Annotated in this window: 66 protein-coding genes; 24 read left to right on the top strand and 42 right to left on the bottom strand. The window is 47.0% G+C overall.

Annotated features, from left to right (window positions below; translation table 11 throughout):
• The 4 genes from HP401_RS18205 to HP401_RS18190 all read left to right on the top strand — a co-directional run.
• The coding region (locus tag HP401_RS18205) for an aldo/keto reductase (RefSeq protein ID WP_173606010.1) at positions 1 to 220 on the top strand (220 nt) is incomplete at its 5' end.
• Between the two features lie 364 nt (positions 221 to 584).
• The gene (locus tag HP401_RS18200) at positions 585 to 1,109 is read left to right on the top strand and encodes an EVE domain-containing protein (protein WP_173606009.1); all 525 of its coding nucleotides are present in this window, start codon (positions 585 to 587) and stop codon (positions 1,107 to 1,109) included.
• A 593-nt stretch (positions 1,110 to 1,702) separates the two neighbouring features.
• A complete protein-coding gene (locus HP401_RS18195; protein ID WP_173606008.1) occupies positions 1,703 to 2,344 on the top strand; it encodes a hypothetical protein in 642 nt (213 codons plus the stop codon).
• A 46-nt stretch (positions 2,345 to 2,390) separates the two neighbouring features.
• A complete protein-coding gene (locus tag HP401_RS18190; protein WP_173606007.1) occupies positions 2,391 to 3,326 on the top strand; it encodes a DUF4261 domain-containing protein in 936 nt (311 codons plus the stop codon).
• 121 nt (positions 3,327 to 3,447) lie between these two features.
• On the opposite strand, the gene HP401_RS18185 is transcribed toward HP401_RS18190, so the two are convergent.
• Complete coding sequence (locus tag HP401_RS18185; RefSeq protein WP_173606006.1) at positions 3,448 to 4,680, bottom strand: hypothetical protein; 1,233 nt, start codon at positions 4,678 to 4,680, stop codon at positions 3,448 to 3,450.
• Between the two features lie 123 nt (positions 4,681 to 4,803).
• On the opposite strand from HP401_RS18185, the gene HP401_RS18180 reads away from it, so the two are divergent.
• Positions 4,804 to 6,750, top strand: a complete 1,947-nt coding sequence (locus HP401_RS18180) for a hypothetical protein (protein WP_173606005.1) — start codon at positions 4,804 to 4,806, stop codon at positions 6,748 to 6,750.
• A 179-nt stretch (positions 6,751 to 6,929) separates the two neighbouring features.
• On the opposite strand, the gene HP401_RS18175 is transcribed toward HP401_RS18180, so the two are convergent.
• Positions 6,930 to 7,961 carry a YkvI family membrane protein gene (locus HP401_RS18175; protein ID WP_173606004.1) on the bottom strand — a complete coding sequence of 344 codons (1,032 nt, stop codon included), beginning with the start codon at positions 7,959 to 7,961 and terminating at the stop codon, positions 6,930 to 6,932.
• A 155-nt stretch (positions 7,962 to 8,116) separates the two neighbouring features.
• Positions 8,117 to 9,511, bottom strand: coding sequence for a hypothetical protein (locus HP401_RS18170; protein ID WP_173606003.1), 1,395 nt, complete (start codon positions 9,509 to 9,511; stop codon positions 8,117 to 8,119).
• 236 nt (positions 9,512 to 9,747) lie between these two features.
• Here HP401_RS18170 and HP401_RS18165 point away from each other — a divergent pair, with 236 nt between their 5' ends.
• From HP401_RS18165 to HP401_RS18155, 3 genes are all read left to right on the top strand, one after another.
• Positions 9,748 to 11,049, top strand: coding sequence for an AAA family ATPase (locus tag HP401_RS18165; RefSeq protein ID WP_173606002.1), 1,302 nt, complete (start codon positions 9,748 to 9,750; stop codon positions 11,047 to 11,049).
• Between the two features lie 12 nt (positions 11,050 to 11,061).
• Entirely contained in the window at positions 11,062 to 12,780 is a 1,719-nt protein-coding gene (locus tag HP401_RS18160) for a hypothetical protein (protein ID WP_173606001.1), read from the top strand.
• Between the two features lie 150 nt (positions 12,781 to 12,930).
• Entirely contained in the window at positions 12,931 to 13,230 is a 300-nt protein-coding gene (locus tag HP401_RS18155; protein ID WP_173606000.1) for a MarR family transcriptional regulator, read from the top strand.
• A 60-nt stretch (positions 13,231 to 13,290) separates the two neighbouring features.
• Here the strand turns inward: HP401_RS18155 and HP401_RS18150 are convergent, their stop codons facing one another.
• Positions 13,291 to 14,169: a 5'-3' exonuclease gene (locus HP401_RS18150; RefSeq protein WP_142496875.1), complete on the bottom strand. Its 879-nt coding sequence runs from the start codon at positions 14,167 to 14,169 to the stop codon at positions 13,291 to 13,293.
• A 251-nt stretch (positions 14,170 to 14,420) separates the two neighbouring features.
• Between HP401_RS18150 and HP401_RS18145 the strand changes: the two genes are divergently transcribed.
• The 9 genes from HP401_RS18145 to HP401_RS18105 all read left to right on the top strand — a co-directional run bounded on the left by HP401_RS18145 (position 14,421) and on the right by HP401_RS18105 (position 21,563).
• Complete coding sequence (locus HP401_RS18145) at positions 14,421 to 14,627, top strand: alpha/beta-type small acid-soluble spore protein (protein ID WP_015891328.1); 207 nt, start codon at positions 14,421 to 14,423, stop codon at positions 14,625 to 14,627.
• A gap of 186 nt (positions 14,628 to 14,813) precedes the next feature.
• Entirely contained in the window at positions 14,814 to 15,071 is a 258-nt protein-coding gene (locus tag HP401_RS18140; protein WP_015891327.1) for a hypothetical protein, read from the top strand.
• Between the two features lie 104 nt (positions 15,072 to 15,175).
• The gene (locus tag HP401_RS18135) at positions 15,176 to 16,048 is read left to right on the top strand and encodes a M23 family metallopeptidase (RefSeq protein ID WP_173605999.1); all 873 of its coding nucleotides are present in this window, start codon (positions 15,176 to 15,178) and stop codon (positions 16,046 to 16,048) included.
• A gap of 15 nt (positions 16,049 to 16,063) precedes the next feature.
• Positions 16,064 to 16,879, top strand: coding sequence for a GTP pyrophosphokinase (locus HP401_RS18130; protein WP_173605998.1), 816 nt, complete (start codon positions 16,064 to 16,066; stop codon positions 16,877 to 16,879).
• 71 nt (positions 16,880 to 16,950) lie between these two features.
• Entirely contained in the window at positions 16,951 to 18,171 is a 1,221-nt protein-coding gene (locus HP401_RS18125; protein WP_173605997.1) for a D-alanyl-D-alanine carboxypeptidase family protein, read from the top strand.
• A gap of 146 nt (positions 18,172 to 18,317) precedes the next feature.
• Positions 18,318 to 19,193: a glycosyltransferase gene (locus tag HP401_RS18120; RefSeq protein ID WP_173605996.1), complete on the top strand. Its 876-nt coding sequence runs from the start codon at positions 18,318 to 18,320 to the stop codon at positions 19,191 to 19,193.
• Positions 19,153 to 19,902: a glycosyltransferase family 2 protein gene (locus tag HP401_RS18115; protein ID WP_173606015.1), complete on the top strand. Its 750-nt coding sequence runs from the start codon at positions 19,153 to 19,155 to the stop codon at positions 19,900 to 19,902. The genes HP401_RS18120 and HP401_RS18115 overlap by 41 nt, the downstream gene beginning before the upstream one ends.
• 183 nt (positions 19,903 to 20,085) lie before the next feature.
• Positions 20,086 to 20,793, top strand: coding sequence for a purine-nucleoside phosphorylase (gene deoD / locus HP401_RS18110; RefSeq protein ID WP_015891320.1), 708 nt, complete (start codon positions 20,086 to 20,088; stop codon positions 20,791 to 20,793).
• Between the two features lie 80 nt (positions 20,794 to 20,873).
• Positions 20,874 to 21,563, top strand: coding sequence for a DUF4241 domain-containing protein (locus HP401_RS18105; protein ID WP_173605995.1), 690 nt, complete (start codon positions 20,874 to 20,876; stop codon positions 21,561 to 21,563).
• Between the two features lie 1,791 nt (positions 21,564 to 23,354).
• Here HP401_RS18105 and ppsA read toward each other — a convergent pair.
• The 4 genes from ppsA to HP401_RS18085 all read right to left on the bottom strand — a co-directional run bounded on the left by ppsA (position 23,355) and on the right by HP401_RS18085 (position 28,668).
• The gene (gene ppsA / locus HP401_RS18100) at positions 23,355 to 25,973 is read right to left on the bottom strand and encodes a phosphoenolpyruvate synthase (protein ID WP_173605994.1); all 2,619 of its coding nucleotides are present in this window, start codon (positions 25,971 to 25,973) and stop codon (positions 23,355 to 23,357) included.
• Between the two features lie 317 nt (positions 25,974 to 26,290).
• Positions 26,291 to 26,431 carry a hypothetical protein gene (locus HP401_RS18095; protein ID WP_173605993.1) on the bottom strand — a complete coding sequence of 47 codons (141 nt, stop codon included), beginning with the start codon at positions 26,429 to 26,431 and terminating at the stop codon, positions 26,291 to 26,293.
• Positions 26,432 to 27,017: 586 nt separating this feature from the next.
• Complete coding sequence (locus HP401_RS18090) at positions 27,018 to 27,620, bottom strand: DJ-1/PfpI family protein (RefSeq protein WP_173605992.1); 603 nt, start codon at positions 27,618 to 27,620, stop codon at positions 27,018 to 27,020.
• A 259-nt stretch (positions 27,621 to 27,879) separates the two neighbouring features.
• Positions 27,880 to 28,668 carry a VWA domain-containing protein gene (locus tag HP401_RS18085; protein WP_173605991.1) on the bottom strand — a complete coding sequence of 263 codons (789 nt, stop codon included), beginning with the start codon at positions 28,666 to 28,668 and terminating at the stop codon, positions 27,880 to 27,882.
• A 257-nt stretch (positions 28,669 to 28,925) separates the two neighbouring features.
• On the opposite strand from HP401_RS18085, the gene HP401_RS18080 reads away from it, so the two are divergent.
• Positions 28,926 to 29,585: a UPF0016 family protein gene (locus HP401_RS18080; protein ID WP_254457109.1), complete on the top strand. Its 660-nt coding sequence runs from the start codon at positions 28,926 to 28,928 to the stop codon at positions 29,583 to 29,585.
• Between the two features lie 26 nt (positions 29,586 to 29,611).
• Complete coding sequence (locus tag HP401_RS18075) at positions 29,612 to 30,718, top strand: toxic anion resistance protein (RefSeq protein WP_173605990.1); 1,107 nt, start codon at positions 29,612 to 29,614, stop codon at positions 30,716 to 30,718.
• 313 nt (positions 30,719 to 31,031) lie between these two features.
• Here HP401_RS18075 and HP401_RS35725 read toward each other — a convergent pair whose 3' ends face one another.
• Complete coding sequence (locus HP401_RS35725) at positions 31,032 to 31,190, bottom strand: amidohydrolase family protein (RefSeq protein WP_375140435.1); 159 nt, start codon at positions 31,188 to 31,190, stop codon at positions 31,032 to 31,034.
• Positions 31,191 to 31,292: 102 nt separating this feature from the next.
• Here HP401_RS35725 and HP401_RS35720 point away from each other — a divergent pair, with 102 nt between their 5' ends.
• The gene (locus tag HP401_RS35720) at positions 31,293 to 31,442 is read left to right on the top strand and encodes a helix-turn-helix transcriptional regulator (protein WP_173605988.1); all 150 of its coding nucleotides are present in this window, start codon (positions 31,293 to 31,295) and stop codon (positions 31,440 to 31,442) included.
• Positions 31,443 to 31,503: 61 nt separating this feature from the next.
• On the opposite strand, the gene HP401_RS18060 is transcribed toward HP401_RS35720, so the two are convergent.
• From HP401_RS18060 to HP401_RS35615, 6 genes are all read right to left on the bottom strand, one after another.
• The gene (locus HP401_RS18060; protein WP_173605987.1) at positions 31,504 to 32,982 is read right to left on the bottom strand and encodes an FMN-binding glutamate synthase family protein; all 1,479 of its coding nucleotides are present in this window, start codon (positions 32,980 to 32,982) and stop codon (positions 31,504 to 31,506) included.
• Between the two features lie 593 nt (positions 32,983 to 33,575).
• The gene (locus HP401_RS18055; protein ID WP_173605986.1) at positions 33,576 to 34,142 is read right to left on the bottom strand and encodes an SLOG family protein; all 567 of its coding nucleotides are present in this window, start codon (positions 34,140 to 34,142) and stop codon (positions 33,576 to 33,578) included.
• Between the two features lie 260 nt (positions 34,143 to 34,402).
• Positions 34,403 to 34,558: a cytochrome P450 gene (locus HP401_RS18050; RefSeq protein WP_309145137.1), complete on the bottom strand. Its 156-nt coding sequence runs from the start codon at positions 34,556 to 34,558 to the stop codon at positions 34,403 to 34,405.
• Positions 34,559 to 34,695: 137 nt separating this feature from the next.
• On the bottom strand, positions 34,696 to 35,556 hold the full coding sequence (locus HP401_RS18045; protein ID WP_173605984.1) for an MBL fold metallo-hydrolase: 861 nt from the start codon (positions 35,554 to 35,556) through the stop codon (positions 34,696 to 34,698).
• A 334-nt stretch (positions 35,557 to 35,890) separates the two neighbouring features.
• Entirely contained in the window at positions 35,891 to 36,817 is a 927-nt protein-coding gene (locus HP401_RS18040; protein ID WP_173605983.1) for an ankyrin repeat domain-containing protein, read from the bottom strand.
• Between the two features lie 241 nt (positions 36,818 to 37,058).
• A complete protein-coding gene (locus HP401_RS35615) occupies positions 37,059 to 38,309 on the bottom strand; it encodes a M48 family metallopeptidase (RefSeq protein WP_173605982.1) in 1,251 nt (416 codons plus the stop codon).
• 321 nt (positions 38,310 to 38,630) lie between these two features.
• Here HP401_RS35615 and HP401_RS18030 point away from each other — a divergent pair, with 321 nt between their 5' ends.
• On the top strand, positions 38,631 to 39,113 hold the full coding sequence (locus HP401_RS18030) for a GNAT family N-acetyltransferase (protein ID WP_254457107.1): 483 nt from the start codon (positions 38,631 to 38,633) through the stop codon (positions 39,111 to 39,113).
• Positions 39,114 to 39,524: 411 nt separating this feature from the next.
• On the opposite strand, the gene HP401_RS18025 is transcribed toward HP401_RS18030, so the two are convergent.
• The 11 genes from HP401_RS18025 to HP401_RS17975 form a co-directional block, all read right to left on the bottom strand.
• The gene (locus HP401_RS18025) at positions 39,525 to 40,193 is read right to left on the bottom strand and encodes a YqeB family protein (RefSeq protein WP_173605981.1); all 669 of its coding nucleotides are present in this window, start codon (positions 40,191 to 40,193) and stop codon (positions 39,525 to 39,527) included.
• Positions 40,190 to 40,801: a TetR/AcrR family transcriptional regulator gene (locus HP401_RS18020; RefSeq protein WP_173605980.1), complete on the bottom strand. Its 612-nt coding sequence runs from the start codon at positions 40,799 to 40,801 to the stop codon at positions 40,190 to 40,192. The genes HP401_RS18025 and HP401_RS18020 overlap by 4 nt, the downstream gene beginning before the upstream one ends.
• Positions 40,802 to 40,968: 167 nt before the next feature.
• A complete protein-coding gene (locus HP401_RS18015; protein ID WP_173605979.1) occupies positions 40,969 to 41,757 on the bottom strand; it encodes a 2-keto-4-pentenoate hydratase in 789 nt (262 codons plus the stop codon).
• A gap of 12 nt (positions 41,758 to 41,769) precedes the next feature.
• On the bottom strand, positions 41,770 to 42,792 hold the full coding sequence (gene dmpG, locus HP401_RS18010; RefSeq protein WP_173605978.1) for a 4-hydroxy-2-oxovalerate aldolase: 1,023 nt from the start codon (positions 42,790 to 42,792) through the stop codon (positions 41,770 to 41,772).
• A gap of 31 nt (positions 42,793 to 42,823) precedes the next feature.
• The gene (locus HP401_RS18005) at positions 42,824 to 43,711 is read right to left on the bottom strand and encodes an acetaldehyde dehydrogenase (acetylating) (RefSeq protein WP_173605977.1); all 888 of its coding nucleotides are present in this window, start codon (positions 43,709 to 43,711) and stop codon (positions 42,824 to 42,826) included.
• Between the two features lie 22 nt (positions 43,712 to 43,733).
• Positions 43,734 to 44,519 carry a 2-keto-4-pentenoate hydratase gene (locus HP401_RS18000; protein ID WP_173605976.1) on the bottom strand — a complete coding sequence of 262 codons (786 nt, stop codon included), beginning with the start codon at positions 44,517 to 44,519 and terminating at the stop codon, positions 43,734 to 43,736.
• A gap of 29 nt (positions 44,520 to 44,548) precedes the next feature.
• Positions 44,549 to 46,015: an aldehyde dehydrogenase gene (locus HP401_RS17995; RefSeq protein ID WP_173605975.1), complete on the bottom strand. Its 1,467-nt coding sequence runs from the start codon at positions 46,013 to 46,015 to the stop codon at positions 44,549 to 44,551.
• 10 nt (positions 46,016 to 46,025) lie between these two features.
• A complete protein-coding gene (locus HP401_RS17990) occupies positions 46,026 to 46,487 on the bottom strand; it encodes a RidA family protein (RefSeq protein WP_173605974.1) in 462 nt (153 codons plus the stop codon).
• Positions 46,484 to 47,488: an amidohydrolase family protein gene (locus tag HP401_RS17985; RefSeq protein ID WP_173606012.1), complete on the bottom strand. Its 1,005-nt coding sequence runs from the start codon at positions 47,486 to 47,488 to the stop codon at positions 46,484 to 46,486. Before HP401_RS17985 ends, HP401_RS17990 begins: the two co-directional genes overlap by 4 nt.
• A complete protein-coding gene (locus HP401_RS17980; protein ID WP_173605973.1) occupies positions 47,479 to 48,015 on the bottom strand; it encodes a 3-hydroxyanthranilate 3,4-dioxygenase in 537 nt (178 codons plus the stop codon). Before HP401_RS17980 ends, HP401_RS17985 begins: the two co-directional genes overlap by 10 nt.
• Positions 48,016 to 48,043: 28 nt before the next feature.
• Positions 48,044 to 49,531, bottom strand: coding sequence for a 4-hydroxyphenylacetate 3-hydroxylase family protein (locus tag HP401_RS17975; protein ID WP_173605972.1), 1,488 nt, complete (start codon positions 49,529 to 49,531; stop codon positions 48,044 to 48,046).
• Positions 49,532 to 49,861: 330 nt separating this feature from the next.
• On the opposite strand from HP401_RS17975, the gene HP401_RS17970 reads away from it, so the two are divergent.
• Positions 49,862 to 50,509 (top strand): Crp/Fnr family transcriptional regulator, encoded by a 648-nt coding sequence (locus tag HP401_RS17970; RefSeq protein WP_173606011.1) that lies wholly within the window; start codon positions 49,862 to 49,864, stop codon positions 50,507 to 50,509.
• A 32-nt stretch (positions 50,510 to 50,541) separates the two neighbouring features.
• Positions 50,542 to 51,174, top strand: a complete 633-nt coding sequence (locus HP401_RS17965) for a Crp/Fnr family transcriptional regulator (RefSeq protein WP_173605971.1) — start codon at positions 50,542 to 50,544, stop codon at positions 51,172 to 51,174.
• A gap of 79 nt (positions 51,175 to 51,253) precedes the next feature.
• Here the strand turns inward: HP401_RS17965 and HP401_RS17960 are convergent, their stop codons facing one another.
• Positions 51,254 to 53,209 carry a GTP-binding protein gene (locus HP401_RS17960; protein WP_173605970.1) on the bottom strand — a complete coding sequence of 652 codons (1,956 nt, stop codon included), beginning with the start codon at positions 53,207 to 53,209 and terminating at the stop codon, positions 51,254 to 51,256.
• An 817-nt stretch (positions 53,210 to 54,026) separates the two neighbouring features.
• Here HP401_RS17960 and HP401_RS17955 point away from each other — a divergent pair.
• Positions 54,027 to 55,217, top strand: a complete 1,191-nt coding sequence (locus HP401_RS17955; RefSeq protein ID WP_173605969.1) for a winged helix-turn-helix domain-containing protein — start codon at positions 54,027 to 54,029, stop codon at positions 55,215 to 55,217.
• Positions 55,218 to 55,323: 106 nt separating this feature from the next.
• On the opposite strand, the gene HP401_RS17950 is transcribed toward HP401_RS17955, so the two are convergent.
• From HP401_RS17950 to HP401_RS17880, 15 genes are all read right to left on the bottom strand, one after another.
• Positions 55,324 to 55,797, bottom strand: a complete 474-nt coding sequence (locus HP401_RS17950; protein WP_173605968.1) for a DUF4358 domain-containing protein — start codon at positions 55,795 to 55,797, stop codon at positions 55,324 to 55,326.
• Positions 55,798 to 55,802: 5 nt separating this feature from the next.
• On the bottom strand, positions 55,803 to 56,939 hold the full coding sequence (locus tag HP401_RS17945; RefSeq protein ID WP_173605967.1) for a DHHW family protein: 1,137 nt from the start codon (positions 56,937 to 56,939) through the stop codon (positions 55,803 to 55,805).
• Between the two features lie 15 nt (positions 56,940 to 56,954).
• Positions 56,955 to 58,361, bottom strand: a complete 1,407-nt coding sequence (locus HP401_RS17940; protein ID WP_173605966.1) for an MBOAT family O-acyltransferase — start codon at positions 58,359 to 58,361, stop codon at positions 56,955 to 56,957.
• A gap of 21 nt (positions 58,362 to 58,382) precedes the next feature.
• Positions 58,383 to 59,081 carry a GDSL-type esterase/lipase family protein gene (locus HP401_RS17935; RefSeq protein ID WP_173605965.1) on the bottom strand — a complete coding sequence of 233 codons (699 nt, stop codon included), beginning with the start codon at positions 59,079 to 59,081 and terminating at the stop codon, positions 58,383 to 58,385.
• A gap of 113 nt (positions 59,082 to 59,194) precedes the next feature.
• A complete protein-coding gene (locus HP401_RS17930) occupies positions 59,195 to 61,015 on the bottom strand; it encodes a sensor histidine kinase (protein ID WP_173605964.1) in 1,821 nt (606 codons plus the stop codon).
• Positions 61,012 to 61,686 carry a response regulator transcription factor gene (locus tag HP401_RS17925; RefSeq protein ID WP_015891255.1) on the bottom strand — a complete coding sequence of 225 codons (675 nt, stop codon included), beginning with the start codon at positions 61,684 to 61,686 and terminating at the stop codon, positions 61,012 to 61,014. Before HP401_RS17925 ends, HP401_RS17930 begins: the two co-directional genes overlap by 4 nt.
• 238 nt (positions 61,687 to 61,924) lie before the next feature.
• A complete protein-coding gene (locus HP401_RS17920; protein ID WP_173605963.1) occupies positions 61,925 to 62,149 on the bottom strand; it encodes a hypothetical protein in 225 nt (74 codons plus the stop codon).
• A gap of 4 nt (positions 62,150 to 62,153) precedes the next feature.
• The gene (locus HP401_RS17915; RefSeq protein ID WP_015891250.1) at positions 62,154 to 62,471 is read right to left on the bottom strand and encodes a heavy metal-binding domain-containing protein; all 318 of its coding nucleotides are present in this window, start codon (positions 62,469 to 62,471) and stop codon (positions 62,154 to 62,156) included.
• Complete coding sequence (locus tag HP401_RS17910) at positions 62,468 to 63,244, bottom strand: CPBP family glutamic-type intramembrane protease (protein WP_173605962.1); 777 nt, start codon at positions 63,242 to 63,244, stop codon at positions 62,468 to 62,470. Before HP401_RS17910 ends, HP401_RS17915 begins: the two co-directional genes overlap by 4 nt.
• 15 nt (positions 63,245 to 63,259) lie before the next feature.
• A complete protein-coding gene (locus HP401_RS17905) occupies positions 63,260 to 64,045 on the bottom strand; it encodes an ABC transporter permease (protein WP_015891248.1) in 786 nt (261 codons plus the stop codon).
• A complete protein-coding gene (locus HP401_RS17900) occupies positions 64,045 to 64,962 on the bottom strand; it encodes an ABC transporter ATP-binding protein (RefSeq protein ID WP_173605961.1) in 918 nt (305 codons plus the stop codon). Before HP401_RS17900 ends, HP401_RS17905 begins: the two co-directional genes overlap by 1 nt.
• Positions 64,963 to 64,994: 32 nt before the next feature.
• Complete coding sequence (locus tag HP401_RS17895) at positions 64,995 to 65,189, bottom strand: PLD nuclease N-terminal domain-containing protein (protein ID WP_007729128.1); 195 nt, start codon at positions 65,187 to 65,189, stop codon at positions 64,995 to 64,997.
• Positions 65,190 to 65,293: 104 nt separating this feature from the next.
• Complete coding sequence (gene lgrD / locus HP401_RS17890; RefSeq protein ID WP_173605960.1) at positions 65,294 to 80,551, bottom strand: linear gramicidin non-ribosomal peptide synthetase LgrD; 15,258 nt, start codon at positions 80,549 to 80,551, stop codon at positions 65,294 to 65,296.
• A gap of 74 nt (positions 80,552 to 80,625) precedes the next feature.
• On the bottom strand, positions 80,626 to 103,839 hold the full coding sequence (lgrC, locus tag HP401_RS17885; protein WP_173605959.1) for a linear gramicidin non-ribosomal peptide synthetase LgrC: 23,214 nt from the start codon (positions 103,837 to 103,839) through the stop codon (positions 80,626 to 80,628).
• Between the two features lie 4 nt (positions 103,840 to 103,843).
• On the bottom strand, positions 103,844 to 106,037 hold a 2,194-nt coding region (locus tag HP401_RS17880; protein ID WP_173605958.1), incomplete at its 5' end, for a condensation domain-containing protein.

The following is a 106,037-nucleotide window of genomic DNA, read 5'->3' as shown; positions in this document are numbered from 1 at the left end:
AGAGATTGCTAATAAGCATCACAAATCCATTGCACAAGTTATCCTGCGTTGGGACTTGCAAAATGGTGTTGTAACGATTCCAAAATCTACAAAAGAACATCGAATCGTTGAAAATGCATCTGTGTTTGATTTTGAGTTGACAAAAGAAGAGATGGATCGGATCGATGGCTTGAATCAGAATCATCGAGTCGGTCCAGACCCGGACAAATTTGATTTTTAATAGGTGGAAACAATAACCCATGGACAAGCTAATTCGACAAAATAATCGGTTGCACCCTTAACGTGGAGTTAACCGGCTCGGCAAACACTGGCTGTTTATTCACATGGTAGAGATAACAAGCCAAGGAGCATGAGATTGGCAAAACATCGCATGCGCATTCCAGTCGTTTCTTTAACCAACGGAAAATCAAGTCGAAGGTAGACCTGAAAGATACTTCTAACGTTACTGACATACTGTTGTCAGTAACGTTTTTATATAGTTACGTTAAGATGATTATATGGCAAAATACTATACTCATCCGTGATTCGGGGTACTACATACAAACGTATAAATTTTAAAGAAGGAAGGGATAGGAACGATGCCGATGAATGTAACAATCCAGAAAAGTCGCTACTGGATTGGAGTTGTATCTGCTTCACATGTAAAAAGGGGGGTGCTGGGTGGATTCGCCCAGCTCTGCCATGGCAAGTCGGCACCATTGCGTCGGATGTCTCCCGGTGATTGGTTGATATACTACTCTCCACGAACAGACTTGTCTAAGGGGGAAGTGCTTCAAGCATTTACCGCCATTGGACAAGTGGCAGATGACAAAATCTACGAATATCCGATGTCCGAATCCTTTGTGCCGTATCGTCGGAATATCCGCTATATTCCGTGTCGCGAAGTGAAGATTGCCACTTTATTGGATCAGCTTACCTTCACGCGCGGGAATCGAAATTGGGGGTATCCATTCCGCTATGGTCACTTTGAAGTCGGGTTCGAAGATTTTCTGACGATTGCTGGCGCAATGATTGGCGATGTGGAAGGTATCCAGCATGACGTCGACAATCCGTATAAGCTGCAGGATACTAAACCTACTAGACAAAATAGAGGTGAAGCAAATGACTGATGGGCTATAACGGTAGCAATATGCATGGTTATCCCATCACAACTAAAAAAGTCCCCTTCAGGATAAAACGCAGATGGTCACTTTGCCTTTTATCCTGAAGGGGATTCCTTTTGCGTTGAATTATTTGAGATATCAGTTTAACGATAGTAAAAATGCGAAATTAGTCGAGAAATTGGTTGTCTAATATTCCAACGAGTATATTATGCAACTTTTGACTAAGAAAATTTTGAGCATTATATTGGGTTTACGAACAAGGCTGAATTTTTTTATTCCACATGGTCAGAATTAAAGAACCGATTCCTGTAAACTTAGTTGAATAGAGTATAGTACCTTGTTGGATAAATTCTAACAAGGTCCTCGAGTCTGTTAAGATTTGTGTAAACTCATACAGTTATTTGCGAGAAATGCAATTACATGCTAAATGCCACCTATTTACATATGGAGTCAGAATCCGATACATATAAGAACAGCTATGATTGTCCCCGATGTACAGAGAAAATGCCGCCTGAGCCAATCGGTGAGAAGCTCTTAGACAGGGGCGAGTATTTAGACGGGTTATTGACAATATATAGGGAATTAAAGGAGAATCTAACATGAACATTTGGCCTAAGCCTTTCTTGGAGCCAGAAGTATTAAAACAGCGTCTGCTTATCCTGAGCGCACTGGATATCGTATTGTGTGAAGAGGAATGGCTGCGCCGATATCAGTTCGATCCGCACTGGGATGAAAACACGACATTCGCGAGCGTAAGCAACGGTTCAGGCGACGATCTTTACATCCTGTTCACACCCGAGGGCGTCATTGTAAAAGGATTCGATCATGAATCAGAAATGAGTCCACATGCTAGGGAAGAATACGAGGTTTGGCCTGGTATCTATGAGCAAGTCCCTCCCGCATTGCTTCACCGTCTCAATGACGAAGCGTTGACCAAGGAGGAAGTTACTTTCTGCTTATGGCGAGAATCTGCTGATCACGTATGGAAAACGGGAGAGGTACATAATCCCCAAGGGCTGGATGACGGATCAGATTTTTTGCTTGGGATGATATATGATAACCCAGAAGACTATCTGGAGTGGGTAGAGGACTACTACGAGGTGCAGGTCCCACTTGATGTAATTGGTTATGTATTTACGAATACTTCCATCACCAAAGAAATGATGATGGAGCTGAATCCAGAAGTTGATCTGGAAATGGCGATGAAGGAGCTTCAAGCAATCGGTTTTACAGTTGCGTAAAGTAAGTCTTGACTCATACAAATACAATTAGGAAGAAGATGACGATATGCCAAAAGGTATGTATTCTCAAGGGGTTGCGATTCTGTTGTCAACAGCGGTTCCAATTCACAAAATAGCAGACAGGCTCAAGGATCAATTCGAAATTGCGAATATCATAGAAACGTTCGACCAATGGGTGTTCAGCGGCCCTAGCTTGCTTATTCCGTATCGTCCAGAAGTAAACGGATATATTCAGGTCGATGTTGTCGATAAGCCTTGGCCGGATTCAATGGGAGACCCGGCAGAAGATACGATGTTGTTTGGGGCTTGGTCGATGGGCTTTTTCGGACCGTTTACGTTCTCGAATAGTCTAGAGCGGGCTGCTCAGCAATCGTGGGGATATCCCGAAGGACAGCAAGCCGCATCCGAGCACGGAGCGTTTATCCGTATTCGTTCTTCTTTCGTCTTGGGGGAGTCGGACGATCAGGCTCCAGTACTGCCTAAGGATTATGAGTCGCTCCCGGAGTTGATGACTGTCACCGCCATTGCAGAGTCGCTGTTGAAAATGCCAGAAGCTCTTTGCTTTTTTAATCCGAATGGGGAGTGCCTCGCGTCTGCCGAGCTGATGCAAGAGCTGAATCAACGCTATGAGCAAATCCAGCTTCTTCCGCTGGAGCTATGGTCCAATGTCCGGTTGTTCAATCTTCCAGAGGGATGGCTCTTGATGGATACCGTCGGCATGCAGCAGTTGGATGTGATCGATCATGAGGCGGTATTTAATGGGGATGCCTACGATCCGAATGAGGTTGCAAGTTTCCTACGTAATATATCGAACTATGTATACGAGAATGGTCCTGTTATCAATGACGGCGATACAACTGATGGGCCGGGTGAAGAAATTTGGAAGTGTGTCTTGTTGGAGGAAGGGCTGGCAAGTCCTCCGCGTGATGTGCTTCGCTGGTATCCGTTGGATGGAAGGGAAAAACCTGCGGGATTGGAATAATCACTTGGGAGTATAAGGAACTTGATAGGAAAAAGCACGACCAAACCCCTGTTTCAGGGCATTGTCGTGCTTTTATTTATTAGTATGAGAATGTAAGAGAAGTCAGGCTCACTGTACCTACTTATTTGATAATCTCCTCGTAGATCAGTTTGCCGTCATGCGTATACACACCGATCTTTTTAGTCCCTGAGATGGTGTACTCGATGGCGACTGTCTCATTCGTAGGGGTGATCAACAATTGATGTGGAAAGTTGAAGCTTTGATTGTTAGCTGTGTTCGCAATGATCTGGGTATCGGTATGGAACAACTGTCCCGTCTGCTTGAGCTCTTTCATTTGTTCTGGCTTATTTAGCACATATTGTTGCGGGGTGACGACTTTATCTGCCGCATTTATTTTGGTAAAGGTATATTGCTTGTTGGTTTTCGTCACTGCCAGGAAATTACCATCGGAGGTTGGGCGGATAAACGCATACTTTTTGGAAACAATGAGTCCCTTTTTATTCATTAGCACATAAAATTCTTCGTTCCCCAGCTTGCCTGAGACAATAAATGCTCCACTGTGCATATTCGATTCGACTTTATAGTTACGGGAAGGCTTCAGCATAATTTTGCCTTCATTACTGATAAAATGCGTTTGGCCGTTTATTTTCACACGATGCCAGCCTTCACCATATCCGAAATATTCATCAAAAAATGGCTTGCTCAGTATTTTTCCATGAATATTTCTCATGCCCATCTTGTAGTATTCGTCCCCTTTTGCGTCTTTTACCGTATCACTATAGGGCAAGTAGTACGGATCAAACGTTTTCGTAGTCGGTTCGGCTAAGTAGAATGGATGATCCGCGTCCGGAAACTTCTTGTGAATTTTCCCTGTTTTGGCATTGTACAGATACGGCAGGTTTCCCGGATAGTCCGTACCCGTAAACCATTCCCCATGTATCTGCCTGAAAGCAACATCGCAACAGGTAGTCATCGGTGAAACATTGCCCTGCTTATCGTAGACCAAATACTTCGTATCCTTAAATAAGGCACCATTATAAAAATAACCGTACCCATTTCGGAGCGGGTACACTTCACTTTTATAAACGAGGTAATTGCTATTTATTACTTTTCCAGACGGTGAAACCAATGACATGGTGTAAGGCTTTGGAGGTGAATTGTGCCTGTAAAGTGGTTGCTTCGTGAAAAGAAAGAATGGCTCTGTCAAATGAGACGGTATTTGCAGGTTTTGATACACCACTGGTAATTGCGGTTCTCTTGATGGGTCCTGCTGCTCTTCGGCCTTGATTGGCGAAGTAGAGAAGAACGTGAGTAACAGAACGAGCATGGTTTTTAATAGGGTAGAAAATTTCACGATAGGAATTCCTTTCTAGTAGCTTGATGAGTTGGGCCTTAACGAATGACGTTTCAACTGTTACAAATGTTACCATTGTTGGTGTAAAAATTAAATCTAAAGTCTCGAAAGGAGGCTACGAATATGCCTGGCGGTGACAAATTGTCAGAAACAGCGAAGGCTTTTGTTCAGCAATGTACAAGAAGGAAAACCATTACGGACAGAGAGCAAGTAAAAAAAATCCTACAACAGAAGGGCATTCCAGCTTTTGATGCTTTGTTGGATGTGCAGGAAAAGTATGGAGGCTTGAGCTATTCATTTGGGGGAGAGATCGACAATCGTTTTTGCATCGATTTATGGGGGAGCTTTGCGCATCGAGATGGAGAGGAACGGAGAGTACCCGAGGTATTAAATTATGAAGGACAAACGGTGGTAGAGTGCTTTCATGTGATGGATGATCGGTTGAGTAAGGGTGGATATATAGATGAGAACGGCAAGTTGTATACGTTACTCTATACTACGTTTCAAGTATTTGCTGAAAATATGGAGGAACTGCTAGAGAGTGAAGGTGTCAAATACAGCTTGCTGCGAGAGAAAAAACAATGGGTAGTAAAATGGATAGAACAGTCAGACGTTGCGCATTGGCTCTCACGTATAGAACAGAAACCTATTCTTATTGAGCAGGCGAGTCAAGGTTATCAAAAATGGTGGAGGAGCCAAGATGGCCGGTTATATGTTCATGTTCGAAATGGAATGGGAATATATGCGGTGGCTTATGCGATGGAAGTCGCTGATCTTACGCAGCTCGACCTTAGCAGTTATTTCATTCTGCGTGGGTTTCCGTTTGATTGCTCTTACCAATATGATCGTGAACGTGCTGAAGTCAAGAATACGATGGAAATGTTTCATTTTCAATCTCGTTTATATAAAACCTGCGATTATTCCATGATCACCGTTCCTCAGGTAAAGGAAGCGAAAGACATCTATTTGTATGTAACGGGACAGAAAAACTACCAGAGAGAGCGACCAATCGAAGACTTTTTATTGAAATTTCCAGCGCTTGAGCTGCCTATCGAAGATTTTGATCATAGTCTGCTGGAATTTGCTTTGTGCAACGGAGATGAACGGATTCTAAAGCTGATCACGTATATAGCCAATCTGGCAAACCACCATAGCCATAGAAGTACTTCAGCTGAGAATAACGTGGTTTATTTACTGTTCCATGAATATTTGCGACGGATCCACGTATTCATCGAAGCTCATCCAATGAATGTTCACCCACTGTACTTTCATCCTTATCGTGCAGCAGGTGTACCAGCCGAGCATGATATCGCAAAGAAAAATACAGTCGTGGCAAGAATGAGGGGTAACCGTGTTCAATCCGTTAGTGAGCTAACGTTATACTATATGACTTGTGCCAAAGAAGGAAATGAGATCGCTGCTCGCATCTATCGAATCTATGAACCTTTACTTTTACTATATGCACTCGAAGGAAGTATACGTGTAGATCATGGACTGATTGAGGTTGGCGGTAACACCTTTCATCCCTCAAGTTGGCAGGCGAGGGCTGGTAAAGATCCATTCGATGTGTATCACAGAACAGCTGAAGCCTGGAGAAATCGGAATGTAGAGTTTGCCATTGATCAAATCAAACGCGTGAAATGGGATAAGAAAATCGGGAATACGGTGGAGCGGGACTTTGGTAAATCAAAGAGAAGTGGCGAAGCGTTGAAAGCTGCGTTTACACGTTTAGAAAGACGTCTAGGAGATGCTCTTTCTGAATGGCCTTTCGCTTCTGTTCATACAGATCAAGTCCTGTCAAAGCTATGCTATGATTACCCGTTGTTACAGACTGATGACGGCACCATCGCTTACTCGATTTGCCAACGATATCTAGAGTGGGCTCATTTAGTGGACGGAAAACATCCTGTCGCAACCAAAAGCCCGTGTTTGTACGAACCATTCATTGAAATGCTATATGAAGAGGATCAAATCGAGAATTGGGAAAGCAAGGCGATGAATTTGATTCGGCTCATGGAACTGGAATCTATAGAAAAGTATGCAGAAGTATTACGAAAGAAAAATGTTTGAGATAACGAATTCCATACTTTATGGCTATGCATATGATAATTGTTCGGTTTTTAAGAAAGCCTTTTGCTCGTTGTTAAAAAAATTACGGGGGTAATACTTTTGGGTGGACCATTTGATTACCTTAAATCCGAACGTTCTTGACATGGATGATGGGTAGAAAATGTCTAATGGTCGTCCAATCAAAACCGCTTTATGATCCCATTCCCTGGAAGCGAAATCCGACAGAGCGTAGACAACCCCAAATACCCAAACAACGGATACAAAAACATGAGCAACTGACTATACCCAATCAGGCACAAAACGAAAGCAGTAGAAAACAAATACAAGTAAAGCCGCGTTTCCGGAACGTCCAATAATTCACGCAGCTGCTGACCAATCCCGAACACGTTGGAAATCAGCGTGGTAAAAATCTCGGAATAGAGCACAAAAACAAAGAACAGCTGGAGCCATTCGTTCCATTGCTCCGTTACAAAAAGAATCGGGATATTCATGAGACGGACATCGTCCCAGTTGGCCAACATGGCAGTATGGACGACGAGGAGCATGAATCCAAGCACGACTCCGCCAATGACGGCTGCCCGTAACAAAACAACCTTGTTGCGGATTGCATAGCCGATCGGGATGAGAACGGATTGGGCCATGGCTAGATTAAAGGACACGTATAAGACTGTTTTCCATAAGAAGGAGTAATTAGTTGGGGTCGAGAGAGGCATGGGAGATTCTGCGGTGCCATCCAGCAAAATGAGCAAAGCGAACAATACCATGGACGGAACGACGATCGCATTCACGACGAGTAACTGCTCCAACCCTTTTCGCAGAAGCAACAGGGCGAACAGAACGGTGGCGACGGTCCCGACCAAATACGGAATGTCGAACTGTTCCTCCAAGACCGAGCCCGCTCCTGCCAACATGACAGTCGTGACGCCAAAAAGGGTGAGAAATACCAAAATATTCATCGTACGACCGATCATCGGTCCAAACAGTTTTTGATTAAAGGATTCATAGGAGGGTGTGCGCAAATGATGAGCGAGTAGCATCATCTTGTAGCCCAGCCAAACAAAAAGAGAGGTGGCGAGCAGGATGCCGATTGTTCCGGCATGGCCGTAGGCAGTGAAAAACGCGAGGATTTCTTGACCGCTCGCAAACCCGGCGCCTACGACGGTTCCAATGTACGTTGCTGCGACTTGGATACTTTTTCCCCACAACTTCATACTGGTTTTTTCCTTTCCCATCCAAATAGAGGCTAGTACAAGTGTATGAGTCTCGGAGAAAAACAGAATGAGAAAACGCGTCTATCTAATCAAACACCCCATGAAAAAAGCGAATGGCTTGTAACCATTCGCTTTTTCGTATAGATACTGACATTTTACAATAGAAACATCGCCGCGATTGTCGTGACCAAAAGCCCAATCGCCACGGGATACAAATTTCGTCTCGCCAGCTCAAAAGGGTCTACTCCACAAATTGCTGCAGCAGGAATCAATGCCCAAGGAATGATCGTTCCACCACCGACCCAGATAGCGGCAATTTGACCGAGTGCAGTTAACATAGCGGCACCGGCACCCAGAGCAGTTGCGAATAGTTGAGCCAAAGAGCCAGCCAGTGTAATCCCGGAGAAGCCTGAGCCATCCAGCCCTGTAATGACACCTACTGCGGATACAGTGAGAGCAGCTACTTCCTTGTTAATGGGAATCGTCTGTGCAAGCGCCACGCCGAGGTCATTCACGATTCCGTGTGAACCCTGCGGCAGGACCTCCCCAAATACCTTGGTAAACCCACTGTCGCCCATATAAAAGAAAGCAGCAATCGGGATGACCGGACCAAATACTTTAAAACCGAACTGAAAGCCTTGAATGAGATGGGTGGTTACCTGCTCGAGACCACTTTTCTTGTGCGCGAGCATCGTTGCGATGACGAGAATGAGCAAGGCAGTTCCGCCCACAAGCGCCGTTGCATCACCACCGTGTAAATCAAAAGCAAACATGGCCACGACATCGAGAACAAATAATACCGGTACGAGTCCAGCCAACGTACGCCGCACGCCATCTGACAAAGGGACTCGTGCGGAAGTAAAAACTGCATCGGGCACGACAGTCTCTTTGGGAGACGCAAGCGCGCCGAGCTTCATGTCTTTTTTCAAATACCAGAATGCGATTGCAGTTGTCACGACGCCCATAATAATCACAAGAGGGACACTGGCCGAAATCACGTCCGTGACAGGAATTCCTGCAGCTTTGGCGGTTAAAGTGGGGGCGCCTTGAATAATATAATCACCGGACAGTGCAATCCCATGTCCAAACAAGTTCATCGAAACGGCGACACCCATCGCCGGCAGGCCAGCGCGCAATGCGACGGGCAACATGACAGCACCGATCAGTGCGACAGCTGGAGAAGGCCAGAAAAACCAGGAAATGACCATCATGACGATCCCGATGACCCAATAAGCCAATGTTGGATTTCGAATCAAATGGGTCATCGGCCGAATCATCGTTTCATTTACGCCTGTATCGGTCAAAACGTGACTCATCGCAACGATGATGCAGATGACTAAAATCGTCGGTAATAGCTCGGTAATCGCATAGATGAAGCTGCCGAATATTCCACCGACGGCTGTTGTCACAGAGCCTGTCGCGACGAAGCCGATGATCGCTATACCTACGATACTAATCAGACTCGTATCTTTTCGCAAAACCATTACGAGAATAATGCCGATCACGAACAAGACATACACACCATGTATCCACATAAGCTCGATTCCCACGTCGCACCCTCCTTCTTCGTTACTCCGATGGAAGTACCTTGTTGTCACAACATATGCGAAAAATAGGCCATGGGTGAACGCACATCACAGAGCAGACGACTGAACCAACTGGAAACTGGCATTTTTGTCCACGATATGCCACTATTAATGATGAATGACGTACATTTGGGTTCCAAGCAAGAGAGGGGGATCGGCACATCGACGTTCGTAATCAGTCCGTCGTGCAGCCAACTACGATGAATTCGACTACACCCATCCAACGTAAAATGGACCAGGCAATTGAGCTTTTGGAGCGCCGTTTCCTGGAAAGAAGTGAACTGATTCGCCTTTTAATGCTGGGCATCATGAGCGGGGAAAATGCTTTGTTAATCGGTCCGCCGGGAACAGCGAAGTCTCAGCTGGCACGATCAGTTTCTCAGCTTTTTGGATCGGAACATTGGTTTGAGTATTTGCTTACCCGTTTTACGACTCCTGATGAGATATTCGGTCCAGTCTCCCTTCAACAATTGAAACTGGATCAATACGTACGAAAAACAGCTGGCTATTTACCCAACGCTCAGTTTGCGTTTTTAGACGAAATTTTCAAAGCGAACAGCGCGATTCTGAATGCGCTGCTTTCTATATTGAACGAACGAGTTTATTTCAATGGCAGAGAAAAAGAGGAGGTTCCGTTGCAGTTCTTAATCGCTGCATCGAATGAGCTTCCCGATGACGATGATCAATTGACTGCTCTTTATGACCGCTTCCTGTTCCGTTATGAGGTTCACTATTTGAAGCAGGCGTCCAGCTATGAGCGCATGTTTTCTTTGCCAACGACGTCTCTTCCCGTTGTGTTCTCTCTGTATGACGTAAAGGATATTCAAGCGGCAGCGAAGCAAGTGGTCATTCCAGAAACCATCATTTATTTTCTGTACCGCCTCAAACAAGACTTGGAAGCAAAAGAGTATGTGCTCTCCGACCGCCGTTGGAGTAAAATCGCAAATGTATGGCGTACTTCTGCTGCCTTGCATGGACGTGAGCAAGTGACGATCTGGGACACGGTTTTCACTCCGCATATGCTGTGGAATGTCCCTGAGGATTTACCTGTTATGCAGGAAGCGTTTGAACAACAATTTACGGAAATGCTGAAGAATGATATGGAGAATGAATTACCACTCCAACGCTTCGGACAAATTGCAGATAAATGGAAGGAAAAAGAATCAGAGTTGCATGCTTTCCAGTTTAAAAAAGAAGTGGGCGCAAAGCTGGGCAAAGAAGCGATGGAGCGCAATGTCCGGTTGTTGGAGGAGAGTCGCGAAGAGGTAGAAGAGACGGCACGAGACTTGCGTAATCGTCTTATTCAGTGGGAGAAGCGGGAGCACGATCTGCATGCCTATGTCCTGGAAAAAAACCGCTTGATTCCCCATGCAGAAAAATACGCTGTTAAATATTCGTACCTGCGAATTGAAGGCGAACGGATTTTACAACAACTCCAGCGCACGTATCGGACGATTTTTGACAAGGAAATCCCCGGGGCGGATTATGATTTTACGTTGTAGGAGGTAGCTCGTATGATCATTCGCGCTAGTGGTGTTGATCGTTATGTATTTGAAACATACCTCGCCTCTTCGCGCACGGCTCAGGAATGGGTTCATGAAGCGCAGGCACGAGCAGCATGGTTTGATTTGGATCTCTTGGCTGACTTTTTCCTCGTCTTTTATTTGGAAAAGCCGGAGATCGATCTGACGCAAGAATCCACTCCTTTTCATCATTGGATGATTCGTACGCTCATGAAGCAGTATTTTACACGCATGATTCATCCACGGACAGTCGGGCAGGAAAGTGCGTCGTTCAAAACCGCAATCAAGGCCTTGCTGTGGCTGACAGAGACGTTTTCCGAGGAAGTGAAGCAGCGGGAGAAGGATCAACGGCCCTCTCCGCTCTTAACTGGCTTGAAAGACCAGCAAGGCCAGGAGGGAAGTCAACAAGCACAGCTTTCCGAGCTACTGACAGAAAAACAAAAGGCCAAGCTCGAGTTAGTCGGTTATACCCTTCAACAGGGGAAGCGCGTCGTGGAGGATAAGCAGGAGGCCATGGACACCAAGCCGTTAGTGCGGGCAGAGGTACTGTCCTTGCAAAATCGAATTACCGAGCTGCAAGAAGAAATGAAAGTACAGTTCACGAAACGGACTAAGCTGCTGCAAAAGGTAAAAAAATTGGAGGGGGAGCTCGTCCAACGGGAAAAGCAGTTAGAACGATTGCAAAAGCAAGAGAAGGAAGCGATCGCCGCTTTTGAAAAAGAGCTGGGACAATGGCTGGAGCAATCGTTAAAGGCGACGCTATCCACTGAGGAACTCGATACGCTTTTTGTCGAAGAGGTATTTACGGCCAGTCAGCGTTTTGCCAACCGAAGCTGGGGGCATGAGTTAGGAAAGCTGCGGAGGCAAAGTTTTGAGCAGTATTTGAAATGGATTGAGAAATTGAAGCGCCATCCAGATCTGGTCGCTTTTCTGAACGAGGTAGGAAGGCAAGTCCATCGCTTTCGTGTAAAGCGCAAAGAAATTCGCTCCAGACATTTTCCAGAGGAATACTATGATTTGCGACAATCGGGCGATATTGCACACATGCTGCCTGGTGAAGCGGTGCTTCTCGCTGATCCGGACTTTGAGAATTACTTCATGCTCAAATGGCTGGAGCAAAAGCTCATGACCTACGATACCTCGGGATGGGTAGAAGAGCCGCCAAAGGGTCCGGTGATCTGCATGCTGGACACATCCCATTCGATGCGCGGTAGTAAGCTGCGGCTTGCGCAAATTTTCATCATGACGTTTGCTGCCCTCTCGATGCTGGAAAAGCGCGATTTTATCCTCCTCTTGTTCGGGGCAAAAGGAGAGATTAAGGAGCAACCGCTCTATCACAAGAAACCAGATTGGCCTGCTTTTTACGGCCTGGCGCAAATGGCGTTTGGCGGTGGGACTCACTTTGACGCTCCGATGAAGCGAGCCATCGAGCTGGTTGAAAAGGAACAGGCGTGGCGTGGAGCAGATTTTGTGATGGTAACGGATGGAATTGGGGGAATTTCTTCTTATGTCCAAGAAAAACTCATCTCTTTGGGCCAGCATAAACAAGTTCGCTTGCACAGCTTGATTGTGGGTTCTGCGAGGCAGCATCTCGTACAAGCGTATGATTTGCTGGGTGTTTCTCATCGCGTCAAATTTGCGACGAGCTGGGAAGCGGATGGGGAGGAGAATACAGGGCTGCTCCTAGATGTTTTTCAAACAGCCAAATAAGTTGTTCGACGTACTTCCAAATCTCGTCTCCTCTCGTGGGACGGGATTTTTTCATTTCGCTTAAGAAAAATTTTAACTCTTACCCACTGTTTTCTTTAATTGTTTCGCCTATGCTGAGCGTAGCCAATAAAATAGCAGAAGGAGGACTCTATGGAGAGACTGATTAAGCTGGCCAAGCTTATACAGGGAGCCAATGTATTATTTTCAAATATTGCTCTAAAAGAGCTAAAAACAAATGATATCAATTGGCAACAAGTATTGATTCTCGAAATTCTTGAAAACGGGCCAAGAACAATGGGGGACCTTAGTAAGGCTGTTGATTTGTCAAACAGTACAACTTCAGGCTTAATTAGTAGGCTGGAGGAGGAAAATTTGGTACGAAGGTACCGAGACCAAATGGATCGCCGGATTGTGTGGGTTTCACTGACGGAGCGATTATGCAGTGCATAAAGAAATCGGCTGAAAAAAAGGGGGAGTCCGCTTCTTCTCAGCCGATGCTCAGGACCCCAATTAGCCAACTCTCGCGGCCATCGTACGTCCGAATTCAAGCTCGTCGAATTTGTTCTGAACGACTTGACGATCGTATTCCCATAGGGCATCCTCCAGCGCATACTCCACCGGAACATCCCGAATAATCGTAGCCAGTTTTCTGCTCAAGTACACCTGATCGCGATTTTCTTCCAGCTTGCTGCGCATTTTAGGCGTACAGCTTGCCAGATTTACATATAGGTTGTCCAGATCACCATGCTCGGTAATCAATTTTGTCGCTGTTTTCTCACCAATTCCTGGGCAGCCTGGAATACAGTCAGAGGCATCTCCCATTAAAGCTTTGACATCCACGACCTGTTCAGGTGTAATTCCACGCAATGCCAAGAGACTCGCAGGATTATAATGCTCGTGTTTACCGCCATTTTTCAAAATTTTTACACTCACTCGCTCAGATATGAGCTGCAAGCTATCGTAATCACCTGTCGCAATGATGACCTCGTGTCCTTCTTCGGAAAGACGTGTGGAGAGCGTGCCCAATACATCATCGCCTTCAAAGCCAGGGCAACCCAAATTCGGAACTGAGAATGCATCCGTTACTTCTTTTACCAAATCGAATTGTGGAATGAGCTCATCCGGCGCCGCTTGGCGATTTGATTTATAGCCGTCATACCATTGACTGCGCACCAAAGACTCGCGCGAAGCGACATCCCAGCCCACTACGAGATGAGAAGGACGTGTCAACTCTGCGTAATCGAGCATCATTTTTGTAAATCCATAAACCGCATTTGTGTACACACCTGTTGAAGTCTGGCGATAGGCTCCACCCCAAGCAGAACCATAAAAGGCGCGAAATAAAAAGCTCATACCATCGATGAGCAGTACTTTTCCAGAATCACTCACAAAACCTTGCCCCTCTCACTACCAAACTATACCCACCATTATAGCATAAAGGAGTGGGACAACCTTGTCAGATTTTACAACAGAAATATCGGGAGAAAACGTGTATGTACTTTTCTTGCGGTGGGATGATAGTACCACAAGAGGTCAACAACCACCTCTTGAAAATCAACTTCCGGTCTCAAGGCGAGAAGCAACAAGCTGACGGTTCAAATCCGTCCCGGGAGAAAAAACCGCGTCGGGAGGAATCAATCATGGCTAACAACAACTCGGGCAGCAACAACCTGGTAGTTCCTCAAGCGAACCAAGCTTTGGATCAACTGAAGTATGAGATTGCATCTGAATTCGGTGTAAATCTCGGACCAGACACTACTTCTCGCCAAAACGGTTCTGTTGGTGGAGAAATTACTAAGCGTCTGGTGAGCTTCGCAGAGCAACAATTGGCAGGTCGTCAAGTCTAACGTTCAGACAAGTAAATAGCTGGATGAAGAGAGGTCCCTTTTTAGGGGCCTTTCTATGTTTGCCATGAATAGCCCTTTTCTTTCCTGTGTGGTGCAAACACACAAGCACAATCGCGGACTAGTCATATGGTGTAACGAACAGTTAACTATCCTCGTTTGTCCAGTGGAAAGGAGCGACGTCCGGCTATGAAGAAAAAAGAAGTCAAGCAGCTTTTAAAAAAGCATCCCGAATTTGAAGCATGGGTCCTCGAAGATTCCATGCGGATTAGAGCGGTCAAAAGCAACCCCGGGATGGCGGAAGAATTGTTTAAAAGATGGAACGAACGCAAAAAAGGGTTACTTGATTTTGAAGGCATCTCACAAAAAACCAAACGTGCAAGCGAAATGCTGACAGGCGTGCAATCCATCATGGAAATGATGTCGGATTATTCGAAGAAACAGTAAAATTACATTTGGAATGATTGGAGAAGGCTAGCTCATTAGCCTTCTTTTTCTTTTTCCTTTCAGGGTGTGTTTTGTTATACTAGAAAATGGGAGGGAGCATGTCTATGTTCAAATCAATGGTTAGTCTCATGTTGGCCACAGCATTGCTCGTCCCTGGGACAAGCATTTTCAGCCAGACAGTAGAAGGAGTTTACGCCCAAACGACGAAACAACAACCAGCGATTAGCGTAACGCCAGCCAAAACATATCCTGGGGACGTTATTTTTGTACGCAGTAAAGAGCCACAAACCGTAACGGTATTCTCTCAGAACTATCAATTGCAAAAGACACAGGATGAGTATGCCCGGTTTATCCCGATTCCTTTTAACACGAAAGCAGGGACCTATAAAGTTACATCTGCTGACAAAAAACTTTCCGTAACGGTGACAATCGCACCGAAAAAATTTGAAGTAGACAAGCTTACGGTAAGTAAACAGCTCAACAACATGCGACAGGATACAAAACGAATCAATGCAGATCAAAAAAAGATCAATGCAGCTAGATCAAACTCGCGAGCGATTCCGTATTTCTCGGAGCCGTTTCAACAGCCAGCAGTCGGAAAATTAACGACTCCATTTGGCTACCAGCGCGTAGTAAATGGTGTACCAGCCAACAGACACGCGGCGATTGACATCGCGAACAAAACAGGTACGCCAATTGGGGCGAGCAACCACGGGAAAGTGGTTCTGGCCGACTCTTTATACTTAACAGGCAATACCATCATCATCGATCACGGGTTAAATATTTTTTCCATCTATGCTCACTTGTCCAAGCTAGATGTAAAGACAGGGCAAGAAGTGAAACAGGGACAGGTGATTGGACAAATGGGTAGCACCGGTTTTTCTACAGGTCCTCACCTTCATTACGGCATGTTAGTAGGTAATACGTATGTAAATCCACAGCCGTTTTTTGATGCATCACCTTTCCTCTGGAAGTAATTTGGAGGTGTCTTCATGAGAGTCACAAATGTGCCAAGCAAAGTACTCAACAACATGGTTCATTTCTTGGCGCCGTATGAACAGGCAGTTGAAGAGCTAAAGTTAAAACTAAAAGGAATTAAATACGGCTTTCAAAAAAGCGGCCGTTATTCTCCTATTGAATTCGTTGTCGGACGAGTGAAAAAAGTCGACAGTTTAGTAAAGAAGGCAAATGAAAAAGGAATCGACTTTTTGGGAGATCATTGGCAAAGTGACGTCGCCAGGGAAGTCCAGGATATCGCGGGACTTCGAGTCGTATGCCGCTATGTAGACGACGTGCGCGAGGTGCTGCAGTTGTTGCAGGAGCGGGAGGATATTGTCATTCACGATGTCAAAGACTATATAGCAGCTCCGAAGGAATCCGGCTACAGAAGTATTCACATGATTGTTTCGTATACGGTCTACCACGGCAGCGAAAAGAGAACACTTTTTTGTGAGATCCAAATCCGTACATTGGGAATGAACTTCTGGGCGACAAATGAACATGAACTGCGTTACAAATATGCGGGCAACATTCCGGCAGACGTGTTGCAGCAGCTTCATGAAGCGTCTGTAATCACACATCAGCTCGACGTGTTGATGAACAATTTGCGCCAAGAAATTCTCACACCGGCAGAAGTTGATACGACACTAGAAGAAAAACTGGAAGAAATATTTTCTTTGTACGTCAAGCAGGATTTGGATTCCGCCGCAGCCTTGTACAGGGAACATGTCAGTGGTTTCGAAGAGGCTTTTGCGGACAATCCTAAGTTTAAAATGATTCACGATTTGTTGGGAATACGGTTGAAATAACGTCTCTAGTTGTCTACAGACCAAATGTAACCTGAAAAAACGCGACAAAGTAGGAAAGGATATAGACTAACATGCGCTTTTTACTAACGAACCTACTCGTTGTGGTGATGGTTTTGTTCAACCTAGGCATGCCTTCCGCTTTTGCCGAGGAGTCATCAAGCCTGGAGCCTAACACTCTCATTGGACAATCAGCCATTCTGATTGATGCTACAACGGGACAAGTCTTGTTTGAAAAGAACCCTCATGAGAAGTTGTACCCTGCTAGTATTACGAAAATCGCAACAGGTATTTACGCGATAGAAAAAGGGAATCTGGATGACACTGTCACCGTCTCAAAAAAAGCACGCCGTGAAGAAGGAACACGTGTTTATTTAGAAGAGGGAGAAAAGATTTCCCTCCGCAATTTGTTGTACGGACTGCTCATGAATTCGGGCAACGACGCTGGTACAGCGATTGCGGAGCATATGAGCCAGACGACAGAGCGCTTTGCAGTGGATTTGAACGCCTATTTGAAAGAAAAAGTAGGGGTCACCGAAACGAATTTTGCCAATCCACACGGACTACATGACCCGAATCATTACACGACTGCCGCTGACATGGCCAAAATATCGCGGTACGCGATGAAAAACCCCTTATTTAGGGAAATTGTCGGTACCAAGCGGCTGCCGTGGCATGGACAAACGTGGGAAACAGTGCTAGTGAATCATAACAAGCTCCTGCGCGAATACGAAGGGGCGACTGGCATCAAAAACGGATTTACAGATCAGGCGATGCATACGCTGGTAGGCTCTGCCAAGCGTGGAGAAACAGAGCTCATCGCTGTCACAATGAAGGCCTCTACTAGTGCAAATGCATACAAAGATATAAAAAAGCTACTGGACTTTGGCTTTCAAGGATTTGAGACCAAATCTGTTGCCAAAAAAGGAGATTCTTTTTCAGAAGTTGCTGTTCCTGGCAATACCTCGGTTGTGACTTTTACAGCCAAGGAAGATTTGTATGCGACGGTTCCCAAAGGGGTGGAGCCTTTGGTAGAGTTAAAAACAAATGGGAGCCTGTCTGTCCAGGCTGGCAAGCTAGCCATCTCTTATCCGTTGCTTCGCCATGATCCGCCTGCTCCAGCTCCTGCTACTATGTTCGGGGATTCAGAAAGTGGAAACCCACATCCACTGGCGCGCTATAGCGTATTAATCGTCTGGTTAGGAATGAACCTTTTCTTAATCGCGTATACGTTTTCCCGTGTCCAGAGGAATAAACGAATTCGCGAGCGCAGTCTGCAACGGCGGTTCTACTAATACAAATATGAGAATCCAAACAGGACGTAGCACTATGCGCGTCCTGTTTTTTAGTTAGGTCAACTGTGGGGGATAGATGCCGTGTCCAATTGTGGAAAATGAGCGTACATTAGAGAAAGAACTTTTCTCTGGTGAGGGGGAGTGAGATGGACAACCGAATCTATGATCGCCCTGCCGTGTCCGTCATCATCCCAATGAGTGACAACGCCAGGAATATGAAGAAACTATTCTCTGTTGTCAAAAGAATAGATCCACACACGGAAGTAATCGTCATATGCAACGGAATGAGCTCCCAAGAAGCTAATCTGTCCAATGAATGGGGAGTACTAGTCCTTTCAACCGGTTTAGAAGTTGACAGTCATGAGGCAAGAGCGATCGGCTCTGCTCACGCGAGGGGAGACGTTGCCCTTTTTATCGACGAGCGACTCGCCATGCCTCTCTTATACTTGAAGAAATATGTCACGCTGGTCAAAAAGGGATGGGATGTCATTATCACGACATGCTCCGACCACGGGGGATCCAAAAGAGGAGAATGTTCAGCACATAGTGCCTATTGCCTGTTGAACCATCTTCTTGGTCAAAAAAGCATGGGGGCCGCTTCCTTTGAAAATATTCCCTTTGCCTTGAGCAGAAATGCTCTGGAGGCCATTGGTTTCAAGACTTTATGCAATCCGGCGGTTGCTATGGTTCAAGCGTCTGTCTTAGGGCTCAAAATGACGACAATCGCCCCGTTTGCTGCGAAAAAACAACCAATTGGCACTCGTGATATCGTGCAAAAAGACATCCGTACGATTTATCGGGAGCATGCGAAGGCAATCCAGCTACTAACGGGTGGAACGAAGCAGCGCCGCGCAGAGCAGGATGGTCAACGACACCGCGACTTGGTGCATGCATCAGACGTTTTGCATCTGCGCTCGGTCATTCATCTAGAATCGCGCGTTAAGGAGGGCGGTGGACGGGGTGGCAAACGCAAAGCGAAATATGCGCGATCCCACAAAAAAACGCAGAGAAGAGCACATTAATGGCAAAGAAAAAGGCCAGAATGGATATCGATTAAGTGTCATCCTCTCTGTACACCACGAGCGGACAATCCAAAAAGTACTCAGACAAATTGAGAAGCTTCGGCCCATGGAAATCGTACTCGTTGTAGAAGGCTGCCCGGATCAATCGGTGAAAAAGCTCGCTGATTCCTCCTGTCCACTCACCGCGCTTGTGTACCCGTTTTCTTTGGGGGATGATGTATGGAGAGCCATTGGTGCAAGGGAGGCCACAGGAGATGTGTGGTTGTTTCTCGATGCAGATCAAGTAGTAGCTGCAAATGATATGCAGGCCTTTGTCAGAACGTGTTACCGAGGAGCAGACATCACGTTGAGAAGGTGCATGACACCCCTTCAACAATCAATTATGGAAGCGGATACCATTTTGCTAGCGAAGACATTTCTCAATTCCTTGGTTTCACGTCATGAACTAAGAACGTCCTCGATGTACGATTTACCTTTTGCTATGACACGACAAGCTGCCGCTACCATCGGCGTTCAACATTTGGCCGTACCTGCCGTTGCACACGCCATTGCACTACACAAACAATTGCGTGTCATGTCATCTCCTTACAGTGCATCAGCAAAGCATACGAGAAAAAGAGCGACATCAAGCAAGAATAAATCGAGCGTTAACCAGACGATCTTGGGAGATCATCTAGAAGCAATGGATTACGTAATGCCCCTCAAATGAATGAAACCGTTGTCGAGGCGATGCCAACTGTGGGTATCGCTTATTCGTTTTTTTCAAAAGCCGCGCGCAAACGTGCCATCAAAAGCCGCTGGAATCATTTGATCTCTTGACTTTGCATTGTTCGGTTTTTGTAGTACGATAGGCAAGTAGGTCATTTTTTCTTGATAAAGGAGCAAACAGATTATGAGTATCCATATTGGAGCACAGCAAGGTCAAATTGCTGAAACCATCCTGCTGCCGGGAGATCCGCTACGGGCCAAATACATTGCTGAAACTTTCCTCGAAGGAGCAGAGTGCTACAACAACGTGCGTGGCATGCTCGGCTTCACAGGTACATACAAAGGTAAGCGCGTTTCTGTACAAGGAACGGGCATGGGAGTTCCTTCTATCTCGATCTACGCCAATGAGCTCATGCAATCGTATGGCGTTCAAAACCTGATCCGCGTAGGCACATGCGGCGCGATCCAGGAAGACATCAAAGTTCGTGACGTGATTATCGCCATGAGCGCATCCTCCGAATCCCAAACGAATCGTCTCTTGTTCGACCAGATTGATTTTGCTCCTACTGCTAACTTTGAATTGTTGCACAAAGCATATCAAGTAGCGACTGAGCGCAATCTGCCTGTCAAGGTAGGAAATATCTTTACGAGTGACAGCTTCTATCGCGAGAGCTTGGATTTGTACAAAAAATTGGCATCCTACCAAGTGCTTGCTATTGAAATGGAATCTTCCGCGCTGTACACATTGGCTGCAAAATACAAACGCAACGCATTGTCTATCCTTACCGTGAGTGATCACATTCTTACCGGTGAAGAAACTTCCGCTGACGAACGCCAATCGACTTTCAATGAAATGATTGAAGTGGCGCTGGACGCAGCTTTGATCAAGTAAATTAGCATGCAGACGACATCCCACTGGCAAACTATCGTCAGTGGGATTTTATGTAGAGAATGGAAAAAGGGGATGGAATCATGAAACATAACTGCCCTGCCTTTTTTGAAACGGCATTTGACGAAGGGTATACGCAAGAGCAGGAAGGCTATTTATACAGGCTGTTCCGTGAAGATATGGGCAAGCTTCAAATAAAAACCGGAAAAATCGTAGCGAACGATCCGTTTGTGATGTTTGAGACTGAGCCGTTTCAGGAGGTTTTCCCAAAAGGGAGCTTTTCCGTACAGCTTGCTATTGCCCAAGTTCAATCCCTGTCAAACGATGAGCAAACGGATGACGCTCTGGAGCCAGATGAACGGGTAGCATTGGCACGGATTGTCTTCTCAGATAAACCTGTCGTGTCTTGGAAAATGGCTGTTTGGCCGGAGTCAGATGTGTCACAGCTTGGCGAAGGTGAATTTTTTGGCTACGGTGTGGATGCGGGGACAGGCTCGTTCATGGATACAGAGGCTTGCGCGCTTTTGGAACGTGAAATGGAGAAGGACGAAATGTTTTATGAGACATTGACAAAGAAAATGGATCAAACATATAAACACACGCGGAGTTGGGGGCTAATAGATTTGGCGGAAGGCTCTAATGTTGCTATGTTTTCAACGGGTTGGGGAGACGGCAGCTACGCGAGCTATATCGGTTATGATACGGAAGGACAGATCGCACGTTTGGTAACAGATTTTTACTTGTTGGATTGGATGAGAACTGCTGAAGAATAGAAGTCGGGGTAAACGGGGAAGGAAGAGAGAAGAAAAGCTTATAGACGCCAAAGTAGAGTGCCTCCAGTGGCACTCTTTTTATTGGTTATTTTTTCTTATTTCGTTCGAGGTATTGCGCCAGGTTATTCAACGTATTTTCGTACGATCTTTTTTTCGGTACAGAGGTGATCGTTTTAGATTTTGGAATTAATTTGGTCATTTGGGGACCTCCGGGCGTTTTTAGTTATAGTGATCTTAATTATAATATAAATGAAATTACAATAAATGTAAATAGTATTTTTTATTTAAAGTGAATTTTTTTATTTTCGTGAAATTTAAGCGATTTATGTAGATTGTTGATAAATGTTTGTTTCGTCTTATTTTGTTACTGCTTGTTAATATCTTATGGTGAAACTGATGAACATACTGGTAGAGTTTCTGGTTGCTAATTAGATTTTTAAAAAAGCAAGTTTCGGTACATGCATGTATTTGCACGATCTTTTCATTAGATCCTTGTACGAACGAGCTTGTGACATAAAACTGATAAACAGGTGAGTACCCCTCTCAGAAATTACGCATCTCATTTTGAGTCCGATAATATATATTATGTAAACTTATAAAAAGTACAAAAGCAAGTGGGACATTAGCGATGGTGTCTGTTAACAAAAACAAAGCTACATAATTGACATTATCAACATGGCAACATTGTATTTCAGACCAAAAACATAGCAAAGATAACCACCAAATGCTAAACACTTGATCATTTAGTGTTACTTGTTTAAATCAAAGCGTGATTAGGTATTCCAGCTAGTGCTATATAATAAAGTTAACTCGATTGATAACATGTTTAATTATGCTTATTTCTCAAGCAGCTCCGATTATATGCATATAAACTACCTATCGAATGGATTGAATCAAAAGTAAGGAACAATTTGTCGTTTTTCAATTTCAGTTCATAAAAGAGCCATTTCATGAACTGAAGATACATATTCGTCGTGCACCTTTATTTTTGCTCTCTTACTACCTGCTCATCCAGCTTTGCTCAAAGGCATAACGTGCAAGTTGAACTCTGCTTTCCAAATGTAGCTTTTTGAATATCCACTAGAATCAAATCAGGCATCCACCGTTCGCTAAGAAAAATCGCCTCTTCGCCGCTGCTCGCCTCCGCATCTACTTCAAAGATCGGGTCGCTTTACGGAATGTTGACATTTACATTGTCTCCTTTAAAATCGTGACCCTCGTTTCTCCATCTTTTCGTTCGTCGTTTAGGTTCCAGGACATATTGTTAGCGCGATCCCGCATCATCTTAAGTCCATGTTTGGTTGCCAACGCATGTACACGTACACAGGGGTAGTACCAGCGTCGCTGTCACCAGGGGGGCAAAGTATATGGATAAATATGTTAAATAACAGTGCTGGGAATTTCGCTATGATTGAATAAATACCACAAACGTATGGAATAAAACTATATTTTTCCTGTCGGGTTGTTTACGTCAAAGGCCAGAGACAGAGCTAGGCTGCCGATATTGATCGACAGCCTAGTCTTAGTTGGAGTTGGAATTGGTCTAATCCATTTCTGTACGTGCTGTCGAGCAAACGTTTCGTTGCATTTTCTAACCAGCTTGCTTGTTCAACATGGCATCTAGACCCCTGCGGACTTTCCGACAATTTTGGCCAAAATCCCATGCCACTCCCCTGCACCTTCTAGATCTTTCACTGAACGAGGCATTTTTCATAAGTCGAGTAAAAATGCTCATGATTATACCTGTTTTGCTTCACAATTATGACGCCTCCTGCATGAGTGCATATTCCATTACAATAATTCGATATACCCTTCTGTTCCATGCACCCGAATTCGTTGGCCATCTTTTATCCTTTTGGTCGCATTCTCCACTCCTACAACGGCTGGCAAGCCATATTCACGTGCAATAACGGCTCCATGGGTCATCAGTCCGCCCACCTCCGTAACCAAGCCTTTTATGGATAAAAACAATGGAGTCCAGCTAGGGTCGGTAAAGGCGGTGACTAGAATATCGCCATCTTCCAGATCAGCCTCTACCATATTCAGGATCACACGTGCCCGCCCCTCTACAACGCCCGAAGAGACAGCGAGGCCTACAATGGCTGCGGCGGGGATATTTTCCCGTTTATACTGACCCGTAATTATTTCGCCATCAGACGTGATCACACGCGGTGGGGTTAGTTTTTCATATGATTTATACTCATCCTTCCGCTTGCTGATGATCTGGTAATCTAATTTATTTGTGCGAACAACTTCTTGAAGTTCTTCAAAAGCGAGATAGTAAATATCTTCTTTTTCATAAAGAACGTTGGCTTGTACGAGTTGTTCCGCTTCCTTTAGTAAAGCCTGTTTATAAATGAAGTAGCGATTAACAATGTCGTATTTCGGATACTCACGATAACCGAGGAAATTCCGGATCAAGTCAATTATTTGTTTTGTCTCTTCGGCTTTTTGTTCACCACCCGGTAATTGTTTCAATCGGGCTAATAAGTCCTGTTCTTTTTTCAAAGCTTCCTGTCGCCCTTGCTCAAATTTTCGTTTGCTGGCACCAGGCTCAAGGTTTTTGATGTTACTGAGGATCATAGGTACCAGTATACTTGGTTTTTCACTCCAGCGTGTTCTTGTAATATCGATCTCCCCGGCACATCGCATTCCATATTTGTCGAGATAAGCAGCAATAGCATCACGTACCTGCTGCCCACCTTCGAATTGAACCAGTTCATCCAAAAAATTATCATCCATTACCTGTTGTAGATACTCAATTATTTCCGGATAGGGACGAATCACATCTGCAACATCCAGTAGCTCCATACCCATTTCAGAAGTGACGTTGTTAGGTACAGATAGGGAAAGTGTGTCTGCTACGTTTTTTTCACCTAACCAGTCATTCATTTTTTCATTGATCCATGCAGAAGCATGCATAGCGGCCATAATCACATTCAAATTTTTCAGATCTGACGCACGCTGCCTCCGTTGCTGCATATCTTCCAGGATACAAGCAAATACATCCAATCCTGATTTCGTGCGAAGGTTCTGTTTTAACGCTGATAACGATGTCTCACTGCTCTTAATCAAATTAGCAACAATTGCCGGATCGTTTCCTGCTTCTTCCAGAATATCTGCAGCCGACATACCTATATGGCTTTTTACGGGACCCGGTTCGCTCTGGTCATTCGGGTCCAACTTTATAAAATCTCCCCGCTCTATGATGGTAATAAGCGCGTCTTTTATGAGTGGATCGGAGTGTCCTAAAACACCCAATAGATTTTGCCTGCCAGTTGTCGAAGCCAAGCCCTTCGTGATATCCACAAACAGCCTTCCGCCAGCCGTTTTAAACATGGGGCTGGCACCTGTTAACACCCAAATGGATATCCCAAGCGGTTTAAAAGGATCCGTCATCATTTGCTGATGGCCGACAGATACATACACGTGATTTTCTTGGTCATTCGCTTCAGGAATGGGATATAAAGTGGTGATCGGCCGGCTCTGGACAATATAGAAGGTATCATCAGCCAAGCACCATTCGATGTCTTGGGGGCAGCCAAAATGTTCTTCAATCCGTCTTCCGATGCGTTCCAGTTGTAAAATTTGTTGATCTGTTAGGGCTTGCGTCATTTGCTGTTCAGGATTGAGCTGCCGGGTCTCTGTCCCGCCTTCTTGCCGTCCATAGATTGCTATTTTCTTGGCTGCAATCCTCTTGTCGACGATTTGCTCATTCTGCACATGATAAACATCAGCAGAAACCAAGCCGGAGACCAGCGCTTCTCCGAGTCCAAAACTGGCATCGATTGAAAGCAGCTTTCGGTTTCCTGTCATTGGATGAGCGGTAAACAAAATCCCTGAAGCCTGTGGGAAGACCATCCTTTGAACAATAACGGATAAATATACTTGACTGTGGTCAAATCCATTTTGCATGCGGTAGATGACCGCGCGATCCGTAAATAAGGAAGCCCAACATTTGCTGATATGCTGCAAGATTGCATCGATGCCGATGATGTTTAAATAGGTGTCTTGTTGACCGGCAAAAGAGGCATGCGGCAAATCTTCAGCAGTCGCGCTGGAGCGCACAGCATACGCATGTTCCTCGCCAAACCGGGAGAGATAGCGAGTAACAGCTTCTACTACATCGGAAGGAATTTCTACTTCCAAAATAAGCTGCCGGATCTTCCTGCTGATTTCTCCAATTTGGTCTCGATCATCTACTTTTAGCATGGTTAGGCGATCCAATAAAGCATGATATGCTTCGTTTTGTTCGATGGCTTTTTGATACCCCGCGGTTGTAACACAATATCCCTCGGGTACTTGTATTCCTTCAATTTTTGATAATTTCCCTAAATTCAACCCTTTTGCGCCAACGAGTAAAAGCTGCGTTTTTTCCATTTCCTGAAAGCCGCGAACGAAAGTACTCATTCAATATCTCCCCTAACCATTCATTTGACAAGAGTTTACCGGTGCGGTAATTAGCCAGTTGATGCTGTAACGATGGAGGGATTATCACGACGATTGTACGGGATGATGCAGCAGTTGAAAGTGTCGTTATGAGCGATGGTTTTTTAAATCAACTGGGCCCAGCAGATAAGGCCGGCATATAGACGATGACGGTCCATAATAACCATGATCGTGGCGCCGAAAATTTGCAGTCTTAAATCAGAAAGCTCCATCCGTCTTCGTCGACGAAGAACGAGACGCCGATATAGATCTGCTCGCTGAAGTCCAGACCATCCTCCTTAAAGTCGAAGCGTCCGAAATAAGGAGACGGGGGCAGACGGTTCATACTTTTCCATTGCTACGTCAGCAGCTTGTTCCAGACCTGTTCCAGCCGCTCCTGTTCCTCCCGTCAATCCTTCGCTTCCATCTGCCTTGAACACACTCCTTTTTCCGTTTTTTGGGGATAAAAAAGAGCATTGACAAATCAAAGTTCAAGATGTAAAATTAAGATAGGGATAATATTTACTATAATACACATTTGATTTGTCAATGACGCTATCGATTATATCATAGTGTCAATTTGTGTTCAATTTATTTTTTATTGTTACCGTTCGGCTGCGCTGAACACTGGCCCGGATTGTGGACAGTTTCAACAAAACACCGCGGAGTTAAGTTGCCAGGAGATGACCCTTTTTTCATCAGGGTCATCTTTTATTATGTCCACTGGCGCTCTGAATTGTAATGGGTTACGTGGAAGCAGCATTTCAGTCACACGGACATCCGCTTGTCTTTCATGTCCGTGTGACTGATGTCATTTATTTTTCATATGCATCGGGATATACCAGCTTGGCGAGATATTCCAAATGTCTGATCAATTTTCATAACTGGCGAAGCGAGCAGAAATTGACTGGTAACCAGAGCGTCTTTCAAATTCGCATGAAAACGAGGTCAGCGCAAACGTAATCCTGATTTTCATTTGCATTCCTACCTTCATTCAGCTTTTTGGATGGAAGGACTAGCTCCATGCTAGTCAAAGTGAATATCGTATTCCATGAATTTTGCCGTATCTGCTGCTACTTTCGTTCCGAGCAATCGACTTACCATATGAAAGGCCATATGGATGCCTGCAGAAATGCCTCCGGATGTGACGATCCGATCCTCATCGACAAATTTGACACCTTCGACGACAGTTACTTTGGGGTATTCGCTTCTCATGCTATCCAGGCTTGCCCAATGCGTTGTCGCACGTTTACCATCGAGCAATCCGGCCTCGGCAAGTAGCAAAGCACCTGTACAAACGGATGTCATCCATTGAACCTCTTGAGAGTGCTTACGGATCCAATCGAGCAATACTTTGTTGTGGATCTCACGCCTGGTTCCTGCCCCTCCCGGAATAACTAGCAAATCATACGCAGGAGCGGTATGTATGCTATAGTCGGGAATCACCTTTAAACCATTTCTCGCTGTGATAAAATGACCTGATTCCGAAATCGTGGTTACTTGGAAAGGCTTACATTCATTCGTTTGACCGCGATTCAGCGCCGTCACGGAAAACACTTCAAACGGACCCGCAAAGTCAAGCACTTCAACGTCGTCAAACAACAAGATACCGATCTTCCAAGGTTGCATAAATACTCCTCCTATCACCGTTCATGCTTTAGCATGGATTTGCGGCAAACCATCATCTGCAAATGCAAGTAAGGAACTTTTCTATGCCCAAATTATATAGAGCGGCCAAGGAAGGTAGAATGACTCACAAGAGCTATTGATGTGGCTATTATGTGAAGTTTTGTTGATCGATTCCAGGGGGCATATAACTCTCAGTAACGGGGCGTGTATGAACAAAAAAACCAGCCAAATTTAAATTTGAGCTGGTTTCGATTTGTTCCTATTTAATTAAGCCTTTGGAACGAGCTTTCGTGAGATACGATGGGAACTCAGCAAGAGAACGTTTGAACAACTCCTCGTCTGAGATCCGATCAAGATCGGTGCAAGTGAAGAAGTTTGCGTTATCGATATAACGTCCCTGAAGGTTATCGAGCTTACTCAAAAATTGGAATTTTTCATTTCCGATCCCAACGAATTGCCAAAAGATGCCCAATTTAGATGCTTCACGAATTACTAATTCCGTTTCATCCTTATCGCCATTATCCCCGTCTGTAAGAAAGTAAACGTATACTGGTTCACTATTCTGGTAATGCGCTTGATACGCATTCTGGTCAATTGAAAACTTTTGCCCACCAAATAGCTTTCCGAAGAACCCTCCACCGGTAGAGGAACCCTCAAAAGCTTGTGGGTAATACTTTTTCGTGATGCGTTTCATTACCCCCGCGTAATTTGTATAACCCTCAAGTTGATATTTCTTGACAATGTGATCATTTACGTAGTTGAAGAAATCCCTTTCAGACAGTTCTCCTACTTCGTAATCATTTTTGCCAAATAGAAAGATGTCAATGGAGCGATTATCATCAAACTTCACACCAAGCGCAAGCAAACGCTCAACAGCTCGTTGGACTACTCCATTTTTGTATAGAGTATGCATCGAACCAGAAATATCAATAGCTAATGCGACCCGAGCTGTTTGACCATTCAAACCGACTTTAGAAATGGCTTCATCAGCCTTTTTCTTCAGACTAATAAAGTTCTCTTCTGCTTTCTTTTTCAAATCAATAGACACCAAGATCACTTCCTTTAATTATGTACACACTTTTGGTTGGTCCATAGAAATATGTAGAATCTATTAAACAAATTGTACCATAAAATGCTAAAATCAAGTATATATAGGGAACACAACCCATTGTTCCTCCCCTATTAATGGCTCTCTTATTTGAGAATTTTTTGTCGAAAGTCGAAATAGACATCTTTACATATTTTTTTGTCATGTTATATATGGGGTACAAGGTTTCCGACAAACAAGTAAGAAAGAGAGGATAAATGATGAAAAAAAGAGTTAGATACAGAAAAAGATATGCATTCCTTGGTGCTATAACGGGATACTTCTTTGCTTTACTTGCATCCACAATAGTTCCAACTTTTATCATGTTAGCCATACCGTTGCTAGCAGCAGCCATAGGGTTTGTCTTAGGTGAAAAGAAAGAACAGCGATTCAGTGGAATTACGGTACCAGAACCCGACCAGAGAATTACTTCTACTGAAACGGGGAGTGAACAAACGAAAAAGGAACTGGAATCTACCTATTCATCAGAAATACGAGAGTATCTACAAGTTATTAAGGAAATTGTGATTAACGAAAATGAAAAGCGCAACCTCGATGATGAAATATCCGAAAAGACAATAAACCTTTGTTCTAAGATCGATACTCTCCTCCCCTACATAGAAACGCTCGGTAGTGCACAAACGAAGCATGATATTAAAATGCTCGTCATGAAAGACTTGAATAGTGTCATCAACCCCTTCTTGAGGCTGAGTGTTGAAAACAAGCTGAAGAATAGACGAAAATTATTAGATGGTCTCCGTGACATCAACCTAAAGCTGAAAGTGATCTCTACATCTATTGAACAACACGACATCTATGAGTTGGAGAGAAAGCTTACTCTTATCACCGAAAAATATAATGCCAAAGAAATTTACTAATCACTTTTAAGGAGCGTGTTATAGCAATGACGACACAGGCTATCCAATTAGTTAAACAAGAAGACATCATCAAGATCCAATCTGAAGCAGAAAATGTGGTGCGCCAGCTGCAAACGGATAATCAAAGCCAGATGGATTCAATTTTGGAGCAGCTGGGTAATTTGGGCGAAAGCACCCAACGAAATGCCGCTGAATCTCTCGAAATTCTAAAACGACCTGTGAAAGATCTGATGGAAGGGAAAAACAATGATATTCCCAATACACTCTTAAAGCTTCGTTCTTGCACAGAAGAATTGAATCCGAATAAAATCTTTCAAAGCGGTGGGATCAGCAATCTCTTCAACAGAATCTTAGGGAAAAACCCTATTTCCCAATATATTCGAAAATATGAATCCGTTCGTACGCAAATTGATAACATCATTGCCTCCTTGCTTAATGGCAGTGACAAGTTAAAAGAAGATGTCATTAACTTGAAATACATTAAGAAAAAATCCGGTGAAAATATTTATGAATTAGAGAAACGGATTTACTTCGGTAACAAGTTGCTTGAGATGCTTGAAGTGGAAAGCAATAAGCCTGAAAATCAACTTCGCAAACCCGAATTTGAAAAAGCAATGGTCAAAGTCGTAACAAGAGTAAAAAATATGAGTCAAATGATCAACATTTTACAACAATCTATCGCTTCTGTTGATGTTATTGCGGACAATAATGAAAAGTTGGATGAAGCTGTCTTTAATGCGATTACGATGACGCAAAACGTTGTCACAGTGTCCGCTGCCATTCAGTTGGCCTTGAATAATCAGAAGAAGGTAATCGAAGCTGTACAAAATACCAATCAGGCCATTGAGGATATGCTGGTAGCCAATGCTCAAAGCTTAAAACAGAATACACAAGAAATCACCTCGATGCTGGAGCAACCAAGTATCGCAATCAATAAACTGCAGCAGGCATTTAATGATGTGTATAGCGCAATCCAAATTACCGAAGATTCAAATCGAAGAATTATCGATTCTAGCAAAAACTTCATCCAAGAGATGGATAAGCTAAACGCAGACATGAGAGTAAAGCTCGGTATGGTAGATGCAAATCAACTTTCTGCACCAGCCAATCAGCAAACCTCACTTCTACAGTAAATAAAAAAAGAGGAAACCAAGTGATCTTTACTTGGTTTCCTCTTTTTCTTGTCTTTCCTTAGCGACCTACCGCTCCTCGGGAGATGACGCTGCCAGATAAGCAGTGTTAAACGAATATTCTACGAATCGCTCGAAGATGTATTCCCCGCTCTCCGACACCTGATGAAGCTTTTTCACTGAACATTATTCTACGCAGTGACAATCTTCCCATGGTGCACCACCCGCTCCTCCTGCGGAATCGCACCGAGAGCGTGATTAGTTGAACGCTTAAAGAATCGGCCCCACGTTAAGCTTAACAAAGCGATGATCGGACTCATACAATCTCATAAACGGTTTTACCCTCCAAAATTGTACACAGGACTTTTGTGTTTCGAATGTCGGTTGGCGGTATCGATAACGGGTTACGGTCGAGAACAATCATATCGGCTGATTTCCCGACCTGGATTGACCCGGTTACGTTATCCAAATACATCGACCGTGCGCCATTGATCGTAAACAGTTCAGCCGAATTGCATCGCATGACAGTAACAAGCTTGCTCTCCTGACCCCGAAAGAGTGGGAAGTTTACGAGCTTGTGCAGCAAGGATCTACAAACAAGCAGATTTCGGGCGAATTACACATCAGTCTGAATACGGTCAAAAGGCACTTGGAAAATATTTATAAGAAAATGGAAGTAACGAACAGAACGAGCTTAAGATTAACTGGTAGTTTCATCTTTTTATGACGCGATGATAAGCGCATACGGCAGGGGATCTACACTAAAAAAGCTGTGAATGCATTCGCACTCACAGCATAGGCCTCAATTGATCAGTGTCATCCTCGCTCGGAACCAATAGCGAGTCCATAAACTCTTTGGACAGGATATACGGTTCATAGGCAAGAGGAACTTTTGTTACCTTGCTCGTCAATTCATCAAGAGCTGCAAGATCATCTACGCCAACTTGATGAACAGATGTTTTTCCCAATGCAAGAATCGCGACTTTCATTTCCTCCACAAAAGACGTAAGAAAGTTCTCTAAATACTTTGCTGCTTCTTGCTCATCAAATTGAGCAGTTAAACTTCCTGGATAAAAAACAAGTTGAGTAGGAGGTTCCCAAGGAATTGCTTTTGTAACCTGATCATGCGTCATCGCCCAAAGGAGTGCCGTCCCCATATAGACACCATCAACACCCAACGCAAATGCTTTCAAGCAATCAGATGGCGTGAAGTATCCTCCTCCGCTTAACAAGGTTATTTTTTCCTTCACCCCGCGTTTTTGTAAGTAATGTACGGCACGTGAAACGGCATAAATGGTGGGAATTCCAAAATCGTCCTCCAGGATGGGAGGTCCGCCCTTAGATCCTGCCTGTCCGCCATCGATGCTCACAAAATCAACCCCTGCAAAAATCGCGACTTCTAAATCGGCTTCAATCTTTGCGCTTGCACATATTTTAACTCCAATGGGGATTCCACCAGTAAGGGCGCGCAGATGATCAACTACTTTACGAAGATCTTGCGGTTTATTGATATCCTTATGCCTGGAAGGAATCACGACATAATCATCATTCTCCACTTTCAAGATTTTTCTGGCTCTTCCCTGAACGTACTCGGAAGGGATAAAACTCCCCGCACCAGCAATAGCTCCTTGCCCGATATGGATTTCGATTGCATCGGCCTGTTTGAGAATTTCTGGCTCTTTTGACCACTTACCGCTGTGGTATTGAATAATTAGATGTTTGGCGTTTTGTCTCTCTTCGGGTAAAAACCCCCCTTCACCCGTATTTGTTAATGTGCCGACTGCAGCTGTTCCTTTTGCGATCGCTATCTTTGTTTTCTCTGACACACCAATTCCATATCCCATTCCCCCTGCCATAATGGGTATTTCCAGCGACAAAGGTTTTTTTGCCTGAGGTCCGATGGTAATCCGCATATCTATATCTACATCTTCAGGGGTGACTAACGTAGCCAGTTGTGCCGGTGAAAAGATAAGTCCGTCGTAAGTAAGAAATTTACGCGGACTCCCAAACGGTCTTTCAATGACAGCCCCTTCTGAAGCTCGCAAGCTATTTTCAATCAAAATTCTTGGTGGCAGGCGAGTCAAAGCCGTTACCATTTCCCAAATGTTTTCGGGATACCGTTCATTCATGAGCCGCTTCGTGAACCGGCCAATGATCCATTGCAGCAACGACCTGGAAAACATAAGCGCTAGAATTCCTGAAAATAGAATGGCTGTCATTGTACCCGTAAATGATCCGATGTCAAAAGACATCCATTTACTTCCCATTATACTTCTCCCCTTCGATACCGTTAGCAATAGCGCACATGCAGATAAGAATGATCCATGCGCAGGTTAGCGATAGTGGCCGGATTTTCAAGAATTTTGTGTTTTACCATCGTTTGGCTTACCGCAGTATCGTATTCTTTTTTTTCCTGGTTGTAGTATAAGCCAGTTAGACAAGTTTATTCTCACAAAAACGTCGTTGAACAGTACATCCTGAGACAAACAGATGCTCCGGTGCGAGGCTATCGGCGAAAAATGCAAAAGGAGCTGTCGCGGTGCGACAAGCTCCTAGAAATCCATTTGATTAAAATTTGAATGATCGAAGACAACGCTTTGGCCAGCAAGTAAAACTGGTGCTGAGTCACCTCGAAGTAACACTGCCGTTCAATATTCAGATGAATGCTGTATAGTTCTTCTCTGTATTTTTCGATTTCGAAATCCGGAATCTGCCAATTCTAGTACAAACTCTAATGTCCTAAATGGGAGAGGAAGTTTGGGACTAATGTGGTCGACCGACCGCTGTCATGCAGCGAAACACCACGCGCAGAGAGCTGTGCGCGGTGCGAAAAAAATAACCTAGGTTTGTCTCTGTTTGATTAGAAGGAGTCATTGTATAATTCTTGCTGCTGTTCCTCTGCAATGGCCTGTAAGTCATATGCGTTAATTCGAAACAACTGATAATCGCTATTATCCGCTTTTTTTGCGGCAAGCTTACTTAAAAATTTCGGGGAGCCTTCGTTTTCTTCATCGTAAACTAACAAGATCCCATCTGAATTCGATAGCAAAAATTTGTCTTTCTCTCCAAACTGCCAAGCTCCTTGGTAAGGTGTTTGATAGACACTATTGATATAATCGGCTTGCGTCACAATATTTCGGTAGTAATCCTGTGTCTCTTCTTTCCACTTTTCCTCTTGATTCAAAAATGGAGTAATTACCGCCAGTTTTAGATGTGGATACTCCTTCTTTAATTCCAGAACAGTTTCGGCTGCCCACATTTCTACCCCAAGTTGACCTGATATGATGACCCATTCCAACTCTTCCTCAAGGAATCTGACGAGCTCCCGCTTCAGTGCTTTCTTTATAATTGCTAATCCCGGATTTTTTTCATTAAATATTCCAAGCTCGTGAGCCTTGTATCCTGAAACAAATAACCGTTTTAACATGATACCACCTCATGTCGCTGATCCTTTTTATCATCCAATTAAAATTTGAACATCCATTATAACAAGATCTGACTGTTCCTGATATACCAAATTCCATTTATAGGATCGATACAATAGATGAATCTGATGTGGGATTTGGTCTTTGAATAATAAAAGGGACCATCTGGCCCCCTTCCATTAAATGAATGAACCTAATTCTTTATCCACGAACGATTACGGGGAAACTTCTTAAACCATATACGGCACTATCCTCAATGGGATCAACCGTAAAGCCTTGTGGACTTCTTCTCATCTCGATTGGCTGATCCGAGCCAAGGTACTACAACCTCACCTTTTTGTAACCTTTGACCACCGATTTCTGTTTCTTGGGTGACGATACGTCTTAATACTTGAGCAGGTGAACGATACCGCAGCACAGGTTTTTCCAATGTCTACTTTAAGAGGTGCGCTTCAAAGTGGATACGAGCCGATCTGATAAAAAGTACTAGTTGACTAGACCTTTCTGAATGGCAAACTCACCGAATGGTTGCCGCGATAAGCTCGATGAATCGAATCATTGGTAGGAAGCTCCTACCATGAACCATTCGAGAGCTTCTGAAAATTCATGAGGAAGCTCTGACACCTGAAGGAAGGTACACATCGCGCTTACGATCTGTTCTCTGTTTTGTCCGTATTGCTCTGTGAGCAGAGCTAGCTGCTCCCAATCACGGAGTTCCTTTTGAAAGGCAGCTCGATCCAATGGCCGGCCGTGCGATTCCACGAAAAGGATTGCTTCAGACTGGTACGCTTGTTTCAACACGCGCAGAAAACGGGAGGCTGTATAACTACGCGGTCCGCCATAAACAGAGGGACCCAAGGCATCTCCCAAGAACAGAGTTTGATCCTCTTTTACGTACACATAGCACGAATCTTCTGAATGATCCCCTCCGACAAGGTTCACCTGACATGTCACGCCACCAAGGTCGATCGTAATCGATTCATCGAATAGGATATCCGGCTCGACGATTCGGATCAAGTCCCGGTTCTTACCGTACTCTTTTTTGATGTTCGCCATCGTGCTGGCATTGATGATCTTCTCCGTACAGAGCTGTTCCATGACTTCATCCGACCAATTCAGCCCCATCAGCTTGCTCAATGAATGTGCGGTTTTTGCCTGCGCGATGGTAGGTAGATCCCATTCTGACATTCCGAATGTATGATCCCAGTGCCAATGAGTCAGTACGAGCAGATCTGGAAGGCGAACGCCTAGCCTTTGCAACTCCTGACGAAATAACGCGGCATGCGCCGGTGAATTTCCAGCATCAATCAAGAGAGTTTTTCTTTCCCCTGTAATGGCTGCTAGGATGGGGCGATCCGTGTCATGGCTTGCATGCATAATCAAGATATGCTCGGTAATCTGTTCGATCGTGGACATTTCCTTCTCCCCTTTCCATATACGCCGATGTAATGTTCTCTCTACAGGATAGTAGAGTAATATTTTCCATGTTATCACACAACACTTCCCCCTCGCTCAAACAAAAACGCCCGTGTTACCAGGCGTTTTTGTACATACTCCGAGAATTCCCGTATGTTAGTTGTCTCACGTTTATGCGAATCACGAATCCAAGAGAAGTTGACGAGTGGAAAGACAGACGTAAACCTAACTAAGAGGGGTATCCTAGGAGAAATTCAATTTCTAACTCTAAGTTGAAATAAGCAATAAAGCCTAATTACCGTGGGGTAATTCGGCTTTATAATTAACGCAAGTTCTAGTTGCGGACATATGCCTCAAGCAAGGCAATCATTTCTGGATCTGCCCTTCTTCTAGCTTCCTCCAACGGAGTCATAAAAGTGTTTGGATAATCGGGGTGGTAAGGAGTCGAAAGATTGGGATTTGCTCCATGATCCAATAACAACTTCGCGATGTCTACTCTATCATCCTGTACTGCATGCATTAGTGGTGATCGATAGTTCTGATAATTTAAATCAGGCTCAGCACCATACTTTAGTAACTCGACCAACATGTCATAGTTGTCAATTGCCAAAGTGATCACTGAGTATTTTCCTTCCAGGTGATTTGGATTTGCTCCATGTTCAAGGAGGAGTTTAGCCATTTCCAAATGGCCATTACTAGCTGCGGCATGAATGGGACGACTCTTCCTTCCTACCTCCCCTTCTATGTATGCATTTGGGTCCATTCCAGCTTTCAAATATAACTTCACCTTGTCTATCTTATTATCCAGAGCTGAAACATTAAAAGTTAAGGCGTCAAATCGACTCCAAGAATCGGCTATTTCTTGCCTAGCCTGCCTTGCTTCTTCTGAAGCCAGCTGATCATCTGCGATAGCAACTATCTTATCACCCTTTGTAAGTCTTATTATTTGATCATAATCGAGATTCATCGATACTTCAGGTTGATTAGATTTATCTTTTCCGGACTTTGCCACTTGATTAGATACTTCATCTTTAGCTTTACGTAAGCTTGGCGTTCCGTCTTGATTTCGAACGTCAAGGTTTGGATGGCTTTCCTTTTTCAGATTAGGTGCTTTATCCGCTGCGGTTTTTTGGTCCTGAGCGTTTGAATTTGATGATAACGACTTACTCCCAGTCATGCTCTGTAAAACAATCACCCAAATGGATAAGCAAATTACTACAACTAATCCTAAAAGCAAGCTTCGTTTCAATTTAATTGACATGCTGTATGACCTCCCGATAATGTAGCAGGTAGATTATACCATAACCATTATGAGAAAAGGCCCCACTTGAGAGAGAAGAGCTCCCAGGCAAGGCCTTTTTGTCCGTTCAGCGTTGTGCACCCGAACAACCAACAATCACATTACAACCATAAGGAGAATCAATTAGGACAGTAATAATAGAGAAGCCTTACGTCCGACAAATTAGCATGAAAAGGCTGTATGCACGAGTAAAGAAAGCTAATTAAGCGAGCTTGGCGCGATAGTCATCTATGATTCGATGCTCCATTTTTTCCTGTAGCTGGTCGGTCATTTCCTGGCATATCTGGTTGTATTCCCAATCCGATATCTGAAAAGCAGGAGGGGTATCATTATGCAATAGCATGGCGATCCGCATATTAGTCGCAGGGTGTGTCGTGTCCATGCTTTGTTGACTTCTTTCCAGGATGCGAACTATGCGCATTTTTTCCTTTCCAGGCAGCTTTGAAAAAGCCTCACGTAAGTGCTGACCCAGTGTCATACTTTGCTTCTGCAAGGAATGTCTCGCGATCAGTGGCTCCACCACATCGTTCATGTGGATGATCTGCAACAGGGAAATAAGATGCTGACTGCCTGCAAGCTGAGCCGCCATACGATCCGCCTCATATTCAGCACGTTGACTCTGATTCCAATAAAGATGAATGAGAACAGCCAGCAAATGATAGGGAATCCAAAGTAGAAGCCGCATGATCCCTCTGCTGAGCGTGGCGATGAATGAAAAATGGTATTCATCATCGTCGTCTTTGATTGGGTCAAGCAAATCGCACCAATTGAGAAGAATACGCTGTGCATGCGATACCAGAGCGCTCCGCCTAATGTCATTGTTTCGGCAATGAGCCAGCTCATGGGCAAGCAGTGCGGTCAACTCTCCCGATGTGCACGCAAACAATAGTGGATAACCGATGACAACTACCCTCGCTCTGCGCCATCCATATTCAGTGGTGTACGCCTCATAGTAAGGAGAGAGCGCGAATTGTATTCCTTTTCTGACCCCCATCTTTTGCGCCACGATTTCAAATATCTTCATGGTGGTTGGGTGTTCATCCGCATTCAAAAGAATGGCCATTTTCGGAAACGGATGGGGTCGAGGCCGCGACAACCATGCGAACAGGAGGATTAGCAGACAGCTTATGAAGATAAAAGGGCTGCGATACCAGGCGAAAAGTCCGTACAAAGAAAAGAGAAAGCCTGCAACGGAACATCCGATAACGACGAGTGAGTACGCAGATGCCACTCTCTCGCTCACCCCCTGTTTGGTTACGAGCTCGGTGTCACCCTGTAGCTCTTTGAACAAGGCTTGGCCGTATGTATCACGCATTTTTCTCTCAAGGCGCTCCCAAGCGTTACTTTGGCGCTCTTTCAATGGGACGGTTAGATTCCAATCACAATGTTCACACCAAAACGGATATCCTTCGTTTGCCTCGATTTGTGCTCCACAAGAAGGACAAGGTTTCACGTAATCATTCTCCCCTCTGCGCCTGTTTCGTCCACAAGGCGCTGTCTGACAGCATTCTACCACGAGTAACTGTTCCTGATAAGACGGTTTGGGAATAATTTGGATTTGATTGGGCATTTTTTCCGGATATAATCCATCTGGCAATTGGAATAAGGTATTTTGTGATTGTTGGGAAACTATGTAGACTAGAAAATAATGCTTTAGACTAACTTGAGTCATTACGCAAACGGGCAGTTCAGAACAATAAACCCAAAAAGGGGAATTGAATATTTTACCGAATATTGAACATTTGGGGGGAATCTACTTAAAAGGGGTATTTTATTGAAGAACTATGAAATTAAGAGAGCAACCTTAGAAGATATGGAAACACTCAGCAACCTTTTGCAACTCTATATTTACGATTTCTCTGAGTTTATGGATCTACAGATTGAAGATAACGGGAAATTTGGTGAATATCCGTTAAACGAATACTGGACAGATTGCTCTAGGTTTCCCTATTTAATATCGCTAGATGAGAAAATTGCTGGTTTCGTCTTGGTGAAATTGATAGATAGAGATGAAAATAACTCATACTTTTCGATTGTTGAGTTTTTTATTATGAAAAGATTTCGGAGAACAGGGTTAGGTAAACAAGTTGCTAAAGATATTTTTAATATGCATAAGGGACCATGGGAAGTGTACCAAATAGATAGTAACGAGCCCGCACGACATTTTTGGAAAAAAACAATTGAGGAATACACTGGAGGCACATTTACTGAGCGAATAGAAATTGGAAGAAAGACACAAGTGTTTGTTAGTCAGTGAGGAAAGATTAGCCAGACATTGCTTCATTTTAACGTGGAGTCTAAAACTAATTTTTAAAAATCTCGTGATATAGAAGACTAGAACTCCTTGTACCATTAGGGGTTCCAGTCTAATACTTTATTTAAACTGAATAAAGAGGATGGTGTTACGAAACTGTTTATCAGTTTTGTTGTATCAAAATTTTCTCCGATGAATTCCAGAGAAATACAGTATCCCTTCTGTTGTAGTTAATTACCAACCGATACACCAATTCTCTAAAATCACCTGTTCCAAATCGCTTAGCAGCACACTTAAATATCGGATTCAGTTCCGACGATTGTTGAAGCTAGCGTTATGTTAAATGAACTTGAGGCTAAGCAGTTCAAGCTGCTTAGCCTCATAAAACGAGAATATTGAAATACCTACTAGTTTTTATCGATAATATTGCCTTTTGTCCTTTTCTTTTACGGATACTCTTAGTTTCCAAAGTTCTTGAGCCAAATGGAAAGCTTCTTTATCATTTCCTTTTTCAATGGCTATTTCCCTTGCTTTTAATAGAGCATTCGCAGCAGGAGAAAGGTCAGGAGAATCCACAACCCATATTTTAAAATCATGTTGAAATGGGTCCGTATCGCTCCAAGCATAATCATGCTTTCTAAATGCAGCACCTACTGTGTTTTTGGTAAGCTCTTGCTTAGAACGAAATAGTTCCTTCTCATCATGACCTAAAAACACCAATTGCTTTTTATCCATAAATACAAGGGAGATATCCTTCTTTTTAAAAAGAATTTCATCATCTCGAAGTTTACAGGTAACTTTATCATCGTAGACAGACGTTTCTAAGCTTTCATGGAAAGAGAGTAGAGTCAAGGCAATGCCCGCAATCAGGCCAAGGATCATCGTAACAATGCCAACCCATGCTCCATTATAGGCGGCAATTAGTTGTAAGGGTCCCTGGAAGGGTATCCATGGCAAAGAGCTGCCCCATTTAGCAATACTCGGAAGAAACCAGCCGAACACTAAACCGATAAGCGGGAAACCAAGCCACAAGATAACCTTATCCGTTTTTGAAAAATGTAATATTGTATGATTCTTGCTCATTTACAGTCTCCTTTTTTAGATAATACACTTGTAACGGTTTCTCTCCATACAGCTGATACATCTAGTTGAATGCCGATCAGCGGATAGTTTGATAAGTTATCGAGTGTTAACGCTAATACACATGCTTTTTCACGTAATCCTTTTGAATCAGTGTGACCAAATTCTTCACCTTTTTGTAGTAATCGAAAAAAACCGTCAATAAAGCCTTCCTGAATGGCCTTCATTTTTAATCGGTACTCTTTGTTATGGGAAGATTCTCGGTTTCCATATAAAAGAAACTCATTTAATACCTGTACAACAAGCATTTGTGCATCTGTAAGCTCTTCACCTAACAATTGCAAGCCGTCACGAACCATCTTCTCTACAAAATTCTTTTTCGTATACTCATGAATCTGAAAGTATTGTTCAAAACTATATCCATCTAAAATCCATGCAAATACAGCGTCTATTAGTTCCTCTTTCGAAGCGTAATAATAATAGATGGATGGCTTCTGTATGCCTACAGACTGAGCAATCATGGAAAGGGAAGCTTTTTCAATTCCATACTGCCCGATCAACCATGTAGTCGTTTCAAGAATTTTTTGTCGTGTTGCTTCGCTTTTATTCATTTTTTCACCATTTTCTACCTATCGTTAGTTAGATAATAACGTCTACTTTTGCTGACTGTCAAGATGATTGAGATGATTCATTAGGGGATTCGCTTCCCAACATAAAAAAGGAGCCGAGAGAATACCGGATACCTCCGTGCATTCTTCTCGGCTCTTCGACTTACTACTTATCTCGTTTTCACGACAAACTCAATGCTTCCAAGGCCACCCCATTTGGCGACTACCACATCCCCTTCCCATAGCTGGTGGGAACCGGTAATGCCCCCGGACAATATCAAATCTCCTTTGTGCAGCTTGCGTCCTTCGCGAGCAAGCATGTTCGCCAGCATCGCGACCGCGTGTGCTGGATGACCGAGAACCGCCGCACCAGCCCCCAAGTCTTTGAGCTCACCATTGATCGAAAGAGTAACGCCAACCAAATCGAGTTCAAGATCATCAGGCTTTCTCCAGGTCGATCCGATAAACACACGTGAAGATGAAGCATTGTCGGCAATGACATCCGGCAAGGAAAACTGGAACTGCGCATACCTGCTGTCGATAATCTCTAGTGCGGGAACCACATAATCAGTGGCTGCCAGGACATGCCCCTCCGTGATGCCTGGTCCTTCCAAATCCTCACGCAAAACAAAGGCAATTTCCGCTTCCACTTTGGGATGAATCAACTCATTGATCGGCAGAATGCCGTCCTCGATATTCATATAGTCAAAAATGTAGCCACGAATCGGTTCGTGCACATTCATCTGCTTCATTTTTGCCTGACTGGTCAAACCCATTTTAGAGGCAAAGATTCGATGTCCCTGCTCAAGCTTGAGGGTGACCAACTCATCTTGAATACGATATCCATCTTCCACGGTCAGCTCAGGGTATTCAGCCGTCAGCTTCACGACCACCTCCCTATTTAACTCCGCAACCACCAGCTTCTGAGCCAACCTTTTGTACAATAGTTCCGATTGCACGCTGATCACCCCCTATCTGATTTTGGTAGAGCGGTACCGTTGGGCGATTTCCGCTGCAACATCCACGATCATGTCTTCTTGTCCGCCCACGACCTTTCGTCGTCCCAGCTCGATCAAAATGTCTCGGGAGTCGATGCCGAATTTCCTCGCTGCACGCTCGGCATGAAGCCGGAAGCTGGAATAGACACCCGCGTATCCGAGAACCAGGGCGTCTCTGGTAATCTCCTGTGGTACTTGAAGAATCGGCGACACGATTTCCTCTGCTAGGTCCATCATTTTGTACAGATCGACGCTTGTCTGAATGCCCATACGATCCAATACAGCAAGAAGAACCTCGGTTTGTGTATTGCCCGCACCTGCACCCAAGCATCGAACACTGCCGTCAATCCAGGTAGCACCCTCTTGAATGGCAACGAGCGTATTGGCCATGGCTAAAGACAAATTGTTGTGTGCGTGGAAGCCAACGGGAACATGCAGACATTGCTTCAATGCTCGGACTCGTTCCCCTGCTTGATCAGGTAGCAGAGCGCCAGCTGAATCGACAATGTACACGACATCGGCTCCATAGCTTTGCATGAGTCCAGCTTGCTCCGCCAGTTTTTCCGGAGCAGCCATATGCGCCATCATCAAAAAGCCAGCTGTCGTCAAGCCAAGCTCTTTCGCCTGATAAATATGCTGAGCGGAGACGTCCGCTTCGGTCGCATGTGTGGCGATTCGTGCCATGCCTACCCCCAGCGCTGCAGCCGTCTTCAAATCTTTGATCGTGCCGATTCCCGGCAGCAGGAGCACGCCCACTTTCGCTTGTTTACAAACGGAAACGGCAGCCTCGATGAGCTCCAGTTCAGGGGTCCTGGATAGCCCATACTGCAGGGACGATCCGGCCAATCCATCTCCATGGGAGACTTCGATGTACGGTACGTTCGCTTCATCTAATGCACGGGCCACCTCGACTACTTGCTCCACGGTAAACTGGTGATTGATCGCATGGCTTCCATCTCGAAGCGCAACCTCAGTGATCACAATATCACGAGTCATTTGCGGTCCCTCCTTTCATTCATGGCTATAGCTACATACTCGTGCCGATGCCGACAACATGCTTGGCAAACTCCTCTGCTACCTTCACCGCTGTCGCCGTCATGATATCCAGATTGCCTGAATAAGTAGGGAGGTAGTCACCCGCGCCCTCCACTTCCAAAAAAACGGTGATTTTGTTTTCATCAAAGATCGGTTCTGAGCGTAGGCGGTAACCAGGAACGTATGATTGAATATAGGTAACGGTCTGGTGAATAGCCTTCACGATCGCCTGTCGGTTTGCCCCTTCCTCCACAACGGCATAGACCGTAGCTCTCATCAGGATCGGTGGCTCCGCCGGATTCAGGATGATGATCGCCTTGCCTTTCTTCGCTCCGCCGATCGCTTCGATACCATGTGCGGTCGTCTCCGTAAATTCATCGATGTTGGAACGTGTGCCAGGCCCCGCGCTTTTACTGGAAATAGTGGCCACGATCTCTGCGTAGCTGACCGGACTCACACTCCCTACCGCATGAACGATCGGAATCGTAGCCTGGCCGCCGCATGTGATCAGATTGATGTTCGTTTCATTCAAATGCGCACCGAGATTCACAGATGGTACTACGTAGGGCCCCACAGCAGCAGGCGTCAGATCGATGGCGAACTTTCCTGCCTCCCGGAGCGCCTTGGCATGCAGAATATGTGCTTTGGCTGACGTAGCGTCAAAGACGATATCCGCAAGTTCCGCACTGCTTTCCAAAAATGGTTGTAATCCGCCGTCAAATACGTAGTATCCAGCTGCCTTAGCTCTACGCAGACCATCCGAATCAGGATCGATTCCAATCATGGACGTCAGTTCAAGAATTGGCGATCTTCCCAGCTTGATCATCAGGTCTGTCCCGATGTTACCCGACCCCAGAATGGCTACTTTTACTTTCCTCATACAGGCACTCCTTTCCTATTTTTTACTTGCCAAACCTGACTCCTACGGAACCAAGTCCAGCAATCCGTGTATGAAATACATCGCCAGGCTTAGCTTCAACCGCAGCCGATAACGCACCGGACAAAATGATTTCTCCTGCTTTAAGTGTAATACCTAATTCGTGCAGCTTGTTCGCTAACCACGCCACGCAGGATGCCGGATTGCCCAATGCGGCGGCACCCACACCGGTATTGACCAGCTCCTGATTTTTATAAAACGCCATCCCTACCAGAGGAAGATCCAGATCTTGCGGTTTCACGGGATGTCCACCCAGCACGTAGAAGCCCGACGATGCATTGTCCGCAATGGTGTCTTCGAGTTTGATTTGCCAGTTGGCTATACGGCTGTCCACGATTTCCAAGGCGGGAACTACATATTCTGTTGCCATCAAGGCGTCAAAGATGGTTACATGTGGTCCTTCCAGATCGCGCTTCAGCAGGAAGGCGATTTCTGCTTCTACCTTTGGCGAAAGGACATGCTCGAAAGGCAATTCTCCGTTGTTTTCCACGATCATGTCGTCCAATAGATGTCCATAGTCTGGCTGTTCCACGCCAAGAAGTGTCTGCATGGCACGAGAGGTCAGACCGACTTTCTTCCCTGTAATCCTCGCGCCTGCTGTCACTTTTCGCTCAATCGTCTTCAATTGAACGTGATATGCCTCTATTTCGGTGATTTTTGGATCCAGTAAAGTGAGTGGCGCGACTCCCACGCCTTCACGACTCGCCGCTGCTAAATGATCGGCGAATCGCGTGATTTTTTCTATGTCCACACGGCTCCCTCCCTGTTTTGTTCTTCTTGCTATAATTTCATGGTGACGGCTTTTACCTCGGAGTAGAATTCGAAGCTGTGACGCCCACCTTCACGGCCAATCCCGCTGTCCTTGGCACCGCCAAACGGAGTTCGCAAATCCCGCACATACCAGCAATTGATCCATAAAAGACCTGACTGTACTCGATCAGCTACGCGATGCGCGCGCCGCAGGTCGTTGGTCCAAACCACACCTGCCAGGCCGTAAGCTGAATCATTGGCGATCCGAATAGCGTCCTCTTCTGTTCGAAATGGAATGATTACGATAACCGGACCGAAAATCTCTTCCTGCGCCACCCTCATTTTGTTGTCTACATCATAAAGAACGGTTGGCTCAAGGAAATTGCCGTCACCCAGCGCGCTGAGCCGTTTTCCGCCGTGACCGAGCTTGGCTCCTTCTTCCAGTCCGATCTGGATGTAGTGCTCCACCGTCTCCAAGTGACTGCGGGAAACCAACGCTCCCATATCTGTGTCTGGTTCCAGGGGATTTCCCACCTTGATTCTTTGAACAGCCGCCACAAATCTGTCCAGAAACTCATCATATATGCTTTGTTGCACCAACAAACGCGAACCTGCCAGACAAATCTCACCCTGGTTGCGGAATATCGCCTCGACCGACCCTTTTACTGCTTCATCAAGATCGGCATCCTCAAATACGATATTGGCTGATTTGCCTCCTAATTCGAGCGATACTGGAATCAGATGCGAAGCGGCATTCCTCATAACGGTCTTGCCGGTGCTAGATTCTCCCACAAAAGAGATCCGGCGTACATGGGGATGCGTCGTCATCGCTGTCCCGACAGTCCCGCCCGGACCAGTGAGGATGTTGAGCACGCCAGGAGGCAGACCTGCTTCATTGGCAATTTCTCCGAGCATCACCGCCGAGAGAGGCGTGTACGAGGCTGGCTTTACAACGACGGTATTTCCTGCCGCTAAAGCCGCCGATGCTTTCCAGGTCATCTGCATGAAGGGCAAATTCCATGGAATGATCAGACTTGTCACACCTGCCGGAGCATATTTGGCGTAGGACATAAAATGGCGCATTTCATAATGCTCATGGACCATGTATTTGGCCATTTCGGCAAAAAATCGCAAATTTGCCGCCGCCCTCGGAATATCGAAACCCCGACTTTCTTTGATTGGTTTGCCGACATCGAGCGTTTCCACCAAAGCGAGTTCGTCCACACGCTCCATCACTAGGTCAGCCATTTTGCAGAGAATCTTGGCGCGCTCATCTACAGGCATTTCACTCCAAACGCTTAACTCAAACGTACGCTGCGCCACGTCGATCGCTCTTTTTACATCCGTTTCACTTGCATTAGCCACAGAAGCCAGCTTGAGATTTGTCGCTGGGTTGATCGTATCGAAGGTTTCACCGGAAACAGCGTCCACGTAATCGCCGTCTATGAATAGCTTGGCGTCTTTTCGTACATAGTTTTCCTTGGCGGTCTGACTCATGGGAATCCTCCTAATTCTCGATTTCCAAGATCATCTCTACTTCTACGGCGTTATTTAGCGGGAGCTGGGCCATTCCTACAGCGGACCGCCCATGCCTGCCTTTGTCTCCGAATAGCTCCACCAACAAATCGGATGCCCCATTCATGACTGTAGGCTGATCGATGAAAGCTGGATCGCTGTTAACGAATCCGAGAATTTTGACCACTCGTTTGACTCTCCCCAGCTCCCCCAGCTCATGCTTGGCAACAGCCAGCAGATTGAGCATGCACTGCCTGGCAGCTAGGTAGCCCTCCTCTATCGTGACATCCTGTCCCAGCTTCCCTCGATACTCGTTTGTCCCTTGGCCTGCCAGAAAGAGGAGATTGCCCGCTTGGACACAACCGACATAATTACCGGCCGACTGTCTCGGTTCGGGCAGAGCAAGGCCCATAGCCTGTAGGCGTTGCTCCGGCGTTTCAGTCTGATGCTTCACAGTCCATTCATCTCCTTTATGTTCAGGAAGCGAAGCGCGTTTTCACCCAGCAACGCCCGTTTCTGTCCGTCCGTCAGCTCCAACGTATGATCGATGACTTCCCCGGGAGGTGTTTCACGAAGAAGGAAGGGATAATCCGATCCCATCATGATTTTATCTTCGCCAAAGCGCTTCATCATGTAATGGATGTTCAGTGGGTCGTACGTCAAGGAATCAAAGAAGAATTGTTTCGCGTACACACTAGGGGGTTGTTCGGTCAGACGCAGATGCGGCCATACCTTCCAGCCTTGGTCCAGCCTGGGTAAAATATAAGGAAAAGAGCCACCGCCATGGGCAAAGCAGATTTTCAAGCCCGGAAACCTCTCGATCACGCCTCCCAGGATAAGACTTGCTGCGGCAAGCGCTGTCTCACTTGGCATCCCGACGGTGTACATCAGGTTGTGCCGCGGCATCCGTTCTCTCCCCAGTGTCTCCCATGGATGTACGAAGAGCGGTACATCCCATGTCTGACACCTTTCAAAAAAAGGAATCAGTCCCGGGTCGTCCAGATTGTTGCCATTTACGTTGGTACTGATTTCAATCCCTCTCAGGCCGAGCTCGTGCATGCAGCGATCCATTTCCCGAATGGCTGCCTCGGTGTCTTGCAAGGGAACAGTACCCAATCCGATGAAATGCTTCGGATGCTGGTTGACCGTCTCTGCGATAAAATCGTTTTGAATCCGCGCCATTACTTCCGCTTCGGCTGCCTTGGCCCAATAGGAAAACGTGACGGGAATGGGTGACAACACCTGCCTATCCACGCCTTCCTGCTGCATGTCATGAATCCGTTTTTGGGGATCCCACACTTGATCCGTCACTTCACGAAAGACTTTGCCTCCGACCATGATAGTTGCCCCGCATGTGCAAGTCCGGTGCAGAACTGGCCAGCGCTCTCCATGAAAGCGCTCAGCCAGGTTGGGAAGATCCTCTGGAATAATGTGGGTATGGAAGTCTACTCGCATTTCCACTCACTCGCTTCCGGAGACATGATGTGCCCGCATTTTTGGCATGTCCGCAGCTCCAGATTGCTGTTGAAGCCTTCAATGGCTTCTTTTACCTGCACCTCTATGTTGGTCAGTTGAATCCGTACGCGATGCATTTCGTGGTCGCAGTTTTCACAGAACCAAGCAAAGTCCTCCAGTTCTCCCTCGTTTCTGTTGCGCTCAATCACGAGTCCGATCGTATCCGCAATCCGGTGTGGGGAATGCGGGACATTCGCAGGAAGAAGGAACATTTCGCCTTCTTTTACTGTGATGATCTCACGCTTTCCATCCTGATTGATGATCTCGACAAAGCAATCGCCCTTGAGCTGGTAAAAGACTTCTTCGGATGGATCAATGTGAAAATCCCGCCGTTTATTCGGTCCTCCCACTACCATGACCATTAGTTCTGCATCTTTCCAAATCACTTTGTTATTCACTGGTGGCTTGAGCTGATCGTTGTGATCCTCGATAAACTTCCACAAATGGATAGGTGCCAATGTACGCATGCTCTATTCCCTCCCTGTTTTTATTTGTTTAAAGAACCTGCTTCGTCTGCGATGCCGTTTTGGTAGCAAAAACGCTGAGCGCATCATCCACCATCGTGCATGCATGAGACTTCTTGTAGTTGTTGTAAAAAATCGCCAATTTCCGCACCGGATCACCCGTATAGTACCGTTCATATTGCAACAAACGCTGTCCGAAGGCTTCCCCGCACAGGTCCCAAGCGAGCTTAAACAGGCGAACCCGATCTGTACCAGAGATACCCTTTCGTCCCGCATAAAACTTTTCCATATCCTCCGCCAATTCGGAATGCTCCATGTCAGAGTCAGTCGGGGACATGAGAAATCCGCCTGCTCCAATAATCTGGATGACTTCGATCGCCCGTGGGTACAGCTTCGGAAGCAGTCCGCGAATGGTTTCGAGCTGTACGTAACCCGGCATGAGCTCACCAGAGGGCAAGGTCTCGTAGTCCAACTCGGCTGTCCTCAGGAGCGCTCTAACCGATTCCAACGATTGCGCCAGTTCTCCGAGATGGTTTTGGACATTCGGATAGACGTCTACCCCGATGGAGTCTGCCAACCGCATGGCAACTTCTGTGGCAAATTGGAGTTTCAACAGTCCTCTCACCCCTGTTTGGTGCGCCGGCTGCTGACCAATCCCTGTCTTTGGATAAAGCAGGTTGGCCGCTTCTACATTGTTGTAAAGGAATAAGCGATCCCAAGGTACGAGTACGTCATGAAAGACAAGAAGAGCATCCATTTCTTCGAAGCGTGATGCCAAAGGATGGTCATAAACGGAACGAATTCCATCCTGCATGGGCTCTCTACAAATGATGCGCAAGCCTGGCGTGTCAATCGGAATGGCAAATGCCAAGGCGTAACGCTCATCTCCAGGCTGGAACCCAGGGAACGAGTAAATGATGACTTCATCCGTGATCGGCGCCAGTGTCGCGAGCATTTTCGCTCCTTTGACAATCAGCCCTTCCGGCGTCTCTTCTACTGCCCCCAAATGGGTGTAGGCATCGTTTTGTTCGTGCGAGGACTTGCTGCGGTCATTTTGCGGATTAATAATGGCATGCGTTAAAAAAAGGTCTTGGTCGCGCACATACTTGTAATAATTTTTCACATTTTCCGCCCATTGCGGGTTGTACCTTTCCAAGAAAGACGCATTGCTGTAAAGCGACGTCAAGACGACATTGAGAAAATCGGGCGTTCTTCCCATCAAGCCAAAAGTGGCTTCCGCATAGGTTTCGTACAAGACTCGTTTCGCCTGCAATTCCTCAGGGGTCTTTGCAACGAGAAAAGCGTTGTTCACTCGCTCACCGGTCTCCTGACAAATATGCGTAATCTTGTCCTGGTACCTCTCGTCATGCTGCATGTCATACAATTTGGCTATTTCCTGAATCGGCTGTCGAAAAACAGCTTCCTCACATACGTTTGTCACCAATCTGCCTTGCAGCCAAATCTCCGGTTGCCGTGATCCTAAGCCCCGGATGTATTGGTCACCTGTACGGATTCCCACCCAAATTCCTCCCTGTAGATTTTTGCTGGTAGAGCCGTTTTTGTTCTTAAACCGCATTATAATGTCTGTCTTTTCTGAAAAATGTAACCCACTTAACATCACGGCAGAAAAATGTAAAATACTGCTCACCTGATTCATGAGTAACTGAGGATGTGTAAACGAATTAACATCATTTCTGTTTTTCTTTCGAATGCACGTCATTTTCACGTTGAAAGATTGGTAAGGAGCTTTTTATTTTCATATAATCAAGAGGGATAAGTTCAGAAAATTGAGACTTAATATTGGTTGATGGGAAGAGCCTGATCATTGATGAGGAAAGGAGCGGTGATGATGGTATCCTCTTTTGAAACGGATTTAAAATGGGAAACCCTTTTAGAATACGGCACCCGCCAATTTGTGAAAGGAAAAACAGCTATTTATAAGCAAGAGACGATTGGAGAAGGCTTTTATTATCTTCATAAGGGACTAGTGAAGATTGTGACCTCTACCTTCAAGGGGAAAGATCGTCTGGTGAACATCGTTGTCCCTGGTCAAATCATGGGACTCCAAACGCTGGATCAACAACCTCATTTCACCACGGCTATCGCTGTCAAGAATGCAGTCGTCTACCATTTCTCCTGTTTGCAATTCCTCGAAATGCTGAAGGCACGCCCCGAACTCTTGTCTCTTTTCACGCAGACAATCAATCAAAAAATGCGGATTCTCCTAGCCGCCATCAACATGAAGGCGCTGACTTCCGAAGAGCAAATCGCTCGTCTCCTCCTCAACATTTGCGAAGACTTTAAAAACCACGAGGTTCCCCTCACTCAACAAGAGCTGGCTGAATGTGCTGGCCTCACCCGTATTACTGTCTACAAAATCCTGAAGGCATGGAAGGAACAGGGCATCATTGAAATCAAAAACCGATCCTTTGTCGTTAAACGCCCAGATATGCTAAAGCCTCCACAATTCAAGACACACACCGCTCGCACAGTGTAAGCAAAAGCAAATCAATGTGAAAGGTGGTCACAATGGCCTGTCTTCGCTATCAGTGGACTCCGTACCTCATGTATGGCAAGAAGATCGAAATGGGAAAACACACAACGATCTACCATCAAGGCGATGTGGGGACTGGATTTTATTATCTAGACAAAGGGAGCGTAAAGATCACTCTTTTATCTGAGAACGGGCATGAGCGGTCTATCGATTACATTCCCACAGGTGGGTTGTTTGGGGAGCACGGCGCTTACAACGGCTCATACCTGACATCAGCCATAACGACCTCTCCTTCCGTCATTCACTTTTTCTCTGACGACGACTTATCGCGCATATGTCAAGACCACCCACAGTCGGCCTTGATCTTCACCCATTCACAAATCGATAAGCTCCGTCTCCTGGCTGAAATCATCGCGTTTACTGACAGTCCAATTGAGCTTGCGATGGCGAATTATCTGCTCAAGCTGGTAGCTGTGCACGGAAGTAATCATATCCCTATTGATCAGATGTCTTTTGCACGCTATATTGATACGTCTCGCATGACAGTGAACAAGACTTTGCAGAAATGGCGCCAGCAAGGCTTGATTGAGCTTTCTGGACGTAGTGTCATCCGAGTAGTGAATATCGAGGGATTGCGTCGGGTTTATTCTCGCATCCAATGTAAATAGGGCGAAGCCTACTCAGGCTCGCCCCATCTGCATTCCATATAACCTTTGAAACTCTTGGTACAGCCCTGCTCGGTTCTGCTTAGAGCAGGTGCATCTTTGCTTCTACCTCGTCCCACGGCACCGAGTAGCCTGCCCCCCTGGCGCAAAAGATCGAAGAGGATGTATAAACAGGATCTGCGTCCTTTTCATAGTTTTTCCTTTCAATCACTTCCTCCGCGTTATGGCAGCGATCGTATCCGCCAAATACACAGCGGATGCTACCGCGTCCATGCGTAAAAGAAGCGAATTCGGTGCTGTAATTCATGAATGTAGCTACGGGCACCCTTCCTGTAATGACCGCATGCGTGTCCGACATCTGCGGTGGTTCGAACGAACCGGAGGCGCGCTGAACATCCGACAATACCCTCCCCATCTCGTTCATTCCCACCTTTATTTTGAAGTCATAATAAGGTTCTAACAGCATATTCTCGGCTTTCTCCAACCCCTGACGCAGCGCGCGGAAGGTTGCCTCACGGAAGTCACCCCCATGCGTATGTTCGTTATGCGCACGACCCCTTAGGAACGTAATTTTCATGTCGGTGACCGGCATGCCTGTCAATAGCCCATGATGCTCCCGTTCGTAGAGATGAGACTGAACCAGATTCTGATAGTTAAAACTCAGTTCATCAGGATGACATACACTAGTGAAGTGGATCCCGCTGCCTCGCTCTCCCGGTTCAAGCAGGAGGTGCACTTCCGCGTAATGCCTGAGTGGCTCGAAATGTCCATATCCTGTTACAGCAGACTTTATCGTTTCTTTATACAAGATTTCCGGTTGACCGAAAGAGACATCGAAACCGAAGCGTTCCTTCACCACCTGCTCCAGCACTTCTAATTGGATCAGACCCATGACGCGAATGTGAATCTCTTGCAAACTCTCTTCCCAAACCACATTCAAAGACGGGTCCTCCGCATTCAGAATGCGAAACGCACCTAGTACTTGCTGCACGTGAAGCGAACCATCAAACTGTACTTTCGACTGTAGCGTCGGCTCGGTCTCATAAGCAAAATTGTCTAAGTAGAGCCCCACCCCTTGACCAGCTTTGGCATCGGACAAGCCGACGACCGCGAACAAATCGCCAGCAGTTACTTGTTCAACCGAGTGTGATTTCCTACCCGTAAACAATAAGATTTGTGTAATCTTCTCTTCGTATCGAAGTCCACCGCTCTCATAGCTGAGCAGCTCCCGTACCTTCAGGTTGCCACTCAGCGCTTTGACGAATGTTAGTCTCAATCCGTTTGCTGCGTATTGAATTTTATAAATGCGCCCCCCGAATGGAGCTGTCTCGTCATAGGACGCGGTCGTTAACAAGGATAGTTGATTCAGGAATTCTAAAACGCCATCATCTTGTAGTGCCGAGCCGTAAGCGCAGGGAAAAAGACGTCCTTCCCGTATCATCTCCTGCAAGGCCCCCAGCCAAAAAGCCTGATCCTCTCTTTCCTCTATGAACGCTTCTAGCAATGAGTCGTTCCGCTCCGTCATCATCTCTCGCAGCCCCTCAGCGACGATACCGTTGGCGAAGCTATCCTTGATGGAACAGACATCCCCTGTCAACTGACTGCGTATCTCCTCTTCCGTCCTGCTGGCATCCGCGCCGATCCGATCTGTTTTATTGATAAAGAAAAATGTCGGTATCCGATGTTTGCGCAACAACTGCCAAACTGTCTCGGTATGACCCTGAACACCTTCTACCGCACTAACAATCACGATAGCGTAATCCATTACCCCGATCGCCCGCTCCATCTCAGAAGAAAAATCGACGTGTCCTGGTGTGTCGATCAAATAATAAACGTCGCCCTGATGGTGCATAACCGCCTGATCGGCGAACACGGTAATGCCTCTTTTCCTCTCGATATCGTGGCTATCCAAAAAGGCATCTTGATGATCCACCCGGCCCCGCGACCGGATGCTGTTCGTATGGTATAGCAACTGTTCGGCGAAAGTAGTCTTGCCCGCATCCACATGGGCAAACAAGCCGATCGTTAGACGCTTCATGTTATCCCTCTTCCATAGCTACTCGACTGCATTTTTCTTTTCTCATTAAAACATAAGAATGGAGCAGAAGAATAGTTTCGCACATTTTCATTTCCTGCAGGCTCGTATCAGTTGCCAAGCTTCCCCCATTTGCATCCTCTATACCATGCAGAGAGAAGCGAGGTGATAAATATGACTGACGTAGTAGTGATCCTTTTCAGACGTACCGTAGTGCATGGCGTACGGAGGCGAATTATTCGCGACGTTAGCATCATTGGAAGTGCCGCACCATGCAACCGATTTTTAATGATTGGTAGACGTGTGGGTCCAGCTGCACGTTGTCTTTTGAATAACGGGTTCCAACGTGTGTTATCAAGAGATAATGTCTTGGTGTTTATCCGTGTAAGATAAGTGGGTCCGTATGAAAACGGTAGCGAATAGGGTTACCGTTTTCGATGCGTCCGGCTCCCTCCCCTTTTGGGCAAGTTCAGCTTACTGTGTCCAAATTCCCCACTCATTCGCATCCCATGCCAACGGATTTGTCATCGTGTTTTTACTGTTTTGTAAAAATAAAGTGTTAGACTGGCGGCAAGTTATTTAACTAATGGGCAGTTATTTTTCAATAGCTCTTGTTTTTATGCTTTAGACAATGGTAAAATATAACAGGAACATTAGTTCGTGTTTTGTGTATATTCCTACAGATTGGGGGAATAGGCGTGGTTGAAATACTTCCATTATGGCAAGAAGCAAATCGTAACTTTATTGTGATAAGCAACTTCGCCATCCATCAGCATGTTCAAGCTGCTCCCATTTGTTTCGTTAAGGAGTCGACGCGTACATGATCCAATTGACGAACCGCCAAGCACGGCAATTTCTGTTAATGAAACACGGGCTGTTGGGCGAATATCAATTTACCGGAAAGCAGGGCGTAATGGATTTTGTGCGGCAGGTCGGCTGTATTCAATTTGATCCCATCGATGTTTGCGGAAAAAACGCCGAACTGGTTCTGCAGTCGCGAATTAAAGGATTTACCAAGAATATGCTCGACGAGTTGCTGTATCAAGATAGATTCCTGATCGATTATCCCGACAAGAATTTGGCTATTATCCCTGTCGAGGACTGGCCGTATTTTGAGCGATACAGGCAAGCCGCCCGACAACATGCCAAGCGCTATCCCGAAATGGAGGGCTTGACAGCGCAAGTACGGACTCATATCCAAAGTCACGGTACGCTAAGTTCGGATGAACTGAAATTGGATGGAGATTTCACTTGGCAATCGGCCATCCACTGGAGCAGCGGAAACAATACATCGCGATCGGTGCTAGAACAGATGTACTCGACAGGCGAGTTGATTATCCATCATAAAAAAGGAACGCGTAAATACTACGATATTGCCGAGAAGTACATACCGCCAAACCTGCTGAATGCGTCGGAGCCGCTGGAGGACGAGCTTGAGCATCACAAGTGGCGGGTACTGCGTCGAATCGGCGCTGTTGGCCTTTTATGGAATCGCGCATCCGATGCCTGGCTAAATATATGGGGATTGAAATCGGAGCAGCGCAACGAGGTTTTCCGCCAACTGTTACACGAAGATCGCATTGTTGCTGTTACCGTAGAACAAATGAAGGATATGCTATACTGTCGCACGGAGGATTTGCCGCTTATTGAAGCCGTCCTGCAAAATCCAGCGCCGAAATTACGCTGCGAGCTGATTGCTCCGCTAGACAATTTGATATGGGACAGAAAGTTGATCAACAAATTGTTTGGCTTCGATTATACTTGGGAGATTTACACGCCTGCAATCAAACGGAAATTCGGCTATTATGTGCTACCTCTATTGTATGGAGAGAGCTTCATCGGACGAGCCGAGGTAATCGTAGAACGAAAAGCCGGGACGCTCGTTGTTAAAAACATCTGGTACGAGAACGACATAAAGCCAACAAAGCAATTGCGAACAGCTTTGAACAATTGTTTTCAAAATTTTGCATTATTCAACGGATGCGAGACGATTTCGACAACGTTAATTTGAATAACAAGCAAAACACCAGCGGTAGTCTAAGACTTTATTTCCAAGGTCTTAAACTACCGCTTTTTCTTTTTATAGATCAGTCTAAAACATTATTTTCACCAGACATTTACTTCATCACTTCGTCAAACACAGATTCTATTTGATCCACGTCTTTCGACACCGCGAATAAAATAAACGGCCCACTCGTCTTCAAAACATGCTTTTCGATGAGAAAATACTCCTCTGGACGATAGTCTTTCAATTTGATTGTTTGGGCCTCGATCCGTTGTTGTATTTTCTCTATTACATGTTCGGTATCACTCGCATCTTTGACTTTGATAACAGCCAGTTCATCCGCTTTTACATTGGATGAAGCCGTGTACAGAATGAAATCCTCCACTTTGTCTGCCTCGAGCTGATACAACTTTTGCAGTTTCGTCAGATCCCCCTGCTTCATATTCTTTAAGCTTACCGTTTGTTGAATTCTTTCTCCCACTTCGGCGGCCGAAAGTTCTTCGGAAGTCCCGCCGTCACTGGAGCATCCGGTCAACATTCCCATTCCGATTGCAAACATAAGTAGTCCAAACAAAAATCGCTTCATTCCATTCACTCCATGATGTTCTGAATAGAGGTGTCTTCAAAAAACGTTTTGACATTGTAAAGGAATAGCATGTCGTGAAACTGCCGATCTTGGATGAGCTTTGCTACGGATTCCTCATAATATCGAAGGTCTACGACATCAATCTCCGCGAAGTGTTCAGCCAAAAAGGGAATCAGGCTATTGGCGTACGAATCTTTCACTACTAGCAGCTTCTTCCCGTCCGGATGGTCCGTTGTGATTCGTACCAGTGCATGGTTGCCGTTCAGGAATACGGTATACTTATCCTTTTTGGACAGATTATCCATCTGGTACAAGGAATCCGCAGTACGTCCTTCGTCCATGTACTCCACCTTCTTTTTGCTTTCCTCCTTCGGCAGATAGAGATCGATACGATCGGGCTGTAGATGACGAAAGCCGCTTTTCGAATAGAGTGATCCGTAGAATGCATCCGTCACCTGCCGAATGTTGAACGCAGCTTCGTCTTTTGGAACAATCCCCATCTGCTTGCACAACATCCGATAGGCATAATAAGCGCCCTTGCTTGTCCAATGATGATCTGTTTTATAAAAAAGGGCATCTTCGCGTCCGGCATACATCGCGGGATAGACATCAACGAAGCGAATATCAGATGGAAGCGATTGCCGAACTCGATTGAGCGCAGCATGCTCGTCACCCATTGGCGCGTAGGCAGGGAGTTTATCCTGAAGCAACGCGGCGGTTGGTACCAGCATGATGTACTTGCGAAGGTCAGGCGCTGTCTGGTGAATCGACTGAATGGCCTGAACTCTGTCTTTCACCTCGGCATCCAGCGGCGATGAGAAATGCTGAATCAGGTATCCATCCTTGCCCAGATAAACGCCGTTGCTGTCCTTTTTGCCCATAACACGATCTGCATCCGTTTTTAGCCCGATCCAAACGTCCCGGAAAGCAAATTGATCGGTGATATAAGCCTCGTAATCAGAAGTGAACTTCCCCGCCAGCAGTGATCGTAGTGAAAATGGCGGCTTCTTTTCTAGCACCCTGTTTTCCGACTCCGAGAACGCCTGATCAGGAGTCAGTATGTTCAAAACAGCCACCACGAGGATAAACAGCAAGAACAACAAGCCCGTCACGGCTCGTGTCCATTTGTCATAGCTGGTCAAGGCCTCTCCCTCCTCTCAAAACCGAAAATATAAGAATGGATTGTAATCCTCAAAGACTAAATAAGCGGACGACAAAACCAAGCTAATGATAGAAAATGCTAGAGCAGCGATCATGCCTACCGAATTCCATCGTGTTATCATTTGCTCCCATACTTTCCCTGGTAGCGGTGTCGCGCACAAGGCCAACAGAACGAGCAATCCCCCATACGTCGTCAGTTCGTAGAGTGCCTGGCGATCCACCCATTCGTGCGCTCCGAAACCAAACATTGCACGGATGAACATCCACGCGGAAGGTAAATGTTCGAATTCAAAAAAGACCCACCCGACGACGACAATCAGCAGCGTGTAGAGATGTCCTGCCCAGTTGGGCCAATGCTTCAGCCATTTCAGCAAAAACAGCTTCTCAAACACAATGAAACAGCCGAAGTACAAGCCCCATACGATAAAGTTCCAGCTCGCCCCATGCCACAGTCCAGTTAAGAACCATACGATCAAGAGGTTACGGAACTGCTTGCCCAAGCCAAACCGGTTGCCTCCGAGCGGGATATAGACATACTCTCGGAACCAGGAACCGAGGGAAATATGCCATCTGCGCCAAAATTCTGTGACGCTTCGTGATATATACGGATGCTTGAAGTTTTCTGGGAATTCAAAACCGAACATTTTGCCGAGCCCGCGCGCCATATCCGAATACCCGCTGAAATCAAAATAAATTTGAAACGTAAACGCCAAAATGCCGAGCCACGCGGAAAGGACCGTCAATTCCTCCATCGGCGTCGACTTCACGTTGGTCCATAAGAGTCCGATATTGTTGGCGAGCAGTACTTTTTTGGCCAATCCCCGGATGAACCATTCCGCTCCTTCGCCGAACCTCTCCAGCGTCATTTTACGAAAGACCAGCTGCTCCGCAATATCTCCGTATTTGACGATCGGACCTGCGACCAGTTGAGGAAACATCGTGACGTAAGTGCCGAAAGCGACGAAATTTCGTTGTGCCGGTACTTTACCAAGGTATACATCCACTACATAGGACATCGTTTGGAATGTATAAAAGGAAATACCGACGGGTAGTGGCAGATCAGCCACCTGTGTATGCAGACCGAATAGATCATTTACATTCGAAACGACAAACCCGGCATATTTGAAGAAACCGAGAATCGCCAAACTACCGCAGATGGAAATGAGCAACACTGCTCTGGCGATCGGCTTGCGGTGTCTGTACTTGTCGATCACAAGCCCGTTGATATAATCAAATACCGTTGTAAAAATCATGAGGATGATATATACCGGTTCGCCCCATGCATAAAAGATGAGGCTCGCTGCGAACAGAACAGCATTTCTCAGCTTATTGGGCGACAAATAATAAACGAGCAGCACGGCGGGCAAAAATTGAAACAGAAAAATCAGACTGCTGAATACCAACGTTCGTTTCCTCCCGCGCCGTTATTTTGCGCTCTCCATACGCGCGAGCTCATCTTTTACGTAATCGAGCAGGATCGGATAAAACTTGGCTTGGAAATGAATGCCGTCCTCATCGTACATATCAGGATGATCGGCGACAATTGACGACACATCGATGTATCCGACTTTTACCTTGCTTGCCAGCTCTTTCAATCCCTTATTGTAGTCGCCGATATTTTGATAGCGGGGCTCCGCTTTTTCTGCCTTGGCCGTAACCGGTGTAACGGATAATATCGTGATGGACGCCTCAGGAAGCCTTTCCTTGATGCGCTCGATCAATTGAGCGTAGTACGATAACGAATATTCCTTGGGGTGGTCGGTCGGCCATAAAATGTCGTCCGAACCCAGTTGGATAAAAATATGCTCAGGCTTTCGCTTGACTAATTCGTCCACATCTTTATCTTTCAGCGCGAATTCAGCCGTTTTCCCTGCACCTGCCAGCACGTTCTCCTCTTTCAACACATCATGGTAAGACAATCCCTCCGTAATCGAATCTCCGAGAAAAACGCTTGTTTGAAACAGTGATGCATATGAGGTTTGCTCCGGAGTGGAGATGTCACCAGCTTGTCTGGTAATCTCGGAAGCGGGTGGTTGTGGTTGTCCATTGGTGCCACATGCCGCAACCGTTAAGGCGACCATGGCGAACAGTGTAATACCCATCAGTTTCTTTTGCACGTTCATCTTTCCCCTTTCTTTTTGAACAAGGTAAAGAGTAATCGTCGGATATCAAGATCAGATGCAGATCAGTTGCAGATTGGGTAGAAATGCAATAAAAAAAGTGCAGAGCCGAAGTTCTACACTTTCGTTTTCTTCAATTCAAAATAGAACAAGACGCCTTCGTCCGTATTCATTGCCCCATAGTCCGCCCCGTGTAGTTCTAGTATCTGCTTGGAGATCGCCAGGCCCAAACCGGTTCCCCCGGTCGTACGGTTGCGGGAATGCTCAACGCGGTAGAAGCGATCCCATATTTTCTCCAGCTGCTCGGCAGGAATCTGGACGCCTTTGTTTTCGATGCAAATCTTTACGGTATCCTCCCCTTCAACCGTCGAGATGACAATATCCTCTTGTTCCGGGGTGTAGCGTATGGCGTTTATCAGGAAATTCACGATCACCTGCTCGATTCGATGCTGATTGGCGATGACTTCAACTGGGACTAAACGGTGATGCAACTGTAACTGCTTGCCGGCGAGATCCGGTGCCAACTTTACGCAGATTTTCTCCAGTAGCACATCAATCCGGAACGAATCCATCTGCATTCTATACGTACCGGATTCATATTTTGCCAATTCCAGCATATCGGTAACCAGCAGGTTCATCTTCTGCACTTCATCTTCCATCGCAGCAAAATAGTAGTCACGCTTCGGGCTGTCCGCCTTATCCTTCAAAATGTACAGGCAGCTTTCCATGATGCTGAGCGGAGTTTTCAGCTCATGCGACACGCCCGCTATAAATTCTTTACGCGTTTGCTCCAACCGCTTTTCTTTCTCAATATCCTGCTCCAGCCGAACAATATGAGCATGCAGCATATCCGAAAGCCGATTAATATTCCGTGACAGGCTCCCGATCTCATCCTCTGTCTTGATCGGAATTTTTTCAGAGAAGTCCAGCTTGGCCATTTTTTGCGTCATGTCATTCATGCGGAGCAAAGGACCTGCTATTCTGCGGGAGTAATAGAAGGAGGCGAGCAGAACGAGCAGCAAGGTACCCGCAATAATGTAACCGTAATAACTTCGCATGATCTCCGCTGCTTCGTTTACCGGCTGCAACGATGTCATGGCAAACAGATAGGCGGGTTTCCCTGTTTGATCGGTCACGCGCTCAACGAATATTTTGTAATCGATATTGTTCTCTTGGTAGTCCGTTATGGTGCTTGTTTGCTCCACAACATCTCCGTATAGAAGATCCGCTTGAAAAGCTTTCACCCGTTCAAGAAATAAGCGGTTCATATAGCGGGATACATCCGCGCCTTGCGGTTTTCGGACCTGTGTGATGGTTCCACGAAACAAAACGCTGGGATACCGCTCATGGTATTCGGTACCACTCTTGAATTTTGGGACAACCTCATACTCTTTTTTGACGAGTTGCTGATTCTCTAGTTGATCTTCCTCTCTGAGATTGGAGACACTCCTCCCGATCCGTTGCGCAAACCAATGATTATCGAACATAATCCCTTCCATGGCAATCTGTTGTCCGACTTTCACATAAGGATCGAGGAAGGGGGTATCGGTGCTTATATCCTCCACATCCATGACCGTATACAACGGAACGACAAGCGACTTGCCAGAAAGAGCAGGGATGATGTCTGAGTCCTCCAGACGGACCTCCATCTGGAAATCGTCCGTGTATTTTAACTGGCCTCTATCATCCAGTCGAGCGAACCAGGCATTCGTCTTTTGATAAAACTCCTGTTCCTTCCTGACTTCATCCTGGGAAGCCCCGTCATGAGTCAACTCGTTTTGCCGATAGGATTGAAGGGCTTCCTTCACCTTCTCTACCTTTTGGTGCACATAATACTGCTCGAAAAATACGGTTTGTCCGATAAAAATGCTCGCGATCACAGACAGGCATAATCCCGTCGTGAGCAGAAACAGCTTGCGTACAATGCTTGTTCTCATGGTCGCTCCTCGAATTTATAACCGGAACGAACAACCGTGACGATATGCTTCGCATGATCTCCCAGCTTGGAACGCAAATTCCGAACATGGCTGCTGAGCGTACGATCCTCGCCGATAAAGTCGTAACCCCAGATTTTTATAATGAGCTGTTCTCTAGAGAGGATAATGCCTTTGTTTTTCATCAAGTAGGCCAAAATTTCGTATTCCGTGTGCGTCAGGCTATAATTCTTACCCTCAATCGAGACGGTTCGGGACGGCAAATGAATCGTAATCCCCCCACCGGACAACATATCCCCCGGTTCGTGCATTTGTCGGTTTTCCAGCAACCGTTTGGAGCGTGCCAGCAGGATGGGAGGACTGCACGGTTTCACCACATAATCGTCCGCCCCGAGCTCGAACCCAAGCAACGTGTCATCCTCATCCGAACGAGCTGTTAACATCAGAATGGGGACGTTGGAAACTTTGCGAATGCGTCTGCATACTGACCACCCGTCCAATTCTGGCAGCATAACGTCCAGAATGATCAAATGCACTTCATGCTCTTGAAATAACGTCAGAGCCTGACTCCCGTCCCCCGCTTCCAGCACTTCGTATCCCTCGTCCATCAAGTATTCCTTCATAATCTCTCGCAAAACCTGCTGGTCTTCCACAATCAGTATCGTTTTCGCCATGCTAATGACCTCTCGCCCTCTATCTCTCCAAAAGATATTTTTTAGAATGGTATCATGACTTTGCGGTCGTCACAATATGGCTCAGCTTCAAATCGACATTCGAGATACCTTCACCTTCCATTACGGGCGCACAACAAAAGCCAAATCTTGTCGTCTAACAAGATTTGGCTCGTCTCTACTATTATTCTGCTAACAACATTCTTTCTTGCCCCATGAACTGGAGAGTCTTCCTCATCGCTTATTTTTCAATTTTGTAATAGCGATCCCCGGTCTTCGGATTGAAGTATACACGACGTTTTTCCTGCGTTACCGGATCAATCGTCACTTCATTCGTCGGCTCAAATCCAGGCGGGACGATTTCGCCGTGGTCTTGGTGCAGTCGCTTGTCCTTGATTTTCGAGATGATTAGCAAAATGATGAGAAGCAAGACCTGAAAAACGATGTAGGAAATGATATAAATCATTCATTTACACCTTTTCAATGACAACTGCTGTACCGTATGCGACAACTTCCCCCATATTTCCCATATTTCCAGAGTCGTAACGACACATGACCACAGCGTTAGCTCCCATGGCAGTTGCGTTTTTTATCATGCGGTCAAGTGCCTGCTTGCGCGCGTCCTCCAGGAGCACCGTGTACTCCTTGATTTCTCCACCAACGACTGAACGAAGACCAGCCATGATGTCTCCGCCAATTCCGCGTGCTCGAACGATTAAGCCGAATGTTGTTCCTTTCACTTCAACGACACGATATCCTGGAATGTTTTCTGTTGTTACAACGATCATTTGCTTCTCCTACTTTCTATCGTTTTATTTTTCAAGATCACATGTAGTACGATGTCAGCGCTAAAATGACTGATGATCGCAGCTTCTAAACCGTATTGCCAATATAGGAAGCCAAACAAGATGCCCAAGATACCGTTTAGCAACAACGTCCATACAGTGACCAAGTTCCCTTTTCCGTACGTCATGTAATTCGTTGGAAGATGGGATACCGCGAAAACAATGGCGGCCACACAGATGCCCAGCCAATAGGAACTTCCCAGCCATCCCATCTTCTGTGCCAAAAAGACGACAACCGTCATAACCCCTAGACGCATGAGCACTTCTTCGCAAACCCCTCCGTAAAAAGATGAGAGAAAGCCGAAGAATCTTGATGAAATCAGTTCTTTACCCATTATTGTGGTCATGTGTTGTTGAAAGAAAGAACGGTCCAACCATTTTACCAAGAGGCCTACCGTGATACCTGAACCAATCGATACAGTCCAAAACGACCAGATGGAAAAAGGCAGCTCCGCTCTGGACACCCAGTGATCGAGAATCCAGAGTCGAAGACCAGTGGAAGGCATGAGCCATAAACCTATCGCAGTCGCCAGAGCCAAAAATACACAACTCTGAATGATCATAATCGCAACCATGACAGAAACAGGCGGGACTTTGTTAGTAGAATAGATGGCGGCTTGTAGCTGTACTTGTTGGCGAATCACGTTGGATTGAATAGGTATCGTGCATAGAGCGCACAGTACACTAACCAACCAGATCAGCCAAAAATGTTCCATTTCTACGCCTCCTCTTTAGATTTCTGATCGCTCTAAAAAGTACCAGCCCATAAAGAAAAACACGATGTTGAGTGTAAAGACACCTGCGAGGCCCGGTAACCCTGTGATGAAAGCTTGGGCCAGCGTTGAGTTTTCTTGAATCACCATCATCGCCGCATTTGACAATCCACCTGGTGACACCATATCCAAAAATTTACCCAGAAATTGTGGAACAGTGAAGATCAGGATATTGAATACCAGCGAGGCTCCACCGGCACCAACAGCATTGCTAAAAAAGCTGGAGGCGCACAGCGTTGTTGTGACGACAAGGAATAGATTCGGTATGTACATCAACGTACCGATCCATACATGGGTCCAATCTAGTTTTCCGAAAAGGATCTCCGTATAGTAGGCAGTTATCCCCATCCCGATTAGCATGCTTGCCATTGTTAACGTATAGTAGGTAATGGCTTTGGCGAGATAGTATTTAGCTCTACTGATGGGTTTGACGAATACCATGGATGCTACCCCAGAGGCTTTCTCTCCGGCAATGGACCCCATGACGATAAGGATTAACACAAACGTGCCGAGTGAGCTGAATTTGCTAATCGCCGTCGAGAGTACTTCCGGCGCAGACGGGGTTGGAATTTTGATGACGGCCCCTTCTGGCAGTCCAGTGGAATTGGCCAAAATATCAGGGAGCATTTTCATCGTAATCGGTTGTGTAATCATTAAGGCAATAAACACAATCGGAATGATGAGAATCTTGTAGGTTTTGACCAATTCATTAAATTCTTTTCTGATCATTGGGTGGGAAGTCATCAGTTATTCACAACCTTTAGGAAAATATCTTCGAGGGTCGATGCGGACAAGCGATAATACGCCAGTGTCCCGCCAGTTTCCAAAAGAATGTGCGGCAGGAGTGCCTTGGCTTTTTCCATGTCATTGATGAGAACTTTGTAAATACCGCCGTCTAGGTTCCATTCCCTGATCCAGGTTAGCCCATTCAATACATCGGTTAAATCTATGTCTTGTTGATCAAGCTTGAATTCAATCAGTGGCTCCACATGGTTTGCTCGCAGCTGATCCAAACTGGACGACAGCACCACCGTACCGTCCTTGATGATCACGATTTGGTCGGCGATTCTTTCGATGTCATCCAAAATGTGGGTCGACATGAAGACAGTCATATGTTGTTTCAACTTTTCTATCAACAATAAGACGTCATATCTGCCCATTGGGTCGAGCGCCGAAACAGGCTCGTCCAAAACGAGTAGCTTGGGGTTGTGGATGAGCGCCTGGGCAATACCCAGACGCTGCTTCATCCCCCCGCTGTAACCGCTTATTGGGCGGTTCCTCGCCTCATTGATTCCGCATAACTCCAAAAGTTCATCCGTCCGCTGCGCAATTGTGCGCTTGTCCAATCCATAAAGTTTGCCCACCCAATGCATCCACTCTGTCGCTGTCATGTAGTTGTAAAAGGCAGGGATTTGTGGGCAATACCCTACTTCACTTGTGACTTTATTGCGGTCAGTCACGACGTCGTAGCCTACTACTTTCACTTTTCCTCCGGTCGGTGCAGCCAATCCGGTTAGGATGCGAATGGTCGTCGTTTTCCCGGCACCATTCCCCCCAAGAAAACCGACACAACCGATGCCATCGACGGAAAAGGTTACGTTCTTTAACGCTTTATGCTCTTTATATTCCTTTGTGAGGCCTTCACATTCGATAACTCGCAAAGAAGGTCAACCCTTTCCTCGGTTCTCTTGAGCTAGTCTTTTCTGCCTACAAAGAAATACACGATCGGACCCAAGGTGTTTATAAAGATAATGCCGAGAGCCCATGGCCATTTTTTTCCACCTGCAACGCGGTATGCTTCACGTCGAGCCAAGTCGATTAATGCAATAACTGCTAGGATCAATTGAATAGCAATGATAGGTGCAAGTAGCTGAATGTCAAATGGCATGGATAAAACCTCCAATATTTGTAGTTATTTTAAAGTTTATCACTATTTTGGTTATTTTCCCACCCGCCACCATGATAATGAGGTGACGGATGGGCATTATTTTTTTATTGCAGGGCTTGCTCCGGTAATTTTAGTTGGCCGCTTCTGATAAAGTAATCAAGGACTTTACCGAAAACTTCCTCGTCAATTTCCGGGCAATCCATGTCGTTTTGACGCAGTAAACGTGTCGTTTTATTGCCGATATAGACTACACTTCCTCTGCTTGTGTGGCCATCTGTGAACAGATTGCCGAGCGGAGCGGCAGAGTTGGCTTCATTGCCTTTTTCTTTCGTATCCTCTTGCACCGCCTCAATCCACTCATCCATGGTGACTCGTTCCAATACAAATCCTCTGTCTTCAATCGCTGAAATCAAGTCTTCGTAATCGGTTGAGTTCGGGTTGAGCAAGTGGAAGTTTTCGCTCAAGCTCTGCTCGGTCATGGAGAGATGAACGATTCCCTTACTTGCAAAATCAACTGGCATCATGTCCAGATCGCCGCTCATGTCAGGAGCTTTGCCCAAATCTATTATCCCGGCTGCAATTCTCCACATCAGATCGTCCTTCTGGCATGCTCCTGTTTCGCTGTCCCCAGTCATCCGTCCGCAACGGTATATCGCCGCTGGGATGCCGCGTTCGCGAGCGAGATTGACGAGATGCTCGGCTACCCACTTGCTCTGTGTATAACCGGAAGTGAGGACGCGACTGTTCTCTGGCATGTCCTCTTCGCGGAAGGCCATGGATTCTTCTGTTTCTTCGGATGCAAACGTGAAAATCGTGGAGACGAAATGCACAGGCTTGGTCTTTTTGGCTACAGCGAGGCGAAGGATTTCCTCCGTCCCATTTACGTTTGCTTTCTTCAAGGCTGCGTACGGATAGACAAAGTTAACGAGAGCACCGTTGTGGTAGAGCACATCCACTTTTTCAGCTAGCTCGGAGAACTGATCTTCGGACAGATTCAGTCGTGGCTTTGCCAAATCACCGATGACAGGGATGATCCGATGCGCCTGCTCCTCATTCCATAACTCGTATAGCTCTAATGTTTGGCGTAGTCGTGCCATTCCTTCCTCTTCATCAGAAGCTCGAACAAGGCAGTAAATGTCAGCCTCTGTCATCTGTAGCAGGTCACGCAACAAGAAAGCACCAAGGAAACCAGTGGCTCCTGTCAATAATGCTGCTTGGAACTGACTTGGATCACCCACGTACGGATGTTCAGCCTGAATCGCAGGATCGAGTACGACTTCATCCTTGAGATCCTTTGCATCGATGTCATGGGAAACAGCAGAAAGACCGTGTTTGAGAATTTCCTCGATGGTCTTGGCCATACCCGCGATGGTTGGGGTCTCGAACAGGATTCGCAGCGGTACCTCAAGCTGTAGCTCTTCGCGAACCTTGAAGATAAGCTGGGTAGCGAGCAATGAGTGACCACCAATCTCGAAGAAATTGTCGTGTACTCCGATTTTGTCCATTTCGAGTACGGAAGCCCAGTGCGTATGCAACATAATCTCGACTGGCGTTTGCGGCGCTTGGTATTCAACACCTGATTCCGAGCGATCGTATTCCGGCTTCGGTAGCGCTTTGCGATCCAGTTTACCGTTTGGCGTCTTTGGTAAGCTCTCCATGATCATAAAGTGTTGCGGGATCATATAGCCTGGAAGCTTGTCAGTCAGGAAGTGGTTCAGGTCATGAGACGTACTTGTGTGATTCTCTTCGAACACGATGTACGCTACTAGACGTTTGTCCCCTTCTCTGTCTTCACGAGCGACTAGCACGACTTCCTTGACTTCAGGGTGGTGTCTCAGAACAGATTCGATTTCGCCCAACTCGATACGATAGCCACGGATTTTGACCTGGTAATCAACACGTCCCATAAACTGAAGATTCCCATCTGGCAAATAACGTACGAGATCTCCCGTCCGGTACATTCTCTCCCCTGGCCCACGGAACGGATTCTGCACAAAGCGCTCCATGGTCAGATCGGGGCGGTGGAGATAGCCACGTGCTAAGCCCGATCCACTGAGGTACAATTCTCCCGGCACCCCTACTGGAACTGGTTTGCGATGACTATCTAATACGAAAACTTGCGTATTGAACTGCGGTCGTCCGATCAGTGGTTCGCTGACGGCTCCTTTTTTCACAATGGAGTGTGTAGAGTAAACGGTATCCTCTGTCGGTCCGTAGAGGTTAAAGACTTTTTCTACGTTTTCAAAGGCATACAATTCCTGTGCCAGCTTGTTAGAAAGTGGCTCACCGCATAGGTTCATGACGCGCACCGACGCTGGAATCCCATTCATACGCACCAGCTCCATCGCTGCTGATGGTACGGTATTGATCAGTGTCACCTGATTGGCTGCTGGCAAGGATGGCAATTGTAATGCATTTTCCGCCATGATAACTTTGCCACCCATGGTCAGTGTTGCGAACATTTCGTAGACAGACAAGTCAAAGCAGATTGACGTGGAGAACAGTACGCCACTCATCTCTTCTGGTGTGAACGTGTCGTGTGCCCACGATAGGAAGTAGCTGACACTGCGATGCTCGAGCGCTACTCCTTTTGGATTGCCTGTAGAACCGGACGTGTAGATGACATAGATCAAATTGTCGGAATTCCCAAGCTTGGTCGGGTTCTCCTCGCTTTCGTCGGCAACTGCTTCCCAATCATTGTCCAGGCAGATCACTTTGGCGTTGTGCTCAGGCAGAGTTGGCAACAGTTTTTCTTGTGTTAATAAGACCGGAACTTGTGAGTGTTCGATGATGTAGGCAATGCGATCCGCCGGGTAGCTTGGGTCGATTGGCACATAGGCCCCGCCAGCTTTCATAATGGCCAAAAGTCCAATCATCATCTCAGTTGTCCGCTGTGCGCAGACACCGACGAGTACTTCGGGTCCTACTCCTTGCTTGCGTAAATAATGAGCCAGCTTGTTCGCTTGTCTGTTCAATTCTCCGTAGGTAGTCGTTTGATCTCCTACGATGAGAGCGATGTTGTCCGGGGCTTTCGCCACCATGTCCTCAATCATTTCATAAACGCATTTTTCTTTCGGGTATGGCGCTTCCGTACGATTCCATTCGGTAATGAGTCGCTGTTCCTCTTCCTCTCGCATAAGCGGTAGCAAGGTGATTGATTGATCCGGGTTGGCAGTGATTTCTTCCAGTAGCTTGTGGAAATGATCAACCATTCGAACGATCGTACTGTGATCAAACAGCGCCTTGTTGTACTCCAAGGTAGCAATGAGACCGGCTGATGTCTCTACCATGGTCACCGTCAAATCGAACTTCGAGGTGACGGCCTCCGCACCCACGTCAAAGCTGCTTATCTGAATATCATCAACAGGATCTACCTGCATCGGGATGTTTTGCAGAATAAACATCACCTGGAAGAGTGGCGAGTAGCTCATGCTACGCTCAAGCTGCAGCTCATCTAACAATTTTTCAAACGGAACGTCTTGGTTTGCATATGCCCCCAGAGCTGTTTCACGAACGCGTGCAAGCAATTCGCGGAAGCTTGGTTGACCCGACATATCCGTGCGTAAAACAAGCGTATTGATGAAATAACCGATCAATTGCTCCGTTTCCTGTTGGTTACGTCCCGCAATCGGTGTTCCGACGAGAATATCTTCTTGATTCGTATAGCGGTACAACAGCGTTTGGAAGGCTGCTACCAATGTCATAAAGAGTGTCGTCGTTTCTTTTCCGCTCAGATTACGCAATTCTTCCAAGAGGTCGGCTCCAAACTGAACGGAGAGCTTTTCTCCTTCGTATGTCTGTACTGGTGGACGCGGTCGATCTGTTGGCAGTTGCAGTAATGGCTCGCTGCCCTTGAGTTTTTCTCTCCAATACTCGAGCTGTCCATCAAGCACCTCTCCACTTAGCCATTCACGCTGCCAGACGGCAAAATCTGCATATTGGATCGGCAATTCCGTAAAAGGCGATGCCTCTCCTTGACTAAATGCTTTGTAATTGGTCATTAATTCGCTCAGCAAGATTCCCATCGACCAACCGTCTGCTGCAATGTGGTGCATCACGAACAGGAACACAAAGTCTTTTTCGTCGAGCTGAACCAGATTGGCACGGAGCAACGGACCTTTTGTTAGGTCAAATGGCTCGAGTGTGACCTCTTCAGCAAGGCGTTTGACTTCTGCTTCTCGTTTCGCCGGATTCAAAGCACGCAGATCGGTTTGGTTCATGACCCAATCGTCCTCAGGGTGAATCACTTGAACAGGACGTCCGTCACGAACCTCAAAGCGAGTACGCAAGCTCTCGTGACGCTGTATGATGGCTTTCAAGCTTTCTTCCCAAGCGATTATGCTGAGATCTCCCTGAATCCGTAGGAAGGATGGAATATTGTTGACTGAGCTTCCTTGGGTGAACTGCTCCAGGAACCACAAACGCTGCTGGGTAAATGACAATGGGAGCGGTTCTTTGCGAGATACTTTCACAATCGGTGGAGCCATCTTGATGGATGTTTGCTTTGTCAGCATAACCAGCTGTTCACTAAGCCCTTCGACTGTTGGGTATTCAAACAACGTACGGATTTGCAACTCTACCCCAAAGATTTCCCGCAGGCGAGAAACGGTCTGCGTTGCGAGCAGGGAGTGTCCGCCTAACTCGAAAAAGTTGTCGTGTACGCCCACTTTCTCTATGGAAAGGATTTCAGCAAAGACGTTAGCGACCATTTCTTCTACTGGGGTACGTGGCGCGACATATACGGCTGTTAGCTGGCCCCAATCTGGCGTAGGTAATGCTTTGCGGTCAATTTTTCCGTTGACCGTAAGGCGAATTTCCGGAAGCCACATGAAATGCGACGGGATCATGTACTCGGGAAGCTTCTCTTTGAGCCATAGCTTGATTTCGTCAATGGACGTCTCTTGCTCAAAAGCATGGGTCAGATAGGCTACCAATCGTTTGTCACCAGGTCGAGCTTCTCGCGCGATAACGACTGCTTCTTTGATTCCTGCATGTTGTCTCAATGCCTCTGCAATTTCGCCTAACTCGATACGGAACCCACGGATTTTTACCTGATCATCGACACGACCGATGTAGTCCACGTTGCCATCTGGCAGGTAGCGAACAAGGTCGCCTGTTCGATAGAGGCGTTCTCCCGTTTGACCGAATGGATTCGGAATAAAACGCTCTGCTGTAAGCTCTGGACGATTCCAATATCCACGCGATAGACTCTCGCCACCAATGTACAGCTCTCCCGGAACACCGATAGGAACAGGCTGTAGATTTCGATCTAACACGTACAGCTTGGTATTCGGGAATGGACGACCAATCGTTGGGGCATGGTCAGCATCCGTTAATCGAGCAATGACCGTACCAACTGTTGCTTCTGTCGGTCCGTAGCAGTTATAAAATTTTCGTCCTTTTGCATAATGGGCAACCAGTTCGCGGCTGCATGCGTCTCCGCCGACCTCAAGGCAAACCAGATCCGGGTACTCTTCAACAGGTAGTGAAGCGAGTACCGAAGATGCCATTGATACCTTGGTGATGCGGCGTTCACGAAGAGTGCGAACGAGGTCTGGGCCCGGTACTAGCGACTCACGATCTTCGATGACTAACGTTCCCCCAGAGAGCAGGGCCTGTAAAATCTCGGAAATGGAAACGTCGAAGCCAAATGACGTAAATTGCAGGACACGGCTGGATTCGTTTATTTCGAAGTAGTTCATGTAAGCCTGCACCATATTCATCACACTGCGATGTTCAACAGCTACCCCTTTTGGCAACCCAGTGGTACCGGATGTGTAGATGACATAGGCGAGATTGGTTGCTACGACATCGCTTTGTGCGTTTTCTACGGACATCTGCTCGTAGAACAGTTCTTCTTCATCCAAGCAGATGACTTTCGCGTTCGTTTTTGTGAATGGCTCGGCTAGTCTCACTTGTGTCAGCACGACAGCTGCTTGTGAATCTTCCAGCATGAAGGCCATTCTTTCTTCGGGATGAGCTGGATCAACCGGCACATAGGCTGCCCCCGCTTTTAACACACCAAGAATGCCAATGATCATTTCCATGGAGCGCTCCACGCAGATCGCAACCGTCGTATCAGGCTGCACGCCTTGAGCGAGAAGCAGATGGGCCAACTTGTTGGCTCTTTGGTTTAGCTCCGCATAAGTCATGGCTTGTTGTTTATACTCAAGGGCCACATTTTCAGGAGTTTTCGCGACTTGTTGTTCAAATGCCTGATGGATGCAAAGTTCGCGTGGATACTCCTTCTCCGTGCGATTCCAATCGATGAGTACCTGCTCGCGCTCGACATCGTCTATCAATGTCACGTCACCCAGATGCATCTCTGGAGACTGGCTCATCGTGACCATGAGCTGGGTGATTTGGTTCAAGACCCGGTCGATCATCGTGTCATCAAAACGGTTTTGCTCATACTTGAGCTTGATGGCCACTTGCTTGCCTGGCGCTGCCACCAAGGTAAGTGGATAATTTGTTTGTTCGACTGCTGCTACGTCGTGTATTTCCAAAGAAACACTGGACGAAGCTGAACTGGACTCTTCTGTTTCTTGCCCTGTTGCTTGTACAGCTGGATAATTCTCAAATACGAGTATCGATTCAAACAGGGCAGATCCACGCGGCAGTTCGCTCCATCCCTGAATGTCGAACAGCGGAGTGTATTCATATTGGCGTATTTCTAACTGTCTATGCTGCAAATCTCTCAGCCACTCTAGCACCGTCGCGTTCGCCTGCAAGGATATCCGGACAGGTAAGGTATTAATGAAGGAGCCTACGATTGTCTCAACATGGGAGAGGTCTGCCGGACGACCTGAACCTGTCGCACCAAAAATGACTTCCTCTTCCCCGCTGTAGCTTCCCAAAATCCAGCCCCACGCCGCTTGTACCACGGTATTGAGTGTTAACTGGTGGTCGCGTACGAATTTTTGCAAGTGCTCGCTTGTCTCTTCTGACAGGAGGACGCTCTTCTCTTCGTATTGCTTCGGCCCCGCGGTGACTACTGCTTTGCTCATTCCCAAGCTGGTTGGCTCGTGGAAGCCTTTTAGTTGGTCTACCCAGAAGCGCTTGGCTTCCTGCATATCCTGACGTTTCAACCAAGCAATGTACTGGGAAAACGGTTGAGGATGTCCAAGCTTAACTTCTTGGCCTTCGCTGATCGCGGCATAATAGGCAAACAGTTCATTCAGTACCAAAGGAACACTCCAGCCATCAAGGAGAACGTGATGGAAGCTCCAAACGAAACGATATCTTTCTTCTCCTGTTCGGAAGACAACCCATCGTGACAAGGGTACATGTGTAATATCGAAGCTTCGTTTACGGTCTTCCTCCAGAAAAGCAGTAAACATCTCATCCTGTACATCGGAATGCAGATGGCGCCAATCTTCCTGACGAAGAGATACCTTAACCTCTTTGCGGACAATTTGGTGTGCTTGATTCAAACCTTCCCAGATGAAGTGAGTTCTTAGAATGGAATGGCGGTCCATCACTTTTTGCCATGCTTGCTCGAACACCGGCACATTCAGGTTTTTGAAATCAATCGCAAATTGGACGACGTAATCCCCGCTGTCGCTTGCATACAGGGAGTGGAACAGCATCCCTTGTTGGAGCGGAGAAAGTGTATAGATATCCTCGATATGTCGGTCAGAACCGATATGTTTGTCGATGCTCTTCTGATCCAATTCAGCCAGAGGAAAATCGGATGGGGAGTAACCGCCAGCTTCCTCTGTCGCACAATGGGCAATAATCTCACGAAGCGCATCCATGAAGTCCCTCGCGACTGCTGTAATCGTGCTCTCTAGATGAATGTTCTCACTGTATCGCCAAGTCACATGTAGTTGTTCCCCTGCAACGACAGCATTTACGTCGATCAGGTGGTGTCTTCCAGCGTCTTGGCTCAGGTTGGAACCGCTGGACTCAAGTGCCCCGCCAAATAAGGATTCGCCATCGACAATTTGATCGATTTTGCCCATGTAGTTGAACAGCACTTGTGATTGGATGCGGGATATTTCATCGACAGTATGCTGATCCGCATGGAGGTAACGAAGAACGCCATAACCAAGCCCTTTGTTTGGAATCGCACGCAGTTCTTCTTTGGTCGTCAAAAGTGCTTTTCCGACAGAGAATGTTTCGTCCCATTGAAGATGCACCGGATACATACTGGTGAACCAGCCGATGGTACGGGACAGATCGATTCTCTCTGACAATTCTTCACGACCATGCCCTTCTACGTTGACGAAGACAGATCGATTCCCCGTCCATCGAGTAAGTGACTTCGCCAATGCGGTTAGCAGGACGTCATTGATCTGGGTGCGGTACGCCTGCGGAACGTTTTGCAGAAGTGCTTTGGTTTCTTCGTTGGTCAATGTAGCGCTGACGGACTTTGTCGTTGCTTCTGTATTTTCACCAGCTTCTGCCACGTCCACAGGTAGTTGTGCTGAATCGACAGAGGTTTTGGTCATCCAGTATCTTTTTTCGTTTTCCAAAGCATCTGAATTCGCGTAGCGCTCCAGTTCTTCCGCCCATTCTTTGTAGGATGTCGTTTTCGCTGGGAGTTTCACTTCTTGCCCTGCGGCAATTTGTTGATAGGCGTTTTGCAAGTCCTCGAGTATGATGCGCCACGATACTCCGTCTATGACTAAGTGATGGGCGACGATCAACAGACGATTGGGTTGGTTTTGACCCAAATCGAAATAAATGGACTGAACTACATGCCCTTCAAACAAATTCAGACTTGCCTGCGTCTCATCTGCAATCTTTTCGATGGCCTTGAATTGTTCATCTGGTGTAAGGTGGGACAGATTTTCGATCCGGAATGGAATCGTAGCACTTGGCGCATCCATTTCCTGCTTCCAGCCGAGCTCTGTCTGTGTATAGCGCATGCGTAAAGCATCGTGTTGATCGAGCAAGTGTCCTACCGCCTGTTTTAGTGCCCCCTGATCAATGCCTGCCTGAATGGAGAGCAGCACGGATTGATTCCAGTGATGTCTGTTCTTCAACGGAAGCTGGAAGAACCACTTCTGAATCGGCAAGAGCGGCAATTCGCCGATAATCGGACCTTGTTCAGCAAGGATCGCTTCTTTTTCCTCTACGACTTCTGCTAATTCAGCGATGGTTTGGTACTCGAATAATTGCTTCGGAGTGAGCCTTAGACCTGATTGATTGGCACGCGACACAATCTGGATACTGAGAATCGAATCACCGCCAAGCTCGAAGAAATTATCGTGTATGCCAATTTGGTCAATACCGAGAACTTCTTTCCATATCGCGGCAAGGTGTTGCTCCTTCTCCGTTGTTGGTGAGACAAATTTTCCTTCCAACTCAGGACGATTGAAATCAGGTGCAGGTAAATTTTTACGATCTACCTTTCCGTTTGGTGTGAGCGGCAAATATGCTAACGGAATGAAAAACGCAGGAACCATGTAATCAGGCAGTACTTCCTTTAGCGCTTTACGGATGTCGCTTGTCGCAGCCTCCGTGCCCTCTTCCAAAACCAGGTAGGAGGCAAGACGCTTCGTTCCTTGATGATCCGTGCAGACAGTAACCACTGCTTCTTTTACCGCAGGGTGAGCGAGAATGGCTGTTTCTACTTCGCCTAGCTCGACGCGGAATCCCCGAATGCTTGTCTGATCATCTGCACGACCAATGAACTCAATGCTGCCGTCCTCTAGGTAGCGTACCAAATCCCCTGTACGGTAGAGACGTGCCCCTTCTATCTCACTAAAAGGATGAGCGACAAAACGCTCTTGTGTCAGTTCGGGACGGTTCAGGTAGCCGCGCGCCAAGGAACTTCCACCAATGTATAGCTCACCAGTGACTCCTACAGGTACAGGCTGCATCCGCGCATCGAGAATATAGACCTGCACATTGTCAATCGGACGACCGATGGATGGTGCAAAGCTTTGTCCTGCCCCTACCGGAACGATACCAGCTGTTGCAACGACTGCATTTTCGGTTGGACCGTATTGGTTCACCAGGGTAAACGGCAGATTCGCACTTGGATAGTGATGGAGCTTGTCTCCTCCAGTCAGCATGTAACGAAGCTTGGTATGGCTTGGCCAATCCAGAGCCAGCAAGCTCTCTGTTAAAGGCGTCGGCAAAAAGCTGATGGTGATCGCAGAATCGATGAGCCAATCACGCAGTTTTTCTGGTATGAGGCGGATGTCCTCTTCTGGCAAATAAAGTGTGGCTCCTTTTGTTAAATAAGGCCAAATTTCCCATACAGATGCGTCAAATGCCGTACCAGATATCTGCGAGGCTCGATCTGCCGACGTGACATGATATACGCGTTGATGCCAAGAAATTAAATTGAGAAGCGCGGTGTGCTCAATCTCAACCCCTTTTGGCGTACCCGTCGAACCAGATGTGTAGATGACGTAAGCAAGCTGGTTCGTCGTAGTCAAGTTCATTGGAGTCGTCGTACTTTCTTGGGCGATCGACTCCCAGTCTGCGTCCAGGCAAATCAATTGACTCGTATTCGCTGGGAGCTTTTCTGCCAGTCTGGCTTGGGTAAGTACAATCGACATACCTGCATCCTGCATCATGAAGGCGAGACGATCCTTGGGATACGCTGGGTCCATTGGTACGTAGGCACCACCAGCTTTCATGATAGCCAGTTGACCAATCAGCATCTCGATAGAACGCTCAACGCAGATCCCTACCAAATTTTCCTGACCGATTCCCTGTTTTTGCAGAAAATGCGCCAGTTGATTCGCTTTGGCATTCAATTCCGCATAGGTAATGGATTGGTCGTGTGTGAGAACAGCCGGTTGGTAGGGCATTTCATGAGCGATCTGTTCCACCAGTTCATGTACGCAATGATCCTTGGAGTAGGCAATTACAGTGTTGTTCCATTCCGTTACGACCTGCTGCTGCTCCGTTTCTCCCATCAACTGTAGAGTGGTGATCGCTTGATTCGCGTTGGCGGCAACGGCTTTGAGCAGCTGGGTAAAATGTTCGATCATTCGTTCTACTGTATGCTGATTAAAGAGAGAGGTGTTGTACTCGAATGTTGCGGACAAACCCTCTGTCGTCTCTGCCATCGTCAAGGTGAGATCAAACTTGGTGGTCTCTACCTGTTGATCCCCTTTTGGTGGCAAAATGCGTATTCCGTCAAGTGCTTCTACCTGAACCGGAATATTTTGCAAAACAAACATCACTTGGAACAATGGCGAGTAACTGAGACTGCGCTCTAATTGCAGTTCGTCTACGAGCTTTTCAAAGGGTAGATCTTGATGGGAATAGGCTCCCAGGGCTGTTTCCCGCACACGGCTAAGTACCTCTCTGAAGCTAGGGTCTCCTGACAAATCTGTTCGCATCGCCAATGTGTTGATGAAAAATCCAATTAATGCTTCTGTCTCTTGGTGACTGCGTCCTGCTACAGGAGTACCGACGAGGATATCGTCCTGTCCTGTATATCGATACAAAAATACTTGGAAAGCGGCGAGCAACGTCATAAACAACGTCGTACCTTCGCGTTTGCTCAAAGAAAGCAGATTCGTCATCAATTCTTTGTCATACATCAGTGTGATACTGCTTCCTTCATAGGACTGAACAGCAGGACGGGGACGATCTGTCGGCAAGGCGAGAAGCGGTTCTGCTCCACCCAGCTTTGCACGCCAGTAGGAAAGTTGCTTTTCCAATACATCTCCTGTAAGCCATTCACGCTGCCATGCCGCATAATCTGCGTATTGTATAGGCAGGTCGGTAAGTTGCGGAACTTCTGATTTGTTAAATGCCTGATAGCAGGTAAATAATTCGCTCAGTAAAACACCCGCTGACCAACCATCGGCGATGATATGGTGCACGTTTAGAAGGAAGATGAAATCCTGCTCTCCTGTTTGAATAATCGTCGCACGCATGAGCGGGCCTGTGACGAGGTCAAACGGCTTGTTCGCGTCTTCTTTGGTCAAGCGTTGTCCTTCTTCGTCTCGTCTATCATCTGGCAGCTCTCGTATATCCATTCTGCTCAGTTTCCAATCCATCTCTGGATGAATGACCGCAACGGCTTCCCCGTTGATGTCGGAGAACGTTGTACGCAAGCTCTCGTGACGGCGGATAATCATCTGTAAACTTTGCTCGAGCGCTTCTATGTTTAGCTCTCCTTGCAAGCGAACGGCAGTTGGGATGTTATAGAGCGAACTGTTTGGCATCAAGCGGTCAAAGAACCATAAGCGCTGCTGTGCAAACGAAAGCGGCAAATGTCGATCACGTGAAACGGGTACGAGCGGAATGCTTGCGAGTCCAGATTTGTCCTCGTTCATGGATACAATCAATTCGCTGAGTCGGTTGACTGTCGAATATTCAAATAAAGCACGGAGCGGTAAATCTACGCTGAACGCTTCTTTTAAGCGGGAGATGGTTTGCGTTGCTAAAAGAGAATGGCCTCCAAGCTCAAAGAAATCGTCGTAGCTGCCGATTCGTTCTACGGAGAGAACCTGCGACCAGATGTTGGCTACCAACTCTTCTGTAGGAGTACGGGGGGCAACGTAATTACGCTGCGTGGAAAGTTGTCCCCAATCTGGTGCTGGTAGTGCTCGTCGGTCTACTTTTCCATTAACCGTGAGCGGAATCGTCTCTAGCCATACAAAGCCTGCTGGTATCATGTATTCAGGCAAGGATTCTTTCAGGAAAAGAACGAGTTCCTCCGCAGTTGGCATTTCGCCCGTTGCTACCAGATAAGCGGCCAAGCGTTTGCCTCCCGCTTTTTCTTCACGGACGATGACCACAGCTTCATGGACGGCAGGATGCATTCTGAGCGAATTTTCGATTTCACCCAATTCAATGCGGAAACCGCGAATTTTGACTTGATCATCCATACGTCCAAGGAATTCGAGGTTGCCGTCTTCCAGATAGCGAACCAGGTCGCCCGTCCGATAGAGTAGCTCCCCTTCTTTTCCGAACGGATGAGTGATAAAACGCTCCTCTGTCTGTTCTGGACGATTCCAGTAGCCGCGAGCCAAGCCTTTTCCTCCGATATACAGCTCACCTGGTACGCCGATAGGTACGGGCTGCCGATTTGCATCCAAAACGTACATCGTCGCGTTGGCAATGGGCCGACCGATAGGCGGATTACTCATGCCAGCCTGGCAACGCATCATTGTGGAGCAGACGGTTGCTTCCGTTGGACCGTAGCAGTTGAAGAACTGGCGATTTGCTGCATAGCGTGCCACGAGTTCACGGCTTGGAGCTTCTCCGCCTACAATCAAGGTTCGTAGATCAGGCAGGTCAGCTTCAGGCAGTGCTGCCAGTACCGAAGAAACCATGGATACGGTGGTAATGCGTTGTTCTTGCAATACTTGGATCAGTTCAGGGCCTGGCAAAAGGGACTCTCGATCCTCGATAACTAACGTCGCACCAGCGAGTAATGCCATCACAATCTCTGACACCGATACGTCGAAGCTAAACGAGGTAAATTGCAGCACACGACTCGTTGGCTGAATATCAAACGAATGGATCAAGGCGTGAGCCATGTTTATCACACTATGGTGCTCTACCATTACCCCTTTTGGCTGTCCTGTTGAACCAGACGTATAGATAACGTATGCAAGATTATGTTCTGTGACCTTGCAAGCAACGTTGGCGATAGGTTCATTTGTTAAAGGATGGCTGTCTATACAAATGACAGTCGCCTGTGTCGCTGGCAAGATGTCCATGAGCGACTGCTGGGTCAGCAGCACATTTGTTTGCGAATCCTCGATCATATAGGCGATGCGTTCTTGCGGGTAAGCCGGGTCAATCGGTACGTAGGCAGCTCCCGCTTTTAAGACGCCGAGTATACCGATGATCATCTCAGGGGAACGATGCACGCATATGCCGACGAGTGTATCCGGTTTTACCCCTTTACTCACGAGCTGATGGGCCAGTTGGTTTGCTCGCTCATTTAGTTCCTTGTAGGTGAGGTCTACATTTTTATAGGTAACGGCAATCGCATCTGGTGAGTTCTCCACTTGTTGTTCAAATGCCTGATGAACGCACAGGCCGCTCGGATATTCCTCCGCCGTCTGGTTCCACTGAACGAGAACCTGTTCACGTTCGTTTTCGCTGATCATCGAAAGGTCAGCAATCCGTTGCTTGGCATTTTTGGCGATAGAGATCAGAAGTGAATGAAGCTGATCCAGAACTCGCTCAATTGACGATTGCTCAAACTGACTTTCATCAAATTTGACTTTGATGTCGATAGTTTTGCCTGACGCCGCAACCAAGGTAAATGGATAATTGGTTTGCTCCTCGGAATGTACATCCACGATCGAAAGCTCACTCTCTCCACCGCCGCCGCTAGCATTACCGACAGGAGTGTTTTCAAAGACGAGAATACTCTCAAACAGAGATTGTCCACGCGGCAAGTCGCTCCAGCCTTGGATTTCCACTAATGGGGTATATTCGTACTGGCGGAAGTCGGCTTGCTGTTGTTGCAGAGATTTGAGCCAATTGATTACGCTCTCCTCCGCTTTTACCTGCACGCGGACAGGGAGTGTATTAATAAACAGACCAATCATCGTCTCGACCCCGGGCAAATCAGCAGGACGTCCGGATACAGTGGCACCGAAAATAATGTCGTCCTGCCCACTGTAGCGATTCAATAGGAGTGCCCATGCGCCTTGCACAATCGTGTTGACCGTCAGGCGATGTTGACGAGCCAATGTCTGTAATGATTTGGAGATTTCCTCGGAAACAGTCAGATCTAGCTCCCGATAATTTTTCTGATCAAGGTACGGATTTTTATACGCTCGACCGAATGATAGTGGCGTAGTTTCCGTAAAGCCTTGTAGATACGTGCGCCAAAACTCCTCCGCTTGCTTCAAGTCCTGCTTTTTCAGCCAGACGATGTAGTCACGGTAAGATTTAACCGGAGGAAGCTGCACAGGCTGCCCTTTGCAGAGCAGGTTGTACGCCGCAAACACTTCCCCGAAGACTAGCGGCATACTCCATCCGTCTATCAGCACGTGGTGCAATGTCCACGAAAAATGAAAGGTATTACTACTTAAATGGAATAGATTTAATCTCATCAACGGCGCTTCTTCGATATTGAAACCACGTTTGCGATCATCTTTGGTAAAGGTATGAAGAAACGATTCTTGTTCGGAGGAGGAAAGATGAATAATGTCATGTTCCACCAGGGAAACCTTCAGCTCTTTTAAGACAACCTGGACGTATTCTTTTACTTTACCGCCAATAAACCTGGTGCGAAAAATAGCGTGTCTGTCCACGAGGCATTGCCATGCCTGTTCGAATAACGGAATGTTCAAGGGACCTTGCAGCTTCAAGCCCATCTGTACGATATAGGCTCCGGACTCTGGTTCCAACAAGCTGTGGAAAATGAGACCTTGCTGCAAAGGAGTAACGGGATAATACGTTTCAATGTTATTCATCTTCTCCTGCCCACTCCCATAAAAAATTTGCCATAGAGGCGCCGTGGTTGACGCCTCTATGCAGTTTTGATTCATTACTTGTCTTGGATGAGATCAAGTAGGTCGGCAATCTCTTCATCATCCCAACCGAATTCGGACAGATCACTTGTTGTTGATGTTGCGGTCGTTTCCGTCTGACCTAGCTCGATCAATTGTCGTAGCGCATTTACATAGTATTCCGCCAAATCTTTGACTGTTTCTTTGCGATAAATCTCTTCACTGAAGGCGATCGTTACAATCAATTGTCCCCCGACAACAGAGCTACCGAAATCCAGCAGATGCTGACGCTCTGAGTTGCGGTTGAAGTTGTCACCTCTCGCTTCGTTTGCAAAGCCAAACATGGATTCTGTGTCATCAACTGACTGATCAAGCTGACCGAGATAGTTGAAGCTAATCTCCGCTTTTGGCAAAGACTTGAACGTTTCCGTCATTTCCTCGTTCAGGTAACGGAGAACGCCATAGCCGATCCCCTTGTTCGGAATACTACGCAGCTGTTCTTTGGTCGTTTGTAGCGCTTCTTTGAGCGAGGTAGTTTCCCTTGTATCCAAGAGGATGGTATACATGCTCGTGAACCACCCCAAGGTACGGGAAAGATCGACGTCATCGAAGAGCTCTTCACGTCCGTGCCCTTCCAAATGGACGAGGGAGGTTTGATTTCCGGTCCAGACGAAGATGGCTTCTGCCAATGCAGTGAGCAAGACGTCATTGATCTGCGTTTGGTAGATCGAAGGCAATTCCTGTAAGAGCACTTTGGTTTCTTCCTGCGTAAGAGCAACAGAAACCATCTTGGCAGTAAGCTCTCGGTTCTTTCCGTTCTCATAATCTTTTGGCAGAGCGTTTACTTCTGTATCGAGGCTACTTAACCAATAATCGGCTTCCTCTCTCAGACTGTCTGATTGTGCGTACTCCGTCAATTTTTCAGCCCAATACTTGTAGGAGCTGGTTTTTGGCGGTAGTTGCACCTGTTTGCCTTGTAGCAGTTGGGTGCTGGCCTTATTCAAGTCTTCCGTGATGATGCGCCAAGACACACCATCGACTGCCAAGTGGTGAATGACGATAAGCAAGCGGCCTTCCTGTTCACTGCCCAAATCGAAGTAGACGGCACGGAGCAACGGACCTTCCGAGAGATGCAGGCTTGCCTGAGCTTCCTCAGAGATTTCCCCGATTCGCTTGACTTGCTCTTCATGCGGCAAATGCCCCAATTCCTCTACGGTAAATGGAATGATATCTGTCCATTCCTCGTTGATTTGCTTCCATTTTCCATCCTGATGGTAGAAACGGAGGCGGAGGGCATCATGATGTCCGAGCAATTGATAGAAAGCTTGTCTCAAAATTTCTGGATCAATCGGTTTAACAGTTAGAAGTACAGATTGGTTCCAGTGGTTGCGATTTGCCAATTTTTGCTCGAAGAACCAGCGTTGAATCGGCAGGAGTGGCACTTCCCCAGTGACAATGCCTTGTTCGGCGAAAATGTTAACCGACTCCCCGAGCGCTTGTGTCAACTCGGCAATCGACTGATTTTCGAACAAGAGCTTCGGTGACAAGCGAATTCCAGATTGGGCTGCGCGGGCCACGATCTGAATGCTCAGAATCGAATCACCACCGAGTTCGAAGAAGTTATCGTGAATTCCGACTTGCTCTACTCCTAGAACCTTTCTCCATATTTCTGCCAATACTCGCTCGACAAACGTCTCCGGAGCAACGAATTCTCCATTACTTACTCTGTACTCCGGTATAGGTAATGCACGACGGTCTACTTTGCCATTTGGAGTGAGTGGCAGAGCATCCATGATTACGAATGCGGACGGCACCATGTACTCCGGCAATATTTCTTTCAGGTAGCTGTCGTAGTTACCCGTTTGGTCCTCTACCCCTTCTTCTAGCACGACATACGCGGCCAGTCGTTTCACACCCGGCATGTCTTCACGGGCAAGGACGATCGTTTCTTTGACAGAAGGGTGCGTGTACAGGGCGGTTTCAATCTCGCCCAACTCGACACGGAAACCACGGATACTCACCTGATCGTCGGCACGACCGATAAACTCGATGTTGCCGTCCGGCAGGTAGCGGACAAGATCTCCTGTGCGGTACATTTTTGCCCCTCGTATGTGCGCGAACGGATTTTCGACAAAGCGTTCTTGGGTCAGATCAGGACGTTTTAGATACCCGCGAGCCAAGCTGCTCCCTGCAATGTACAGTTCGCCTGCAACACCGATCGGCACAGGTTGCAGCTTTGCATCAAGAACGTATACTTGCACATTGTCGATTGGGCGTCCGATTGTTGGGGCTGCGATCTGACCAGCTTGTACAGGAACGATGCCTGCTGTAGCTACGACGGCATTTTCCGTTGGCCCATACTGATTTACCAATGTAAATGGCAGTTGTGCCGATGGATAGTGATGCAGTTTGTCACCGCCTGTTAGCATGTAGCGCAAATCTGCATCGGACGGCCATTCAATAGATAGCAAGCTCTCTGCTAATGGCGTTGGCAGGAAGCTGATTGTGATTCTTGAGTCGACGAGCCAATCGCGCAGTTTTTCCGGTACCAGACGAATCTCTTCTTGTGGCAAATACAGTGTGGCTCCAGCCGTCAGATAAGGCCAGATTTCCCAGACAGCGGCATCGAATGCTGTTCCGGCGATTTGTGATGCTCTATCTTCTGGCGTGACGTTGTAAGCGTTCTGGTGCCAATTGATGAGATTCAATAGAGCGCGTTGCTCGATTTCGACTCCTTTTGGTGTTCCGGTAGAACCAGAGGTGTAAATGACATAAGCGAGATTGTTCGTTGTCGTCGTGATTTCGGGTGATTCCATGCTCTCACTGGCAATCAAATCCCAATCGATATCGAGACAAATAAACGTTGCATCACCTGTTGGCAATGCTTCCAGCAAGCGTTCTTGGGTCAAGACGATCGGCATGTTCGTGTCATCCATCATGAAGGCAAGGCGTTCCTTTGGATAAGATGGATCCATCGGAACAAACGCACCGCCTGCTTTGAGAATCCCTAATTGGCCGATCAGCATCTCGACGGAACGTTCGACACAAATACCAACGAGAGTCTCTGACGTAATCCCCTGTTGTTGTAAGTAGTTCGCCAGTTGATTCGCTTTCGAATTCAGCTCTGCGTAGGTGAGCGAGCCTTCCTTGGAAACGACTGCCAGTTGATTCGGCATTTTCCTTGTCATTTCGGCGACTAGCTCATGCACAGTCTTTTCATACGTGTAAGTTGCAGCTGTGTTGTTCCACCCAAGTATCAGCTGTTCACGTTCATCCGGACGTAGCAATGGTAGCGCCATGATCGATCGATCAGGTTGGGCGACGATTCCCTCTAGTACATGATGGAAATGATTCACCATTCGCTCCATTGTTGTTTGGTCGAACAAATCTGTATTGTAATCAAACGTAGCAATCATGCCGTTTGGCGTTTCTGCCATAGTCAAGCTGATGTCGTATTTGGACATCACTTCTTGGTTTTGGCTTTCAAACGGTGCAATCTGAATGCCCTCCAGTTCATGCGTCTGCATGTTGAAGTTTTGCAGAGCGAACATGACTTGATAGAGTGGCGAATAGCTTAGGCTACGTTCCAACTCCAGCTCATCTATTAACTTTTCAAAGGGCAGGTCTTGATGGGTATAGGCTTCCAGTGCAGATTCGCGCACTCTTGCAAGTAGTTCACGGAAGGTTGGAGCGCCAGACATATCGGTTCTCATCGCAAGCGTGTTGATGAAGAAGCCAATTAATGACTCCGTTTCTTGTCTATTGCGTCCAGCAACCGGACTTCCGACGATAATGTCGTCTTGACCGCTGTAACGATGAAGCAGGATTTGGAAGGCAGCGAGCAAGGTCATAAAGAGCGTGGCGCCTTCTTGTCTGCTGAGCGCGTGTAATTTTCCTACAAGCTCCGTTGGGAAGTTCGTTGTGTATAAGGCTCCATTATAGGTTTGAACCGGTGGACGCGGACGATCTGTCGGTAGGGCCAATAGCGGCTCACTACCACTCAGTTTTGCCTTCCAGTATGCGAGCTGTTGCTCTAACGCCTCACCTTGTAGCCATTCACGCTGCCAAGCTGCAAAATCTGCATACTGTAGTGGCATGTCCGTGAGTTGTGGCGTCTCTTCCTTGCAAAGCGCTTCATAGATCGTAACCAGCTCTCGTATGAAAATGTTCATCGACCAGCCGTCAGATACGATATGGTGCATATTTAGCAGGAAGACAAAATTCTCTTCGCCAATCTGGATGATCGTGGCCCGCAGTAACGGTCCTGTACGTAGGTCAAATGGCTTGGCTGCCTCTTCTCTCTCCAGGCGATGTACCTGGGTGTCACGCTCTTCTTCTGGTAGATCACGCAAATCAATCTTGCCCAGGCTCCACGCGACTTCTGGATGAATGACTTGTATCGCTTCCCCGTTGATGTCAGTGAAGGTTGTTCGCAAGCTCTCGTGTCGCTCGATAATCATCTGCAGACTGCGTTCCCATGCATGAATGTTGAGGTGTCCTTGCATACGCATGGCAGACGGGATGTTGTACAAGGCGCTGTCCGGCATTAAGCGATCCAAGAACCACAAGCGTTGCTGTGCAAAGGAGAGCGGTAGATGCTGGTCGCGAGAAACGGGTGCGAGTGGAATGCTGGCAACATTCGATTTGGCTTCCAGTAGACCCGTTAACTTTTCGCTCATTTGTGCCACGCTAGGGTTTTCGAACAAGGCGCGGAGCGGTACTTCCACACCAAATGCTTCTTTTAAGCGAGAAACGGTTTGGGTGGCCAAGAGCGAATGTCCACCCAGTTGAAAGAAGTCATCGTGGATTCCCATTCCCTCAACGGAAAGAACCTGCGACCAAATATGGGCAACGATTTCCTCGGTTGGTGTACGCGGTGCCACATATTCCTTCTCTGTCTCCCCCTGTCCCCAATCTGGTACGGGAAGAGCGCGGCGATTTACTTTCCCGTTGACCGTGAGTGGAATCTCTGCCATCCAAACGTAACCTGTAGGAACCATGTATTCTGGTAGGGTCTCTTTCAGGTAGTGGATAAGCTTTGCATCACCCGGTTGTTGTTCGTTTGCTCCAACGAGGTAAGCCGCCAAACGCTTGTCTCCTTCTCGATCCTCACGCGCAATAACGACGACATTCTGAACGGCTGGATGCTGTCTGAGCCTATTCTCGATTTCGCCCAGCTCGATTCGATAACCGCGAATTTTGACTTGGTCGTCGATTCGTCCGAGGAATTCGAGCTGCCCGTCTTCCGTATAGCGTACAAGGTCGCCAGTCCGGTAGAGGCGTTCCCCTTCCTTGCCAAACGGATGATTGATAAAACGTTCTTCCGTAAGCTCAGGACGATTCCAGTACCCTCTGGCTATTCCTTTTCCGCCGATGTATAGCTCTCCTGGTACACCTATTGCCACAGGTTGCAGATATGCATCCAGTACGTACACTTCCACATTGGCGATAGGTCGGCCGATTGTTGGATTTTGGCCGTTATTCTCACAACGTGTCAGAGTAGCAGTGACGGTTGTTTCCGTTGGTCCGTAGCAGTTAAAGAACTGGCGATCCGCGGCATGACGGGCAACAAGCTCACGACTTAACGCTTCCCCACCGACAATCAGCGTCTTCAGGTCTGGCAAATCCGCTTGTGGCAATGCCGATACGACAGAGGAAGCCATTGTCACGGTCGTGATGCGCTGTTCCTGTAGGACTTGGATCAATTCCGGACCAGGTAAAAGTAATTCACGATCCTCCATGACGAGTGTGGCACCAGCCAGCAGGGTCATAGCGATCTCGGAGACTGAAACATCGAAGCTAAAGGATGTGAATTGCAAAACCCGGCTCGTCGGATTGATTTGGAACGAATGGATCAGAGCATGTGTCAAATTGACAACGGAATGGTGCTCGACCATTACCCCTTTCGGTAATCCGGTTGATCCAGACGTATAGATGACGTAGGCGAGATGATGCTCATTGACGTTGCTATCCACGTTTGTGGTAGGCTCATTTGCCAGTTCATCGCTATCGAGGCAAATGACCTGTTTGGAAGAAACTGGTAGCATGTCTTTCAGCGATACCTGCGTCAACAAAATGTTCGCTTGCGAATCTTCGATCATGTAGGCAATGCGATCTTGCGGATGCGCCGGATCAATAGGTACATAAGCAGCACCAGCTTTCATCACACCGAGGAATGCGATGATCATCTCGAAAGAACGTTCGACGCAAATACCAACTAGCTTATCCGGTTGTACACCCGATGCAATCAGCCTGTGTGCCAACTGGTTTGCACGGTTGTTCAGCTCAGCATAAGTCAGCTCCCTCTTCTTGTAGACGAGTGCAATCGCATCAGGTGTCTTTTCTACTTGTCTCTCAAATGCCTGATGGATGCAAAGCTGCGTCGGATAATCCACGCGCGTGTCATTCCATTCGACTACTACCTGTTGAAGCTCGCTATCACTGATCATCGACACCTCTGCGAGGCACTGTTCAGGTTTTGCCATCATGGATTCGAGCAAGTAAGACATCTGGTGCAGAACACGTTCCATATTTTCAGATGCGAATCGGCTCTGGTCGTATTTGATCTTGAGGATGAACTCTTTACCCGGACCGCAGACAACGGTGATTGGATAATTCGTTTGTTCCATCGTCTCTACGTCAGATAATTGCAGCTGATTATGTTCTGCTTTTACCGATTCACCAATCGGGTAGTTCTCGAAAATGAAGATGCTCTCGAACAGGGCAGTATTACGCGCCATTTCACTCCAGCCTTGGATGTCAACCAACGGTGTGTACTCAAACTGGCGAAGCTCCACTTGATGTTCTTGAATCTCACGAAGCCATTCCCGCACCGATTTATTCGCATCGATCCAAACACGAATCGGCAGGGTGTTGATGAAGAGACCTACCATGCCCTCTACCGTAGGCAGATCAGCTGGACGACCGGAAACGGTTGCACCGAAGACGACATCATCCGTTGCGCTGTATCGGCTCAGGATGAGAGCCCATGCTCCTTGGACAAGCGTATTCAAGGTCAACTGATGTGTACGGACAAAGGCTTGCAATCGTGAAGTCATTTCCGCCGATAAGCGAATTTCTTTCTCTTCGTACACTTTCGGCATATGATCCCTGCCGCCTGATTGGTTACTCATCGCTAATGGTGTCGACTCGTGGAAGCCTTTAAGCTGTTCGCGCCAAAAATGTTCGGCAGCACGCAAGTCTTGGCGTTGTACCCAATCGATGTACGCAGAGAACGGTTGGACGAAGCTGTACGAAACCTCTTTATCTTCTGCTATGGACACATAAGCACTAAACCAGTCTTTTAGTACAATCGGGACGCTCCAACCATCAAGCAATACATGGTGGAAGCTCCAAGTGAAGCGATAGATTCCCTCACGCAAGTGGAACAGCGTCCAACGCATGAGTGGTGGTGACGCAATCTCGAAATTTCGTCTACGGTCAGCTTCTAGATAGTTAGCCAGTTCCGTTTTTTGCTGCTCCGTTGTCAAATGACGAAGATCGATTTTTTCTACAGCTGCTTTTACTTGTTTGCGTACAATTTGATGAGCCTCTAAACCTTCCCAAACAAAGTAGGTACGTAGAATTGGATGGCGATCCACTACTTTTTGCCACGCCTGTTCAAACGCTTCAACGTGCAAGCCCTCCATCGTCATCGCGAAGTGAACAATATAGTCTCCCCCCTCCTGCTCGTACAGGGAGTGGAACAGCATGCCACCTTGCAATGGACTGAGTGGATAGACGTTCTCGATCAGGCGATCCTGTCCCAGATGCTTGTCGATGGCCCGTTGATCCATTCGCGCTAGTGGGAAGTCAGATGGCGTATAGCCGCCTGCTTCTTCAGACTGGCAGTGTGCAATGATTTCGCGCAAAGCTTCCAGATAGTTGCAAGCAAGCTCTTGAATCGTGCTTTCCTCGTGAATGTTTTCGCTATAAATCCACGTAACATGGAGTTGTTCTCCGGTTATGACACTGTTTACATCAATCAGGTGCTGGCGTATTGTGTCTTTCCCCAGATTGGAGCCTCTTGATTCTTGCGCCATGCCAAATCTCGATTCGGCTTGAACCATCTGATCAAACTGTCCGAGGTAGTTGAAGCTGATTTCTGGCTTCGGCTTTTCACTTAGACGTTTTTTCAACTCCTCATCCTGACTGAGGTATTGAAGGATGCCGTAGCCGACACCTTTCATCGGAATGCGACGAAGCTGTTCCTTGACCGCTTTCAAAGCGTCACCCCACGGCTTCGACGGATCAATTGAAAGCTGTACCGGGTACATGCTCGTAAACCAGCCGACGGTACGGGATAAGTCTGCTCCTTCAATAATTTCCTCACGTCCGTGCCCTTCCAGATGAACGGCTACTCTCTTTTCACCTGTCCAACGATTCATTGCTCTGGTTAAAGCGGTAAGCAATACATCATTGATTTGTAGACGGTAAGGCGAAAGCGTATCCTGCAGCAACGCGCGAGTTTCTTCAATAGTAAGTGCAAGGCTGACTTGCTTGGAGGTTGCATCTGTGTTTTGGCTTAGCTCGAAAGCACGGTCAATGGGAAGTGGACTCACTTCATCACTTTGGCCCAGCCAGAAAGCTTTTTCCGGCTCGATCACTTCGGAATTCGCATAGGATTGCAATTGCTCTGCCCACGACTTGAATGAAGTCGTTTTCGCTGGGAATTGTACCGGCTCATCGTTTACCAGTTGCTCGTAAGCAGCTTGCAGATCCTCTAGCAAAATGCGCCAGGACACACCGTCAATCACGAGATGGTGGGCAACAATCAGCAGACGGCCAGGTAGGTCCGCTCCTAGATGGAAGTATACGGCTTGGAAAACGGGTCCCTCACTTACATGTAGGCTTGATTGCACCTCGTTTGCGATTTGCTCCAGACGATTGGCTTGTTCTTCTTCTAGAACAGCGGACAGGTCCACGCTACGGAATGGAATGGTCTCAGGAATTCCCTCTATATGTTGGATCCAACCTTGCTCCGACTGGGTATAACGCATACGTAATGCGTCATGATGCGTGAGCAGGCTCTCGATGACACGCTCTAGAACGGTCAGGTCAACGGGTTGTTGCACGGTAAGAAGCAAGGATTGGTTCCAATGATGGATCGACGGTTGTTCAGTCGTGAAGAACCACGATTGAATTGGCGTGAGCGGCACCTCTCCCGTCAAGATTCCTTGTTCTGCTTGGACTTTTCCTGTTTGTATGCCGTCAGTCGTTGTCACGACACTTGCCAGTTCCGCGATGGTTTGATTTCTCAAGAGCTGTTTCGGTGTCAAACGAATTCCAGCCTGATTGGCTCGAGAAACAATTTGGATACTCAAAATGGAGTCTCCACCAAGCTCGAAAAAGTTGTCATAGATACCAACATTGTCAATACCTAGGATTTTTTTCCATATATCTGCAAGCGTAGCCTCAATAGCAGTTGTCGGAGCAGCAAAACTGCCTTCTGTTTCATTGTGTAAGAAATCAGGTACAGGCAATGCTTGTCGGTCTACCTTCCCGTTTGGCGTCAGCGGCAGGTTATCCATGACGACAAATGCAGCTGGTACCATGTACTCAGGAAGCTTTTCCTTTAGATAGCTACGGAATTCACTTGCTTGAATCTCTTGTTTCTCTCCCAGTACGACGTAGGCAGCGAGTCGTTTTACGCCCGGCATATCCTCACGTACGAGGACGATGGTTTCTTTTACCGCCGGATGCGTGTACAGAGCGGTTTCAATTTCGCCCAATTCGACCCGGAATCCTCGGATGCTCACCTGATCATCTGCGCGACCAATGAAATCTATGCTTCCATCTGGCAGGTAACGAACCAGGTCTCCCGTTCGGTACATGCGTGCTCCCGGTTTTTGTGAGTATGGATTGGCTACGAACCGCTCTTTGGTTAGATCAGGGCGCTTCAGATAGCCCCGTGCTAAGCTGTCTCCCGCGATATAGAGCTCTCCAGCTACACCAATCGGCACAGGATTTCGCTTTTCATCCAGGACGTATACCTGCACATTGTCTATTGGACGTCCGATTGATGGTGCGAAAACATGAGCAGCTTCTGGTGGAACGACGCCTGCTGTGGCAACAACCGCGTTTTCGGTTGGACCGTATTGGTTTACAAGAGTAAACGGCATGGTTGCTAGTGGGTAATCGTGTAGCTTGTCGCCCCCTGTGAGCATATACCGCAGCTTCGTGTCGATAGGCCATTCCAAGGTAAGCAGCCTTTCCGCCAAAGGCGTTGGCAAAAAGCTAATCGTAATACCCGATGCAACAAGCCAATCTCTTAGTTCCTCTGGCACCAGACGAATATCTTCTGATGGGAGATAAAGTGTTGCTCCCTTTGTCAGGTATGGCCAGATTTCCCAAACAGATGCATCAAAGGCTGTCCCTGCGATTTGTGAAGCTCGATCATTTGAATCTACGCTGTACGACCGCTGGTGCCAGCAAATCAGATTTAACAAGGCGGCATGTTCGATCTCTACCCCTTTTGGCGTTCCAGTAGAGCCAGACGTATAGATGACATACGCCAGATTCTCTGTTGTCATTGCCACGATCGGTGCCTCGCTGCTCTCTTCCGAAATGATATGCCAATCACGATCCAAGCAGATGAATGATGCAGTTCCTTCTGGCAATCTCCCTAACAGTCGTTCTTGGGTTATTACAACTGGCATATTGGCATCTTTCATCATGAAAGCAAGACGCTCTTGTGGATACGCTGTGTCCATTGGGACATATGCACCGCCAGCTTTGAGGATTCCCAGTTGACCGATGAGCATATCGATGGAACGTTCTACGCAGATACCGACAAGTGTTTCGGAGGATACTCCCTGTTTTTGCAGGTAGTTCGCTACCTGATTCGCTTTGGCATCCAGTTCTGCATAGGTGATCTGCCCGTCTTCGGAAACAACGGCTAATTGATTTGGCAACTCTTGTGCAATCCGTGCAACAATTTCATGCACGCATGTTTCACGTTCAAAAGGTACATTTGTATCATTCCATTGATGGAGAAGCTGCTCCCTTTCCCTATCGCTCAGGAGAGGGATGGCTGTGACTGGTTGCATCGGATTTGCCGAAAACGCCTCTAGCAGGCTCGCGAAATGGTTCCCCATGCGCTCGATTGTTGCTGGATCAAAAAGATCGGTATTGTACTCGAATGTTGCGATTAGTCCATCTGGTGCCTCTACGGTGGTCAAGGTGATGTCAAACTTGGCGCTTACGCCCTCCTGACCTCTGTGGAAAGGCTCGATGCGAATCTGGGACAATTCTTGCACTTCCATCGGGATGTTTTGTAGGACAAACATCACTTGGAACAACGGTGAGTAGCTTAGGCTTCGTTCCAGCTCCAGTTCATCTACCAGTTTTTCAAATGGCAGGTCTTGATGCGCATAAGCCTCCAGTGCGGTCTCTCGTACTTTTGCTAGCAAGTCTCGGAAGGTTGGTTCCCCAGACATGTCTGTACGCATTACCAAGGTGTTAATGAAGAAACCAATAAGTGACTCCAGTTCCTGTCTATTTCGTCCTGCGACCGGACTTCCGACGAGGATGTCTTTTTGACCACTGTAGCGATAGAGCAGGGTCTGAAAGGCAGCTAGCAAGGTCATGAATAAGGTTGATCCTTCTTCACGGCTGAGGGCTTTTATATCGGCAAGCAGTTTTTCTGAGAGCTTAATCGTATGCATCGCCCCTTTATGGCTCTGAACAGCAGGGCGTGGACGATCTGTCGGCAATCTCAGAAGCGGTTCTGCATCGCCTAATTGTTTTTTCCAGTAGTCCAATTGTTGCTCTAATACCTCACCTTGCAACCAATTGCGTTGCCATGTGGCATAGTCTGCATATTGCAGCGGCATTTCGGCAAGCTGTGGCGTTTCTCCAGCAGATAACGCTTCGTAGATGGAGACTAACTCACCCATGAATACACTCATGGACCAGCCATCCGCAATGATGTGGTGTAAATTGAGCAAAAATACATACGCTTGTTCATCCATGCAAATCAGTTTTGCGCGTAATAACGGCCCTTGATTGAGATGAAACCAATGTTCAGCATCTTCTATGGCGAGACGCAATACTTCCCCTTCTCGCTCCTCTTCGTTCCAGTCCCGTAAGTCGATTCGTTCCATGTTCCACTCAATCTTCGGGTGAATGACTTGAACGGCTTCCCCATTGCTCTCGGAGAAAGTTGTACGCAAGCTCTCATGACGTTGGATGATCTGCTTCAGACTGCGTTCCCACGCCTCGACGTCTAGCTCACCCATCAGACGAACAGCTGTTGGGATATTGTAGACGGAACTGTCTGGCAACAGCTTGTCCAAGAACCACAAACGTTGTTGTGCAAATGAAAGTGGCAAGTGTTCGTCACGCGACACGGGCACGAGCGGGATGTCAGTGAGACCGGCTTCCCCTTGTAACAATGCCGTTATTTTTTCGCTAATCGCTGCCGTTGTCGGATAATCAAACAGCGTACGAAGCGGCATGTTTACGCCAAAAGCTTGACGCATACGGGAAATCGCTTGGGTAGCTAAGAGGGAATGTCCCCCTCGTGCAAAGAAATCGTCGTGAATTCCGACTTGCTCAACAGAAAGTACCTGTGTCCAAATGTTCGCTACTATTTCTTCTGTTGGTGTACGAGGTGCGACATACTCCTGTTGTGTGGTCAAAATCCCCCAATCCGGCGTGGGCAGTGCCCGGTGGTCTACCTTTCCGTTGACCGTAAGCGGAATCGCCTCCATCCAGACCATGCCTGCTGGAATCATGTAATCTGGCAATGTTTCTTTCAGATAAAGAGCGAGCTCCTCTATAGCTGGCTTCTCTTCACCCATTGCAATCAGATAAGCGGCCAAACGATTGTCTCGTACGGTAATGACAGCTTCCCGAATCGCATCGTGCTTTCTCAATGCGTTTTCGATTTCGCCTAATTCGATGCGGAAGCCGCGAATTTTCACCTGATTATCGATACGACCAAGGAATTCAAGGTTACCGTCTTGCAGATAGCGCACCTGATCTCCTGTGCGATAAAGACGTTCGCCTTCCACTCCAAACGGATGAGTAATAAAGCGTTCCTCTGTAAGCTCTGGACGATTCCAGTAACCGCGTGCCAAGCCTTTTCCACCAATATATAGCTCACCTGGTACGCCAATAGGGACCGGCTTCAGATTGGCATCTAATACGTAGATGTTTGCATTGGCGATAGGACGGCCAATTGGTGTGTTCTCCAGATTCGTATCCATAAGCATCAGCGTGGTGCAAACAGTTGCCTCCGTTGGACCGTAGCAATTGAAAAATTGACGATGATTTGCATAGCGAGTAATGAGCTCATAGCTTGGTGCTTCGCCACCGATCACGAGCGTCTTCAGATCAGGTAGGTCGGCGTCTGGTAATGCCGCAAGTACAGCGGGCACTGTCATCACAGTCGTGATTTGTTTTTCTTGCAAGACCGTGATGAGTTCAGGACCTGGCATGAGCATTTCCCGATCCTCAATGACTAGGGTCGCACCCGAAATCAAAGCCATAATGATCTCAGCGACAGATACGTCGAAGCTGAACGAGCATAACTGCAAGACGCGGCTAGACGGCTGGACTTGGAACAACTCGATGAGGTAATGAGCCATATTCATCGCACTTTGATGTTCGACCATAACGCCTTTCGGCAACCCAGTGGAACCAGATGTGTAAATGACATAGGCAAGATTTTGTTCGGTAACTCCGCACTTCACATCGTGAACAGGTTCATTTTCCAACGCATTACTATCCAGGCAAATTACCTGGGCCTTCGTTGTAAGCAATTGGTTTGCCAGAGATTGCTGGGTCAACACGATGTTAGCCTGCGAATCCTCGATCATGTAGGCAATACGCTCTAGCGGATGTGCCGGATCGATTGGAACATAAGCGGCACCTGCTTTCATCACACCGAGAATCCCGACGATCATCTCAGGAGAGCGCTCGATGCAAATCCCGACGAGTGTATCTGGTTTCACACCTTGGGCAAGGAGATGATGCGCCAATTGGTTCGCTCGCTGATTCAGCTCGGCATACGTCATTTCCATCTCTTTGTACATGAGTCCGATCGCATCTGGTGTCTTTTGTACCTGTTGTTCAAATGCTTGATGAATGCAAAGCCCGGTTGGATAATCGACCTTCGTATCGTTCCACTCGACCAAAACCTGCTCTTGTTCGCTTTCGCTGATCATGCACACATTAGCCAGAGGTTGATCAGGATTTGCTATCATCGATTGGAGCATCAGCGTCATTTGCTCTAGCACACGTTCGATCCGTACATGATCGAATCGGTTTTGATCAAAAACGATTTTGAGGACAAATTCTTTGCCAGGCCCACATACTACGGTAAGCGGATAGTTTGTTTGCTCCGCAGAGTCTACATCAGAAATCTGAATACTGCTGTCCGCTTCTTTCACAGACTCATCGATCGGGTAGTTCTCAAAGATAAAAATACTTTCGAACAGAGAGGTGTTGCGCTCGAATTCGCTCCAGCTCTGGATGTCAACCAGCGGCGTGTACTCATATTGGCGAATCTCCAATTGCATTTCTTGCAATTCGCGCAGCCATACCCGAACGGTTTTGCTTGGATCGATTGTGATTCGAACTGGGAGCGTATTGATGAACAGACCCACCATATTTTCTACGCCATGCAAATCGGCTGGACGTCCTGAACCAGTTGCCCCGAATACGACATCTGCTTCCCCACTGTAAGCTCCAAGGATCATGCCCCACGCACTTTGTATAAAGGTATTCAGCGTTACCTGATGCTGACGGGCAAATGATTGCAGCTGTTCGGTAAACTCGGCCGAGAATCGGATAATGCGCTCGTCGTAGGTTTTTGGTTCACCCATGGATTGGTGAGCTTGTCCGAGATTGATTTGTGTCGGCCCGTATATCCCCTTCAAATGGTTGCGCCAGAAATGTTCCGCAGCTTGCAGGTCTTGGCGCTGAATCCACGCTACATACTGGGAAAATGGCTGTACAGCCCCAAGCTGAATGTCTTTTCCATCTGCCAGCGCTAGATAAGCGGCAAACCAGTCTTTTAAGACGAGCGGCAAGCTCCAGCCGTCCAGCAATACGTGGTGGAAGCTCCAGATAAAGCGATACGCTTCGTTGCTTATCCTAAACAAAGTCAAACGCATGAGAGGTGGTTCTGTAATGGAGAAGTTCCGTTTGCGATCCTCTTCCAAAAATTCGTCTAGCGCTACTTTCTGTTTATCCGTCGGTAAATGTCGCAGATCTCTTTCATCAACTGTCACCCGTACATGCTTGCGGACGATTTGATGCGGATTGACTACCCCATCCCAGATAAAGGAGGTACGCAGAATAGAATGACGATCGATGACTTTTTGCCATGCTTGTTGGAGTACATCGACGTTCAAATGATGGATCGTCATGGAGAACTGAACCACATAGTCTCCGCCCTCTTGTTCGTACAGGGAATGGAAAAGCATGCCTTCCTGCAACGGCGTCAGTGGATAGATGTTCTCGATGGAACGATCTTTACCCACATACGTGTCGATTGTACGCTGATCCAGACGGGATAACGGGAAGTCAGAAGGAGTGTAGCCCCCTGCTTCTTCGGAGCGGCAATGTGCCATAATCTCACGCAAGGCGTCCATATAATCACGAGCAACTGCTTCCACCGTAGTTTTCTCGTGGATGTTTTCGTTGTAAAACCAAGTGACATGCAGTTGTTCTCCGGAAATGACGCTGTTTACATCGATTAAATGCCCACGAATGGAATCAGGTGCAAGATTCGAGCCTCTCGATTCAGCAGCCATGCCAAATTTAGCATTTGACGAAACGACTTGATCAAACTGGCCGAGGTAGTTGAAGCTGATCTCTGGCTTCATTCGAGACTTCAACTGCTCTTTCAGTTCGTCATCCTGACGTAAGTAGTGCAGGATACCATAGCCAACTCCATTTTGCGGAATGGCTCGAAGCTGTTCTTTCACGGCTTTCAGCAGTTCACTCCACGTTTTTGTCTGGTCAAGTGTAAGATGTACCGGATACATACTCGTAAACCAGCCAACGGTGCGGGATAAATCTGCTCCTTCCAAAATATCTTCGCGTCCATGCCCCTCGAGATGGAAAGATAACGTCTGTTTCGCTGTCCAGCGGTGCATTGCTTTTGTTAAGGCAGCGAGTAAGACATCGTTTATTTTCAGGCGGTAAGGAGAAAGTGTTTCCTGCAACAGAGCACGGGTTTCTTCTACATCTAAAGAGAACGTTACTTGTTTGGTTGTCGCTTCCGTGTTCTGGCTCGGTTCATAAAGGTGATCAATCGGTATCGGACTCGCATTTTGATCTTGTTTGAGCCAGTACTCGTTTTCTTGCTGGATGGCTTCTGAATTGGCATACGCGACTAATTGTTCAGCCCACATCTTGAACGAAGTCGTCTTTGCTGGCATTTGTACGTCATGACCACTCGCTATTTGATCATAGGTATGCTGCAGATCCTCCAGCAAAATACGCCACGATACACCGTCAACAACTAAATGGTGAATAACGAGCAACAGTCGGCCAGCTTGCTCTTCGCCCATGTTGAAGTACACAGCCTGTACGATGGGACCTTCCGTGATATTTAGGCTCGCTTGTACTTCTTGTGAAATTTCCTCCAGCCTAGACTCCTGTTCCAGTTTAGGGAGATGAGAAAGATCCACGCTACGGAATGGAACATTCTCTTCTAGACCTTCCATCATTTGTGTCCACATGCCGTCATGGTGTGAAAAGCGCATACGCAACGCATCATGATGGGCCAGCAGGCTCTCAATTGTTTGCTCCAGGACAACAAGGTCTACTGGTTGCTGAACAGTCAGAAGTACCGACTGATTCCAGTGATGCAGCGACGGTTGATTGGAGTCAAAGAACCATTTTTGAATGGGAGTGAGCGGTACATTTCCAGTAACAGTACCCTGTTCATTTTTCCATGTTGTATCCGTTTCTTGGCTAAAATCAGTAACAACACGTAGCAATTCTGCAATGGTTTGATTTTCAAAAAGTTGCTTAGGTGTGAAGCGAATTCCGGAATGATTGGCTCTCGCAACGATCTGGATACTGAGAATGGAGTCGCCACCCAATTCGAAAAAGTTGTCGTAGATGCCGATGTTCGCAACACCCAACACACTTTTCCAGATTTCTGCCAATTTCACTTCCAGATCCGTTGCAGGTGCTACATAACCGCTATCCGCCTCATTTCGGGAATAGTCAGGGATCGGGAGTGCCCGTCGATCCACTTTGCCGTTTGGTGTCAGCGGGAAGCTGTCCATATTCACAAACGCGGATGGGATCATGTACTCAGGCAACTTATCCTTGAGATAAGATCGCATCTCGATGTGAGTAACCTCTTTTTCTTCTGCAAAAACGAGGTAAGCAGCTAAGCGCTTGTCCCCAGGAGTTTCCTCTCTCACCATGAGTAAGGACTCTTTTACAGCCGGGTGGCTCTGCAATACGGTCTCGATTTCCCCTAGCTCAATGCGGAAACCGCGAATTTTTACTTGGTTGTCGATACGTCCGATAAACTCAATCGTGCCATCAGCTAGATAACGAACCAAGTCACCAGTGCGGTACTGGCGAGAACCTCCTTGTGGATCAAACGGATTCTCCACAAAACGTTCTGCGGTTAGCTCCGGATTGTTCAAATAGCCTAGAGAGAGGCCATCTCCGCCTATATATAATTCTCCTGCTGCACCCAGAGGGACAGGCTGTTGATGTTTGTCCAATACGTACACTGTGGTATTGCTGATCGGTCGGCCGATCGGGAAGGAGTTTACGCCTTCTGGAAGCTCCGTGACGGGATTGCAGCAAGTAAACGTCGTGTTTTCCGTCGGGCCATAGCCGTTAATCACCGTGATACCGCCCAGTGAAAGTACCTTGCGTACATGGGATGCAGAGACAACATCCCCACCGACAAGTAGCTGGCGCACGCCGCGCAAGTACTCCACCTTGTGGTCAACCATGACCGTGAACAGACCAGCCGTCAGCCAAAGTGTCGTCACTTTGTGATTCTGAATCGCCTCTCCCAGTTCATCGAGTGAAGGCTGATGTGGCGGCATCAACACCAGCTTCGCCCCGTTTAACAACGCCCCCCAAATTTCAAAGGTAGCAGCATCAAACGATACGGTAGAGGCTTGCAGGAACACATCCTCTTCCGTGATGGTCACGTAGTTCGTGTTTTTGATCAGGCGAACAATGCCGCGATGAACGACTAGCACTCCTTTTGGTGTACCTGTTGAACCTGAAGTGTAAATGACATAAGCGAGGCTGTCGGCTGCCATATCTACTTGGGGAGCAAGTGTGCTTTCATCTGCCCATTTTTCCCCAGCGTGGTCGAGATTGAGAATGGTAAGCTCTTGTCCTTGCCACTTGTCAGCCAAATGCTCCTGTGTCAATAAAATGGAAATCTGGGCATCAGCCAGCATGAACGCCAAACGTTCTTCTGGATACGCAGGGTCAAGTGGTACATACGCTCCACCTGCTTTGAGAATCCCGAGCATACCTACGAGCATATCTAACGAACGCTCTACGCAAAGCCCGACAAAAGTACCTGTTTCTACTCCTTGCTTTTGCAAGTAGTGGGCAAGCTGATTGGCTTTTACCTCCAGCTCGGCGAAGGTCAACTGCTCTTCTCCCGCAACGACGGCGATACGATCTGGGTATTGGGCCGCTGTTTCGGTAAACAGTTGGGGAACGGTTTTATCCCGAGGGTATTCGCTCGCTGTGTTGTTAAGCTCTACCACCTGTTGATTTCGTTCGCTCTCCCTTAGAAGATCAAGTTTTTCAATCGACTCCTCTGGGTGGGAGATGATTGCCTCAAGCAGATTTTGCAAATGTCCAGTCATTCGCTCGATCGTCGATCTGTCGAACAAATCTGTGCTGTACTCAAAGGAAGCCACGAGTCCGTCTGCCTGCTCTCGCATCGTCAATGTGAGGTCAAACTTGGAGGTCGTCAAATGTCGCTCAGAATCCAATGGTGTGAGCTGAATGCCGGACGTTACTGCCTCCTCCAGCGGGAAGTTTTGTAAGACAAACATGACCTGGAAAAGCTGCGAGTAGCTGAGGCTACGCTCTAGCTGTAGCTCATCGACTAATTTTTCAAAAGGTAAATCTTGATGTGCATAGGCCTCCAACGCTGTTTCCCGAACGCGTGCCAGTAATTCTGTAAAGGTTACATCTCCTGTTACGTTGGTTCGGAGTGCCAACGTGTTAACGAAGAATCCGATCAAATTCTCGGTTTCTTGCCGATTGCGTCCTGCTACCGGACTTCCCACAACGATGTCTTCTTGACCACTATAGCGGTATAGAAGGATTTGGAAGGCAGCCAGCAATGTCATAAACAAGGTAGAATTGGACTCCTGGCTAAGTACTTTCAATTTGGAAAGCAAGTCCGCGGAAAAGGTCCTGGTGTAAATGGCTCCTTTATAGGATTGCACAGCAGGGCGCGAACGGTCAGTCGGCAGTGCTAGAAGCGGTTCTGCTCCGCTCAGTTTTTCTTTCCAATAAGTAACCTGCTGCTCTAAGAGTTCGCCTTCCAGCCATTCACGCTGCCATGAGGCAAAATCCGCATATTGAATCGGTAGTTCAGCTAGCTCTAGTGTTTCTTGTTTACGGAAGGCTTCATAATTGGCAAGCAATTCGCGATAGAAGATGCCCATCGACCAACCATCAGAGATGATATGGTGCATGTTGATCAAGAAGACATATGCGTGATCATCTGCTTGGATCATCGTCGCGCGTATCAGCGGTCCTTGTCCGAGAGTAAATGCTCGGGCCGCTTCTGCTTCGGCCAACTGCTCTATCTTTTGTTCTTTCTTTTCATCTGGTAGGTCGCGTAAGTCCAGAAGGTCCATTTTCCAGTCGATCTGCGGATGAATCACTTGTATGGATTGTCCGTCTATTTCGTGGAACGTGGTACGCAAGCTTTCGTGACGCAAAATGATCGCCTGTAAACTCTTCTCCCATGCCACTACGTCGAGTTCGCCTTGCAAACGAAGGGCAGATGGGATGTTGTACATCGGACTATCTGGCATGAATTGATCAAAGAACCACAATCGCTGCTGGGCAAAAGACAACGGCAGATTGTTCTGTCTTGAAACAGGCTGAATTGATCCACCAATCGCTTCTTTCTCTCCCAAATGAAGGGCTGCTCCTTGTTCACTCCATGCTGCAATGGTTGGATGTTCAAAAATGGAGCGTACCGTTTGCTCTATTCCAAACGCCTCTCTCAGGCGTGAAATGACTCGTGTCGCCAAAAGTGAATGTCCACCCAGCTCGAAAAAGTTATCGTGAATCCCTACTTTTTCGACTCCGAGCACCTGCGACCAAATGTTGGCAATCAGCTCTTCTACCTGATTGCGCGGCTCCATGTAGCCTTTGTCGGAAGCAGGATTTGTCCATTCTGGTTCCGGCAATTGTTTGCGGTCGATTTTACCATTTGCCGTCAAAGGCATCGCATCCAAGAAAATATAAAATGATGGCCTCATGAATTCTGGCAACTTCGTTTTTGTCCATGCACGTAAATCAGAAGTTTCGAGCGTGTTATCTTCTGAAACGGTAAAATACGCTGTTAAATGCTTCTCGCCCGGCTTCATCTCACGGGCCATGACCACAACTTCATTCACAGACGGATGCAAGCTGAGTGCTGCTTCCACCTCACCTAATTCGATGCGGAAGCCACGGATTTTTACTTGGTTGTCAATACGCCCGATAAACGCAAGCGTGCCATCAGGCAAATAACGAACCAAGTCACCAGTGCGGTACAGGCGAGAACTTCCTTGTGGATCAAACGGATTCTCCACAAAACGCTCTGCGGTTAGCTCCGGATTGTTCAAATAGCCAAGAGCGAGACCATCTCCGCCTATATATAATTCACCGGCTGCACCCAGAGGGACAGGTTGTTGATGTTTGTCCAATACGTACACCGTGGTATTGCTGATCGGTCGGCCGATCGGGAAGGAGTTGACGCCTTCTGCAAGCTCCGTGACGGGATTGCAGCAAGTAAACGTCGTGTTTTCCGTCGGGCCATAGCCGTTAATCACTGTAATCCCGCCAAGTGAAAGTACCTTGCGTACATGAGATGCAGAGACAACATCCCCACCAACAAGTAGCTGGCGCACGCCGCGCAAGTGCTCCACCTTGTGGTCAACGATGACCGTGAACAGTCCAGCCGTCAGCCAAAGTGTCGTCACCTTGTGATTCTGAATCGTCTCTCCCAGTTCATCGAGTGAAGGCTGATGTGGCGGCATCAACACCAGCTTCGCTCCGTTTAATAACGCGCCCCAAATTTCAAAGGTAGCAGCATCAAACGATACGGTAGAGGCTTGCAGGAATACGTCCTCTTCCGTAATGGTCACGTAGTTCGTGTTTTTGATCAGGCGAACAATCCCGCGATGGACGACCAGCACTCCCTTTGGTGTACCTGTTGAACCCGAGGTGTAAATGACGTAGGCGAGGCTGTCGGCTGTCATATCTACTTGTGGAGCAAACGTGCTTTCTTCCGCCCATTGTTCCGCAGCATGGTCGAGATTGAGAATGGTAAGCTCTTGTCCTTGCCACTTGTTAGCCAAATGCTCCTGTGTCAATAAAATGGATATTTGGGCATCTGCCAGCATGAAAGCCAAACGTTCTTCTGGATACGCAGGGTCAAGTGGCACATACGCTCCACCTGCTTTGAGAATCCCGAGCATACCCACGAGCATATCTAACGAGCGCTCTACGCAAAGTCCGACAAAAGTACCTGTTTCTACTCCTTGCTTTTGCAAGTAGTGGGCAAGCTGATTAGCTTTTGCCTCCAGCTCGGCATAAGTCAACTGCTCTTCTCCCGCAACGACGGCGATACGATCTGGGTATTGGGCCGCTGTTTCGGCAAACAGTTGTGGAACGGTTTTTTCCCGAGGGTAATCGCTCGTCGTATCGTTTAGCCCGACCAGGAGATGTTGTCTTTCTTCTTGACTGAGAAAAGAGATAGAGGACAGGCGTTGTTTCGGATTCTCGACGATGGCCATTAAAATGGATGCCATTTGGTCAAGTGTCCGTTCGATTGCCGTCTGCTCAAAGCGGTCAGTCCTGTATATCATTTTGATGCTAAACTGCTCGCCCGGAACCCCGACAATCGTGAGCGGGTTATCCACCTCTTGGAAGTGCTGTACATTGGAGATGGAAAAACCGAATTCCTTCTCTTCCCCTTCTCCCAGCGGGTAGTTCTCAAAAACGAAGATACTTTCAAACAGTGGTAGTCCACGCGGTACATCGGTCCAGCCTTGGATATCCACCAATGGCGAGTATTCATATTGGCGGACTCTCGATTGCTGATCCTGTAACGCTTTGAACCACTGATCCAACGTTTGCTCAGGCTCGACTTTCGTTTTCATCGGCAACGTGTTGATAAACATTCCAACCATCTGCTCTACACCCGGCAGGTCGCTCGGGCGCCCGGAACCGGTTACGCCGTATACCACGCTTTCTTCCCCGCTCAAACGGCTGAGGAGAATGGCCCACGCTCCCTGCACGATGGTGTTGATCGTTACCTTATACGTTCGAGCTAATTTTAAGAGAGCTTTCGAGACTTCATCAGTCAAGGTTCGAGTCGATTCATGAATCCCTTTTTCCTCTTCTGAATCTCTCAAGGGATAAGATTCAAAGGGAAGAGGTGTGGGACCCTCGACGGACGCTAGGAACTCGCGCCAGAACTTTTCAGACTCCTTGTTGTCCTGACGGCGAAGCCAGGAGATATAATCTTTGAATGGCTTTGGCTGTGGAAGTCTCAAGTCCTTGCCTTGGCAGTACGCCTCATAGAAATCGAGGACTTCCTGAAAAAGAATGGGGCTGCTCCATCCATCCAAGAGCAAATGATGAAAGGTCCAGATGAACTGGTGCACATCTTTGGCCTTTTTGATGACCGTCACTCGCATGAGGGGGGCTTCGCTCAAGTCGAAGCCCGCCTCTTTTTCTGTTTGCAAAAACGATGTCAGCATGGTTTTTTGCTCTTCATCAGTGCGATGTGACCAGTCTTCCTGGTGTATGGAAAAAGGAACACTTTCGAAGACCACCTGAAGTGGCTTCTCTACTTCCTCCCAAAGGAATCCAGTACGCAAAATGGAATGTCTTTGAACCACTTTGTTCCAGGCTTTTTCAAAGTTGACGATATCAAGCTCGCCTGTAAGAATGGCAATGTTCTGTACCATATAGGCTGAACCCTCAGAGTACAGCGAATGGAACAACATCCCTTCTTGCAGCGGGGATAAGGTGTATAGATCAGTAAAATCCCCCATTGGATTAATTCCCCTTTCTTTTCTTCAGCTTGGAGAGTACCTTGTTTAACGCCATCTGACTCAAGTCTGCATCCTCGAAGTCTTCGGCTCTATAGCTTTGTTTCTCCGCTTGTATCAGTGAACGCAGAATTTCCGTGAAATGACGAGCGAAAGTCTCGATGCTCGCTTCGCTATGCAATGACTCGCTGTAGAGGAAGCTTAGGTTCAGCTTGCCTCCTGTGACTGCCCCTACCACATCAATCAGATGAGCCCTTCTGTTGTCTGGACTGATGTTGGAGCCTCTTTCTCCTTCCGCAAATCCAAACAGGGAATCTCCTTCTCCCGCCTGATTGAATTGTCCTAGGTAGTTGAAGCTAATCGGTGGTTGCGGAATAGTTGCTAGCTTTTCGGACGCCTCATTATCTTTCGTCAGATAGCGCAGGATGCCGTATCCAAGGCCTTTGTTCGGAATTTGTTGAAGCTTCTCCTTGACTCTTACCAGCGCATCTTCCTGAGACATGTTCTGATCCAATCGAATCAAAAGTGGATACATGGACGTAAACCAGCCGACCGTTCGGGAGAGATCGACCTCCGAGAACAATTCTTCACGACCGTGACCTTCTAGGTTGACTAGTAGGGCTTGTTCTCCCGTCCATTTGGCGTGTGCCAATGCTAACGCGGTCAATAGAACATCATTGATTTGCGCGCGGTAACGGGACGGTACTTTTTGTAGCAGGGTTTCTGTCTCTTGCTCCTCCATTGCAATCGTAATCGTCCGGCAGTTCCCTTCTGTGTTCGACCCACTGTCATGGATTGGCGTTGTAGTTGTCATCATCTCGTCTGCTGCCGCTACCCAGTACTCCTTTTCAGCGACAATACGTTCAGAAGATGCGTACTCAATCATTTTTTCTGCCCATGCTTTGTAGGAGGTTGTTTTTGCAGGCAATTGAATCTCTGTTCCATCCGCAGCCTGTCTGTATGCGGTTTGCAAGTCTTCGATCAGAACTCGCCACGATACCCCGTCTACCGCCAAATGGTGGATGACAATCAGCAAACGGCCTGGTCGATCATAACCGAGATCGAAGTACACGATCTTTATGAGCGGTCCGTTTTCTAAATCAAGGCTCGCTTGTGCTTGGTGTGAAAGTTTTGCGATTCTTCTCATGTGCTGAGCTGGCGAGACCATGCTAAGATCCTCCACCACGAGCAAAACTTCCGATTCGACTTCTGCGTGCGTCTGCTTCCACTGGCCATCTGTGTAGGTATAACGCAGGCGGAGTGCGTCGTGGTGAGCGAGCAGGTGAGTAATGGCTTGCTCTAGATTCTCCTCGTCCAATTGTTCGTTTACTTGCAGGAGCATCGATTGGTTCCAGTGATGTGGTGTTGGTTGCTCTTGCTCGAGGAACCATTTTTGGATCGGCAATAGTGGAGCTTCACCGGTGACCATTCCTTGTTCTGCTTCTACTTTCGTGCTTTGGCCTGCAACCTTTGCCAACTCAGCAATCGTTTGATGGTCAAAAAGATTCTTCGGAGTCAGATGAATGCCAGCTTTGTTTGCACGTGCGACGATTTGAATGCTAAGGATCGAGTCGCCCCCGAGCTCAAAAAAGTTATCGTGAATGCCGATGCGATCCATTCGCAGAACGCCGCACCATATTTCCACCAGTTTTTGTTCGATGAGGTTGGTAGCCTCTGTAAACGAATCAACATCGTGGCTGCGATCATAGACAGGGACTGGAAGTGCTTTTCTGTCTACTTTCCCGTTTGGCGTAAGCGGCAATTCATTCAGCATGACGAAAGCAGATGGCACCATATAATCCGGAACATGTGCTTTGAAATGTTGGCGCAGTTCGGCTGTGTCAACCTCTTGCTCGGCTTGCTTAACCGCATAAGCGACGAGCTGTTTCTTGCCCGGTTCATCTTCGCGGACAATGACGACGGATGCGGCAAGAGCAGGGTGTTTGGCTAAAACGGACTCTACCTCACTCAGCTCGATGCGGAATCCTCGGACTTTTACCTGATTGTCGATTCGGCCGATGAATTCGATAAGACCATCTGGCAGGTAACGAACCAGGTCACCCGTCCGATAGAGTCGTGTCTGCGAATCGGTTGAGAACGGGTTAGGTACAAAGCGCTCTTCCGTCAAATCAGGGCGATTCAAATATCCAGTAGCCAGACCATCTCCGCCGATATACAGCTCACCTGTTACACCAATCGGG

Origin of the sequence: Brevibacillus sp. HB2.2 (assembly GCF_013284275.1) — a bacterium.
GTDB classification, from domain to species: Bacteria; Bacillota; Bacilli; order Brevibacillales; family Brevibacillaceae; genus Brevibacillus; species Brevibacillus brevis_D.
This window is presented reverse-complemented; position numbering and strand designations above follow the sequence as displayed.

Coding starts and splice junctions, on each gene's coding strand:
- HP401_RS18200 (WP_173606009.1), top strand. CDS start 585: ATGAATGTAACAATCCAGAAAAGTCGCTACTGGATTGGAGTTGTATCT.
- HP401_RS18195 (WP_173606008.1), top strand. CDS start 1,703: ATGAACATTTGGCCTAAGCCTTTCTTGGAGCCAGAAGTATTAAAACAG.
- HP401_RS18190 (WP_173606007.1), top strand. CDS start 2,391: ATGCCAAAAGGTATGTATTCTCAAGGGGTTGCGATTCTGTTGTCAACA.
- HP401_RS18180 (WP_173606005.1), top strand. CDS start 4,804: ATGCCTGGCGGTGACAAATTGTCAGAAACAGCGAAGGCTTTTGTTCAG.
- HP401_RS18175 (WP_173606004.1), bottom strand. CDS start 7,961: ATGAAGTTGTGGGGAAAAAGTATCCAAGTCGCAGCAACGTACATTGGA.
- HP401_RS18165 (WP_173606002.1), top strand. CDS start 9,748: ATGAATTCGACTACACCCATCCAACGTAAAATGGACCAGGCAATTGAG.
- HP401_RS18160 (WP_173606001.1), top strand. CDS start 11,062: ATGATCATTCGCGCTAGTGGTGTTGATCGTTATGTATTTGAAACATAC.
- HP401_RS18155 (WP_173606000.1), top strand. CDS start 12,931: ATGGAGAGACTGATTAAGCTGGCCAAGCTTATACAGGGAGCCAATGTA.
- HP401_RS18145 (WP_015891328.1), top strand. CDS start 14,421: ATGGCTAACAACAACTCGGGCAGCAACAACCTGGTAGTTCCTCAAGCG.
- HP401_RS18140 (WP_015891327.1), top strand. CDS start 14,814: ATGAAGAAAAAAGAAGTCAAGCAGCTTTTAAAAAAGCATCCCGAATTT.
- HP401_RS18135 (WP_173605999.1), top strand. CDS start 15,176: ATGTTCAAATCAATGGTTAGTCTCATGTTGGCCACAGCATTGCTCGTC.
- HP401_RS18130 (WP_173605998.1), top strand. CDS start 16,064: ATGAGAGTCACAAATGTGCCAAGCAAAGTACTCAACAACATGGTTCAT.
- HP401_RS18125 (WP_173605997.1), top strand. CDS start 16,951: ATGCGCTTTTTACTAACGAACCTACTCGTTGTGGTGATGGTTTTGTTC.
- HP401_RS18120 (WP_173605996.1), top strand. CDS start 18,318: ATGGACAACCGAATCTATGATCGCCCTGCCGTGTCCGTCATCATCCCA.
- HP401_RS18115 (WP_173606015.1), top strand. CDS start 19,153: ATGCGCGATCCCACAAAAAAACGCAGAGAAGAGCACATTAATGGCAAA.
- deoD (WP_015891320.1), top strand. CDS start 20,086: ATGAGTATCCATATTGGAGCACAGCAAGGTCAAATTGCTGAAACCATC.
- HP401_RS18105 (WP_173605995.1), top strand. CDS start 20,874: ATGAAACATAACTGCCCTGCCTTTTTTGAAACGGCATTTGACGAAGGG.
- ppsA (WP_173605994.1), bottom strand. CDS start 25,973: ATGAGTACTTTCGTTCGCGGCTTTCAGGAAATGGAAAAAACGCAGCTT.
- HP401_RS18090 (WP_173605992.1), bottom strand. CDS start 27,620: ATGCAACCTTGGAAGATCGGTATCTTGTTGTTTGACGACGTTGAAGTG.
- HP401_RS18080 (WP_254457109.1), top strand. CDS start 28,926: ATGATGAAAAAAAGAGTTAGATACAGAAAAAGATATGCATTCCTTGGT.
- HP401_RS18075 (WP_173605990.1), top strand. CDS start 29,612: ATGACGACACAGGCTATCCAATTAGTTAAACAAGAAGACATCATCAAG.
- HP401_RS35725 (WP_375140435.1), bottom strand. CDS start 31,190: ATGTATTTGGATAACGTAACCGGGTCAATCCAGGTCGGGAAATCAGCC.
- HP401_RS18060 (WP_173605987.1), bottom strand. CDS start 32,982: ATGGGAAGTAAATGGATGTCTTTTGACATCGGATCATTTACGGGTACA.
- HP401_RS18055 (WP_173605986.1), bottom strand. CDS start 34,142: ATGTTAAAACGGTTATTTGTTTCAGGATACAAGGCTCACGAGCTTGGA.
- HP401_RS18045 (WP_173605984.1), bottom strand. CDS start 35,556: ATGTCCACGATCGAACAGATTACCGAGCATATCTTGATTATGCATGCA.
- HP401_RS18040 (WP_173605983.1), bottom strand. CDS start 36,817: ATGTCAATTAAATTGAAACGAAGCTTGCTTTTAGGATTAGTTGTAGTA.
- HP401_RS18025 (WP_173605981.1), bottom strand. CDS start 40,193: ATGAGCAAGAATCATACAATATTACATTTTTCAAAAACGGATAAGGTT.
- HP401_RS18020 (WP_173605980.1), bottom strand. CDS start 40,801: ATGAATAAAAGCGAAGCAACACGACAAAAAATTCTTGAAACGACTACA.
- dmpG (WP_173605978.1), bottom strand. CDS start 42,792: ATGACTCGTGATATTGTGATCACTGAGGTTGCGCTTCGAGATGGAAGC.
- HP401_RS18005 (WP_173605977.1), bottom strand. CDS start 43,711: ATGAGGAAAGTAAAAGTAGCCATTCTGGGGTCGGGTAACATCGGGACA.
- HP401_RS17995 (WP_173605975.1), bottom strand. CDS start 46,015: ATGAGTCAGACCGCCAAGGAAAACTATGTACGAAAAGACGCCAAGCTA.
- HP401_RS17985 (WP_173606012.1), bottom strand. CDS start 47,488: ATGCGAGTAGACTTCCATACCCACATTATTCCAGAGGATCTTCCCAAC.
- HP401_RS17980 (WP_173605973.1), bottom strand. CDS start 48,015: ATGCGTACATTGGCACCTATCCATTTGTGGAAGTTTATCGAGGATCAC.
- HP401_RS17970 (WP_173606011.1), top strand. CDS start 49,862: ATGGTATCCTCTTTTGAAACGGATTTAAAATGGGAAACCCTTTTAGAA.
- HP401_RS17965 (WP_173605971.1), top strand. CDS start 50,542: ATGGCCTGTCTTCGCTATCAGTGGACTCCGTACCTCATGTATGGCAAG.
- HP401_RS17960 (WP_173605970.1), bottom strand. CDS start 53,209: ATGAAGCGTCTAACGATCGGCTTGTTTGCCCATGTGGATGCGGGCAAG.
- HP401_RS17955 (WP_173605969.1), top strand. CDS start 54,027: ATGATCCAATTGACGAACCGCCAAGCACGGCAATTTCTGTTAATGAAA.
- HP401_RS17950 (WP_173605968.1), bottom strand. CDS start 55,797: ATGAAGCGATTTTTGTTTGGACTACTTATGTTTGCAATCGGAATGGGA.
- HP401_RS17935 (WP_173605965.1), bottom strand. CDS start 59,081: ATGAACGTGCAAAAGAAACTGATGGGTATTACACTGTTCGCCATGGTC.
- HP401_RS17930 (WP_173605964.1), bottom strand. CDS start 61,015: ATGAGAACAAGCATTGTACGCAAGCTGTTTCTGCTCACGACGGGATTA.
- HP401_RS17925 (WP_015891255.1), bottom strand. CDS start 61,686: ATGGCGAAAACGATACTGATTGTGGAAGACCAGCAGGTTTTGCGAGAG.
- HP401_RS17920 (WP_173605963.1), bottom strand. CDS start 62,149: ATGATTTATATCATTTCCTACATCGTTTTTCAGGTCTTGCTTCTCATC.
- HP401_RS17915 (WP_015891250.1), bottom strand. CDS start 62,471: ATGATCGTTGTAACAACAGAAAACATTCCAGGATATCGTGTCGTTGAA.
- HP401_RS17910 (WP_173605962.1), bottom strand. CDS start 63,244: ATGGAACATTTTTGGCTGATCTGGTTGGTTAGTGTACTGTGCGCTCTA.
- HP401_RS17905 (WP_015891248.1), bottom strand. CDS start 64,045: ATGACTTCCCACCCAATGATCAGAAAAGAATTTAATGAATTGGTCAAA.
- HP401_RS17895 (WP_007729128.1), bottom strand. CDS start 65,189: ATGCCATTTGACATTCAGCTACTTGCACCTATCATTGCTATTCAATTG.
- lgrD (WP_173605960.1), bottom strand. CDS start 80,551: ATGAATAACATTGAAACGTATTATCCCGTTACTCCTTTGCAGCAAGGT.
- lgrC (WP_173605959.1), bottom strand. CDS start 103,839: ATGGGGGATTTTACTGATCTATACACCTTATCCCCGCTGCAAGAAGGG.